Here is a 115,343-nt window from a genome sequence, read left to right on the forward strand (position 1 = left end):
GAACATCTCATAGGTAGTTGAGGTAACCATTAATGAAAAATTAAGAACGTCCTATCGGAACGTTATCAATCTCTCATCGATTGAGATGAAAAACATATAATAATGAAATTGATTATCCCATTGTATCAAGTAATTATAAAAAAACAATGGGGTAATTTTTTTTTATTATATTTAAAGTGTAAAACTTACACATAAACCATTTTATAATGAAAAAAACTAACTTACTAGCCATGATGATGGGAGCATTTTTCCTGTCAGTTGTATCTAACGCACAAACCAAACCATTTCAAAAAGAAGAATTTAAACAATGGGCTCAAACACCGCCTATGGGCTGGAACAGCTGGGATTGTTACGGGCCGACTGTTGAAGAACACGAAGTAAAAGCCAACGCAGATTATATGGCAAAAGAGCTGAAGAAATTTGGCTGGGAATACGTCGTAGTCGATATTCGATGGTTTGTCGAAAATGACAAAGCAGGCGGGTACAATCAAACCGATCCACGTTATGTAATCGATCAATACGGAAGATATCTTCCTGCTGTAAACCGATTTCCTTCTGCAAAAGATGGACAAGGTTTTAAGCCTTTAGCCGATTATATTCATAAAAAAGGATTGAAATTTGGAATTCACATTATGCGTGGTATTCCAAAAAAAGCCGTTGAAGAAAAAATGCCGATTAAGGGAACAAACGGAATTACAGCAGATCAGATCTATTCAACAGCATTACAATGCGAATGGCTGAGAGACAATTATACAGTTGTAGCGGATAAACCGGGAGCACAGGAATATTATAATTCTATTTTCGAATTGTACGCACAATGGGGAGTAGATTTTATTAAAATTGATGATTTATCAAGGCCGTATCACGAAGGAGAAATCAATTTGATTCGAAATGCTATCGACCATTGCGGACGCAAAATTGTGTTGAGTACTTCGCCAGGAGAAACACCAATTTCGGCAGCACAGCACGTAAGTACACACGCTAACATGTGGCGTATGGTTGATGATGTTTGGGATACTTGGCCCCATATCACGCATTTAATGGATGTAGCACAAAAATGGTATCCGTACATCGCACCGGGAACATGGCCAGATTGCGATATGATTCCGTTAGGACGCATTTCGATTAGAGGAGAACGTGGCAATGACCGAATGACTCGTTTAACAAAAGACGAGCAATATACTTTAATTACATTTTTCAACATCTTCAAATCGCCCCTGTTTTTTGGTGGAGATTTGCCAAGTAATGATGCCTTTACTTTATCCTTATTAACGAATAAAGAGGTAGTAAAAATGCATAACGAAAGCACGGCTGTAAAACAACTTTTCCAAAAAGATGGAAAAATTGCAGTGACTTCAAAAAATGCAAAAGACGGAAGTGTTTATTTGGCTCTATTTAATATTTCAGATAAAGACTCACAGAAAGTATCTGTAAACCTTTCAGAGCTTGGAATTTCAGGCACGGCCGAAGTTTTAAATATGTGGACAGGCGAAAAATCTAAAACAGCCTCCAAAGAAATAGGAGCCGATTTAAAACCACATAGTTCAGTTCTGTATCAATTAAAAAGCAAAAAATAATGAAAAGTTTTTTGCTTAAAAGCACTATTAAGTTGCTTTTGCTTTTTACCATTATTTTTGGAATGTCTGGATTTATTATCAAAACAAAAGATGAAAATCCAGGTAAAGTTTACTTATTTGCGTATTCTACTTTAAAAAATAATGGAAAAAACGGACTTCATTTTGCATGGAGTACAGATCAGAAAAATTGGTTTGCCATTGGTCCAGAGTTCAGTTTTCTAAAATCAGATTTTGGAAGCTGGGGACCAACGGGGAAAAGTATGTCTGAAGCTTTTTTAGTTCAAGATAATGCTGGAAATTTTCACTGTTTTTGGAGTGTTAGAGATAATGTTTTTGCGCATTCAGAAAGTAAGGATTTGGTTAATTGGGGAAGGCAAAATTATATTCAGGGAATGAAAAATTTTGTTGGAAAAAACCAAGATAAATCGGTTATCCTAAATGTTCAGGTTAGTCAGAAAGAAGGAAAATATGTAGTTCACTTTAGCGAAAGCGGACAAAATTATTATACCACTACAAAAGACTTTCAAAATTATACTCCCGCTGTAATTGATGCTAATGGTTCTCCTTTAAATTTAAAAAGTGAAATTAAGTTGCAAGGAGCGGTTTTACAAGGAACACTGCATAAGGTAGATTGGAATTTAGTGGACGACATGATTAAAAAAATGGAGTCGGTTAAGTTTAGAGATAAACAGAACAATACTTCTCCTAAAAGTGACAGTTTACTTTTTTTAGGTTTAAAACCGGTTAAGGCCGAAATTAAAATAAACGGTCAAGATTCAAAAAAAATCAGTAATATGCTTACTGGCGTTTTCTTTGAAGATATCAATTATGCAGCAGATGGCGGTTTATATGGAGAACTGATTCAGAATCGTGATTTCGAATATTCGCTTCAGGATAAAAAAGGAAGTGATCCAAAATGGAATGTTTCAATGGCATGGAGCGGTGATTTTAAAATTGAAAAAGAAAATCCAATTCATGTTAACAATCCCAATTATGCCGTAATAAAAAATGGAAATATTACGAATTCAGGTTTTGACGGAATTACGCTTAAAGCGAATGAAAAATACGATTTTAGTGTTTTTGCCAAAGGAACAAAAGCGGTTGTTCGCCTGAAAACGGCGAGCGGAGAAACTTTAGCGGAAGCGACATTTACACCTTCAAATAGTTGGAAGAAGTTTAATCTGGTTTTAAAATCAGCAAAAACAGTTACAGATGCTCATTTAGAAATTAGTACCAACGGAGAAACGGCTGTTGATATGATTTCACTTTTTCCACAGAAAACCTTCAAAAACCGTAAAAACGGATTACGATTAGATCTTGCAGAAGCAATTGCGGATATGCACCCAAAATTTGTTCGTTTTCCGGGCGGATGTGTGGCACACGGAGACGGATTGCATAACATTTACAAATGGAAAAATACCATTGGACCACTTGAAAGCCGAATTGGAATGCGAAATATCTGGAATTATCATCAATCGATGGGATTGGGATATTTTGAATATTTTCAGTTTTGTGAAGATTTAGGAGCCGAGCCAGTTCCTGTTTTGGCAGCGGGAGTTCCGTGTCAGAATTCATCTGACGGAGGTTCCGGACAACAATTTGGAATCGCGATGGAAGATATGGACGAATATGTACAGGATGTTTTAGACTTAATTGAATATGCTAACGGAAGCGCCAGTACAGTTTGGGGTAAAAAACGTGCTGAGGCGGGACATCCAAAACCTTTTAATTTGAAATATGTCGGAATTGGAAATGAAGATTTAATCAGTGATGTTTTTGAAGAACGTTATCGAATGATTGTAAAAGCGGTAAAGCAAAAATATCCCGAAATTAAGGTGATTGGAACTGTCGGACCATTTTTTGAAGGAACAGATTACAGAGAAGGCTGGAAAATTGCCGATGATTTAAAACTGCCGCTTGTAGACGAACATTATTATCAATCGCCGGGCTGGTTTATCAATAATAACGATTTTTACGATAGTTATGATCGTTCAAAATCTAAGGTATATTTAGGAGAATATGCATCATGGGGCAATAAGTTTTATAACGCTTTAGCAGAGGCATTGTATCTAACAGGCGTTGAAAGAAACGGAGATGTGGTTTCTATGGCTTCGTATGCGCCGTTACTGGCAAGAGAAAAACATACACAATGGAATCCGGATTTAATTTATTTTAATGGAAATGAAGTAAAACCGACAGTAAATTATTTTGTTCAAAAACTTTACGGTCAGAATCCTGGGGATATTTATATCGAGAGAAGCATAAAAGCTTCCGATAATGCTGAGGTTAATAAACGCATTGGTGTATCTGTTGTTAAAGAAAGCATTTCAGGAGATTTGATTGTCAAATTAGTTAACATACTTCCAGTTACGGTTCTGCCATCAATCGAGATAGCTGATTTGACCACAAATGAAAATGCAAGTTATACGGTATTAGCTGGAAATCCAGAAAAAACAGATGCTAGACCCATAATTCAAAATCTTACTGTTAAAGAAGCATTTTCAAGAGAATTACCGCCTTATTCTTTTACTGTAATTCGTATTAAAACTAAAAAATAAGCTGTTCATTATTTTCGAAAATAGAATAGTAATAAACTTTTTAAAAAATGAAAAAATTAAAATTTAGTCTTGTATTCTTGTTATTGACTTCAACTTTTTTACAAGCGCAAGATAAAGCAAAAGGGGTGCCGCCTGCAGTGGCAGACAAAGATTTAACCGCCTATTTATTTGTTTATTTTATTGGAAATAAAGTAGAAGAAGAGGCAGTAAATTATGCTGTTAGTCAGGATGGTTATCATTATTACAGTCTTAATGGAAACAAACCGGTTATAGACAGTAAAGCAATCAGTTCGACGGGAGGCGTTCGTGATCCGCATATATTACGCGGAGAAGACGGCAAAACATTTTATATGGTTTTGACCGATATGACTTCTTCAAAAGGCTGGGACAGTAACCGTGCTATGGTTTTATTAAAAAGTACCGATTTAGTAAACTGGAAAAGCAATATTGTGAATATCCAGACTACATTTTCAGGAAACGAAAACTTAAAAAGAGTTTGGGCACCGCAGACAATTTATGACGCGAAAGCCGGAAAATACATGATTTATTTCAGTATGCAGCATGCCGGTGGTCCTGATAAAATTTATTATGCTTACGCGAATAAAGATTTTACAGCTTTAGAAGGGGAACCGAAATTATTATTTGTTCCAAAGTCAGGAAATGCTTGTATTGATGGTGATATCATCGAAAAAAATGGAGAATATCATCTTTTTTATAAAACAGAAACCAATACGCCGGGAATCAAAGTCGCAGTTACAAAAGACTTGACTTCAGGAAACTGGATTGAAAATGACAATTATCTGCAACAAACAAAAGATGGAGTAGAAGGTTCAAGTGTTTTCAAATTGAATAATTCAGATGAATATATTTTGATGTATGATGTTTACACCAAAGGAAGATATCAATTCACAAAAACGAAAGACCTAGAAAATTTCAGTGTAATTGACAACGATATTTCAATGGATTTTAATCCGCGTCACGGGACTATTTTGCCAATTACACGCTCTGAATTAAAAAGAATTACGGACAAATGGGGAACGCCTGAAAAGTTTCCAAAAGTAAATCATAACCCAGTTTTAGAAGGCTATTATGCTGATCCTGAAATTCTATACTCAAACAAAACAAAGAAATATTATATCTATCCAACAAGCGACGGATTTAACAGCTGGTCAGGATATTATTTTAAAACATTCTCTTCTGATAATTTAGTGGATTGGAAAGATGAAGGCGTAATTCTGGATCTTAAAAAAGAGGTGCCTTGGGGAAACAGAAATGCGTGGGCACCTTGTATTGTAGAGAAAAAGATTAAAGGGAAATATAAATATTTTTACTATTTCACAGCGGCTCAAAAAGTAGGTGTAGCAGTTTCGGATAATCCAACTGGTCCTTTTAAAGACAGTGGAAAAGCAATTGTTGCCCAAAGACCAGAAGGAATCAAAGATGGACAAGAAATTGATCCTGATGTTTTTACAGATCCTAAAACAGGCAAAAGTTATTTGTACTGGGGAAATATGTATATGGCGGTAGCTGAATTAAATCCCGATATGGTTTCTTTAAAACCAAATACCCAAAAAATTATAGCTGTTAATAATTCTTTCCGTGAAGGAACTTATGTGATTTACAGAAATGGAAAATATTATTTCTTTTGGAGTGAAGACGATACTAGAAGTCCGAAATACAAAGTGAGATACGGAATTTCAAATTCCCCAACAGGACCATTGGAAATTCCGGAAAATAATATCGTAATTCAGGGAAAACCAGACGAAGAAATTTATGCAACGGGACACAATTCGGTATTGCAAATTCCAAACAAAGACGAATGGTACATTGTATATCACAGATTCTCTTATCCAACGGGAATAAAAATGGGGGATGCTGGAGGTTTTCATCGTGAAGTCTGCATCGATAAATTAGAGTTTAATGCAGATGGAACTATTAAGCAGGTTGTTCCAACTCATAAAGGAATAGAAAGTTTAAAATAAGTTTTTTATAACTCAGAATTTAAAGCCAATTTCAATTAAGAAATTGGCTTTTTTTGTCTAAATGCTTCTGTATAAGTTTTTTAGTAATAATAAAGTTTTAAATATCTGATTATTAGTACTTTATTTTTGTTTAAATTTACAAATCAAAAAATAAAACGCATTATTTTTTAGTTAAATCACATATCTGCACCAATTTTCCTTTTAGTATTACCTGCCTTTTTAAATCAGTGTATTAGGAATGCAATTGCCACTTATCTATTGTTTTTTTCGTTTAAGCAATAGTTTTTTAGAATTCTGCTCGATTAAAAGAGTCAAGAATTTATTTCTCTGTTTTTTTATTTCTGTTATAATTTAAATTGTTAATTCTAATAATTCAATCTTATGAAGAATAAATTACTTTGCATATTTATATTTTTAGGAAGTTTTACCATTTATTCTCAAGTTGGAATAGGTACACCGGTGCCTAATGCTTCTTCACAGTTAGAAGTGGTTGCAACTAATCGAGGAGTACTGATTCCGAGAATAAATTTAACAGCTTCGACAGATACATCAACAATTACCAGCGGAAACGTTAATAGCTTACTTGTGTTTAATACCGCAACAGTTGCTGATATAAAACCAGGATATTACTACTGGTTTGACAATAAATGGAATCGAATTGTAGTGTCAGGAGAAACAGCTGTGCCAGCTGGATCTGTTATTTATAATTCGGTTAATCAAACCTTTTCATATATTGATAATTCAGGAAATTCTCAAATAATTGATTTTAGTACAATTGTAAAAGCTAATGAAACGATCACAACCCAGATTCAAAATACAACTACAGGAGCAATAACTTATACAAACGAAGCTGGAAATTCAACTATATCTCAAGTGGTAAGTGCTAATGCAGGGAATTTACTAAAAGTTGGAAGTGATGGAGGAGCAATGTTAGATGTTTCTTCAATTCCGGTTGGATCTACGACTGTTTCCAATGCCTCAAATGCAAATACAGCAACAGTTACAGTAAACGGAATTACAAGTTCCGGCGCTCCGATTGTGAATTTAAATGAAATTTCATTATCAGGAACAAGTCTGACTACAATAGTAAATGGAGTTTCGAGTACAGCTTTGGATTTAAGTCCAATTTTAGCTTCCGGCACAACCAATACTTTAAGTTTGGCGGGAAATACATTGACTTCAAATGTGAATGGAGTTTCTTCGACTTCAGATGCAGTGAGCGGAGTTTCAAATGCCTCAAATGTAAATACTTCAACAGTTACGGTTAACGGCATCACAAGTTCGGGCGCTCCGATTGTCAATACAAACGTAACTTCATTATCAGGAACAAGTCTGACCACGACAGTGAACGGCGTTGCAAGCACGGCTCTGGATTTAAGCCCGATTCTGGCTTCGGGAACTACGAATGCTTTGAGTCTTTCAGGAAATACATTGACTTCGAATGTAAACGGAGTTTCAGTGACTTCTGATGCTGTGAGCGGGGTTTCGAATGCGTCGACGGCAAACACTTTAAATACGACAGTAAATGGAATAACAGGAGCAGATGTCAATATTATCAATACAAACGAGACCTCATTGTCAGGCACAAGTCTGACGACGACAGTAAACGGCGTTGCAAGCACGGCTTTGGATTTAAGTCCGATTTTGGCTTCTGGAACTACGAATGCTTTGAGTCTTTCAGGAAATACATTGACTTCGAATGTCAACGGAGTTTCAGTTACTTCTGATGCTGTGAGCGGGGTTTCGAATGCATCGACGGCAAACACTTTAAATACGACAGTAAACGGAATAACAGGGGCAGATGTCAATATTATCAATACAAATGAAACATCATTGTCGGGCACAAGTTTGACTACGACTGTAAACGGCGTTGCGAGCACGGCTTTGGATTTAAGTCCGATAATTTCGGCTGGAACTACAAATGCTTTGAGTCTTTCAGGAAATACATTGACTTCGAATGTCAATGGCGTTTCAGTGACTTCGGATGCTGTAAGCGGGGTTTCGAATGCATCGACTGTAAATACTTCGACAGTTACGGTTAACGGCATCACAAGTTCCGGCGCTCCGATTGTCAATACAAACGAAACTTCATTATCAGGAACAAATCTGACCACGAGTGTAAACGGCGTTGCGAGCACGGCTTTGGATTTAAGTCCGATTTTGGCATCGGGAACTACAAACGCTTTGAGTCTTTCAGGAAATACATTGACTTCGAATGTAAACGGAGTTTCAGTGACTTCTGATGCTGTTAGCGGAGTTTCGAATGCATCAACTGTAAATACGTCGACAGTTACGGTTAATGGCATCACAAGTTCGGGCGCTCCAATTGTCAATACAAACGAAACCTCATTGTCAGGAACAAATCTGACTACGACAGTAAACGGCGTTTCGAGCACGGCTTTGGATTTAAGCCCGATTCTGGCTTCGGGCACTACGAATTCTTTGAGTCTATCAGGAAATACATTGACATCGAATGTAAACGGAGTTTCAGTGACTTCTGATGCTGTGAGCGGGGTTTCGAATGCATCAACAGTGAATACAGCAACAGTTACGGTTAACGGCATCACAAGTTCGGGTGCTCCGATTGTCAATACAAACGAAACATCATTGTCGGGCACAAGCCTGACAACGACAGTAAACGGCGTTGCGAGCACGGCTTTGGATTTAAGCCCGATTTTGGCATCGGGAACTACGAATGCTTTGAGTCTATCAGGGAATACATTGACATCGAATGTAAACGGAGTTTCAGTTACTTCTGATGCTGTGAGTGGAGTTTCGAATGCATCAACTGGAAATACTGCAACAGTTACAGTAAACGGAATTACAAGTTCGGGCGCTCCGATTGTCAATACAAACGAAACATCTTTGACAGGCGCAAGCCTGACTACGACAGTAAACGGCGTGGCGAGCACGGCTTTGGATTTAAGTCCGATTTTGGCTTCGGGAACTACAAATGCTTTGAGTCTTTCAGGAAATACATTGACTTCAAATGTAAACGGAGTTTCAGTTACTTCTGATGCTGTGAGTGGAGTTTCGAATGCATCAACAGTGAATACATCGACAGTTACGGTTAACGGCATCACAAGTTCCGGCGCTCCGATTGTTAATACAAACGAAACGTCGTTATCAGGAACAAGCTTGACGACGACTGTAAACGGCGTTGCGAGCACGGCTTTGGATCTAAGCCCGATTTTGGCATCAGGAACTACGAATGCTTTGAGTCTTTCAGGAAATACATTGACTTCGAATGTCAATGGCGTTTCAGCGACTTCTGATGCTGTGAGTGGTGTTTCAAATGCATTATCGGGAACAAACCTGACTACCACTGTAAATGGAATTTCGGGTACAGCTTTAGACCTAAGCCCGATTTTGGCATCGGGAACTACAAATGCTTTGAGTCTTTCAGGAAATACATTGACATCGAATGTAAACGGAGTTTCATCCACTTCTGATGCTGTGAGCGGAGTTTCGAATGCATTATCAGGAACAAGTTTGACGACGACAGTAAACGGCGTTGCGAGCACGGCTTTGGATTTAAGCCCGATTCTGGCTTCGGGCACTACGAATTCTTTGAGTCTATCAGGAAATACATTGACTTCGAATGTAAACGGAGTTTCAGTTACTTCTGATGCTGTTAGCGGGGTTTCGAATGCATCAACAGTGAATACAGCCACAGTTACGGTTAACGGCATCACAAGTTCGGGCGCTCCGATTGTCAATACAAACGAAACCTCATTATCAGGAACAAGTTTGACGACGACAGTAAACGGCGTTGCGAGCACGGCTTTGGATTTAAGTCCGATTCTGGCTTCTGGAACTACAAACGCTTTGAGTCTTGCTGGAAATACATTGACTTCGAATGTAAACGGAGTTTCAGTGACTTCAGATGCAGTGAGCGGTGTTTCGAATTCAAGTTCAGCCAATTCTTTAAATACGACAGTAAATGGAATAACAGGAACAGGAGTGAACATTATTAATAGTAACACATTAACTGCCACAAATGGAAATTTGGTCTCAACTGTAAACGGAGTAGCGACAACACCGGCAGTTCCTGTTTTAATATCTGCAGGTAATGGATTAACTGCAACGAATGGCAATGTGCAATTAGGGGGAACATTAACAATACCAACAGCAATTGCAACAACAGTAACAAATACTTTCGCGATTACTGGACTTCCAACAGGAACTCCATCAGATAGACTTGTAGCTATTGACGCTTCAAGTGGGATTTTCAAAACAGTAACGCAATCAATGTGGTCTACAATAGGTAACGCAACTACAACTCCAGCTACTAATTTCATTGGAACTACAGATGACCAGTATTTGATGTTCAAGGTTAATAATACTGTATCGGGTATGGTTAGCACCGCAGCTATTGGAAAATCAAATACTTCTTTAGGCTATAGGACACTATCTAATTGGTCAACTACTCCGGTTGCGCAACAAGGCTTTGAAAATACGGCTTTCGGAAACAGTGCTTTGGCTGTTGGTGGTACTGCTAACGATAATACGGCTTTTGGTTATGCAGCTTTGAGTAAAGCAACAGGGTCTAGTTTTTCTGGTAACACAGCGGTTGGTGCTCTAGCGCTCGGAAATGCTAATAGTACCACTCTTTTAGGACGTAATACAGCTGTAGGTTATTTATCACTTGGAGATAATACAACAGGTTCCTATAATACAGCTTTGGGGGCAAGTTCTCTGAATCATAATTTAACAGGAGGATACAATACAGCATTAGGTAACCTAACGCTTCAAAACAATTCTACAGGTAATTATAATGTAGCAATTGGTGATAGTGCAGGTATACTTAATACTAGTGGTAGCAGCAACATATTAATTGGTGGTGGGGCTTCCGGTATTAATGTTGATGCTTCTTCAGTCACTGTAAGCAACGAAATGAACATAGGCAATACTTTGTTTGGTACAGGTATAAATAACACTATTGCCTCGTTACTGGGTAAGATTGGTATAAATACAAATGCTCCAACAGCTGTACTGGATGTTAATGGAGTTGCCCGTGTACGTACTTTGCCAACAGGTGCCTCAACAGACAATATCGTTACTGCTGATGCAAATGGCAATTTAAGAATCGTTGCTCCAGTAAGCAGTATTTTAAACACGATGAATATTGTGCGAAGAACGGCTGATTACACTGTGGATCCTACAACAGATAATGTGATATTAATTGATGCAGCTTCGAATAATGTCACCATTACACTTCCTTCTGGTGTAGCTGTAGGAAGGGTATTCATTATAAAGCGTGTCGACAGTTTTGCAGCTAACACGGTTACGATCACATTTGCAGGCGCAAGTGCTGCGGTTAATGAAACAGATACATTCATTTCAGTTGATATCAAAACTGCTTACCAGATAATTACCGATGGAAGCGATAAATGGCAAACGATTTCAAAGTTCTAATAGGGGAATAGTGTTTCATGAGGTTGGTAATCTATTGATTTTATAAGATTTGACCCTCTACGCCTTTAAATGTTTTTGCATATAATGATAGCAGAAAACACGTTCCTTTAAAGCCTATTTTAGAAATTATTTGCTTGCTAATTTGTGAGAAAAAAAACATAAAAAAAAGTTTTTCATAATCTTTAAGAGATTTAACACATAAGAAACAATGTCTTAATCTGATATTTTAAAAATGTTTGGTGGTAAAAATATACCTCATTCTAAACGGAAATTTACACTTTCTAAAACACTACTAGCAAAGATAATTTAACATTAGATTTTTAGAATTAAATTTAATCAAGATGAACTTAAAACTACCTAAGAGGTCATTATTTATTCTTATAACTTTTATTATAAGTTTTTTAGGCCATGCTCAAGTAGGAGTTGGAACACTGACTCCTGACGATTCAGCACAATTGGATGTAACTGCTACAAATAAAGGTTTACTCATTCCTAGACTATCTTTAATACAAACCACTAATCAAAGTCCGGTTACAGGTGCCATTACAAATAGCTTGTTAGTCTATAATACAGCTACAGTAAATGATGTAACTCCGGGTTTCTATTATTGGCAGACTGATAAGTGGGTTAGATTAATAGGAAAAAGCGATCCTGTTATATTTAATGAAACACTCACTACTCTGACCTATGATGCCAATACCAACAGATTAACCTACAAAGATGAAAACGGCACTTCCAATGTTTTGCAATTGGTTGGACAAGCAGGACCAGTAGGACCAGCCGGACCGCAGGGACCTCCAGGAATAGCTGGAAATAATGGAGCAAAAGGAGATAAAGGAGATAAAGGAGATACTGGAGCACAAGGTGTTCCAGGAAAAGACGGAGCAGCTGGAGCACAAGGGGGCATAGGCTTAATTGTTGACGGAACTAATACAACAGTAACCGGTTCTGGAACAACGACAGATCCTTATAAAATCAATGCACCTTCAATGCCTGCTGCAACGGTATCCAACACTTCTGCAGGAAACCTTTTAAACACTACTGTAAATGGTGTTACTGGACCCAATGTAACTATAATCAACAGCAACACTTTAACAGCGGTAGATGGAAATTTAGTCTCCACTGTAAACGGCGTAGCATCCGCAGCATCCGTTCCTGTGCTAATTACGGCAGACAATGGTTTAACCGCAGCCAACGGCAAGGTACAATTAGGAGGAAGTTTAACCCAACCTACTACCATAACTACGGATATCGCCAATACTTTGGCTCTTAACGGCTTGCAGCAGGGGACTCCATCAGGTGAATTACTTACGGTGGAGCCTACTACAGGCGTTGTCAAAAAAATAAGCATGAACCAGTTGACAGGGGTTATAAAACAGGAGTTGGCTGCTGTCGGTGGACAGAAGGATTTTCCTACTCCACTGCCTATCACCTCTTTAGATAAAATACAAGTTTACAGAAACGGAGTAGAAATAAATTTTACCGCAACCACAGGAACTTCCCAATTAACACTGCAATTGTATGCTGATACCAATGGAGCATGTTTGGAAGGTGATGAAATAAAAATTTACCAATGGAAGTAAAAATAAACTAGCATTAATTAAAAAATAATTTTAACCAATTAAAAATATATGAAATGAAACAGAAAAAATAAAAAATAGAATGTTTTTTAAATATTCAGAATAAACAACAGTAACCATAAATATTAACAAATTTCAATCATTAAAAATAATACAATTAAAAAAAGCAACATGAAAACAATTAAAAAGGGAATGCTTGCCTTAGTGGCAGTTCTAGGATTCGGTCTAAGCGCACAGGCACAAAACACAACTACCGACGTAACAAAACAAGCGGCTGTAGCTGCACCAGGAGCGACAGTATCACTAGGTGGTTCTGTTAGGGTAATTGACAATAAGGGAACTGTTAAGTATTTGCAGGTACAAAACGGGCTTACACAAATTACAAATACTAATGCCGCTGGCAATATTGTTACCACATGGCAATTAGGAGGTGCATTAACTGATCACACTTATATTGACGCAGCAGGCAAAATATTTGCACTTGATGGAATTAAGTTAGTAACTAACGATATGACTCCAGGTACTTCGGTTAACATAGGAGAAGGATCTAGTCACACTGGAACTACAACAGGTGCTGATCCCTATGCATTCTTAGTACGTAACGAGGTTACGGGTGAAACCATGAAGTTGTTACCATCTCAATTAGTTAAAACTGGTTCAGCAATGGTAGCTGTTACAACTGCTGGTACAAGTGTGGATAGTTTAGATTCTACAAGTAATCTAGGCTTTTTGCCATCTGATGTTACTAAAGTATCTGTATATCGTAACGGTGCTAAATTATTGGCGGGTACAGACTATACATTAACAGCTGGCAAATTAACAGTTAATGGTACAGGTGGTGCAGATCCAGAAGATTATTCTCTTATGACAAGTGATAAAATCGAAGTTCAATGGATTAACTAATTAATCGCTCAGAAAGCAATAATTAGAGTAATATTCAATCACTTTTATCTCTCTGCCTATTGTAAGGCAAGAGAGGTAAAAGTGATTATAAAAAGTAATACTAAATTGATTTCCAATTATAAAATTAACTGTTCAGTTTGCCTTATAAATGATTTTTTGAATGCGTCTAGCGTTTTTTTCGTAGAATATCATCGGGTGTTTTCAGTGTTGTTAGTGTAAATAGAAATAGGGGTGCTCTAAAAAAAATATATTCCAAGTAAATGATTAAAAAAATGAATAAGTATTTAATAATATTGTTGTCTCTTTTATTCCCTTGTATGCTTTTGGCTCAGAACAAGGGCATAAGAGCGGTTGATAATAAGGGTACAATTATTTATGTAGATCCAAGCAAATGGTTTGAGAAAGAATCTAATCTATTTAATAAAAACACCAACGGAAATGTAGCCATAGGGTTAGATCCGGAAAATGTTCCTTCGTTGTTCAATTCCCGCTTGTATATCAGTAATGCGAATAGCAACGGCGCAACACCTGTATTAAAATTGGATACACCTTTTGACGGAGAATTGACTGACGATTTGCTTACATGGAATCCAAGTGACTTTTCAGTTAGAAAAATTGCTATTAGTACATTGTCGACAAATGACTGGCATATATTGGGTAACGCTGGAACTGATCCTAGCAATAATTTTATTGGAACAACCGATGATCAACCTCTTATATTTAAGATAAATAATCAGCAATCAGGTGCTTTGACCAGTGTTTTTAGTGGAGCAAACACTTCTTTCGGCCATTATTCATTGCAAAATCCCGACGTAGCGGGTGGCGGAAGAAACAATTCGGCATTTGGGGCAGGCGCTTTGATACTTAATTCAACAGGTGCGAACAATACAGCTATGGGAGTTACCGCACTTCAGAATAACAGCACAGGCGGGAATAATACAGCTATAGGGATGAACAGTATGTCAAATAACATCGCAGGAAGTGATAATACCGCTATGGGAGCTTTGGCACTATTCGGGAGTACTGCTGGCTCTGGCAATACTACCATTGGCGCATCTGCAGGATATAATGTTTCAGGCAACTACAATACGCTGATTGGTTTAAAATCTGGTCTAAGTATTACGTCCGGTACAAATAATACTGTAATAGGAGGAAGCTCAGCTGGAGACATCAGTGTTTCTGCAGCTAATGCCAGTCACGAACTAAACATTGGAAATGCCTTATATGGTACTGGAATTAATAACGCTGCCGGGGCAAATACAGGTAAAATAGGTATAAACACTAATGATCCTCAGGCACAATTAGACGTAAACGGACAAGCTAGAGTACGTAATCTACCAGCAGGTACAACAACAGACAAAATTGTTACGGCTGATACAGATGGTAATTTAAGAACTCTTTTGCCTGCAGATTTAGTTCCTGCTACAATCAATACTCTAACAGCCACAAACGGAAATTTAATATCAACTGTAAACGGTGTAGCAACAACACCAGCAGTTCCTGTACTTATTTCAGCAAACAATGGCTTAACTTCTACTAATGGCAATGTGCAATTGGGTGGTACATTGACACTGCCAGCGACAACAATAACTACAGATGCTACACATACTTTGGCGATTTCGGGGTTGCAAACGGTTACCGCACCTACTACAACAGATAATTTGGTAACAGCAGATCCTACTAGCGGTGTCTTACATCAAAGAACAGTAGCAGATGCGGTTGGCAGTATTGCCTGGCTGACATCAGGAAATTTAGGTACAAATCCTACGACTAACTTTTTGGGAACTAAAGATGACAACGCTTTAATGTTTCGTGTTAAAAACATAAAATCGGGTATATTATCAAATAATGGTCCTACGGCTTTTGGTTTTCAGGCTTTGTTAAATTCTAATGGTACTAACAATACGGCTTTTGGTTATAATACCTTAACTGGTATGAACAGCGGTACAAGTAATGTTGCAGTAGGATATTTTGCTTTACGATACAATAATGGTGGTAATTATAATACTGCTATGGGAGTTAACGCGCTGGGAAGTAATACTACAGGAAACCAAAATATAGCAATAGGTAATGATGCATTAAAAGGCATCAGCACATCTACAGGCAATATTGCCATTGGTTATCAAGCAGGAGCCAACCAAACTTCGGGAGGCTCAAACATTATAATTGGTAATACAATAGATGCGGCATCTCTTACTGGAGCTAACCAACTAAATATTGGCAACACTTTGTTTGGTACGGGTATGAATGGCTCAATAGGTGGAGGCAAAATAGGTATTAATACCACTCCATCTGTAGAACTTGATGTAAATGGACAAGCAAAAGTAAGTAATTTGCCAACAGGTGCACCAACAGACAAAATCGTTACTGCTGATGCAAGTGGTAATTTAAGAACCCTTTTGCCTGCAGATTTAGTTCCTGCTACAATCAATAGTCTAACAGCCACAAACGGAAATTTAATATCAACTGTAAACGGTGTAGCAACAACACCAGCAGTTCCTGTACTTATTTCAGCAAACAATGGCTTAACTTCTACTAATGGCAATGTGCAATTAGGAGGAACATTGACAACACCTACTACAATAAATACCAACAGCAATAGTTTTGCAATTAGTAACTTGCCAGTTGGAGCACCATCAGATAGACTTGTAGCTATTGACCCTTCAAGCGGGATTTTAAAAACCGTTACACAGGCAATGTGGTCTACAACAGGTAATGGTGGTACCAATGGCGGTACTAATTTTTTAGGTACTACCGATAATAATTACCTTAGTTTTAAGGTGAATAATAACATAGCTGGAATGATTGCTACTAACACCAAAGGTAATTCTAATGTTAGTTTAGGATATCAAACAATTAACAGCTATACTGGTACTACACCCTACAATGGTGCAGAAAATACAGCAATTGGGACCTTGGCATTGAATGCAGGCGGCACTGCAAGCGATAATACTGCTCTTGGCTATGGTGCTTTATACAAAGGAACATCAAGTGCCAATACAGCAGTAGGTGCATTGGCATTGAACAATTACACTACTTCTTCGCCTAGTGTTAGTGCTGGTTGGAATACAGCTGTGGGTTATCTTGCAATATCAGGTCAAAGTTCCAACACAGTTCCTGTTACAGGTGCTTATAACAATGCTATGGGCGCAAGTGCACTTCATGATAATACTTCAGGTTCAGGCAATATAGCCATTGGATATAATGCTTTGTCGATCAATTCAACCGGAAACTACAATGTAGCTATAGGTCATAATGTTGGTTCAACTGGAGCAATGGGCACGGGCACGGGCAATAATAACATAATTATTGGTGGTGTAGGAGGCGCTACTCCAATCAATGTTAATCCTTCTGCAGTAAATGCCAACAACGAACTGAACATTGGTAACACCTTGTTTGGTATAAATATAAATAAAGCTATAGGTTCAGGTAACATCGGTATCAATAATAGAGCACCGGCATATACTTTGGATGTAACAGGAGATATTAATGCAAGTGGTTCTGTTCGTGCATCAGGTTTGGCATTAACATCGGATATACGTTACAAAAAGAATATCAGTACCATACAAAATCCGTTATCTCTTATTAATTCGTTGCGTGGTACACAATATGAGTTTAAAGTAAATGAGTTCCCAGACAGGAAATTTAGCAACGAAAAACAATTGGGAGTAATTGCTCAGGAGGTAGAAAAGGTATTGCCCGAATTGGTAACTACCGATAAAGATGGTTATAAAGCTGTAAACTATATTGGCTTGGTGCCCATATTAATAGAAGGTGTAAAAGCACAACAAACAGAAATTGAAGACCTAAAATCTGAAGTAGAAACATTAAAAAAACAAATGCAGGAAATTAAAGATTTATTGAATAAGTAGTAAAAGGATTTGTTAACGCAAAATAGTAAATCATGACTGGAATAAGTAAATATTTAGCAATACTATTGGGCATTCAGAACATAACAGCACAAACTGTCAATACAGGAGTGTTGACAATTGAACCCAATACTGATTTTTCGACCTTTTTTGCTTTTGATAATAAAGCTAGTGGCGATGTTTTGCACAATGGAAATTTTTATGCCTATTCAGATTTTAAAAATGATGGTCTCTTTACCTATACCGATTTATCGAATGGAAAAACACTTTTTGTTGGAAATTCTCAGCAAAAAATAGAAGGATTGTCAACCTCTGATTTTCAGAATATTGAATTTGATAATACTTCGGCTAAGACTCCTTTTTTGTTAACAACTGAAATCGTTATTAATAAATTGGCATCTTTTAAGAATGGAATTGTCGATAATTCTCTAGATACTGGTAAAGTTGTTTTTAATGAAAATGCTTCGCACACAGATACAAGTAATTTAAGTTTTGTCGATGGAAGAGTAGAGAAAAAAGGCGCAGCAAAATTTGAATTTCCTATTGGAGATGTGTATTACAGACCCTCTCTAAATGATGCCAACAGCAATTCTAATAATATCTACACTACCGAATATTTCTTTGAAACGATAGGCAATATTCATCCTTATACCAGCAAAGAAGAAAGTATTATCACCATAGATGAAGTCGAATATTGGAATTTGACGCAGGAACAAGGAACAGATAAAGCAGTTTTGAGTCTTACTTTGGACAAAAATACAACACCAGCTATTTTCTTTCAAGAAAGTGATGATACGGAATTGGCAATAGTAAGATGGGACGTGCCAACATTTAAGTGGATTAACGAAAAAGGTGTCACCACAGATCTTCTTACAGGAGCTGAGTATACGAAATTAGTGACTACTCAAGTTAGCGGTTATAGTATTTTTACAATAGCAATAGTAAAAAAGGAAAATCCCGAACCACCGTCTAATGAAATTGTAATTTATAATGCAGTTTCTCCAAATGGAGATGGAATAAACGATACTTTTCACATTAAAGGAATTGATAATTTTCCTGATAATAAAGTGGAAATTTATAATCGTTGGGGCGTAAAAGTATACGATGCAAAATCGTATAATGAGAGTGATAATATGTTTAGAGGTTATTCTGAAGGTCGTGATACAGTGAAGAAAAATGATGGATTGCCAGACGGAACTTATTTTTACATTCTTGAATATCAAAAGGCTGACAAGACAATGCGAAGATCTGGTTATCTTTATATCAGTAAGGAGGGTAAATAAAAAAAGCGAGGCAAACACCTCGCTTTTCACTATATTTTAAAAGTAAATTAAGCTGTCTGATCATCTATAGTAGCATCAGGAGCATTTTTCTTTACAGATTCGATTCCATTTTCTCTAGCTGCAACACTTTCGTACATTTCGCTTGAACCAATAATTTGTCCATTTCCAGCTTTTAGATTAAAATACGGTTTTCCGTTTTTGGCTTCTTTTCTGTCATAACGATTGTCATCAGCAGCATTGTTTTTTACTGATTCGATACCATTATTACAAGCCGCTTTCGTAGTATAACCTTCGCTTGTTAAAATAGTCTGGCCATTACCAGCTTTTAAATTGAATTGAAACTCTCCGTTGGTTCTGGTAGTAATTACAAATTTTCCCATGTAGTTTATTATTAAAGTTAGGTAATATATTCATTTTGCTAAAGATAAAAATACAAAACTTAGTCATATAAATCATACATCAGTTTGAAAAAATAATTATCAAAACAATAAAAATGATCAAAAAAACAGTTCCTTTATTAAGTTAAAGTTATATTCCTAAACGAAAATCAGATACACTTTTTTCTTCCAGATTAATTTCTTCAAAGATACTTTGAGTTCCTTTATCTACAGGACATTGCGTACTGATTCCCATCCAGATCTCTTTTGGATAATTGTTTTTGTACAAACGAACCATTTGCCAATTCTTTTTATCTAATGAATAATAACTTGCAACTGTTTTGGTATCCGAAGAGATTTTCATATAAACTGTAGGCTCTTTTACAACATCATGATTGTTATCGTCAGAAGTTCCCATGGTGCGAACCGTTACAATTCTATGATTACCTCTTTCGTCTTGTTCAAAGCAGAATTTCTGGTAAAAACTGTCATTTACATAAATATATAAAACGCCGGCATTGTACAATCCTTTTTCAGTAAACCCAGGTGTTACTTTGGCGGTTAGTGTAAATGGTTTGGTATTGTCAACTTTAGACAAAAGCATTGGAGCAGTAGTGTTGGATAGTTTTCCGTCAGGATCAGAGAAATAATCTGATTTTTCTCCAGCTTTAAAGATGATTTTCTCGTTTGCTTCTTTCTTAATTAAGGTATCAGCGCCATTTACTGCTTTACTAAAATGTATGTTTGATAACTTAATATCACATGGTAAACCATTAACAATAGCAGAGTCTAATTTTGTTTCTTCTTTCATTGTTATTTTTGCAGTTTCATTTTTGTTATTACAGCTTGATAATACAGAAAGACTCAAAATAGTAATAGCGCTATAAAAAATTGTTTTCATAAATTATTTTTTTGGGATAGAATGTGATATTTTTAGTTTTCCAAAAATAGTAGCACTTTTAAAGAAAGACAATACGTAAAATTAACCAATTATAATTCCGAATGTCACAAAATCCTTCAATAGAAAATCAGTTAATGACCACATTTTTAGAACAAAAGTTTGAGATTGAAGAATCTAATGATATCGAAATGTACAAACAGTTTGTGGCCAATTATGTAAAGATTGAACAATGTGTAGCTGTTTTATCTGATTATCAAGCCGACTGTAGTTACATATATGCAGGAAGTTTTGGTGCTGTTTTTGGACTTCCGGATGAAAACTCCGTAATTGATTCTGCTTTTGAAGAATGTATTTTTACCAAAATAAATGCTGATGATTTAGTACAACGTCATATTTTAGAACTCAATTTTTATCAGTTTTTAAAAGGAATTCCGAAAGAAGAATATAGTAGTTACAGCACTTTCAGCCGACTTCGAATGAAAAGTACTGTAGAAAAAAATATTTACATTAATCACCGGACTATTTACCTTAAAACATTCAGCAACGGAAGTATTTCACTTGCCTTGTGTTTGTATCTTCCGTCAACAGATTTACAATTTAGAACCGGAATTGATGGAAAAATCATCAATATTCAGACAGGAGAAGTTATTGAATCTGAAAAGTATAAAAACAACGCAGAAACCATACTTTCCAAAAGAGAAATCGAAGTTTTAAGCAGTGTAGCAAAAGGAAATAAAAGTGAACAAATTGCTTCCGAAATGCATATTTCAGTTTATACCGTTAGACGACACCGACAAAATATTATTGAAAAATTAAAAGTAACCAATTCAGCAGAGGCCGTACAGACTGCTTTTGCGATGGGAATTATTTAACTTCTAAAGCTTTTTTGTACTTTTATAATTTCCCTGCTATTGGTTTCAACATTAATTTTGGCAGGCGATAGTATTTTTTATGAAAGAAATCAGCGAAATTCTTAAAGCCTATTCAAAAGCAAGACTAGAAGATAAAAAAACAGCTCTGGCCACAGTGGTTAAAGTTGAAGGTTCATCTTATCGTCAGCCTGGAGCTCGTATGCTTGTTACAGAAGACGGTCAGTTAACAGGTGCTATAAGTGGCGGATGTCTGGAAGGAGATGCACTTCGAAAAGCATTACTTGCCATTCATCAAAAACAGAACAAGATTATAACTTACAATACCAGTAATGAGGATGATGCTGAATTGGGTTTGCAATTGGGTTGCAACGGAATTGTTCATATTCTTTTTGAATACATTGATGATGAACAGACAAATAATCCAATACAGCTTTTACAACAATTAGAATTAGAAAGAAAAGAAGCTGTAATTGTTACCGTTTTTTCACTCAAAAGAAATGCTCTTCAAATAGGAACGACTCTATTTTTTAGGAAAGACAGTTCCGTTTTAAATCATAATGACGAAGTTTTAAATTTAATTGCTTACGCAGAAGAAGTGTTACAAACCAAAAAATCAGTAGTAAGAAAACTTCAAACCGAAAATGAGGCTTTGATTGAATACATCAATCCGCCAATTTCACTTGTAATTGCCGGAGCAGGTAATGATGTACAGCCTTTAGTGAAAATGGCTTCTATATTGGGATGGAAAATTATTATTGGCGACGGGCGAGCCACACATACTACCGAAAAACGTTTTCCAAAAGCAGATAAAGTCGAGACTGTTAAGTCGGAACAATTTCTGGAAAATATTATAATTGACGAGCAGACTTATTTTGTTTTAATGACCCACAATTATAAATATGATTTAGCGGTTCTAAAACAGCTTTTAGAAACCAATTGTAAATATATTGGAATTCTGGGCCCTAAAACCAAATTAAACCGAATGCTTGATGATCTTGAAAACGAAGGAATAAAGCTTAATGACGAACAATTGGAACGCATATACAGTCCGATTGGTTTAGATATTGGAGCCGAAACTTCAGAAGAAATCGCTCTCTCAATTGTCGCAGAGATCAAAGCTCTTTCAGCAGGAAAGACTGGTACTTCTTTAAAATATAAATTGGGTAAGATCCATGATGAGGTGCCGTATGAAAGATAAATTTCAAAATAAAACAGGAATCATCATTTTGGCCGCTGGAAATTCTTCCAGACTAGGCCGTCCCAAACAATTGCTGGAATACAAAGAATCGACACTTTTAAAGAACACAATTTCTGAAGCCTTAAAGGTCGAAAATGTATTTGTATTAGTTGTAACAGGTGCAAATCAAGAAACGATAACGAATGATCTTAACTTTCCTGAATTAAAAATTGGTTTAAATACAGATTGGCAAAACGGAATGTCGTCTTCAATTGTCAAAGGATTAAGTGATGTATTGAACATAAATCCCGATTGTGAGCAATGTATTTTTGCGGTTTGCGATCAGCCTTTTGTGACGAGTTTACTATTTGAAAATCTTATAATAGAACAGGATAAAACCAAAAAAGGAATTATCGCTTCAGCATATTCCGAAACTTTGGGAATTCCGGTTTTATTCCACAAAAAATATTTTAAAGAATTACTGGATTTAAAAGGGCAGGAAGGAGCAAAAAAACTTATTAAAAAACATTCAGAAGATACTGTCTCGGTTTCATTTGAAAAAGGCAACATTGATATTGATACTGAGGAAGATTATTTTAAATTGATTTCTTAAGAGTGAGACAAAGTAACAAAGTAACAAAGTTTTTTTCAGATGCCGTTTGTCATTCCGAGGAACGAGGAATCACACTCGAGAATCTACAAAGATTGGCGATATACTGTCTGGAGTTTCTAGTGTGATCCTTCCTTCGTCAGGATTACAAACTGGTTGAGTAAATTTTTGAAGAACTTTGCGTAAACCTTTGTGACTTTGCGAGATTAAAAAAACTTGGCGACTTAGTGCCTTCGTAGCAAAACAAATTGTTGGGCCAAAGTTAAAACCCGCTCAACTGCAATATCAATTTCTTCATCAGTAGTAAATCGTCCCAAACTAAAACGAATGGAACTCAAAGCTTCTTCATCAGACAATCCCATTGCTTTCAAAACATGTGAAGGCTCAGAAGTAACCGCAGAGCAAGACGAACCATTAGAAACCGAAATATTCCCCAAAGCCATAATAAGCTGTTCCGAATTCACGCCCGGAAAACAAATGTTGGTAGTGTTATAAATTCGGTTTTGAATACATCCGTTAACGAAAGAATCTTCAAATTGCAATAAGCCAGATTCGAGTTTGTTTCGTAATAGATTAATTCTATTTGAATCTTTTTCTAATTCATTTACAGCTATTTCTGATGCTTTACCTAAACCTATAATTCCGGGAACATTGAGCGTGCCACTGCGTAATTTTCGTTGTTGTCCTCCGCCTATAATTTGAGGAATTAGTTTGATTTTGGCTTTCGCCGAAACATACAAAGCACCAATCCCTTTTGGGCCATAAAATTTATGAGCAGATAAAGTTAAAAGGTCAATTCCTAAAGCTTTGACATCAATAGGAATTTTACCAACTGATTGTGTTGCATCACACATAAAAAGTACATTTTTACTTTTCAGTATTCTGGAAATCTCTTTGATATTTTGGATGACACCAGTTTCATTATTAGAAAACATTCCTATGAAGATCAGAGTTTTATCAGTTATGGTCTCCTTTAAAAGATTAAGGTCTAAAAGCCCATTTCTGCTAACTTCTAAATAACTGACTTCAAAGCTATTACTTTCCATAAAACGACAAGTTTCAAGAACTGCTTTGTGTTCTGTAGAAATAGTGATGATATGTTTTTTATCTTGATTCACCAGACCTTTAAGTGCCAGATTAATTGCTTCTGTAGCTCCCGATGTAAAAATAATTTCTTCAGCGTCTGCATTAATTAAAGCAGCAACTTGCCAAGCTGCATTTTCTACAGCCTCCTTTACTGTTAATCCAGCAATATGACTACTTGTAGAGTTGGCATACAAATCAGTAAAATAGGGAAGCATAGCATTCAAAACGCGTTCATCAATACGAGTCGTGGCATTATTATCAAGATAAATATTTTGTTGATGTGACATAAATCAAAGCTTAGTCTTGTAAAAATACAATTTTCAGTGTAACGACAATTCAGATTATTATAGCGAGCAAAGTTTTTTTCTCCCGCAGATTTTGCAGATAAAGCAGATAAATTTAGCAGAATAAAAATCTGTGGAATCTGCAAAATCTGCGGGAAACGGATATGTGCAAAGTATATTTATAAAGTTTTCCGATTCTAGCTTTGCGAACTTTGCGTTTTATAAAGGTATCAATAGTAAAAAAAACTTGCGCTCTTTGCGGTTAGACAAAAACACAAATTGTAATTATTCTAAATAATCCTAATGTTTGAATTTCATAACTTTTTGTGATTTAAGATTGTTAAATTTGTTAGAATACCCAAGTGATTTTGCTAATTTAAAATAGATAGAATGGCTTCTAAAAAAAATAATCCGAAAGAAGTAACGGAGAATGATTCCAATTCCCGTCGTGACTTTATAAAAAAATCGGGACTTTTTACTGCGCTGGCTTTTACACCGCCTTCGTTAGTGATGGCTTCAGAGAATAAATGGGATGAAAAAATAGCAGAGTATTTAGAGACAGTACCGCTATCTATTGAAGTAAACGGTAAAAAACACAATCTAAATATCGAACCCAGAACTACTTTACTGGACTTGTTAAGAGAACAATTACAGCTTACGGGAACCAAAAAAGGCTGTGATCACGGACAATGCGGTGCTTGTACAGTTCATGTAAACGGAACCCGTATTTTATCCTGTCTGACTTTGGCTTCGATGCAACAAAATGCTCAAGTCACTACAATTGAAGGACTTTCAAATGGGAAAAAATTACACCCAATGCAGGAAGCATTTATCAAACATGATGGTTTTCAGTGTGGTTATTGTACGCCTGGGCAAATTATGTCGGGAATTGCCTGTATCAAAGAAGGACATGCCAACAGCAGAGAAGAAATCAGAGAATACATGAGCGGTAACATTTGCAGATGCGGTGCTTATCATAATATTGTAGATGCTATAACAGAAGTGAAGGAAGGAGGGAAGGAGTTATGAAAAATTTTCAAATAATCAGAGCTTTATCATCAAGAACAGCCGTAACGAATATCAGCAAAGAAAAAGAAGCTATGTTTATTGCAGGCGGAACAAATCTGGTGGATTTAATGAAAAAGAATGTTGTAGCGCCAGACAAATTGATTGATATCAACGGTTTAGATTTAAAGAAAATAGAATTCTTAAAAGGAAAAGTTTCGATAGGTGCTTTGGCTAAAAACAGTCAGGTTGCCGAAGATGCGACAATAAAAGAAAAACATCCGTTATTGTCATTGGCTTTAGCAGCGGGAGCTTCTCAACAAATCAGACACATGGCAACAGTTGGCGGTAATATGCTACAGAAAACCAGATGTTCGTATTATTATAATACCGATATGCCGTGTAATAAAAGAACCCCTAAAAGCGGTTGTGGTGCGATTGGCGGTTCCAACAGAATGCATGCTGTTTTTGGAGCTTCAGATAGTTGCATTGCCGTTCATCCAAGTGATATGTGTATTGCTTTAGCAGCTTTAGACGCACAGGTTTTAGTTGAAGGACCAAAAGGCAAAAGACAAATTAAATTTACTGATTTTCATCGTCTGCCGGGAAATACACCTGAAAAAGATAATAATCTGGAAGCAAAAGAATTGATTACTGCTATTGAAATTCCAGATCATAATTTCACTAAAAATATTCATTATCTGAAAGTTCGTGACAGAACGAGTTATGCTTTTGCATTAGTTTCTGTTGCTGCAGCATTGGATTTGAAAAATAATGTAATAAAAGATGTCAGACTTGCCATGGGTGGTGTGGCGCATAAACCCTGGAGATTGACTGAAGCAGAAGAATTTCTAAAAGGGAAAACAGTTTCAGAAGAAATTTTTAGACAAGCAGGCGATTTAGCGATGAAAGGAGCTAGAACTTACGGCGGAAATGATTTTAAAATTACGCTTGGAGCCAATACCATAACAGAAGCACTTATCATAGCAGCATCAAAATAATTAGAATTATGAGCAAGACAAGTAATATTAATAGAGTTGACGGATTTGCTAAAGTAACGGGTGCTGCGACGTACTCTGCTGAATATAAAACACCTGGAGTGGTTTATGGCTGTTTGGTAGGAAGTACCATTGCTAAAGGAAGAATTAAAAGTATTGATACTAAAAAAGCAGAATGGGCACCGGGAGTTTTGGCCGTCATTACACATTTAAATGTTGATAAACCCTCAGGATATCAAAAAGCAAAAGATAAACGTAATTTTGGACAACCGTTGCAAATTTTTAAAGACGATTCGGTATTGTATTACGATCAGCCAATTGCTTTGGTTATCGCAGATACTTTTGAACGTATGCAATATGCTGCGAGTTTGATTAAAGCAGATTATTTTAAAGAAGAGCATTCAACAGATCTTCAAAAAGCAGCTGATAAGGAGAAAAAAATAGATACCGAAAAAGGAAACGATTACCATCGTGGAGAACATGACGGTTATAAGAATGCAGAAGTTGTTTTTGAAGCCGAATATACGATTCCGACAGAAGTTCATAATCCAATGGAATTAGCGAATATCATCGCGAAATGGGATGGAAATAAACCGACTTTATATACTAAAAGTCAGGGAGTAGAAGGAACGCGAAGAAGTGTCGCTGGTGTTTTTGATGTTCCTGTTGAGGATGTTTCGGTGTTTTCTGAATATCTAGGCGGAGCATTTGGAATGGGATTACATACCTGGCCTTATGAAATTGCCGCCCTGATGGGTGCAAAGAAATTAAACCGTCCAGTAAAATTGGTTTTGCATCGTGAACAAATGTTTACTAATGTTGGATTCAGACCTTTTACAATTCAGAAAATGGGGCTTGGAGCAACAAAAGCAGGAAAGCTCACTGGTTTGACTCATGAAGCGGTAGCAATGACTTCCAGTTATGAGGATTTTATGGAAGGAACCGTAAACATGTCCCGTTTTATTTATGATTGTGCCAATGTTTCAACACGTTATAGAATTGTGCCTTTGGACACTTGTACGCCAATCTGGATGCGTGGCCCAGGCGAAGCAACGGGTTCGTTTGCTTTAGAATGTGCGATGGATGAAATGGCCTATAAATTAAACTTAGATCCGATTGAATTCCGCAAACTGAATTATGCCGAAAAAGATCAGGAACAGAATAAACCTTGGAGCAGTAAATACCTTCTAGAATGTTATGAAGGAGGAATGGAACGCATTGGCTGGAAAAACCGTAAAAATGAACCTGGTTCTGTGAAAGAAGGCAACTGGCTGGTTGGTTACGGAATGGGAACAGGAACTTTTGGTTGTTACAGAAGTCCAACTTCAGTTAAAGCAAAATTTTTACAAGATGGGAATTTAGTTTTGCAGTGCAGCGTAAACGATATGGGACCAGGAACAGCAACAATGATGACTGCAATTGGTGCAGAAATAACAAGACTTCCTGCTGAAAATGTAATTGTGGAAATGGGAAAAAGCGGATTGCCAAAAGGTCCAACTCAGGGAGGATCGGCTACGACTTCATCCGTTGGTTCTGCGGTGCACGATGCTTGTAATTTATTGGTTAGTAAAGTTCTGGAATTGGCAACTCAAAATCCAGTTTTTAAAGGAATCGCTATTACAGATTTAACTTTTGCAAATGGTTTAATTGCTGCTAAAAATAATAATTCTAAGTCTATTGCTTTGACCTCATTACTTACTGCAAACAAATTAGATGGATTAGAAGTCGAAAATCTGTCTAAAGCGGCAGAAGAAGCAAAGAAATATTCCATTTATTCTTTTTCAGTGCATTTTGTAAAAGTTTTGGTGAATCCGAATTTGGGTAAAATACGATTGGCACATGTGGTTTCCTGTGCCGATATTGGAACGGTCATCAATCAGAAAACATCTGCCGGACAAATGTTTGGCGGTGCAGTAGGAGGTATCGGAATGGGATTGATGGAAGCGCTGGAAATCGATCATCGTTTTGGTCGTCCAATCAATAATAATTTTGCCGATTATCATGTACCTGTACATGCTGATATTGAAAAACAGGAAGTTTTCTTTGTAAACAAAAAAGACCCAATCAGTAACCCAATGGGAACAAAAGGATTAGGAGAAACTGCTTTAGTTGGAATGGCTCCTGCAATTGCAAATGCTGTTTTTAATGCAACTGGAAAGCGAATTAGAGATTTACCGATTACATTAGATAAAATTATAGAAACCATTAAGGTTTAAAAACAAAAAGAGACATTGAAAAATGTCTCTTTTTGTTTTACGCCCCGATTTTAAACATAGCCCGTGGTTTCAACCACGGGAAACGAATTGCCTTTGATTGTGTCCCCGTGGTTGAAACCACGGGCTATGTTTATGCCCGATTGTATTTAGAAATGCGGAAAAATATTTAAAAAAAGCATTTATCAGTTTACATCAATAGGGCTGTTTCTTTCTAAATATTTTCTCAACAGAATCATTAAAAAAGCTAATGTTCCAAATACCATAGTAAGCCAGGGTGTGTATTGGACACCTTTACTAATAATAATCCATCCTCCAACTGTTGTACCTAATGTAACTCCTAGATTCCCAAAAGAAGTGGCAAGACTATTCGCAAATTCCAACGAATCAGGTGCCGATGAAATCATATAAGTCGAAGCATTCAGAAAACTGGGAGAATATAGAAATCCCCAAAGTGCTACCACTAAAATTATGGCAATCGTATTGGAACCAGAAAAATAAAGTAATATGGGAATAATGATTGTTCCTGATAAAAACAGGGCTGTTGTATTGGCTACGTTTTTATTTAGCATTTTTCCGGATACACGATTAGCAATGACGCCTATTACCCCAAATATAAAAAGCATATAACTCACCATTGTACCGTCCATACCTTTAGCTTTATTCAAATATTCTGCAAAATAACTGTAAGTAGAAAACCAGGCTGCTATCATAAAGAAGTTCATAGCTGTACTTATGATAAAAATAGGTTGCGTAAGTATTTTCAGTTGACTAGAATATGATTTTTTTTCTGTAACAGGCATTTTGGGCAGAAAAAAATAGATTATCAGTAAAGCGATAATACTTACAAGTGATTGAATCATAAAAGAATATTGCCACGAAAAGATGCTGGCTAACCAAGTTGCAAAAGGAACTGTAGAAACCATCGCAATTGCAACGCCGCTAAAAACAATACTCATGAGTTCATTTTCCTGTTTTTTATTGCCTACTGAAATAGCTACAGATAAAGCTGTGGCAATATAAACTGGCTGTAAAAATGCCGGAAGTATTCGAACCAGCATCAGTAGCCAAAATGGTGGAGAAAATGATGAAATAATTCCTGTGAAAAGAAAGGCAATTAGTGATGTGAGCATTATTTTTTTACGATCAAAACCTGAAGTGAGTAAGGTCATGAAAGGACCTGTTAAGGCAATTACTAAAGCAAAAGCGCTGAGCAGCATTCCCGCTTTATCAATACTTAAATTATAATGTTCGGCAATCTCAGGCAGAATCCCAATTACACCAAATTCAGTAGTGATAACAGCAATAAAACCTAAACATCCGATGTACGCGTATTTTTTCATTTTGTTGAAACAGTATTATTTAAAAAATCTGCTATGTCCTGCATCAAAATTTTAGACTCATCAATAAATCTTCCCATTTGAAAGAAACCATGAGTAGTTCCTTTGTATAGATTTAATTTTACATTTCCTTGAGCTTCTTTTATCTTTTCGACATATTGAATCGCTTCATCTCTTAACGGATCATATTCCGCGACAGCGATAAATGTTGGAGGCAGTCCATATAAATCATTTGCTAACAAAGGAACAGCATCCGGATTATCTTGATGTTGTTTGGGTAAATACCAATCCCATGCTTGAATCCCACCTTTTAAATCTAGCAGAGGTCCGTTTTGAAATTCAATCCAAGAAGCTGTTTTTAAATCATTGCTTGTTACAGGATAGATAAGCAATTGTACCGCAATTTTACTTCTGAATTTTCTTGTAATTGATGAAGCTAAAGCACCACCCGCACTGTCACCTGCAATGATTATTTTTTCTGGATTAATATTAAGAGATAAGGCATTTTCAATCACCCATTTTACAGCAAATTCACAATCGAGTAATCCTGCCGGAAAAGGATATTCTGGTGCAAGCCGATAATCTACCGCAATTATAGTTGATTGTGTTGCATTAGTCAGTTGTCTTAAAGGTGTATCGTGTGTTTCGAGGCTTCCAGCATTAAACCAGCCACCATGAAAATAAATAATGACAGGTTGTTTCTCATCATCATTCGGACGATAAATTCGTAAGTTAACTGAATTACCAGCATTTGATAATGTCTGTTCTGTGATTTGAAAAACGGTTTCTTTTTCTCCAGCCAGAGGTATAAATTTTTCGTAAAAAGCCCTGTTTGCCTCCCATGGATTTAGATTCTCATCTATTTCAATTTTTTGTATAAAGTCCAATACATTTTGTACTTGTTTTGATAGTATCATATTATTTTTACTAGGATGATGGACAAAATTATTTCACAATCCCTAAATTTGTATAGTACACATTCAAATGTATGGTACTAACAAATTTGTAAGTAATGGGAAAAAGAAAAGAAAATTCAACTAATATGTTGAATGAGAGTTATATAACAGAAAGCTGTAATTTAACTTATGCAGTATGTAAAATTGGAGGAAGATGGAAGTTATTAATCCTTTGTAAGCTTGAAAATGGAAAATTACGTTTCAGTGAATTACGCAATCAAATAAAAGGCATTACAGAACGTATGCTGACTCTTCAATTAAGAGAACTTGAAAAAGAAGGTTTGATTAAAAGAACTGTTTATGCAGAAGTTCCTCCAAGAGTAGATTATGAGTTAACCGAAATCGCTAAAGAATTAGTTCCGATATGGAATCAATTGAGTAATTGGGGAGCAAAACATAAGGAAATCCTATTATCATCAGTTTCTTCTTCTATATAAAAAACATAGCCCGTGGTTTCAACCACGGGCTATGTTTATACAGAATTATGTTTCTAAAACCAATTAATTATTTAACCGTAATTGGTAATTCAGCAGTTGTTTTATCCCAGCCAATCACAAGATTTGCAATGTTGCCTTCGGTAGTAAAAGCAATTGATAAAGCCTCGATTGAAGTTGAAACTGGCTTAACAGGAACAGAAACTCTTACAACGTCTTTACTTTCATCATAAGCATAACCACCCCATAAGTCTAATTCTTTGTTGATGATTACTGTCCATTTCTCTTTTTCAGGTATTACAAATAAGCTGTAGTATCCTGCAGGAACTTTTTTACCACCGATTGTTACGTCTTTGTAAAACTTAATTTCGGTATTTTCATTCGCACCAACTCTCCAAACTTCACCAAATTTTACAACGTCACCAAAAATAGTTCGTCCTTTTGCAGAAGGTCTTGCATAAGTAACTTTTACAACTGGATTTGGATTATCTGTTTTTTTGAATTTAACAGCCTTGTTTGGGAAATAAGAAATATCAACTGGACTTGCATCAAGTGGAGCAAATTTTACTACGTCTTGAGCCTGAACTGTAAAAGCAGCAAACAAAGTAACTGCCAGTAAACATAATTTTTTCATAGGATTACAATTTTTAGAATAACTACAAAGTAAATTAATAATGAAGAAAAATCATATAATTCCAGTTTGTTTTTTGTTAATGAATTGGTAATAAGCAATAATTTTTATTGCTCTTTTTTCTTTTTTGCGTACCAATCCTGCATGATGTAAAATGCTTTTTTCTTCTCGCCATCATTTGAGATTAGACCTTTACGGTTATAACCATCCTGAATACCCGGAAGCAATCTTTTTGGAGATCTGAAATCAACCAGAATCCACGGACTTGTGCCGCTTAAATGAGGAATCTTTTCAATCATTTTTAAGTTCTGAATGTATAAATATTCCTGATATTCCTCAGTCCAGCGTTCGTTTTTCTCTCCATGGAAACCAGCCTTGGCATCACCTCCAAATTCTGAAACAAAGACAGGTTTGTTGTATGGTGTAGTCCAGAATGTTTTTTCAGCATTTTCTAAATTACCACCGTACCAGCCTAAATATTGGTTGAAAGCAATAATATCAAGCGATTTACCAATTTCATCGTCAATCTTTCCATTATGTGTCAGTAAAGCCGCACTGATTAATCTTGTATCATCTAATGATTTGGTATGATTTACCAAATTCGTTATAAAAGTATTTCGTGCGTCAGAAACAGGAGTTTCATTGGCCATAGACCAGATTACAATACTGGCTCTATTTTTATCTCTTGTAATCGCAGCCGTTAACTGATCTTGTGCATTTTTATAGGTATTTTCATTTTTAAATTCCACTGTCCAATAAACCGGAATTTCTTCCCAAACCATTAATCCCATTTTATCTGCTTCTCTTACCATATTTTCATTATGTGGATAATGCGCCAAACGGACATAATTACAGCCCAGTTCTTTAGCCCAATTTAGCAAACGTAATGCATCTTCTTGCGAATTGGCACGCCCACCATTGGCATTTTCTTCGTGAATCGAAATGCCACGTAAAAAAACGGGTTTTCCGTTTAATAGGATTTTATCTTCTTTTGTTTCAATAGTTCTGAAACCAATTTTATCATTTAATTTTTGTCCGTTAAAGTCAACAGTCACATCATATAATTTTGGATTTTCTGGTGACCAATAGGAGATTTTTTTTGCTGGAATTTCAAAATTTAAAATTCCATCAGCACCAATTTTTCCTTTGTAATTGATTTTTAATTCCCGAATAGAAATTGCAACCTGATTTTGTGCTGGATTTAAATTATTGATCTTAATAAAACCGGAAATAACATTTGCATTTCCTTTCTTCAGTTGTATATTGTAATCTTCTACAAAAGCGTTTTCTTCTTCAATTAGAGTTACATCGCGAGTTATTCCGCCATAATTCCACCAATCGGTATTCACAGTAGGAACATCTTCTTTATGGCGTGTATTATCTACTTTAATAACCAGATAATTTCCGGTTGGTTTTACAATAGAAGTAATTTCATAATTGAAAGGTGTAAAACCGCCTTCGTGTGTTCCCAGCTTTTTTCCGTTTAAATAAACATCAGCTTTGTAGTTAATGGCTCCTAAATAAACAAAAAGACGTTTGTTGGCGGCTAAATTATAATCAAAAGATTTTTTGAACCAGACATTACCCTCGTAGTATTTTAATTCCGTAACCTGTGAATTCCAATCGCCCGGAATATTGATTGTTGGCGATTTATCAAAATCATATTCTACTAATTCTTGTTTGTTTTGAGCATGATAATTAGTAAAAAAGGCCCCTTTTGCTGGTTTTTCCTGTTTATCATATTGATCAAGGTGAAAGCTGTAGAAGCCAGTTTGATAAGGATCAACAATGTAATTCCATACACCGTTTAACGAAGTGGTATTTCGGTTTGGAACGTTTGATATTAGATTTTGTGCAGACGCCAAAACGGATAAGGTTAGGAGTAATGTGGTTAATATTTTTTTCATTTTTGTATTAATTTGTTTTTGTGTTTTTGCCAGGAAGGCACTAAGACACAAAGTTTTTTTTGTCAGGATGACAGACCAAGCTAAAAAAGCTTAGTGCCTTTGTGGCCAGAAAATTTTACTCAACAGGAATCTTTAAATATTCCCCTTTAAAACTTTGATTCAAAGCAGTCATTTCAATTGGCTTGCCTGAACCATCAGGAATCACTTCTATAGATGCTTTTCCATTTGCCATTCTAATGGATTCGCTTCCTGTTGGAGTTCCTTGATTTTTTAGTGTTTTACCGCCTTTCAAGCATTGGAAATAAACACTTTCTTCGTAATCTAAACAACGCAAATTGTTGTTGTCAATCGCAATAGCTGTTACTAAATAATTACCATTTTTTAATTTTTCTGCTGATAATTGTAAAGAAGAAGCAGTATCATTTTTTGAAAAACGATAATTCACTTTTATGGTATCAGAAACTGTTTTTCCATCTTTGTTTTTTCCAATCGCAAGAAGAATATTTTCTCCTTTTTTGAAATTAACATCCCAAGTCAAACCATTGGCTGGATATAGGGAAAGATTACGTTGTTTTTCACCCAATGATTTTCCATCATGGAATAAAGTTACTTTCTCACAGTTGCTGAATACACTGATTGTTCTAGGTGTGTTTTCAGGTCCTTGACGTTCTGTCCAAGTATGTGATTCGATGTAAGTGAAAGGCTCTTTTGCCCAATAACTTTTAAAAACATAATAAGCATCTTTTGGATTTCCGTTGCGGTCTGTAAGCCCTTTTTGGTTCATGTACGGAATATCATCTTCAGGGCGTAATGGTGTTGCAAAATCCTTAAAAGCCCATTGAATATTACCAACAAACGTTGGATCATTTTCGGATATGTGCAAATGCCAGTCAAATAAGTCGACTATATAATTTTCGCTCCAATCTCCAATTTGGGCAATATTCGCCACTTTAGTCTGAACAATGGCTTCTTCCCAACCTTCTGCTTTTATCACATTTTCTCCCGTAACAGGGTTTTCGCTGTGACGACCTACGTGACTGTCACCGCCATATTCAGCATGAATAAAATGTTTGTATTCTTTTTTATAAGTGTTAATCGCTTTTTGGTAGCTTTTATAACTTCCTGAATACCATCCAGACCAGATAGAAGGAGAGAATACATCTACAATATGAGAACCTTCGTAATATTTTCTTATAGCCGTTTTTCGGGTTGGATCCAATTTATGCGCCAAATCATTTAATTCAGTTAAGAAAGCATTGGTTCTTTGGTCATTATCTCCATCAGGAAAGTCAGGAAGCCAGTTGATTTCGTTTCCTAAAGACCAAATAATAATGCTCGGATGGTTGTAATTCTGATTGATGATTTCTTCCAGCATGTTTTTGGTGTTGGTTTTCCAAGCATCGTTTCCAATACCGCCTCGGCACCACGGCAATTCATCCCAAACCAAAAGACCAAGCTCGTCACAGGCTTTATAAACTTCGGGATCCTGAGGATAATGTGCTAAACGGACAAAATTAGCCCCCATTTCTTTGATTGATTTCATATCAGCCCAATGCTGTTCGTTGCTCATCGCAGCGCCAACTCCAGCTTGTTCTTCATGACGATGAGTTCCTCGAACAAGCAGACGTTTTCCGTTAAGATAAAATGGCCCATGATCTTTAAATTCAAACCATCTAAAACCTACTTTTTCAGAAACACTGTCTCGGATTTGATTTTTTTCTGATAAAACAGCTGTCAGTTGATATAAATTGGGCTTTTCAGTATCCCATAGTTCAGGATTTTTAATGTTTTCAAAAGTAATTGTTGAAGTTTTAGCTGAAACAGGAACGGTTTTGCTGACTATTTTTTTCCCTTTCGGATTTGAAAGCGTAACCGTTAACGATAAATCTTTCGAATTATCTGGGTTTACAAATGAAGAAACAATCTGTACCGAAGCTTTTTTAGCTGAAACTTCTGGTGTTGTAATTTTTATGTTGTCAATATGATTTTTGTATTGTGAAACCAGCCATACATCGCGTGTAATGCCTCCGTAAATAAAGAAATCGCTTTTTTGAGATGGAATAATTTCGATATCATAGCTATTGTCTACACGAACAAAAATGTCATTGTTTCCTTCTTTGATGAAGTTGGTAATATCAATAGAAAAGCCAATATACCCACCTATATGACTTCCGGCTTCTTTTCCGTTCACATACACATTTGTAGTCACATTTGAGCCTTCAAAGTATAAAGAATAAACCCTGTCTTTGTCAATCTGCGGGATATTTAATTTTTTTTGATACCAGCTTGCATCACGACGGTAACCTGGGTATAAATCGGTTGCATCTTCGGCGTTCCAAGTATGCGGTAAGTTTAAAGAAGTCCAGCCTGATGCTTTTTGCGCTTCGCTGAGTTTTGGAGTGTCATTTTCCAAATAAAGCCAATTGTCATTAATGTTCCTCTTTGTCTGAGCAGAACTGCTCAGACAAATTTGAAACAAAACAAAAAGTGCAAAAATTGAAAATGTATTGTAATGTCGTTTTTTCATAAGGTTATAAGGCTTTTTTTAGGTTCAAAGGCTCAGAGATTCAGAGTTACAAAGGCAGGAAACCTTTGTCCCTTTGTTACTTTGCATCTATCTTACTTTTTCTTAGTAAGGCTTCTAGAAAGTAATAATCGGCGTAGATAATCGGTTCGTCAATTTCATCATGTTTTGGCCAGTTTCCTGTGCTGTGATCAAAAAGAAAGGGAGCCTTAATGTTAGCATCTAAAATGTAGTTTTTGCTTTGTACAGAAGCCATCATTTTATTGGCAAAAGCTAGATAATTTTCTTTTTTGGTATATCCGTACAATTCGTATAAAGCAGATGCCATAACCATTGCAGCAGATACATCGCGAGCCGAATTTGGAATGCTTGGATCTTTAAAATCCCAATACGGAATTCCGTCTTCTGGCAGGTTTTTATTTGCCATAAAGAATAGAGCAGTAGCTTCGGCTTGTTTTATATAAGCTTCATCTTTGGTATATCGATACGCCATAGTAAAACCATAAACAGCCCAAGCCTGACCACGAGCCCAAACCGAATCATCATTATAACCCTGAAGTGTGGTTTTCTTTCTTACATTGCCTGTTTTTGGATCATAATCAATAACATGATAACAGCTGTCATCGTCTCTAAATTGGTTTTTTAAAGTGGTATTGGCATGTTGGATTGCAACATTACGATATTTTGGATTTCCAGATAATTTAGAAGCTTCAAAAAGTAATTCCAAATTCATCATATTGTCAATGATTACCGGATAATCCCAGATTTCTTTATTGAAATCCCAAGAACGGATTGAACCTACTTTTGGATCAAATCTTTTACATAATGTTTCTGCACCTTTAACAATTACAGCTTCGTATTCTTTCTTGTTTTCTACTTTCAATGCTTCTCCAAAACTGCAGAACACTTTAAAACCTACATCATGCGAATTTTTATTGACACTTTCTTTTTTACTGAAAGGCGTCCATTTTTCGGCTTGTTCTTTGTATTTTGAATCGCCTGTCAATCGGTACAACTGCCAAAGGTTTCCAGCAAAAAAACCGCTTGTCCAATCTTTCGATGGAACTTTACGTATTTCGTTGGTTTTAATGTTCATGCTTCTTGGCATGGACATAGAATCTACAGGATAATCCAACAACATTTTGTAACGGGTGTCCAGCAGACTATTTACAGATAAAGGAGTTTTTGTTTGAGAATTAATTCCGGATTTGCACGCTGTTGTCAGCGACGCAAACCCAAGAATTAGAGAAATGAAATTAACATTCTTCATATTTAAATAATATTTTTTTAGTCTCTAGACTAAATTTTAAACGCGGATTTTACGGATTCGCTATCGCTAAGACATTGATTATGCAGTTTTTTTTTTAATAATAATTTAAAAATCAGTTTTTTTCCGCGTCTTCGCGATAGCGAATCCGTTTTATCTGCGTTCAATAATAATTAATAACCAGGATTATTTGGTTTTAAATTTGGATTGATAGCCAATTCAGTTCCCGGTAATGGCCATAAATAATCTTTATTCGGATCGAAATTGGCATGTGGCTCTAAACCGTTTGGTCCAAATACTTCCGGTCCGATTTTTAATCTCTTAATGTCGTACCATCGAACGTATTCAAAAGCCAGTTCTAATCTTCTTTCATCAATTACCATTTTTCTGAAATCTGCTTGAGAAAGCCCTGGAGTTACGTTTGCCGGAAAAGAAACTAGTTTTCCTGCTTTATTTCTCGCTCTAGCACGAACACGGTTTACATAACCATCAGCCTCCGTTGTTCCGGGCGTAATTTCGTTTAAAGCTTCTGCAGCAGTCAATAACACTTCTGCAAAACGCATTGTGATGTAATTGTGCTGCGAAGTTCTTCCATTAGCACCAGCTTTTCCTGGAAAACGGAAATATTTAGCAATATGCGGACGAGGCGCTTTTTCGTTATCACTCGATGGATAAACCTGTAAAGCACCACCAGGACCTGTCTTTTTTCTGATAATCGTATCAAAACTTACCGCTCTTCTGTAATCTCTCTGATCCCAAGTATTGAATACTTTTAATGACGGAACCGCAACCGAGAATCCTTGTCCGTAACTGTAACTGTCGTCTTTCAATGAACCTGTAAAAAAGGCTGTATAATCCTGACCGTAATTTCCTGAAGTTAAGTTATTAAAATCTACTGTAAACAATGGTTCTTTCAAAGTAGCCGTTTTAGTAGCGTTAAATAAATCCTGAAAATCGGCATCCAAACCTAGACCAAATTTGGCTTCGTTTGTAATGACGTATTTGGCTTCGTCATAAGCTTTTTGGAAATTTCCTAAAGTTAAATAAACAGAAGCTAAATAACCTGCTGCAGTTCCTTTTCCCGGAACGGCTTTTACTTTTGGTTTGTCTTCCAGCCATTGTTTGGCAAATTCTAAATCGGCAATTATTTTTGGATAAACATCAGCTTCTTTAGTTTTACTCATAGAATTAATCTGTTTGACATCGGTCACCACAAAATCAATGTATGGAATATCTCCAAATAAGCGTACTAAATGATAGTAAGCAAAAGCTCTTGCAAAATAAGCTTGAGCTACTATCGCATTGACTTTTGCAGGATCACCGGGTGTTTTCTTAGCACCTTCAATTGCCTGATTTGCTGCTGTAATAATAACATACGATTGAGGCCAGAAGTTTGCAACAAGAGCATTGGTGTCATTCATGCTCATATCATTTACGTCAATACGTGCGGCTTGAGTAGTTCTGTCTCCAATATCGGCCATATCATCGCGAAGCATTAAAGCGATTGTAAATTCTCTTCCCCAGTAATTGTTATGGGCGATGTTTGCAAAAGCACCATTTACAGCGGCTTGTAAATCATCGGTATTGTTAAAAAAGTTGTCTGGACGAATAATTCCTACTGGTTTTTCTTCCAAATCCGAACATCCCAAAAAGGTGAGTGTTCCTAAAAATAAAAAAGCGATATATTTTTTCATGATTCTTTTTATTAAACTAGAATTTCACATTAAGCCCCATTGTAAACGTTCTCACGTTTGGATATCCACCGTAATCCAAGCCTAGGTAAGTATTACTTCTTGAATTATTGTCGTTTAAGTAACTTGTTTCAGGATCTGTTCCTGGATAATTTGTGATGGTCCAGATGTTTTGCGCGCTTACATAAAAACGGACTTTGTTTAATCCCATTTTAGAAACAAAACTTTCATCTAAACTGTATCCTAAAGAGATGTTTTTTAAACGAATGTAACTTCCATCATAAACAAATCTTGAAGTAATTCTTTTTGTTCTTGCCGCATTAATAGGTACGTCAGTGTTTGTATTTGTTGGAGTCCAAGAGTTTAAAACTTCTGTAGTAGCATTATTGTTTCCAGATGCCAATTCCATCAAAGTATAGTTTAAGATTTGCCCGCCTTCTGACCCTTGGAAAAAGATGTTTAGATCCAAATTTTTATAAGTGAAATCATTATTGAATCCGAAAATGAAATCAGGATTTGGGTTTCCAATAATAGTTTTATCCTGCGAATCTAATTTTCCGTCTCCATTTACATCTTTGAATTTTTCTCCTCCAGCAATAGTCTCAAAGTTTCCTGGTAATACAGGTTCTCCCTGCTGAATTACACCATCATAAACAAACCCAAAGAAAGAACCTACAGGTTGTCCCACTCTTAAAATCTGAGATTCTGTTGCTAGGAAATGTCCTGGAGCAGAATTAATCAATAAGTCTTTGTTATCGGCTAATTTTAATACTTTGTTTTTGTTTGATGAAATATTGAAGTTAGTTGACCAAGTAAAATCGGCACCGATGAAGTTTTTAGTATTAATTCCTAATTCCCATCCTTTGTTTTCCAATTCACCAACATTTTGAAGCTGTGTAGCAATTCCCGAAACTCCCGGAAGCGGTCTGTTAAACAACAAATCTTTTGTAATGGTTTTATAATAATCTGCTGTAATGCTGATTCTGTTATCAAATAAACCTAAATCAATTCCGTAATCCTGCTGATAAGAAGTTTCCCATTTTAAGTTCGGATTATCCAATGAAGTCAGCTGTACTGCATTTACAATTACGTCACCGCTCACATAATAAATTTCAGAGAAACGAGAAAGAGTAGAGTAAGCACCAATTGAAGGATTACCTGTTGCACCATAACTCGCTCTTAATTTTAAGTTTGAAATGGTTTTATTGTCTTTTAAGAAAGCTTCTTTGCCAATATTCCATCCAATTGCTCCAGAAGGGAAAGTTCCGTATTTGTAGTTTTTACTAAAACTTGATGAACCATCTCTTCTTGCTGTAAAAGTCAATAAGTAACGATCGTCATAATCAAAATTCAGCCTTCCAAAAGCAGAAATCAATTCCGTTTCAGATAAACCAGAATCAGGTTTTAAGAATACTGTTCCAGCACCTAAATTTCTATAAGAATTTGTGTTTGTTAAAAATCCTCTTGAAGCAGCATAAGAGTTTTCATTTTTATTTTTTTGATACGAATATCCTCCAAGCACCGTTAAGATTCCTTTATCGATAATTTCGCGTTTAAAAGTCAGATAGTTTTCTGTTAAGAAAGAAGAAAAACGAGTATTGTTAACAGAAGCTTCTCCTTTGATATTTTTTCCTGCAATTAAAGTGGACGGAATAAATCTGCCTGTTTGTGAATTACTATCGGTCAAACCTAAAGTAGTTTTAAAATCCAAATCTTTTGTGATTTGATATTGAGCAAAGAAATTGTTTCTGTTCACGATAGAAACAGTTTCTAGAATGTTTTCCATTGCCGTTGCGTATGGATTGTCAATATCGTCACCAATTGGAGCCGTTGTGGTATAAGAACCATCAGCATTGTAAATTCCTTTGTCTGGCATAAAACGGTAAGCCGATGCAATTACGCCCGCAGCACCAGTTCCTCCAGCACTTGTCTGACTTACGATTCCTTCTTTGTTTTGTTTACTTGTAAAAGTATTAAGACCAACTTTGAATTTAGGTGTCAAATCTGCTTCTAGATTACTTACAATGGTATATTTGTCAATTCCAGAATTGATAACAACTCCATTTTGATTGAAATAAGTTCCAGAAACGTAATATTTGATATTTTCAGAACCGCCTGAAAATGATAATTGCGTATTCGAAATCATTCCGTCACGGTAAATTACATCTTGCCAGTCTGTATTTGCTGGACCTTGTGTATGCGTGGTAAAACTTTTTCTATATGCTGCAAACTGATCGGCATTCAACAAATGCAGTTTGTTGTTTACAGATTGTATTGATGTAGAGTTGCTGAATTCAATTACTGGTTTTCCCGGTTTTCCTTTTTTGGTCGTTACCATGATAACACCGTTTGAGCCTCTAGAACCATAAATAGCAGTAGCCGAAGCATCTTTTAAAACTTCTATAGAAGCAATATCCTGAGGTGCTGGCATAGAGGCGCCTGCAAATCCATCAACCACCACCAATGCATCACCGCTGGCATTGATAGAAGTTCCGCCTCGAACTCTAATTTTTACTGGAGCTCCAGGTTCTCCACCATTATTAGTTTGTACAGAAACTCCAGCTGCGCGTCCTTGTAAAGCTTGTTCTGCATTCAGTACTGGATAAGCGGTTAATTCTTTTGCTGTTACAGAAGAAACGGAACCTGTAATATCACTCTTTTTACGCGTTCCATAGCCTACCACAATGACTTCGTCAAGTGCTTTTGTATCGGGTTTTAAACTAACATTGATTACGCTTTTAGTTCCAACCGGAATTTCAACCGTCTGAAATCCGACGAAATTGAAAACTAAAACGGCATTTTTTTCCGATACGATAACGGTGTAATTTCCATCCATATCCGCAGATGCTCCAACTGAAGAGTTTTTGATATAGACATTAGCGCCGGGAAGTCCAAGTAAATCTTCACTTGAAGTTATCTTTCCGGTAACTTTTCTTTCCTGTGCATTCATCATGAAATTTACCAGTAAAAAAGACACCAGTAAACACCATTTAAACGACTTGTTTTTTTGGTTTGTAAACATTCATTTTTCGGTTTAAGGTTAATAAGATTAGATAAAATAGAAAAGCAGTAAACTCATTCCGATTATGAGAATGACAAATACAATTTGCAATAACAAGAAGTTCTGTTTTCTGATTTTCATATCGCAAATGTAGAATCCGAAAACGATATAGAAATACAAAAAAGGGTATCTAAAAATACAGATACCCTTTTTTAAGCCCTTAAAACAGTAGATTTTTAAATTGTTGCAGAAGATTTATAAAATTTGTCTGCATATTGTGATGGAGTTTCTCCGTATTTTTTCTGGAAGCATTTACTGAAATATTTTGGGTTGTTAAAACCAACTTTATAACTTACTTCAGAAACGGTCAGTTTATTTTGTTCCAATAATTGAGCAGCACGTTTCAATCTAATTTCATGAATAAATTCATTTGGCGTGCAATTGGTCCAAGCCTTGATTTTTAAAAATAACATGGTTCGGCTGACACCCAATTCAGAACAGAAAAATGGAATATCAAATTGTTCGTTTGAAATATTCTCTTCCACAATTTTAAAAGCTTTTTTCAATAATTCTTCATCCAATGATGAAACCGTAATTTCTGATGGAATAAAACTGTCTTCGCTTGAAAATTTGATTCTTAAACGTTCGGTTGTGTTCAGCAGATTTTTAACACGAAGCCTGAATTCCATTAAATTAAATGGTTTACTGATATAATCATCGGCACCGCTTTCCAGTCCTTCAAATTTATAGACTAATGAAGATCTGGATGTTAAAAGAATGACTGGAATATGACTGGTTTTTAAATTCTCTTTTATTTTAGAACACAATTCAGTTCCGACCATTTCAGGCATGATAACGTCGCTGATAATCAAATTTGGAACATATTTTAAAGCTTTCTCAAAAGCAATTTTTCCGTTTTCGGCTTCAATAATGTTGTAGTCTTTTTTGAGTAAGTTTTTCATGAACTTTCTCAAAACCTTATGATCTTCAACAAGGAGAATGGTTTGTTTTTCTTCGTTGACAATTAAATCTTCGATATCTTCATTTTCAATAACTTCAGAAGGTTCTAACTGCGCCGCGTATTGCTCTACATCATCACTAATTTTAAAATCAGGAATAATTTCATTATCCGAAAGATGTTCGCGTCCCAGAGGCAGCGTTACCTTAAATACAACACCTCCAGTTGGTTTATTGGTGACATCAATCGAACCTTTATGGAGTTTTACAATGTTTTTTACAATAGAAAGGCCTATTCCTGTTCCTTTATTATAGTTTTTCTGAACCTGATTATGTGTTGGCACTTCAAAGAACAAATCAAATATTTTATCGATATGTTGTTCGGCTATTCCAACTCCTGAATCTTCAACCGCTATAAAAAGGTTTTCATGATCGTGATTGATTTTAATGTTGATTTTACCGCCTTTTGGAGTATATCTGAAAGCATTCGAAATCAAATTATAAAATACACGTTCGAGTTTGTAACGATCATAATAAACTAGAATTTCATCGTCTGAAGTTTCAAATGTATAATCGTAACCACCGTCTTTGGCGTATTCTATGAATGATAAGTAGATTTCTCGAGTAAATTTGACAATATTCCCGTTTGCTGATTCTAGTGCAACCTGATGATTTTCGAGTTTTCTAAAATCCATTAAACGGTTAATCAAACTCAGCAAATGATTGGCACTTCCTTCAATCACTAAAAGCTTTTTGTACATTTCATTTGTTCCGTTATAGTCGGCTAGAATCTGTTGTAAAGGCCCTAGAATTAAAGTCAGTGGTGTTCTGAATTCGTGCGAGATATTCGTAAAGAAATCCAGTTTAAGCTTGTTGTTTTCTTCAATACGTTTGGTTTCCAGATATTCTAGTTCCAGCTTTTGTTTCAATCTGGCTTTTGATTTCATAATCCAAATCAAGCCGTATAATCCCAAACCGATAACAATTCCATATAGTAAAAATGCCCAGATACTACGCCAGGGAGCAGGATTTACGATTACTTTTAAAGTTGTCGGTTTCTGATTCCATACTCCGTCATTATTAGCACCGCGAACTTCAAAAGTATAAGTTCCCGGATTTTGAATGGCAAAATTGGCTTCGGTATTTTTTGTAGTTGTCCAGTTGTTTTCTAATCCCGTTAAACGATAACTATATTGATTGTTTTTTGATCGAATATAATTGGGTATAGCAAAGCTTATCGTAAAATTAGCCTTATCATAGTCCAATGTTATGGTTTGCGTAAATCCAACGCTGTTTTCTAAAATACCGTCTTTGTCATTGGCATGTATCGTTTCATTTTTAATTTTCAAATCCGTAATTAAAACCTGCGGTGCATAATTATTCAATGAAATTTTTGTTGGATCAAAAAATGTAGCTCCTGATGGACTTCCAAAATAGAATTGATTTGAAGCGAGTTTTAAAGCCGAATTATCATTGAATTCGTTACTCGCCAATCCGTCCTTTTGATCGTAAATTACAATTGCTTTTTTATTGGTATTGTATTTTATAATTCCCTGATTGGTGCTGATCCATAAGTTTTTATCATCATCCTGTAAAATGGAATGAATAGAAGTAATAACTGTATTTCCAATTTTAAGATGAATATGATTGAATTTCTTTCCATCAAAATAATGAAGTCCTTTTGCTTTGGTTCCAACCCAGATTCTTTTGTCTGAATCCTGAAATAAAGTCAGAATATCATCACCTGATAAAGCAGCATGATTATAAAAGAAATGCTGAATGGTATATTTTTTTGGATTGAAGTTTTTTAACGGAATACGATTAAGTCCGTTTTGAGTTCCAATCCAGACATAATTTTGTTTGTCTACTAATATGGTTCGAACAATATTATTGGTTAGGAAAACAGGTTTTGTATTATCATTTCCAAGAATATCAAAGGTTTTATCCAAAGTATTATAGCGAACCAAACCTTTTCCAAAAGTTCCAATCCACAAAATACTTCCTTCTGTTTTAAGCGAATAAACTCCAGTATCTTTTAATATGTCACTTAAATCTGAAGCAATTCGATTATCTTCAATTCGTTTTGAAATAGTGTTATATGCTGATAGTCCTTTAGAAAAAGTTCCAATCCATAAAATATGATCATCGGAAAGACACATCGCTTTGATGTCATTTTTATTTGTTTGTCCCGTTTTGCTATTGATATAACTTACTGATTCGGTATTTTTATTGAAGATTGTAATACCGCCGCCTTCGGTTCCAAAATAAATATTCTGGTTTTTATCAGTAATTATAGAACTTACTACATCAAAACTCATTGGAATTTTTTTCGAATTCTGATTATAGTTAGAGAAATTAACATTGGAAATATCCCAAAGATTTACGCCTTTGTAATAACAGCCAATCCAAATGGATCCTTTTTTATCCATAAAAACCGATTTTACTTTGTCGATTCCAATGCTGTTATTGCTGTTATTGATTTTCTGCAGACTCTTGTCTTTCCCTAAAATATAGATTCCATCATAAGTACCAACCCATAAAGAGCCTTGATGGTCAATTACTAATGATCTAATGTCAGTATTGATTTCACTGTATTTATTGGCTTCTAAAAACGAAACATATGCTTTTTGTTTTATATCGAAATTTAAAAGTCCTTTGTTTTTAGTTCCTACCCATAAATCTCCATTTTGACCTTCAATAACCGATTGAACATTTAGAAGATCAACTGTATACGGATAATTTTTGAAGATAAATTTTCCGCCTTTTCTACTGGTAAGCAAGCATAAACCTTTTGTAGTTCCAATCCAGATTTCACCTTTTTTGGTTCTTAGAATGGTCTGAATATTATTGCTGGGCAATGTTGAAATATCTTCATCTGAATGAAAAATAGAAGTAAATAATCTTGATTTTTTATTGTAAATGGTTAGTCCTTTAGAAGTTCCAAACCACATTTCATCTCCAATTTCCCTGATACTCCAAACGGCATTATTACTTATTGTCTGATTGGCTTTCGTATAAAGATATCTTGTGAATTTATTTGAAACGGGATCATAACAGTTTAATCCGTTATAAGTTCCAACCCAGATTTTACCCAAGTTATCTTCTTCAATCGCTAAAATATCGTTATTACTGATGGAAAATTTATCAGAAACATCATTTCGATAAATTGTAAAATGACTTCCATCATATTTGTTTAGACCATCACGTGTACCAAACCACATTTGTCCAAATTTATCCTGATGTATGGTAATAACAGAACTCTGCGAAAGTCCGTCGGTTGTGGAGATGTTTTTAAGACGGTATTTATTTTGAGAAAATAGATTCCCAAAAACAAATACAATGGTAAGAAGAGCTATTTTATATTTCATAGCGTTTATTTTTTTGCCGCAAAGTCGCAAAGACACAAAGTTTATCTAATTGCTTTGAGTCTTTGGGTCTTTGTGGCAGTTTTAACTTATTTTAGGCGTCTTTGTAATTGATAAGCGTAAAGAGACGGAATTTTTTCAATTGACGTATTTAAAAATTCGATATAGGGGTCAACATCGTATTTGATTTCAAATTTTGCATTTCCATGAACTCCAATGATTCTGGCGAAAGCGCCGTCTTTCATTCCGTATAATAAAACAGGTTTTGCAGGATTTGGATTGGTAACTTGAACATTTAGATTCCAAAAAGTACTGAAAGGTCCGTGTGAAGGTTTCCAGTATTCAGCGCCACCGCCGCCAAACAAAAAGTAACTGTTATTTTTATCAGGGGTAATATGAACAATAATATTATCAAATAAATTTTGATGATTGGCACCTGAATGCTGATCTAAAAGTGCATCGGCAAAAATTTCACAATCTTGATACACGTTTTTCGTCGCAAAAGTGTTGAAACTTAAAGGATGCACCGTTTTATTATAGATCTTTAAGTTTTTGACCAATACATTATGAACACCGCCTAAAGTTACGGTATAATGCGATAAATGTGGTCCGTCGGTTGTAATATCCTGAACGGTAACATTGGAAACTTCTTCGGCCAAGATGCCACTATCTGCATTGGTGATTTTGACATCTTTTACCCAGCTGTTAAATAAGCGGGTTAAGAAAATACCATTATTTCCGGGTTCCACGTGATGAGCAACTCTTGGAATATCTGGAAATGTAAAACGAATATGTTCGATTCCGACTTCATTTAAATGTTTCCATTCTACCAATTGTGCCTGATAAACGGGTTTGATTGAAATAGTCAAAGGTGTTTTAAGCGTAATTTTTGATCCAGAAATCTTAACAATTTCAACTTGCTGTCTGACTATAGGAAGCTTTGGAAACTGCCAGTGATGTGATCCTGGTTTTACTTTAGCGCCTTGGTATAAATCTTTGATGATTTCTCCATTTTCGCCTTCTTTGTTGAATAATTGTAACTCAACAATATCTCCAGCTTTTAGGTTTTTAACATTAGAAACATTGATGGTAAATTCTCCCATTTTTCCAGAATTGACTTTCGCCAGAACATTTGCTTCGGGTTCATATTTATCAAGATATGATTTTACGCGTTCTCCCGAAACTTGTGTCCAGATAAAACCTCCCGACCACGCATATTGTGAAAAAGGCAAATCGACATTGTTTTCAGGTTCCCGCTGCCTTTTGTCAAAAGTGGTTAAATATTCGCGAAGTTCTGCTAAAGACTCAGGATCTTTAAGATACATCATAGGTCTTGGACAGTAGATTTCTGTTCCGTTTTCATCAGAACCAGTACCGCGCAGTACAAAATTGCTTCTTTCGATGTAGAGAATATCACTAAGGATAATTTTTCCCTTTGGTAATTGTAGAATGACATTTCCTTCAACAGCATTCGCCGCTTTAAAAGCTTTTAATAATGCTTTTGAGTCGTCGAGATGATCATCGGCTTTAACACCAAAATCTTCTGCGTTGATAATTTTACCATTGACTTCAGGAATCGGGCTTTCTCCAAAGCGGTAGCCTGCATAACTGAAATCAGGGAGATAGTTTGTTTTTGAAGTAATAATTTTAGGTAATTCCTGCGCCAATATGGTATTCATAAAAAAGCCACAGGAGACAATAATGGCTTGGCGAATCATGGTTTTTGTGGTTGTGGTTAGTAAGTTTTTTTTGATTTGCCGCTAAGACACTAAGGCGCAAAGTTTTTCTTTTTTTATTTAACGCAGATTTTAAAAGATTTAGGCAGATGCTCGCAGATATTCATTAATAAAATCTGCTATAATCTGCCAAATCTGCATGAAACAAAATCCTTTTAATTTTTTAAATAAAAAGCTTTGTGTCTTAGCGCTTTAGCGGCAAAAAAAAATTATAAAGATCGTTTAATCCCTATTTCAAGTCCGCGTAGTTCTGCAAGACCTCTTAAACGGCCGATTGCAGAATAACCCGGATTTGTTTTTTTCTTTAAATCATCCAACATTTGATGTCCGTGATCGGGACGCATTGGCAAAGTGCTGTTGTTTCTTTTTTCAACTTCCAAAATTGCTTTCACAACTTCGTACATATCAACATTTCCTTCAAGGTGGTTGGCTTCGTAGAAACTTCCTTCTTCATCACGTTGTGTACTTCTTAAGTGGATAAAATTCATTTTATCGCCATGGCGTCTTACCATTCCTGGTAAATCATTATCGGCTCTTACACCGTATGAACCTGTACACATTGTAAATCCGTTGGATGGAGAAGGCGCAGCATTCATTAATTCAATTAAATCTTCTTCTGTACTTACCACTCTTGGTAAACCTAAAATAGGGTAGGGAGGATCGTCTGGATGAATAGCCATCAAAACGCCTTTACTTTCAGCGACTGGAATAATTTCTTTCAAAAAGAAGAAAAGATTATCCTTTAAAGCTTGTCTGTCAATATGATTATAAGCACTTAAAGTTACAAGGAAGTCTTCAACACTATAAGCTTCTTCTGCACCAGGAAGTCCAGCAAGAATATTTTGCTGTAACTTAACTTTATCTTCGGCTGTCATAGCTTCAAAATAGCTTTTTGCTTTTTGAATTTGTGTTTCAGAATATTCTTTTTCAGCTCCAGGTCTTTTCAAAATAAACAATTCAAATGCTGCAAAAGCGTTGATATCGAATCGTAAAGCTTTTGAGCCATCTTCTACTGTATAAGACAAATCGGTTCTTGACCAATCTAAAACTGGCATGAAGTTATAACATACACATTTGATACCACACAAAGCCAGATTACGAATGCTTTCTTTATAATTTTCAATGTATTGAATGTAATTTCCAGTTTGTTTTTTAATGTCTTCGTGAACAGGAATACTTTCCACAACCGACCAAGTTAGGCCTGAAGCACCTTTTTTAGGATCACCGTCTTCATGTTCGATTTCAACTTTACGTTTAATGATTTCGTCGATGCTCCAAACTTGTCCATTTGGAATATGATGTAAAGCAGTTACAATTCCGGTTGCTCCGGTTTGTTTTATATCTTGTAAAGAAACAGGATCATTTGGTCCGAACCATCTTAATGTTTGTTCCATGTTTATAATGTTTATTTTATTTCCTGCAAGGTTTCCAAAACCTTGTAGGTATGATTTTAATTTTATTGTTTTTAAATATTTATACCTGCAAGGTTTCCAAAACCTTGCAGAACCTTACAAATCTTAAATGCTCGTTGCTGCAAATCCACCGTCTACTTTTAAGATAGTTCCTGTCACAAATTTTGACATGTCACTGCAAAGGAATAAAAGTGCTCCGTCAATATCTTCTGGATTTCCAAACCTTCCCATTGGTGTATGATCGATGATTTTTTCGCCTCTTGGAGTTAATTTTCCTTCTGGAGTCAATAATAAAGCACGATTTTGTTCGCCGATGAAGAATCCAGGTGAAATAGCATTTACACGAAGTCCTTCGCCATATTTTTGGGCTAATTCAACAGCCATCCATTGTGTAAAGTTGTCAATCGCCGCTTTTGAAGCTGAATATCCCACAACCCTAGTTAAAGGCCTTTGTGCTGACGCTGATGAAATATTAATGATATTTCCTGATTTTTGTTTTGCAAAAAGCTCGGCAAAAACTTGCGTTGGAAGCATAGTTCCAATAATATTCAAATCGACTACTTTTTGTAAATCGTCGCTTTTCATATCATAAATGGCCTGATCCGGCTGAATCGTTGCACCAGGCATATTTCCTCCAGCAGCATTGATTAAAATATCCAAACGACCGTATTTTTCTACAATTTGGTCTTTTACTTTTTCTAATTCTTCTTTGTTTAAAACATTCGCCTGAACAGCAAATGCTTGTCCGCCATTTGCTTCAATGTTTTTTACTGTGTTTTCTGCTTTTTCTAATGATTGAGAAACAATTCCCACAATAACACCTTGTTGCGCCAATGTAGCTGCAAATCGGCTTCCTAATACTCCAGCACCTCCTGTTATTAAAGCAATTTTTCCTTCTAAATTAAATATTGAATTCATCTTAGTCTATTTAAAAATTCCAATACTTTAAATTCCAAATTGTGAAATAAAGTATTTATGTTCTTGATTATTTTTTTACCAAATTTTGGAATTTGGAATTTCAAAATTTGGATTTAAATTTAAGCTCTAATGGTTTTAATCAATTCCAAAACTCTTTTGGTTTCTTCTTCGATTGTATCATAAGCTTCATCCTGCATAACTTTTTTACTGATTAATTTGCTTCCCATTCCAACAGCAGAAACACCAGCATTAAACCAAGTTTCAATACTTTGGCTAGTGGTGTCAACGCCTCCAGTTGGCATAAAAATTAATTCTGGGAATACATCTTTAATCCCACTCATAAAATCTGGACCTAAAATATTTCCAGGAAAAAGTTTAATGAATTTTACTCCTGCATTTTCAGCCGCAATAATTTCTGTTGGAGTCATACAGCCCGGTGCGTAAAGTACTTCTTTACCTATCAAAAATGAAGCAACTTCCGGAACAAAGCCCGGACTTATAAAAAAATCAGCGCCAGCTAAATAATACGTTTCTGCCTGAACCAAGTTTTTGATTGTACCAATTCCTAATAACATACCTGGCAATTCTCCATTTCTAACTTCAATTAGCTTTTTGAAATTTGAAATGGCTTCAGGGCCTCTATTGGTATATTCTACAGCTCTAATTCCTGCATTGTAAAGTGTTTTTAAAAGCGTAACACTTTTATTTTCATCCGCATTAAAATATAAAGGAAGCATTCCTTGTTTTAAAATAACTTCTATAGAATTCTGAATTGTGCTCATTTCTTATATTTTTACTTTGATTACAATTTTTTTAAGTAATCCTTCACCAATCATTGCAGTATGCACATCTTCAGGAAATAAGATGGCAAATTGTTTTTCCTGCAATTGAAAAAAGGTGTCTGGTGCATCATGAAAAAAACGTACATCTCTTTCCTCACTGTAATCACCGTTTGGATTTACACATTTTTCTCTTGGTTTCCATGCAAAAGTTTCAGGCCCTTTAATTGAAATCTGAATGTCAATATTTTTATCGTGACATTCAAAACCTTTAACGGCTTCTTCTTTGGTATTTCCTTGTCCAACAATTACAATTAGTTTTAAACCTTCTCCAATTTCAAAAGCTCCTTCTTCAAGATTGGCAATATCGTTTTGGTTTACATAATCAAATGCCTTTTGAAAATTAGGATGAAGGCTGTAATACTTTGCAGCATTTTGTAGTGAATCTACTATCATTCTGTATAGATTTTTCTGGTTTTAATAGTTAGTTTTCAATAGATAACAGAAAAAAAGAATTGTTTTTTTAATGTTATGTGTATATTTGCCGTGTGCGTACACGGTATTTTTACAAATGTATGTAAAATGCATTGTAAAACAACTTATTTTTATAAAATAAAATAAAATTTACCGCACTGCTTTTATTTTTTTAACTTAAAAAGAATCAATATCATAACCATCAAAAAAATTGCGGAATTAGCCAATGTCTCACCGGGAACGGTTGACAGGATTATACACAAACGCGGACAAGTAGCGCAGGAGACCGTTGACAAGGTTAATGCGATAATCAAAGAGTTTGGCTATAAACGAAATATTTTGGCGAGTAATCTTGCTTTAAATAGGAAGTTCCATTTTGCCGTTTTTCTTCCAAAATCGGAGACTTTAGAGTATTGGAAAAGTCAGGTGGAAGGAATTGAAAAGGCAGCAATTGAATTTAGTAAATTCGGAATTGTTCTTGATTATTTCTTTTATGACTATAATGTAGCATCTTTCAAAGAAACGGTTCAAAAATTAATGGAACTTGAGTGCGACGGATTATTGTTTGCACCTATTTTTTATGAAGATTCGGTTCAATTTTTAAAAGAATATCAAAAGAAAGATATTCCGGTTGTCATGATTGATTCTAATATTTCTGAAGGTAATCTACATGCTTATGTCGGACAGGATGCTTTTCAGAGTGGTTATCTCGCTGGAAGGTTAATCAGTTTTGCTGTTAAAAACGAAAGACAGGTTTTAATTTTTAAAATCACAAGAGAGATAGAAAGTACATCGGTTTATTTACAACGAATTGATGGTTTTTATTCGTATTTTAAAGATCATGATGAACTGACTAATTTTAAATTTTCGGAAGTGACTTTAAAAGATTCCAAAATTGATCAGTTGAGTTTAGAAATGTTTTCTGGAATAAACAGTGTTTTTGTTCCCAATTCCAGAGCTTATATTGTTGCCGAGTTTCTACACAAAAACAACATAAAAGGTGTCCGAATTATTGGTTACGATTTGCTAAAAGAAAATATAGAATATCTCAACAAAGGCGTAATTGATTTTTTAATTAACCAAAGACCCGAAGATCAGGGATATATGGGAATCAATTATTTGTATAAGAAACTAGTTCTTCAAGAAGATGTAGAGCAAACGCATTATATCCCGTTAGAAATTATTTTAAAAGAGAATTATTTTCCTGCAAGGAAATCTATTTGATTTCGTATTTACGAATAAACCCTTTAGGATTTATCATTTTTAAACATAGCCCATGGTTTCAACCACGGGAACACAACGCATAGTCACAACACGTTTCCCGTGGTTGAAACCACGGACTATATTTACAATTAAAGAAGAAAATTTTTTGTGTCTTAGTGCCTTTGTGGCAAAACAAAAACTATTTTTTAACCTTCACGACCAAAGGATTATTAATCTTTTCAGCAAAAGAACTCAAGTATTTTTCCCATTGCTGTTTCGTTTGATATGGACTTCCTTTTTTCCATCCGAAACCAGCATAATATATGGCTTTATTGTTTTTAACAGTGATATTTCCGTAAAGGTTACTCAAATCTTTTTCATCTGTAACATGATTATCAAAACTGATTAAAGTGCCTTTTGGAGCTACTAAACCTAAACCAATTTCAGAATCATCGATAGGTTCCCAATAACTTAACCAGCCTTCTTTTAAGTTTGTTCCAATGGTACCTTTTTTATCATGAAGGGTTAATCCGGCAGTGAGAGTTTTGGTTCCTGTAATATTGATTTCAAAACGAGACAGCTGACTTCCATAATCCAAACTAATTAGTTTAGATTCGGTTATTTTATTGCCTTTAGCATCCCAATCGGCATAAGTTAGAATGAAACTCGTTCTGATTGGTCCGGTTGTAATGGTTTTCCAGCTGATAAAGTTTTTAGAGAAATAATATTTTCCATCAACATTTACAGCAGTTCCGCCCACGCCACGACTCGGTCCAACCTGAAAATTGTCTAAACCTTCACCAGTATCTTTATGATAACTTCCGGTTCCGTTAACAGTCTTTTCATACCATTTATTAATGATTGGATAATCGACTTTCTTTAACCAAGCATCAATTCCGCTGGTTAGAGTACCGCCTGGAACGTTATCTTCAACCATTTTTTGAGCAACTGGGCCATACGTTCTAAAAGCTACTTTATTGTTTTCCCAAGCATAATCATCTGTTCTTTCTGGAACAAAACGAGAATAACAACTGATCGTTTTAGAAGCATTCGGATTATTTCCAGCTAAAATTTCAAAATCCTGTTTGGACGAAGCTTTTATTTTAGGTTGAAATAAAAGAACATCCATAGTTCCGTCTCCGTCATTATCTACTGTTTGAGTTTCAAGGAAAGAATTATTGCCAAGATCTTTTACAGCATAATTTTCAAGTTTAGCATCTGCTGGTAATCCCAGTATTTTTTTGGTAAGCTCAACGGTTTCAAACTCTCTATCGCCTTTTAAGTTATTGCTGATTGTGATGATTTTGTTTTGAGCTTGAATAGTAAAAGTTCCAGCCAGAATTGCGGTAAATAAAAAGTGTTTTTTCAAAATTTATAGATTTAATTTTTTAAAAATCGGTTTGATAGGATTTTATAAAAGTACAAATCATAAAATAAATCGAAATACAAAAGAGGAGTAATTCTGTACAGAATGTTGAAAATTAACAAAAAAGTATAAAATTGAAAATAGATATTTTTTGTAATTTACATTTGCTCAATTGGATTCAGTGAGAATTTATAATTAAATGAAAATCAACAAAAATGGTTAAATGTATTATTTTCGATTGTGATGGTGTTTTGGTGGATACAGAAAAAATAGGTAACGGAATATTACTTGAAATGGCATCAGAATATGGATTTCAATTAGAACTGGAAGAAGCTTATCATCTTTTTAATGGTCGAAGTCTTAAAGATTGTTTTGTACTGATTGAAAATGGAATAGGGAAAAAACTTCCGGAAGATTTTGAGTCGAATTATAGAGACAGAAGTTTCGAAGCTTTCAAAAAGGAAACCAAACCAATGGAAGGAATTGTTGATTTTCTGGATCATCTTAAAATTCCTTATTGTACAGCTTCGAGCGGACCATTAGAAAAAATCAGACTAAATCTAGGACTTGCAGGTTTACTTGACCGATTTGAAGGTAAAATATATAGTTCTTATGTTATTAAAAGCTGGAAACCCGATCCTGGAATCTTTCTGCATGCCGCCGAAGAAATGGGATTTGATGTGAAAGATTGTATTGTAATAGAAGATAGTGTTGCTGGTGTGAAAGCGGGAATAAGTGGCGGTTTTAAAGTATATGGTTTTGCCAATGGATTTAATAATGAAGATTTAAAACAAGAAGACGCAATTCTTTTTCATAGTTACAAAGAGTTAGGCACTATGCTTGGGATTGATTAGTATTTTTTCTGATTAAATTGAAATGATTCAACAGGACAAATTTGTCGGATGAGTAATAAAGTAAACTCCGTTTGGAGTTTCTCATCGGCAGAAAAAAAAATGTACGACCGATATGTTTGTCCTGTAGGGACAATTCAAAATGTTGCATATTTAGATTTCGATATAGGAATGCGGTAAACATTATCATTCAATAACAATATCGTAAACTCATTTAGATATTAAATCGATAAAATTGTTGCTTATTAAAAGTGCCAAAGCTTCTAATAAGTCCCCATTTTATTAAAGTTAAAAAACCTATGAATTCAAAATACATTTCAGTTTATATACTATCCTTTTTTATTTTTTTCAATTTTTGCATTTCGGCACAAAAAAAACAAAACTTAACCGGAACCCAAATTGCCTTTTTATCCGATGTTCATCTTCAGGATTTATTTGGAGGTTTCTCAGATTCAGATTATAAAGGCGTTTTAAATCCAAAAACGGGACAATATGCGTTAGTACGCACAATGTCTTCTCAGCTTCATTCTACACGAATTTTTAATGAAAACTACTTTGCTTTTTTAGCAGCGCTCGAAGATATCGCCAAGCGAAAAATTAAATATGTAGCACTTCCCGGAGATTATACAGATGACGGCCAGCCAATTCACGTTCGCGGTTTGGCAAAAATTTTAGATGAATATCAAAAAAAATACGGAATAGAATTCTTTATTACTACAGGAAATCACGACCCAGTTGGACCATTTGCACAAGAATCCGGTAAAGAAGATTTCTTAGGAAAAGAAGGTAAAAGTCAGCCCATTTATAGCAAAGACGGCATCTATAAGCCCAATCTACAAATTGAACAGCCTGTTGTCATAACAGCCGATATTGCTAAAATGGGTTATTTAGGAATTACAGATAATTTGAAAAACTTCGGTTTTCATCCAAACAAAAATTATAAATTCTGGGCAACTCCATTTTCTAACTATACAAGCGAGAATTATTCGTTTGAGAAGTCATTAGAAAGTTCAAAATTATTTAACCGAATGTATGAAGTAACACCTGGTTATCAAGTTCCAGATGTGAGTTATGTGGTGGAACCAATTGACGGACTTTGGTTAATGGCAATTGACGGAAACGTTTATATTCCGAAAAAAATGAATGGTGATCCAAAAGATTCAAATAGTTATTCTGAAGCCAGTACGGGGTATAATAATGTACTTTCAAACAAAAAACATCTCATTAAATGGGTTTCAGCCATTTCGGCACAGGCCAAAAAACAAGGAAAAACTTTAGTAGCCTTTAGCCATTTTCCAATGATTGATTTTAACGATGATGCTTCCGCAGAAATAAAAGAACTGCTTGGGCCAAATAAATGGCAGTTAAACCGAGTTCCAGTTGAAGAAGTAGCACAGGTTTTTGCCGATGCTGGTTTAAAGATTCACTTTGGTGGTCATATGCATATAAATGATACGGGAGTTAGAACAACTCAAAAAGGAAATACTTTAGTGAATATTCAAACGCCATCGCTTGCTGCATATATTCCGGCCTATAAATTATTGACCTTAAAGAAAGATAATGTTGTCGATATTCAAACCATTACAATTGATAATGTTCCGAGATACGATGAATTATTTGATTTATATAAGATGGAATATCAGTTTTTAGAAAGTCAGAACTCCAAAGATATTTGGAATATCGATATTTTGAAGACTAAAAATTATCATGATTTTACCGATTTTCATTTGAAGGAATTGGTGCGTCTTCGTTTTCTAAAAGACGATTGGCCTGTTACTTTCAAGGATTTTATTCTGAATGTTTCAGCAAAAGATTTACTGGTTTTAGCAAATGTACAATCTGATTACGATTTTGATTTTATCTTGAACAATAAAAGTCAGTTTGAGAAAGAATGGAAAGAAGCAGATACAAAATCAGAGCAAATTTTGGTTCAAAACAAAATTAAAAAAGAAGATTTTAATTGGACAGGAAACGACCTTTTAATTGATTTTTATCGTTTTAGAAGCGCCGATGAATTAGCATTTGCTGATGTGTCAGAAGAGAGAGTGGCATCTTATAAAGTTTTATCAAAGCTGTTTTTAGATTCTAAAGATGATGTTTCAAAACATTTGCAAAAGCAGATGAAATTGTTCTTTAGTATCTTCAATAAATTTATGCATGAAGTTCCTGCGGATCATTTTACAGTTGATCTTCATACTGGTGAGATTAACCGCAAAGAGCGCTAAGATTTTGCGCAAAGCACGCAAAGAATTTTTTAAGTTGAATTTTATAAATAAAAAAGTTCGCAAAGCTTTATCTATAAAGCTTTGCGAACTTTTGCTTTTATGTAACACAATCCTAGATAAAAAACCTTGCGTGCTTTGCGCAAAATCTTAGCGTACTTTGCGGTAAAAAACTTTTAAGTAACTCGAAATAATATAATAAACGAATAGTTAAATATAATTTCTATGTGGTTGATAATAAGTATATTTGAGTATGAATTAAACATTTTTTGAAATCTAAAACAAACTTCATTAAATAACTCAAAAGTACTGAATATGATACATCAAATTGACACTACCGATAATGTTGTAGCCTTTAGAGCTTTGGCAGAAGTAACAAAAGACGATTTTTTAACAGCAGTAGTTCCTGCTGTTGAGCATCTAGTAAAGCAGATAAACGAAATTAATTTTCTACTAGTATTAGATACCGATATTCAGAATTTCACCGCAGGAGCCTGGCTTCAGGACGCACTTCTTGGATTGGAACATCTTGGAAAATGGAATAGGGCAGCAATTGTAACAGATACCGATGAAATCATATCTTTTACAAATGGATTCAGTTTTATTATTCCAGGTGAATTTCGAGGATACAAAAGAGTAGAATTCAATAAAGCATTGAACTGGGTTGAAGGAAATATTTCTTAAGTTTATATAAAAAGAGAAAAGAGCGCTACACAGCGCTCTTTTCTCTTTTTATATAATTTGATTCGTGTATTAATGATTATATTCGATACCGCTGGTTGATTTAGCATCGATTTTTTCTTTCGTTACCTGACTGTATTTTTTATAACATGCAGAAGCTAAAATCGGCAAGGCAATACTTCCTACAACTGCACTGGCTTTTGGATGTCCTGTTTTTTTTAGAACTGCCGAAGCGACAAGAGCACCAACACCTGCAAAGACCATTTGTTTTACAGAAAGATTAAGAGATTTACTTGGTTCTGGAGTGATTCCATGCAATAATGGGTCTATGAAATTTAAATTGTCCATCATGTTAATTTATTTAGTTATTACTTATTTTTTTAAAATTATTGTTTATCGATTTCAGTTTCACTCTCGATTTTTTCGATTTCCACCTTTTCTTTTTTAATGGCTTGACGCAGTAAAGCAAAAAGACTCATGTAAACATTTGCTACAAAAACCAGAGAAAACCCTGCCAAAATATAGCCTCTCCAATCATTTAACAAAAGTTTATAATCACAAAGAATCAAGAACGCAATTGTGACATAATGACTGAAGCAATATTCGCAGGTTAAAAGATAGAAAAATTTTCTGGATAGTAAAAATCTGTCATTTTTAGAACGTCTGACACAAAACTCATGAGGTTCTCTAAAAATTTCTTCATGTGTCACGGTCCAGCTAATACACGCTATCGGTATTGCCAGTATAAAAAGCCAAATGATTTGTGTTACAATTTCCATAATAATCTATTTCACAGGTGAGTAAAAATTACTCTCTTGGATGATTTTCAGGATAATGTTCAGCATCAAAATCATTCAATTCTTCATCTTTATCCAAATCTCGTTCTTTTTCTTCATCATTTTCCTGATTTAAATCAGTTGCAGTATCATTTTCATCATCACTATGATGATTTACTTCGTCATCATTTGTAATAAGCCCATCTTCATTGATGATTCTTTCCTGATTTGGAATATTTTCTGCTCTTATACTTTCATTTTGATGAGTATCGTTGGAAGCATTTCTTCCGTCGTCAATAAATTCCTCCTGATACTGATATTGGTCATAATCCTCCTCGTAAATCGCGTTTTCATTTTCGACAGGAGTATTTTGATCCATAATATCAGGATCTTGTTCTCCGTAGTTATCTTCGTTTCTGTTTTGAAATAAATTTTGCTCATCATAAAAAGAATCAGCCTGATAATCTACGGGAGTATTTTGGTCTATAAAATCAGGATCGTATTGACCATAATTTTCGTTATTTAGATTTTTCATAATTTCTTTTTTTAATGTTTATCTTGATTTGAAAAATGCCTGTTTTACAAAGTTAATTTGGCAATTGCCAAAATGTATTACAGAAATATATTTGGTATTTCTATAATTTTCAGTTGGTTACCGTTATGTGTTTTTTAAATACTAAAATCGTAAAATATTAAAACGTAATTGAGATTGTCAAAAACGTCCCTACAGGACGAAACAAAATGGCGATTAACATTGAGTTCTACCGATGAGATGTTCCTAGCGGAACATTTTTCACATGTTAATGACATTGGGTTCTGCTACTGGAACATTTTCATTTTGGCTTAAAATGACATTTTAATGTCTTCTGGAAGACATATGAATTATTGATTTTTTTGAATTTTATAGCAAATGTTAAAAAAATGTTCCGCTAGGAACATCTCATCGGTAGACCTATGGCAAATACGTACACACAATTGCATATACAATTTGTTTTCGCAGTAAAATATAGAAAAGCATTAATTGCACCAGAATGGAAAGATAAATTACATAAATATATTACAGGTATAATTCAGTCACATCAGCACAAAATGTTGTGTATAAATAGCATGCCAGATCATATTCATATATTTATTGGAATGAGACCAACACAATCTATTTCGTCTCTTATGCAAAATGTAAAATCAGAAACCACAAAATGGATTAAAGAGCAAAATTTATGTGTAAATTTTGCATGGCAGGAAGGATATGGAGCATTTTCGTATTCAAGAAGCCATGTTCCAAATGTTATTCGATACATAGAAAATCAGGAACAGCATCATAATAAAGAAACATTTTTAGAAGAATATCAAAGACAATTAAGAGCTTTTGAAATAGAATATGATAATCGATATATTTTTAAAGAGCCAATTCAATAAATAATTAGAATATCTAAGTGATGAATTTGCAATAAGACATTCCAAGAAAAATATTTTTCGCCAAAAAAATCATGTTCCGCTAGGAACATCTCATCGGTAGAAAAAAATGATGTTGCATTTAATGTTTCGTCCCGTAGGGACGTCTGATGTCATTTTAAATATAATCAATCAAACGCTCCTACGGAACGAAATTTACAGAATGTTATTTTACAGAATAGAGAGAACCATTCTTTATGGTTTTCTTGTTTAATTTTCCTTTACTGTATAATTCTTCTAGAATAATTGTAGCATCCTTAACAGAAGTATCCTGAATAACTGCATATTCCTTTGGAGCTAAAGTTGAATAAACTTCGAAAATCGATAAGGTATTTTTAGAAATGAATTTTTCTTTTCTAGCTTCAGGATATAAAGCCAATAAAGCATTTTCATAAGCAGAATAAGGTTTAGCCCCATAAACCGTTAATTGATTGCTATTTCCATCAGAAAAAAATAAGGTAGGAAACCCTCTGACGCCAAGTGATTTCGCCAGTTTTAAATCTTCTTCAAAAAGCTTTTTAGCATCGCCTTCATAATCTTTTTTTAGCTTTTCAGAATCAAGACCGGCAAGTTTTGCAGATTCGGCTATGTTTTCCCATTTGGCAATATTCTTTTTTTCCAGATATAATTTCTCACGAAGGATTCGCATAAATTTTACTGCTTTTTCTTTACTCTGAATTTGCGCCGATTTCATAGCAATACAAGAAGGATAAGAAGAATCCAATGGATCTTCCAGCCAAACATCGCCGTCAATTGGCATTTCGTAATATAAACTGGCTTCATCCCAATGATGTGCAACGTCAGATGGTTTACTGATTCCTCCGCTGTTGTAACTCCAGTCTGGTAATAATCCGCCCATTCGGTAATCAATTTCGAAATAATCGCCATATTCCAGTTTTAGTTTTCGAAGCTGAGGTTCGATTCCCCAACAGGAAGAACAGATAGGATCAGTATAATAGATAATTTTTACAGGTTTATTTTCAGATTTAATGGCAATATTTTCATTTGATGTTTCGCCAACAGGCATTTCACAGGTTCCGCTTACAGGATCACATAAAAGCGGATTTGTTTTGTTTTCGTTCATTTTAGAATGCGTTTGAGATTGACAGCTTACACTGCAAATCAAGATTAAGAATAGCGAAAGTACTTTCATATAACTGTTTCTAATTTTCGCTTAGGTTTAAAAATTAACTTCCAAACAAAGTTCGTCAGTAATTAATCACAAGTCAATTAGTCAAAAAAATGTGACTAGAAAAAAGAGTTTCAATTTTAAGTAATTGTCATTTTTTTCTAAAAATCAGTTTTATCAATCATAAAGTAATTGCAATCTTACAAGGAATTACGTATTTTCACGTTTCAATAAAAATTTACAAAGCCAAAATGAACTATATTCAAAAGATTAAACGCCTTTATAACCTTTCCGAAAATGAAAACTACGGATTTTCAGAAGCCGAAATTCTTGAACTTGAAAAGGATTTAGAAAGTGCTCTTCCAGCAAAACTTAAAGAATACTATCTGGAATTAGGAAAAGAAGAGAACCTGAATTATGCCTATAATCGATTGCTTAAACCTGAAAACGAAATTGGATTTTCTGATGATAACTTTTTAGTTATTTATGAAGAAAATCAGAATGTTGCGATTTGGGGAATCAAAAAGGAAGAATTAAAACTGGATAACCCGCCGGTTTACGGAAATTATGATACAATCGAGAAATCGGAATGGGAAATTGAAACACAAACTACAGAAGATTTCTTTTTATTTATGGGAGTTTACAATGGAACTTTAGGCGGTTTACAATACAACGGAAATTACATTGGTGACATTGATGCTGAAATAGTAAAACTAGTTGAGGGAAAATGGACTTTCGTGCCCGAAATCAGCAGAGACAATCAAAAAGTATATACAGACGATTTTTATGATGTAATCAGTTTATCTTTTGATAAGGATAATAATTGCACGGCTTCTTTTATTGGAAGTAGCGATCAAGAGCGTTTTGATGCTATTTTGGATATTATAGATATTGATTGGTCTTATCTTTCGTATGATGATGAGGATTATGATGAAGAAGACGAAGAGTATTAATTTAAAAAAGAAAAGATGTTTACAATTCTGTCTATTCAAAACATAAAAGAAAAGCTTATAATAAATAAACAATCAATTAAAAACTTTCCAAAATCGGTTTCTTTTCCTTTTGCTGAATTATATAAAGATATTGTCACTCAGATCAAAACCGTTGAAATTTCATCAGAATGTATTTTGTTTGACAGCGTTGAATCCTTCAATCAAACAAAAGAGTTTTCAAATCCCGATTATTGGTCTGAAAATTCAAAAGAGACAATAAAAAACTTCTGGTTTTTTGCTCAAAACGGACAAGGCGATTTTTGGTTGTTTGACAATGAAAACAAGGTTTATTTCTACGATCACAATCAGGAAGAAATGTGTACTCAAAACTTTACTGATTTAGGATTGAATTTTGAGAAATGGCTTCAATTCGCTTATTTCAATAAACAACTGGATGAAATCTACGAAACAGAAGATGAAATCAGCGAGGAATTAAAGACAGAATACAAACAAAGATTAGAGGAAATTAGTGGTCTTTTATTGGAAAAGCATCCTTTTGAAATTTAAAAATTAATTAAAAATGTTCCGCTAGGGACATCTCATAGATAGTATGAAAAACGAAACATTTGACATCATTGAATTACGTCCGGCAACAAAACATTATTATGGAGACAGTGTAGAAGTAGCTGCTATTTTACTTGAAGATGGATTATTGGTAAAAGCCAGTACAATTGATATTCCGCTTGGACATTCGCGTTATGGAGGACCAATTGCTGATCTTCCAAAAGGTTTTCCATATCCGGATGATTTGCGTTTTGCAGGTCAGTTGGATTTAAAGCAGATTGCACCGCATGATAAATCGGGACTTTTACCGAAAACAGGACATTTATTCTTTTTTGCGGATATTATAGAAGATAAAGGACTTGTAGCTTATGCTGATATTGACAACAGCGAATTGGAGAGAGTGGTAAAAGACCATGACGATAATTTTTTTGAAGGTGTATTAATTAAAGAAGCCTTTGCTAATAAAGAAAAATTATCAAGCCGTTACCGTCAGCCTGAAGACGAAGATGAAGAAGAATATACAAATGAAGAAGGTGTATTATGGGATTATTTTGCAGGAAGCGAAACTTCTAAAATATTCGGAATCTTTACACATTGTCAATGGCAGGAAGAGCAAATTCTGGAAGTTGTTAATTCAGATAAAATAGTGCTTTTCCAAATAGGAGAAAACGGTTTTAATGACGAAGGTGTTTTCAGCGTTTTAATTGATAAAAATGATTTGAAGAGTTTGAATTTTAATAACTGTGAATTTCATTGGGGACAATCGTAAATAAAAATGAAAAAACAATATTTAATAATTAGGTTCTTGCTGTTTATTTCTGTAATTCAGTTATATGCTTGCGAGAATAAAAAACAGCCAATCGCAACTGAGAAAGGAATGTTATTTACTTTAAAATATGAAAATCAGGATTGTTCGTACGAGATATTGGTAAATGATGTGCCTGTAATTTCCTTTTTTGGATTAGGAAGTGGATTTTCTTTAAAAAAAGAAATTAATCAGTATATTCTAAAACCAGGAAAGCAGGATATTACGATAAGGATTTATCCGCAAAAGAAAACAGAAACTTCTTTTGAAGATCTAATAAGCAAATCGGCTAAAATAAAGGTTATTGTAAAGAAGAATAAGGAACCATTATCGATGCTGGATTTAGCAGAAGCAAGAGATAAAGGAATACAAACCGAATGGGAAATTTTAACTTTTGAAACTCCAGTAATAGAAAAGAGAGTTCCTTATGTAGAATTTAAAACGTCTTTTAATGTAATGGATAAAGACATCAGCTGGAAAATAAAAGGTTGGAAGGAAAGCAAAGATTTAAGAAATGATCCTGATTTAAGAAAACAAGTTGATACTTTTTATGAGAATTTCAAAAAGGTTTTGGTTACCAAAAATCAGCAGGCTTATTTGGGGCTGTTAAAGAATAGTATTCATGAAGAAGCTTTATCTAAACCCTGGTTCGGATTGGATTATGAAAAAGATTTGTCGAATGTGATGTTGGAATATGCCAATGAAGAACGAAATTTTATTTATCCTTGTCAGAATGCCGAAATGAAGTTTTACGGAAATGGCAGAATTGTGACTTTAGTCTGCAAAAATATGTCCACTTTTGGTTATTCTCCCTTGATTTCAAAAACAGCTAAGAATGCACTGCCTAAAGCGCATGTTATTTATCTGCATAAGCCTAAAAATTCAAACGAACTGGAAATAATCAGATAAAATAAAGATTTAAAATGGTTAAAGATTTAGGACATGGTTATAAAATCATAGACAACAAATTTATTCTTCGTTATGATAGTGAAGTGTTTAAAAAGTTTTATAAGGTTATAGATTTTGAAACATTCAAAATTATAGCAACAAATGCTGAGTTAGATGATGATGGTTTTGCTTCAACGGTTTACTTTGAAGATAAAAATCATATTTATATCGAAAGTGCTTTTACAAGTTTCTCTATTTTAGAAGATGCCAAACCAGAGGATTTCAAAGTAATTGATATTCAAAAAGGATACACTTTTTCAGACGGAAATTATTATCGTCACAATGATAAAATGCCTTTTGATTTGAGCAAAGCAAATCATCTAAATGATTATCATATTCAGGTTGAAGATCAATTATACTTTGGAGATGTAAAGCTGATCGAAAATGTAGATTTGGATTCCTTTACGATTCCGCATCCGGATTTAATTCAGAATTTGGCAATGGATAAAAATCACGTTTTCTTTAAAGGGGAAATAATTCCGAAAGCTGACAGGAAAACATTTAAAATTCTGGATAGTTGTTTAGACGGAACCTATTATTTGGAATGCGATAATGCTTTTTATGCCAAAGACAGTAAATATGCCTATTTTATTAGAACAATCAGTAATGAAGTAAAAGTAATAAAATCCAAAAGCCTAAATGATTTTCATTTTAAAGTGATTGACGAAAGAGGATATGCTTTTGATAAAGAGTATCGTTATTATATGGGAAAAAGAACAAAACTTTAATAAGATGTCAGTATATAAATTTGATGAAGTACTAAATGATCTGATGGATTATTTTATTCTGGGAGATCCTGATTATCTGCTTCAATACAAAATTGAAAATAATTTACCCGATGACCTTCTTACCGAATTTACCACAGAGGAAACTGGTGATCAAGTTGTAGAAGAAGGTGTAATCGTACCCATGATAGGAGTTGAAAATTATCCATATACTGTTTATTTTAACTTATCAGAAGATATTCCGGAGTTACTAAAATCAGGAAATGAAGTACAGCATCAGCGTGATGGATATTGTTTAAAGGTAGTTAACGGAAAAATTTATCTTTATACAATTCCGTATTTAAGAGATTTTACAGAAACCAAAGTTGGATTATTAAAGAAATATAAACATGCTGTAATCGAACTCCCAAACGGTTGGTATTCCGTAACTATATTGGCGGGATTAACCAGACAGCAAATGGAAATCAAAACAGTTTCGGGAGAAATAAAACAAATAGAAGAAATGGAACCTACATTTGAGTTTGTTCTAAAACCAACTGTTGAAAAACCAGATTACTCCGCAGATTTTACTTATCCGTTTAAAGTTGAAGCATAAAAAGAAGCAATATGAAAATGTATATTTTAATTAAAGAGGATACTCCAGATAAATTGGTTCCTGTGATCACCGCACATGCTTCTTTAGCTTGCTTTAGGAAGTTTGAACACAATGAGAATATGCAAAAATGGATTAATGGAATATTTAAAAAAGTGGTATGTGTAGTTTCTGAGAAAGAATTTGAAAATGCAAAAATGGAATCAGAAAACATTGTATTGACAGAATCTTCATTAGAAAACAAAGAAGTTTGTATCGCTTTTGTACCCAGAGATGAATATTCTAAAATGTTTAAGTTTTTTAGAATGTGGACACCACAAGATAATTTGTAATGATGAATAGACAGATAGCGATAGAAGATATTAAACAAAACTCCTTTTTCTGGAAATTTTATTTCTGCTGGTCAAGAGGATACGACAATCAAAAAGAAATAAACATCGATGAGGTTCTGGAAGTGGTGGAAACAGACGAATCCAAAGCGTATGAATGGGAAAGATCATTTTTGAATGAAGAAGATATAGAAGAAAACCCGAGATATATTGCAGAAAAAATCAACGATAATCTAAATTATGCGATTGAATTTCAGGAATATGAAATCAATTTTTTTCTCAATGATATTTATATTGGAAATCTGGGTGGACATTTTGAAGCGTGGTTTTTTACTTTAAAAGAATTATTAGCCTTTGAAAAATATCCAGAATTATTTCTTCTTTTTCTACCACTGACAGGGATTGTTGAAAATGAAAAATCGGTTTTAAAACCGTTTATAGTAAAACATTTTAATTCAATTCCAAAATTCGAATCGCATTCTGAATATATAGCCGATTGTATTTTAAACGGTTTGGTTATAGAATCCGGATTTTTAGAAATAGAAGGAGTTGGCATAACAAATAATCAAAATCATAGTGTAAGAAATGTTGAAGTTTATGAACGTTATAAAGAAAGTATAATCGAACTAAACAAGCTATTGGTAAATATATAAAATGTACCGAACTTACGGCTCTCTTTTGCTGTACGATTTCTTGACGCTGGATTAAAATCCAGCGCTAAAAAATACGGTCAAACCGATGGTTCTTTTTATATTATGTTTGAATACGATTTTTTCCAAATACAAAATCCGGAATTCCGTAGGAATGTTCCATTTTGTAGCAACGGATTTTAATCCGTTGAAAAATATAGACAAAGATCATAAAGTTCCATAGGAACGAAACATATAAAATGAACTTTGTGTCTTAGTGTCTTTGTGGCAAAAACAAACTCATTAAATTTTCATTAACAAAAAGTAAGATTTCATTAGTTTATATTTGTAAGGCTCAAATTAATCCTAAAGTGTTTTTTTATGAAAATCAAATCAGTTCTCTATATATTTTTATTGAGTATTTTTTCCGTTTCGGCATATAGTCAGAAAGTTAAATTGATGAATATAGATCAGTTGAATGAGAGAATCAAAAACGGAAAAGACAGCACTTATGTCGTCAATTTCTGGGCAACATGGTGCGCGCCGTGCATAAAAGAATTACCCCATTTTGAAAAATTAAGTGCCGAATATAAATCAGAGAAACTGGCTGTATTATTAGTGAGTCTGGATTTTAAATCCAAATTAGAGTCGAATGTTATTCCGTTTGTAAAAAGAAAAAATCTGAAAAACGAAGTATTTCTTTTAAACGAAAGCAGTCCGCAGGAATTCATTGACCGAATTGATCCAAGCTGGTCAGGAAGTATTCCGGCAACACTTTTTATTAAAGGCGATAAGCGAAAATTTGTAGAAAGTGAATTTACCTATGAACAATTATTAACTGAGTATAAAAAACTATAAATTCCTAACCCATGAAAAAAATAATCTTATTATTCGCATTAGCGTTTTCTGCTTTTCTTTCGCAGGCGCAAACAGGAGCAACTCTTAAAGCAGGAGATAAAGCACCCGATTTTAAATTAAAAAACGTTGACAACAAAGAAGTATCTTTTGGAAGTTTCAAAGATGCAAAAGGTTACATTGTTGTTTTTACTTGTAATACCTGTCCGTATGCAATTGGATACGAACAGAGGATTATCGATTTAGATAAAAAATTCAAACCGCAGGGATATCCTGTAATCGCTATTAATCCAAACGATCCAGAAGCTTCCACAGCTGATACTTTTGCAAAAATGCAGGATTTAGCAAAAGAGAAGAAATATCCTTTCCCATACTTATTTGACCCAGGACAAAAAATTACAGATGAATATGGAGCAAAACGTACACCACATGTTTTCATTATTTCTAAAACTTCAAAAGGAAACGTAGTAGAATATGTTGGAGCAATTGACAACGATCCAGAAGGAAATAAAGCCGATAAAGTTAAATATGCTGAAGATGTAATTGCTTCACTAAAAAGCGGACAAAAACCAGCTATTACTCAAACAAAAGAAATTGGCTGTACAGTAAAAAGAAAAGCAAAAGCTTAATTGTTTTGTTTCAGGTTTCTATGCTTTGTGTTTTTCTTACCGCAAAGTACGCAAGGTTTTTTGAAATGGAAAATCTATAGAAAACGCAAAGTTCGCAAAGCTTTGTGTAAAAACTTTGCGAACTTTGCGTTTATGTATAGATATAGTATAGCAACTTGAAACCTGAAACTTGAAACAAAAAAAACAAAATTTTAAAAATACGAAACGCCCCTTAATTGGGGCGTTTTTGGCTGATATAATGAACAAGTTTGCTTTCTATTTTTTATCAATTTTGTAAAGTCTTCCTTGATCGGTAACGGCGTATAATGCTTCATCTTTTCCTTGTGTAATATCTCTGAATCGTTGGCCTTCTCCAGCCAATAATCGTTCTTCTCCGGCTACTTTATTGTCTTTAAAAGCTAAACGTACAATATGCATGCCACTTAATGCACCTATGAATAAATTGTTTTCCCATTCCGGAATTCGTTTTCCAGAATAAAATGTCATTCCACTAGGAGAAACAACAGGATCCCAGTAATAGACCGGCTGTTCCATTCCTTCTTTTTGTGTTATTCCCTCTCCAATTTTTTCACCGCCATATTCAATTCCGTAAGTAATCGTTGGCCAGCCGTAATTGGCTCCGGCTTTAATTCGGTTAATTTCATCACCACCTCTTGGACCGTGTTCACTTTGCCATAATTCACCAGTTGTTGGATGAATGGCCAATCCCTGAGGATTTCTGTGTCCAATAGTGTATAATTCTGGTAAAGCACCAGTTCCAGTAAATGTTGGATTTCCTGTTGCAGCTTGCCCATTAGTGGTAATACGAACAACTTTTCCCAAACTGCTGTTTACTGCTTGAGCTAAAGGACGCGTCTCTAAAACAGATCTTTCACCAATACTCACAAATAAATTCCCAGTTTTATCAAATACAACACGGCTTCCGTAATGTAATGTGCTCGCATTTGGAGTATTAGAACGATAAATTACCGTTACATTTTCGACAGCAGTTTCATTATTAGAAAGTCTGCCTTTAGCAACAGCGGTAATATTACCACCGGCAACGGCTTCAGAAAACGTCCAGTAAATCATTCTGTTGGTTTCAAATGCAGGGTCAATACAAATTCCTAGTAAACCTCCTTGATTGGCTGGATTTACGGCTGGAATTCCCGTAAGAGCATTTCCAACAACTCCGGCTTGTGTAACGATTTTCATGCTTCCACCTTTTTCAGTAACCAAAAGACGTCCGTCAGGAAGATAAGCAACGCCCCAAGGAGCGCTTAGACCGCTGGTGATAACTTTAGATTCGTATTCGGTTGTAGTTTGAATGCTTCCTGCACGTGTTTGTCCTGAAAATGCTGGCTGATAAGAAGTGTTAGCCGTTCCGGTTTCTACTGGTGGCCCTGTTGGTCCAACATTTGTATTGTCATCATTATCATTGCTGGAACAGCTTCCTAAGACTAAAACCCCAGCAAGAAGTAAAATACTTTTTTGAATTATCATAATGCTTTCATTTTAATGGTTAAAAAATAAATTATGCATTATCGAACATTTCGAAAGAGAAGATTATTTTTAGAAATTCTTTAAAGAATGAAATGGTCAGTTTCAAAAGAAAATCTTTTATATTTTCAATTAAGAATGCCTAAATGCTTTAAATGAAGCAAAAGAATTTCAAAAACAGAAATTAAACTTCTTCTGGAAAAGCATTTAGTGGGACATGCTTAATTGAAACGGGAATTTGTAAGGGATTATTGCCAATAAGAATTGGATTATTTATTTCTTATCTAAAATTTAACATCTGAATTTTAAAAGGCAATATTGATGAGGTCTTGTTTTTAAAGGGATTTTTAAAGACTTTTTAGTTTTTTCATAAAGACCGGAAAAACTTCATTTAATTCGTCAAAAAGTGGGTTTTTGCGATTTTTAATTTTGATTTCACTGAATAATTTTAATCCAATTGCAAACTGAACCGCTTCTGAATCGTCAGCAAAAATGTTCTTTTCTCTGATTTTGTCAATGATCCCAAAAATTTCATCATGATTATCAAATTCGATTCCCAATTCTTTTGCAGGCTCAGTTTCGCCGTTTGCATATTGCTTAAGACTTAAGGTCAAGTAATATTTGTTTGATCTTTTTTCCATAATTATTATAATTCTAATTTTATTTAAGCCATTTATCAACCATTGATTTAAAGGCTTCTTTATATTGTTCGCCAACCGTAATTTCTATCTTATCGATAAAAATGGAGTTTTTACTGATGGCACTGATTTTATCTAATGAAATGATGAAAGAACGATGTACACGCATGAATTTTGCTGATGGAAGTTTTTCTTCTAAAGCTTTAAGGGATATAAGTGAGAGTACAGCTTTCTGCGAATCTTCAAGATGTACTTTTACATAATCTTTCAAACTTTCGATGTAACAAATGTCCTTTAATGAAATACGAACCCATTGGTATTCGACTTTTAAAAAGATAAATTCATCATCGGCAGCAATATTTTGGAATGCATTATTATTGGCTTCTTCATGCAATTGCAACACTTTATTGGCCGCACGTAGAAATTCTTCATAACTAAAAGGCTTTAAAAGATAATCTACAGCATTCACTCGATAACCTTCAATAGCATAATGATTATAAGCTGTTGTAAAAACGATTTTTGGCAATGGACCAGCTTGATCTTGTAAAAGTCTTGCGAGTTCCATTCCTGTCAAATTAGGCATATTAATATCCAAGAAAACGACATCTGGTTTTTCTTCTTTAATAATGCCCATTGCATCTACAGCATTGTCACAGGTCGTAATCAATTTTAAAAATGGCGTCTGCTGAATAAACGTTTCTACCAATTTTAAAGCTAATGGTTCATCATCTACTGCTATACATCTTAATACGGTCATTGCTCTAAAGTTATTTTCAATTTAATTTTATAAGTTCCATCTGGAGTAACACCAAAGGTCATAAAATGATGATTTGGATAAATCAGATGTAATCTTCTTTTGGTATTGGTTAAACCAATGCCGCCTTCATCCGGTACAGAAGCCTTTTCGAAGAAAGTATTTTCAACTTCAAATTCTAAATCGGTTCCGTTTTGTACAAGTTTAATGTGTATTTCGCTTTTATCAGTGGCATGAACACCATGTTTAAATGCATTTTCTACTAAAGGTAATAATAACATTGGCACAATTGGATAATCCTGAATTTTTTCAGGAATTTCAGTTGTAATAGTCAATTTGCTGTTGGCACGCAGTTTCATTAAAGCAATAAAATCTTTTAGAAATTCAACTTCTTTTAATAAAGTCGTTCTTTCGCCTTCAGTACTGTAAAGTAGATAGCGCATCATACGACTTAAGGTATGAAGTGCATTTCTGGAATCTTCAATATCTGTATAAGTCAGAGAATAAATGCTATTTAAGGAATTAAAGAAAAAATGCGGATTGATCTGTGCTTTAAGCATGGCCAATTCCGCCATTGTTTTGTCCTGCTCTAATTTCTGTTTGTGCTGTGCGGCTTTCTGCCAATATTGTAACATCGCCCAACTTGTACTGATTCCTAAAACCAGCAAAGTGAGTGTTAAAACGTAATTGTCAAAATAAGGATTTCGGTATTTTTTAAAACCTAAAATCAAACTGATTTTATTGTGAAGATCGGTCTGTGAGGTATAAAAATAAGCAATAAGCTGCATGGCAAAAATGATGACCAAAGCCCAAATCATAAAAGGAGAAATATTGTCTTTAAAGATGGTTTTGGGAACAATGATTCTAGCATTCGAATAAAAAATAATCATTAACAAGAACAATATAATAATCTGCCAGAGCCAGAATGCGCCTGGAAGAAGTACATTCCATGTTAATGGCATGTAAAACAACATGATAAAGCCTAATAATACCCAGCTAAGAATATGCAATCCGGTAAATAAATAGGGTCTAAAAATATTTGGTGTCATTACAAATTATGATTTTATGGCAATATTACATTTTATTTGAATACCATTTTTTGGCAATCGCCCAATAGGGATTTAGAGTCTCTAAAAAGCGTTTCAGAGCCGATAAGACAAAAATTAAACACTTGTTTAATATTTAAAAAAAGTCCATCGGTTCTAAGGTTGCCTTTATCGATTGTCTTTCACTCTTCGTCTATTTGAAAATTTTCGTTTGTTATATTTTAGTTCTTTTGTTGTCATATAATCGATAATCACACATTTTTCACAATGAATAAGCAATCATTTTTAAGTATTCTCGCAGCAGCATTTATTATCGCATCTTGTGGTAAAAATGACAAGTCGGCTCAGGCTGGTGGAGCACCGCAGATAAAAGAGTATAAGACTGTGACATTACAGCCGGAATCTGCTACATTAAACAGCGATTTTCCTGCTAGTATTCAGGGACAGCAAAACATAGAGATTCGTCCAAGAGTTGAAGGTTATATTGATAAAATTTTTGTAGACGAAGGTGCTGTAGTAAAAGCAGGACAGCCTTTGTTTAAAATCAGTGCTCCAGAATATGAGCAGCAAGTTCGTACAGCAACTGCAAGTATTAAAAGTGCTCAGGCAGATTTAAGTGCAGCAAAACTGGCTGTAAATAAAGTAAAACCTTTAGTAGAAAAAGGAATCATTAGTAAATACGATTTAGAATCGGCTCAATATACTTATGAGTCGGCTTTGGCAGCTTTGGCACAGGCCAATGCAGCTTTGGTAAATGCGAAAGTTAATTTAGGTTATACTACTGTAACTAGTCCTGTTAATGGAGTTGTGGGTTCAATCCCATTTCGTTTAGGAAGTTTGGTAAGTTCAAATACTACAGAGCCTTTAACAACAGTTTCAAGTATCGGTAATGTGTACGCTTATTTTGCAATGAACGAAAAAACACTATTGAATTTCACTAAAGATTCAGGTGCTTCATTGAACCAAAAACTAAAAAGCATGCCAGCAGTTTCTTTATTGCTTTCAGATGGTTCTGCATACGATGAAAAAGGACATATTGAAACCGTAAACGGATTAATCAATACAGAGACAGGAACGGTAAACGTTAGAGCGCGTTTCCCAAATCCAAAAGGAATTATCAGAAGCGGAAGCAGTACTACAGTTCGTATTCCAAAAGAAGTAAAAGACGGAATTATTATTCCGCAGAGCGCAACATTTGAGCTTCAGGATAAAATGTTTGCCGTAGTTTTAGGAAAAGACGGTAAAACTAAAAATGCCAATATCACAGTACTTGAAAATACAGCAGGAAACTATTATGTGGTAACAAGCGGTTTACAAGCAGGTGACCAAATTGTATTAGAAGGTGTTGCTTCGCTAAAAGAAGGAACTGAAATTAAAGCCCAAAATCAAAGCCCGGAAACAGTTTACGCCGATTTAAAATAAAAGAAATGTTTAAAAAGTTTATACAAAGACCCGTACTCTCAACGGTAATATCTGTTATTATCGTTATTTTAGGTGTTTTAGGCCTAATAGAGTTACCGATTTCTCAATATCCGGATATTGCGCCGCCAACGGTAAACGTGGCAGCAAGTTATACCGGAGCCAACGCGGATGTGGTACTTAAAAGTATCGTAATTCCGTTGGAAGAACAAATTAATGGTGTAGAAAACATGACATACATGACTTCTACAGCAACAAACGACGGAAATGCTTCTATAAAAGTTTTCTTTAAAGTAGGAACGAATCCTGATTTAGCGGCGGTAAACGTGCAGAACAGGGTTTCCAGAGCAACAAGTTTATTACCTGTAGAGGTAACACAGGCTGGGGTTACTGTAACCAAAAGCCAGAGCAGTAACTTATTGATTTTCTCTTTATACAGTGATGATAAAGCTTACGATCAGACATTTCTTCAAAACTATGCAAAAATCAATCTTGTACCTCAGATTCAGCGTGTAGTTGGAGTAGGAGATGTAACCGTTTTTGGTGCAAAAGATTACTCTATGAGAATCTGGCTGAAACCAGATGTAATGCAGCAATACAAACTGATTCCGAGTGATATTTCGGCCGCTTTAGCTGAACAGAATATTGAAGCGGCGCCAGGTAAATTTGGTGAAAACGGAAATCAGGCGTTTCAATATGTAATTAAGTACAAAGGACGTTTAACATCAGCTAAAGAATTTGAGGAAATTATCATCAAATCGGTTGGGAATGGACAGATGTTACGACTTAAGGATGTCGCTAAAGTTGAGTTAGGATCTTTAAGTTATTCATCGACGATTAAAACAAACGGTGTAGAATCGGCGGCGATGGCAATCAGCCAGACTCCAGGATCAAATGCACGTGATGTAATCATCAATTCTAAAAAATTGATTGAAGAAGCAGCAAAGAGTTTTCCAAAGGGTATGAAATATACCATTATGGTGGATGTTAACGAAAACTTAGACGCTTCTATTGAGAAAGTGATTCACACTTTAGTTGAAGCATTTATTTTAGTTTTCATCGTAGTTTTTATTTTCCTTCAAGATTTTAGATCGACTTTAATTCCAGCTATTGCGGTTCCAGTTGCAATTGTGGGGACGTTCTTTTTCCTGAACCTATTCGGATTTACGATTAACTTATTGACGCTTTTTGCGATGGTACTCGCCATTGGTATTGTGGTCGATGATGCGATTGTCGTCGTTGAGGCCGTCCATGCCAAACTCGATGACGGATATAAATCGGCTAAAAAAGCTACTATTCATGCGATGGACGAAATTTCGGGAGCGATTATTTCGATTACATTAGTAATGGCGGCGGTATTTATTCCTGTAACATTTATTACTGGATCAACAGGGGTTTTCTACAAACAGTTTGGTATTACACTGGCTGTAGCGATTATTCTTTCTGCGGTAAACGCCTTGACTTTGAGTCCGGCATTATGTGCGCTTTTATTAAAACCACATGCTGACGATCACAAACATAAAAGCTTTTTACAGCGTTTTTATACTTCATTCAACGTTGCCTTTGATAATGTAACGCAGCGATACAAACGTTCCGTAAGTTTCCTTTCTGTTAAAAAATGGATTGCTTTGGCTTCTATTATCATTGCTGGTTTGGCATTGGTTTATATGATGAAAACTACGCCGTCTGCTTTCGTTCCTTCAGAAGATCAGGGAACTGTTTTTGCTAACATCAGCTTACCGCCATCAGCTTCTATGGAGCGTTCGGATATTATTGCCAAAAGAGTTGATAGTATTGCGAAAACTATTCCGGGAGTAAAAAATACGCTTCGTATCGTTGGACAGAACTTTACAGCTGGAGCAGGTAGTGCTTACAGTATGGTAATCGTGAAATTATATCCTTGGGATCAGCGTGATTTAAGTGTTGATGATGTGATCGGACAGCTTTTTGCTAAAACAAGCGGTATTCGTGAAGCAAGTATCTTCTTTATTTCGCCACCAACTATTCAAGGTTTTGGACAAAGTGGTGGATTCGAATTCCAATTACAGGATAAAGGAGGACATACTACTGCCGAGTTCTTTAAAGTAAATAATGAATTCTTGGCGAAGTTATCGGAGCGTCCAGAAATTCAGTACGCAACAACGCCTTTCAATCCTGGATTCCCTCAGTATATGATGGATATTAATTTAGCGAAAGCGAAGGATGCTGGAGTTTCTGTAAATACCATTCTATCAACTATGCAAGGTTATTATGGTGGATTGTATGCTTCCAACTTCAATAAGTTCGGAAAACAATACCGTGTAATGGTTCAGGCTTCTCCAGAGTTTAGAGCGAATACACAAGGATTGAATAAAATCTTTGTTCGTAACAGTGCTGGAAATATGGCACCAATTACAGAGTTTGTAAAAATGACAAGAGTTTTTGGACCAGAATCTATTTCGAGATTTAACTTATTTACGTCAATTTCGATTACGGGAGCACCAAAACCAGGTTATAGTTCTGGAGATGCGATTAAAGCAATCCAGGAAGTGGCAGCAGAAAATCTTCCAGCAGGTTATGGTTATGAATTCTCTGGATTAACGCGTGAGGAATTAGCTTCGGGAAGTGAAACGATATTCATTTTCGTATTATGTTTGGTATTCGTTTATTTCTTATTAAGCGCGCAGTACGAAAGTTATATTCTTCCTTTTGCAGTATTATTGTCAATTCCGTTTGGATTAGCTGGAGCTTATTTGTTCTCGATTATTTTCAAATTGAATAGTAATATTTATTTGCAGATTTCCTTAATCATGTTGATTGGACTTCTCGCCAAGAACGGTATTTTGATTGTCGAATTTGCTTTGGACAGAAGACGTAAAGGGTTGCCAGTTGTTCAAGCAGCAATTGAAGGAGCTGTAGCACGTTTACGTCCAATTTTGATGACTTCATTTGCCTTTATTTTGGGACTTGTTCCATTGATGTTTGCTTCTGGAGCGGGAGCTGTTGGTAACAAATCGATTGGTACAGGCGCAGTAGGAGGTATGTTGATTGGAACTATTTTGGGAGTATTTGTTATTCCGGTTCTGTTTATCATTTTCCAAAATTTACAAGAAAAAATAAGCGGGCCAGCAAAAGACGGTTATGACGATGATGATGATGATGATGATGATGATGACGAAATTCATGTATTAGAAGCTCACAAAGAGTAAAATTTAATTAAGAAAGAAATGACTAATAGTTCAAATAAATATATTCTAATGGTAATGACGGCCGCACTTTTAAGTGCGTGCTCCGTTACCAAGAAATACGAACGTCCCACAACTTTAAAAACAGACCAGCTGTATCGTGATCAATCTTCTACAGATTCGACTACGATTGCTACTATGCCTTGGCAGAGTGTTTTTAAAGATGAGAAATTGAACGCTTTAATTCAGAAAGGTTTAGATCAAAACCTGAATCTGAAAAATGCAATTGAAAATATTGTGCAAGCAAGAGCTTCTCTGCGTCAGAGCAAATTAGCTTATTACCCAACTTTACAATTGGACGCAAGCGCTACTCATAACAAGCAATCACAAGCGGGACTTAACTTTCCGGCAGGAATTAATATCAATACTTTAACCACAACCTATAAATTAGGGGCAAGTACCTCTTGGGAACTGGATGTTTGGGGTAAATTAAGCAGTTCCAAAAGAGCGGCTTTAGCAACTTATTTAGCAACTGATGCTGCAAAACAAGCCATTCAGACACAATTGATTGCAGATATTGCAAATAATTATTTTGCACTTCTGGCTTATGATAAATCACTTAAAATTACCCAGGCAACATTAGAAAGCCGTATTAAAAATGTAGAGACAATCAAAGCTTTAAAAGAAGGTGCTATTGTAACAGGAGCAGCAGTTGTTCAGAGTGAAGCCAATCAGCATGCGGCAGAAGTTTTGATTCCAGATTTGAAACAGAATATCCGTGAAACTGAAAATGCATTGAATATTTTGTTGGGACAAGCGCCAGGGCCAATTGACAGAGGAGAATTAGGAACTCAGATTATTCCTGAAAAAATCGCTTTAGGTATGCCAGCTCAATTATTAGAAAATCGTCCAGATGTTCGTCAGGCGGAGTTTAATTTTAGAGTTGCTTTTGAATCTACCAACTTGGCGAAAACTTATTTCTATCCAAGTTTAACGCTTACTGCTAGTACAGGTTTTTCTAATTTAGAATTGAAAGACTTTTTCAGCAATTCGATTTTTTATTCTATTATTGGAGGTTTGACACAGCCAATTTTTAATCAAGGATTGAATAAAATGAGATTGACAACAGCCCAGTCGCAACAATTACAAGCCTATAATAATTTCCAGCAAACTCTTTTAATAGCAGGTCAGGAAGTTTCTAATGCTTTGTATTCTTATGAAATGGCGGTTGAAAAAGAAGATTCAAGACAAAAACAAATTGAAGCTTTAGAGAAAGCAGTTGATTTCACACAACAGCTTTTGGAATATAGTTCAGCAACTAATTATACTGATGTATTGACTTCAGAACAAAATCTTTTGGCCGCTCAGTTAAGCGGGATCAATGATAATTTGCAGAAGTTACAAGCTGTGGTTAATTTATACAGAGCTTTAGGTGGAGGTTGGAAGTAAAAAAACTTTAATTTATTAAATCTTACCGTTTGTCGGAATAATTGCACCTTTCGTCTAATAAATTATTTATTATTATAGAATTGCATTTACCTTTGACACGGTTAAAAATTATAAAAATATACTTTTAAGTTCCCACGATCAAGATCATTTGATGATCACTTAATTTAAATAAAAACATGACTATAAAACGCCTCAGAAATGGGGCGTTTTTTTATTGAATGTATGTCGGCTGAAAAGTACTATTCGTCGATTACTTTCATGGTTCTGTATAATGAATGCGATATGTTTAAATATTGGCACTAATTTCGATTGCTATCTACTAAAATAAATATTTAAAACTAAAGATCATGAAAAAATTAGTATTCGCCTCAGTACTCTTTATGAGTGTTTTTTTCGCCCAAGCGCAAGTATCAATCAATGTAAATATTGGAACACCACCAAATTGGGGACCGCAAGGTTACGATGACAGCAGATATTATTACCTGCCAGATATCGATGTATATTATGATGTAAATCAAAGTGTATTTATCTACGACAATGGAGGTAAATGGATCCGTGAAAAAAGACTTCCTTCAAGATACAGAAACTATGATTTGTATTCAGGCTACAAAGTTGTTTTGACAGATTATAGAGGAGATTCACCTTATTATTATCATTCTAAACATATAAAATCTTATCCGAAAGGTTATGTTGGAAAACCTCAGAAAAACAGAGGCGAAAAACCAAAAGGAAACAACGGAAATCATTACGGAAAGGACAAAGGTAATAAAGGAAAAAACAACTCCAAAAACCACGATCACGGAAACGGCAAACACCGTTAATTCATAAAATGACTAAATGAAAACGCCTCCACTTTTGGAGGCGTTTTTTGGTTTTATAAAAAATAACATCATTATTTTATCATCATATATTTCAACATAGCCCGTTTCAACCAAGGGGATATAATTAGTAGCTAACATAAATTGCCTCCAGCTTTAGCTGGAGGTTAATAGATGTTGGATTTGTTGGCTTTAGCCAAACTAAGCGAAAAGTTTGGCTAAAGCCTTTTTATTTACAATAAACAAAAAACCTCCAGCTAAAGCTGGAGGCAATTGATATTTAAATATTTTTATTAAAAAATAAATTTGTGCTAATTAGTCTAATTCGTGGCTAAAAAAATCTTTTTAATCCAAATAATCTGTGGCTAAAAACTATTCCGAAACCGTTTTTACTTTATGACCAAAAGCTCCAAAAGAAAGAATAATTAAAAAGCAAACTAAAGGAATAATATATCCCGACTGAATATCATCATGATTCATATCAATCAAAGTTCCCATTCCGTAAGGAATAATAGCACCACCAACAATTGACATTACCAACCAAGAAGAACCGGTTTCAGTATTAGATTTTAAGCCTTTAATTCCTAAAGAGAAAATAGTTGGGAACATAATCGACATAAAAAATCCAATTCCGCCAAGAGCGTAAATGACTACGATTCCAGAACCGTAAATAGCAACCAAGCAAAGTAATGTACTCATTACGCAATAGATTGATAATAAAACATAATCTTTTACAAAACGTAAAAAGAAAGTCCCAATGAAGCGTCCTGCCATAAAAAGAAAACCGTAAACTCCTAAATAATATCCGGCTGTTTTTTCGTCTAATCCAGCGCCTTGCTGTGCAATACGAATAAAGAAACTTGTAATACAAACCTGTGCTCCAACATAGAAAAACTGAGCGATAACTCCCCAGCTTAAATGTCTGAATTTTAGAACAGAGAAAAATCCTGGTTTAATTTCAGCTTCAGCATGAGTTGCTTTCATTGAAGGCAATTGTACGAAATAGAAAATAATAGCAACTAAAACTAAAATACTTCCCAAAACGATATAAGGCATTTTTACAGAAGCTGCCTCGCCTAATAAATAAGCCGCTTTTTCAGCCTCAGGCATTGCAGCCATTTGTTCTGGCGTATGATTGGTTCCTGAAAGAATAAATAATGAACCAACAATAGGGGCAACCATTGCCGCTAATCCGTTGAATGAAGCCGCTAAATTTAATCTTTTAGAAGAAGACTCTGCAGGTCCTAGTATTGCTGCGTATGGATTTGCACTTGTTTCTAAGATTGTTAAACCACAACCAATTACAAATAGAGCAAATAAGAATAATTCGTAAGTTCTGCTATTAGCTGCTGGAACAAACAAAAATGCTCCTGCAGCAAAAACTAATAATCCCGTTATGATACTGTTTTTATAACCAAATCTTTTAATCAGCATTCCCGCAGGAATCGCCATTATAAAATAAGCAAAGAACACCGAAGTATCAATTAAAGTAGATTGACGATTATTCAATTCACACGCTTTTTTCAAGTGCGGAATCAAAACAGAATCTAAGTTGTGGGCCATTCCCCAAAGAAAGAATAGGCAGGTAACGAGAATAAAAGGCAAAAGGTACTGATTTCCTTTTCCGCCTTCTGTCGGCACTTCATGTTGATCGCCGGCTTGGTTTGTAATTTGCATGGTTTAGATAGTTTTTTGTTATTTTTTAGGTTCAAAGTGACAGAGAGACAAAGGCTCAAAGTTTTTTTTAACTCATGTCTCTTTGGTGTTGTTTTTTTATTAAAGGTCAAGTGGCAAAAAAATCATAGGTTCAAAGTGTAGAAACCTCTGTCACTTTGCAACTTTGTCTCTTTGTCACTTCAAGAAAAATTATTTTTTCTTCACTAAAAGTAAATGATCACATACCAAAACGACTTCACCGCGTTGGTTGATGATTTCTACGTGTTCTGTTACGGTTCCCATTTCTGGATTTTTGGCTTCTCCTTTTTCAGAAATAGTAACTTCTGAATGAATTGTGTCACCAATATGAACAGGTTTTACAAAACGCATTTTATCGTATCCTCTAGAGAAAGCTTCAGGATTTATTTCTGAAGCGGTTAATCCGATTCCGATGGCAAAAACCATCGTTCCGTGAGCGATTCTTTGTCCGAATGGTTGCGTTTTACACCATTCTTCGTCCATGTGGTGTGGGAAGAAATCTCCGGTGTGTCCGGCGTGAACTACAAAATCAGTTTCTGTAATGGTTCTGCCTAAAGTTACTCGTTTGTCGTCGATTTGATAATCTTCGAAAAAAGTCGATTTAAAATACATATTTTAGATATTTTTTATCGGTCTCGCTCTTTCAATCAAATGCTAAAATACATTTGTTTTGAGATGGACTGAAATTTGTTTTTTTTTGTTTTGAAATATAGTGTTTTAATTACACTTCATCAAAAGAAATTCCGCCGTTTTTACTGCTGGCGTAACAGGCTTCTACAACTTTCATTGTTCCTAAAACATCTTGAACACTGGCAGACAATATGGAGTCAGAACCTTCTTTGTAACGCATCAGATTGGACATTGCGCCGATAAAGGCTTCAGGAAACCAAGAACCTTCCAGTTTCACTTCTGTCCATTCGTATTCATTTTCATTATCTTTTTTCGGCAAAGCATACTCAAAAACGTCTGGCAGACCGTCAGGATAGTTCATTAATAAACCCATTTTTGCTTTAACAGCACCTTTTGTTCCTTCCCATTTGATATAACTTTCTTCATGTTTTGGTCCAAAATGATGATCGTGATTCGTATTGATTACAACATGTTTGTCTTCGCCATAATCCAAAATAATGGTAGATCGGCTTGAAGATAATTTTTTAAGCGGATGTTTGGCTGTTTTTGCCATTACAATTTTAGGATTTCCCAGAAAAGAACGAATGCAGTCAATATAATGAACGCTATGGAAAAGAATCTCCAATCTCGGATGTTCTTTAATTAAAGGAAACAATTCCCAAGGCGTATTTACAGTTACTTTGAATTCTAAATCGTATAATTCACCAATAATTCCCTGATCGATTAAATATCGGGCAGCGCTTACAAAAGACGCAAAACGCAATTGAAAATTGATTGCCGCTACCAAATTTTTTCTTTCGCAGACTTCTACAATTTCGCGTGCCTGAGCCAAATCATTTCCCATTGGTTTCTGAATTAAAACTGCAGCACCATCAGGCAATTGTTCCAAAATTTCAATGTATTGATCAGGTAAAACTGTAATGTCATATACAGCGTTTGAAGGCGCACTTTTAACGGCATCGGCAATATTTTCAAAAACATGATCGATCTTGAATTGTTTCTGTAAATCGTATGCTTTTGAGATTGTTCTGTTGGTAATACCAAAAACTTTAAAACCAGCCATTTCATAAGCAGGAAGATGCGCATCTTTTACAATACCGCTCGCTCCAATAATTACAATGGGCTGTTCTGTTTGGGGAAGTAAAGGTTTATAGGGAATATTCATTTGTTCTATATTTTGAAATTAAGCCTGTCCATTTTAATTTTTGACAGAGATGTGTAATGTTGTTCCTTGACTTAATTCTTTAATTTTTTCCTGAGTTTCTTCTAAAATTATAGCTGATGAAATATCAGTTTCTATCGCTTTTAAAACTGCTCCATCAATTAATTCGGCTACTTTTGGCCAGATTGGGGTTTGTGGAAGCGTCAATGCATTTTCGTGAAGCATTTCCAGTTTATGATAAAACGGAATTAAAGTATTGATTTCCTCATCTTTCCAAGTCGATTTTCGGCATCCGATTCCGCCTTCGGTTGTCAATAATTTGTCGCTTTCTGGCGTTGTGGCAAAACGTAGAAAATCGTAAGCCAGTTTTTTGTGTTTGCTCCCAGAACCAATGGTATACAGCCAATATACATTCAAAGAAGCTGTTTTATGACCGGGATCGGATGGGAGGGAAGTGATGTCGATTTTCCCTTTTACTTTCGATTCTTCAATTACTTCTGCCATAGAAGCAAATCCAAACCAGTTTATGGCCATTGCAGCTTGCCCTTCGGCGAAAGCCAAACCAGCTTCAACAGAACCAAATTCTCTCGATTTTGGATGAACCGCAGTTGCATCATTGACCATTTTTCTATAAAAATCCAATGCTTTTATAGCTGTTTCATTATGAATATCAATCTGATTTTTTTTGTTTAATAATGAACCGCCTCGTGTCCATAACTGCAGGCAGAAGTCAAAAACCATATTATGTCCGTCTGGATAATTGGCAAAAACAGAGCCGTATAAATTTTGTTCAGGACGATTAAAAAAGGTTGCTATTTCTGCAAATTCCGACCAGGTTTTTGGTGTGGAAAGTTCATAACCAAATTGTTTTTTAAAATGCTCTTTTTCCGTTTCGTTTTCGAATAAATCTTTTCTGTAAATCAAACATTCTGGGCCATCATGAAAAGGAAGTCCGAAAATGCCGTTGCTTAATTTTTGTAAATGCAGAAGCGATTTATGCCATCCGAAAGGGTAATTTTCTGGCGGATTTTCTCCAATCAAAGAAAATAAATTTAGAACTGCATTTTCGTTCACAGCATCAAAAATCCAATCGGTGTTGATATGGGCAATATCCCATTTTCCTTCTTTTAAACCTTTTTCAGAAATAGTAGTTTCATAAAGATCATGAAGTTCCATCGGAATCATTTCTGCTTCCATTTTGATATTGTTGTGAAGGCAGAAAGCATCCCACAATTTTTGAAGTGTACTTTCGAACGGATCGAATTTTCGAACGGCGATTCTAATTTTTTCCATCAGCAGTCTATAAATTCTTTACTAATTTTCTCATTGTCTTGCCCCAGTTTCGGCGAACCTTTTCCAGAAGTCAGATATTCTCCGTCAATTTTTATCGGACAGCGTGTTGTTTTATATGTGTAACCGTCAAGCATTTCGACTTGCTGCGTAAAATTCAAAACCTTGAATCCATCTTCAGCAAACAACTGCTGGTAATTTAAAACTCCTGCACACCAAATATCTGCGGGTTCTAAAATATCAAGCCAAAACTGTGTTTCCTGCGTCTGTAAATGATCGGCAAGAATATTTTTTATGTCGTCTCTAAGTGTAAATTTATTCTCAGGAAACTGTAATAAAGCATCGCATTTTAGCAAAGAAGCCAAAACAGGAATCGATCCCATCGCCAATGCCAAGTAACCATTTTTCGTTTTGTAAATACCGTATGGCGCGCCCAAATAAGCGTGGGCATTGTTGGTTTTAGTTCGAACAGGCAATTCACCTCCGTCATTAAAGAAAGTGGTAATCGTTTCAAACTGAAAATCAAATGCCGATTCCAACATACTGACTTGAATTTGTGCGCCGATATTATGCGTTGCTTTTCGGTATAATGCAGCTAAAATTCCTTGAGCTAAATGCGCTCCAGCAAGCATATCTACAATTGATAATCCCATTGGAACTGGTCCATCTTCTTGATTACCGCTCAGCCAAGTCAAAGCAGTTAAAGATTGTAAAAGCAAATCCTGACCCGGTAAATCTTTTAAATCTGGATGTTCTCCAAAACCAGAAATCGAAGCATAAATCACATTCGGATTAATCTTTTTTACATCATCATAACTCAAACCAATGCGCTCCATAACGCTAGGTCTGAAATTATGCATCACAACATCGGCTTTTGCTAATAATTTTTTTAGTTTTTGAAGTTCCTCTGGCTGTTTAAAATCAATTGCGAAAGATTCTTTGTTTCTGTTGATGGTATGAAAAACAGACGATTCGTCGTTCATAATCAAATCAGAAGTATATAAAGTACGGCAGATATCTCCCGTTCCCGGTTTTTCAATTTTTATTACGCGCGCTCCCAAATCAGCCAAACGCAAACTCGCCGACGGCCCCGAAAGAAACTGACTGAAATCTACAATTAAATAATCTTCTAATGGTTTCATTTTTTTGTTTAACCGTTTTTTTGTTTAATCCTTATTTTCAACAATTAAAATCTATTTTAATCTGCTAAAATCTTTTTAAATCTGCGTAAAATACCTTTTGCGCATAGATTTTTTCACGCAGATTTGTGCAGATAAAAGCAGATTTACACAGATTTTAATTTAATCTGTTGAGTTTTATTTAGCTTGAATGAATTCTTCGTGTATATTCAAATTGTCTTGTCCTACTTTTGGAGCAGCTTTTTCGCTTAATAAAATTTCACCGTCTAATTGAATTGGACTTCTCGTTGTAACTAAAGTTTCGCCTTCGGTATTTTTTACAGTTTGTTTCAGCTGTAATTCCTTTACAAAAGGCTGACTGTCTAATTCTTCGTAGTTGAAAACTTTGCCGCACCAAATGCCTTCTTTTTGGAGGATTTCAATCCAGTAATCAGAAGTTTGGGTTTTAATTCTTTCGCTTAAAATCGTTCTGATTTCATCTCTTTTTTCAAACCAAAGATGTTTATCCGCGAAAGCGTTTAAATCCAATCCTAAGGTTTTTCCAATGAAAATCAAATCACCCATTGCCAATGATAAATAACCGTTCTGAGTTGGGTAAACGCCGTAAGGAGCACTTAAAAAAGCATGTGCACTTCCTTTAATATCGCCACGTTCAGGCAATTGACCGCCATCATTTAAGAAAGAAGTAATCGCTTCAAATTGTACATCCAAAATAGATTCCAGCAGACTCACTTCAACCAAAACACCTTTTTGGGTTTTAGCTCTTTTTAGAAGTGCTGCCAAAATTCCCTGTACAAAATGATTTCCGCACATTAAATCGGCTACAGCCAAACCAAAAGGAACAGGGCCTTGACTTTTGCGTCCGCTCAGCCAGCTTAATCCGGAAAGTGATTGCAGTAATAAATCCTGTCCCGGTTTTTTTGCCCATGGGCCTTCATTTCCGTAACCAGTTATGGTTCCGTATATAATCTTCGGATTAATAGCCAATGTATTTTCAAAATCCAAACCGATTTTTTCCATTACGCCAGGTCTGAAATTATGTGTCATAATATCAGCCTTTTCGATTAGTTTTTTAATTACAACCAAATCGTCAGGATTTTTCAAATCGGCAGCAAAAGATTCTTTATTTCTATTGATGGTATGAAAAAGCAAACTGCTGTCATCTACAAACAAGTCTTTAATACTTAATTGTCTGCAAGCTTCGCCTTTTAGAGGACGCTCAATTTTTATAACGCGTGCGCCCAAATCGGCTAGTTTTAATCCAGCTGAAGGTCCAGCGAGAAACTGACAGAATTCCAGAACAATTAATCCTTCTAAAGGTCTCATACGGTCTGGATTTTTAAAGATTCCGAGTAAAGCGAATTCATTTCTTCCAACACTTTTAATTCGTCTCCGCCATTCATCAAATAATTGCGAACCACATCTCCAGCATGATCTTGGAAATACATGTGGCCATAATATCTCGGACGAAGGAAAGCGCGTTCTAAAGCAGGAAGTGTATTTTTGAAATAATTATGTGTCACGGCATTAATTCTGTCGCTTTTCCAAGCTTGCAAATGCCCAGGCTGACCGCCATTATCGGTATAAATATTCTGCTGAACTTGTGATGAACAAGTAAATTCAGCATATTTTATGGCAGTTTCAATATGTTCGCTGAATGAAGAAACTGCTAATCCAGTACCGCCCAAAGAAGAAATCATTGGATTATCATTCAATTTTACTAAATCATAAAAATGTAAAAGGTTTTGGCTGTAGCCAATGCGAGAATAATTAGAATAACCATAAGCAAACGGACAATACGCAATTTCGTTTGAATTTACCATTGCCTCATAAACCTGAATTGGATTTCTATTAAAGTTTGCAGAATCAATCAATTGTGCCAATTCTCTAAACATTTGAAGGGCTTTTATTCCTGTTGTTTCAGAAATCACTTTTTCTTCTGAAAGAAAAGGCGCTTCGCCTAAACTGCAGCAAAACATGTAAAAACTCATTAAAACATCAACCGGAATTCCTGCAAAAGCAACTAAACCTTTTTTCGCTAAAGCCAATAAATCCTCGTAAGTTTTTGGAACTTCTAAATTGTTTTTTTCCAAAATATCCAAGCGGGCAGAGGCAACCGGAGTTGCAGCATCAATTGGCAATGCCCATAATTTGTCGTGAAAAACATAACTTCCGTATGATTTTCCAACGGTATTAATTTCTTGGTCTTTAATATATTCGTTTGATAAATAATCAGATAACGGAAGAATCGCTTTGGTCTGCGCTCCAAAACCTGTCCAAGGATGATCGATAACCAATAAATCGAATCTTTTGGCTAAGTCTTCGATAGAAGCATCGGCAAATTCTTGTAAGCTTCTTTTCTCCCAAGAAATTTCAACTTCAGGATGTAGTTCAGTAAAACGCTGCGATGTGGCAACCATAGGAAGCAAACCTCTTGTATGATTCCAAGTTATGCCTTTTAATTTTATCATTTTTTGTATAGGAATTTTGGGTAGTGAAATCGATTGAAATAATAAATGTAAAACTTACAATTACAAAAGTAGAAATAAGATTTAAATGAACAAGGAATCCGCACTTTTTAAGAAATCTTTTTTACATAAAAGAATAATTAGTGACAGAATTTTTACAAACCATCTAAAAAATGTTATAAAAATTTAAAGTTTAGTCATTTTCAATGACGGAAAATAAAATATAGCTCGGATATTAATTTTTAAAAAGTATTTTTGTAATTGTGGTTTTTACATTTATTAATTTTGCTATGCCCTTTTTGAAGAATTTTGAATTGATGAATGAAGAATAACTACAAATTGTAAACTAAAAACTAAAAATATACGATTATGAAATTAATACGTTTTGGAGAAATCGGAAAAGAGAAACCCGGAGTTTTGATTGGAGAAAAAAGATATGATGTTTCTTCGATTGTAACCGATTTTAACGAAAGTTTCTTTGAAGAAAACGGATTAGAAAAACTGCAAAAAGCATTAGAAAGCAATCCAACTTTGCCCGAAGTAGATGCTTCGGTACGTTTGGGTTCGCCTGTGGCTCGTCCTTCAAAAATTATCTGTATTGGATTGAATTATATCGATCACTGCAAAGAAACCAACGCACCGATTCCGACAGAACCTATTATTTTCTTCAAATCGACAACTTCTTTGTGTGGGCCAGATGATGATTTGATTATTCCGAAAAATAGTGAAAAAACAGATTGGGAAGTAGAATTGGCTTTTATCGTTGGAAAAAAAGCAAGTTATGTTGAAGAAGCAGATGCCTTGGATTATGTGGCCGGATATGCTTTGTTGAATGATTACAGCGAAAGAGCTTTTCAATTGGAACGTGGTGGACAATGGGCAAAAGGAAAAGGAAGTGACACTTTTGCGCCTCTTGGACCATTTTTGGCAACAAAAGAGGAAATAGCAGATGTCGATAATTTAAAGATGTGGCTGACGGTAAACGGTAAAAAATACCAAGACAGCAATACCTTAAATTTGGTTTTCAAAATTCCTTATTTATTGCATTATTTAAGTCAGTTTATGACTTTGCTTCCGGGCGATATCATCAGTACGGGAACACCTCCGGGAGTTGGTTTAGGAATAAAACCGGATCCGATTTACATTAAAGCGGGTGATGTTATTGAGCTTGGAATTGAAGGTTTAGGAACTAGCAAACAAAAGGCTGTAGCTTATAAAAAGTAATATAACTATCTGTTATTATAGTAACGAATCGTAACGCGGATAAAACTGATTCGCTATCGCGAAGACACGGATTTAACGGATTTTCCATCAATTTTCTAAAAAATAAGATCCGTTATAATCCGCGTTTTACGAAGTAAATCCGTTTCATCCGCGTCCAATTAGAAATTTAAACAAAACATAAATAATGAAATATATTGTTTGCGAAAAACCGCAGGAATTTTTACTAAAAGAAACCAGTATTCCTGAACCAAAAGAAGGTGAAGTTTTATTGAAAATTAAAAGAATCGGGATCTGTGGAACTGATATTCACGCTTTTGGCGGAACACAACCGTATTTTGAATATCCAAGAATTTTAGGTCACGAATTGGCGGCAGAATATGTAAAGGGAAATGCGACAGGTTTTAAACCAGGAGACAAAGTAACGTTTATTCCGTATTTCAACTGCGGAAAATGTGTTGCCTGTAGAAACGGGTTGACAAATTGCTGTGTAAATATCAAAGTTTTCGGCGTTCATATTGATGGCGGAATGGCTGAATATGTTTCGATTCCAGAACAATATTTACTTCACGGTCAGGGATTAGATTATGATGAATTGGCTTTGGTTGAACCTTTAGCTATTGCAGCGCATGGCGTTAGAAGAGCAGCTGTAAGACCAACGGATACGGTTTTGGTAATGGGTGCAGGACCAATCGGAATTGGTTTGATTCAGTTTGCTAAAATTGCTGGAGCAAAAGTAATTGTTATGGATATTAATGATTACAGATTGAATTTTTGTAAAGAACAATTACAGGCAGACGAAACGATTAATCCGTTAAACGATGACGTTGCTCAAAAATTAGCTGAATTAACCAATGGAGATATGGCGAATGTAGTTATTGATGCTACTGGAAATCAGAAGGTGATGAACAGTGCTTTCAATTATATTTCGCATGGTGGAAGATTTGTTTTGGTTGGACTTCAAAAAGGAGAATTGAGTTTTAGTCATCCTGATTTCCACAAAAGAGAATCAACTTTAATGAGCAGCAGAAATGCCACAATTGAAGATTTCGAATATGTAATGAAATGTCTGAAAGAAGGGAAAATCGATCCGAAGAAATACATTACGCACAGGACTAATTTTGATGGAATGATTGCTGATTTTGGGAATTTGATTGACCCTAAAAATAATGTAATTAAGGCGTTGATTGAAATAGAATAATTTTTTTAAAACACATAGAAACATAGATTTTTTTGTTTCTCGAAAGAGAATAGAAAGAAACTAGTTTCTAACACATAGAACTATGTGAATTAATGCAAGTGAAACGCCTTTATGCGGTTCCAAAACTATGTTTCTATGTGTTTAAAAATGAATCTTAAATAACCACAAAAATGGATTTAAACTTAAAAAACAAAATAGTTGTCGTTTCTGGTTCGGCTGGAAAAGAAGGCAGTATTGGAGAAACAATAATCAACAGATTGGCAGATGAAGGTGCAATTCCTGTTTTAGTTGACAGAAATGCAAGAGGTTTCGAATACGCAGAAAGACTTCAAAAAAGAGGTGTTAATTCACTATTTGTACAGACCGATGTAACTGATCCAGTTGCGATAGAAAATGCTGTAAAAGTAATCGGAGCAAAATATGGAAGAATTGATGCTATAATTAATAATGTTGGCGTGAATGACGGTGCAGGATTAGACTCTTCTTATGAGGAATTTATGAATTCTTTGAAATTGAATGTGGTAAGTTATTTTCTTTTAGCTAAATATTCGCTTCCGTATTTAAAAGAATCAAAAGGAAATATTTTAAACATTGGTTCAAAAGTCGCTTTAACAGGTCAGGGTGGGACTTCGGGTTACGCCGCAGCGAAAGGAGGAGTTTTAGGCTTAACAAGAGAATGGGCAGTAGATTTGATTCAGTACGGAATCCGTTCAAATGCGATTATCATTGCCGAAAGTTATACGCCAGCATACGAAGATTGGATTAAAACATTGCCAGATGGAGAGGCAGTTTTGAAAAAAATTAGTAAAACGATTCCGTTAGAAAGCCGAATGACGAAAACAGAAGAAATAGCGGATACAGCTCTTTTCATCATTTCTGAAAAATCATCGCATACTACTGGACAATTTGTTTTTGTGGACGGAGGTTACGTACATTTAGACCGTGCTTTAATCAGCGATGTTAATTAAAAAGTTATGAGTAAAAGAGTAGATTCCCATCAGCATTTTTGGAAGTTTGATCCCGTTAGAGACAGTTGGATTGATGAAACGATGCAGAATATTCAAAGAGATTTTCTTCCTGAAGATTTACAGCCGTTATTAAAAGAAAATCAGTTTGAAGGCTGTGTCGCAGTTCAGGCAAGCCAATCGGAAGAAGAAACTCAATTTTTATTGGATTTAGCTTCTAAAAATGATTTTATAAAAGGAGTTGTAGGCTGGATTGATTTACGAAATGAAAACATTGAAGAACGTTTACAATTCTTTTCAGATCAAAAAAAACTGAAAGGTTTCAGACATGTTGTGCAAGGAGAACCAGATGATTTTATGGATGGTGAGGAATTCAGAAGAGGAATCAAAGCTTTAAAACCATTCAATTATACTTACGATATTTTAATTTTTCACAGACAACTTCCGGCCGCAATACGTTTGGTTAAAGATTTTCCAAATCAAAAGTTTGTAATCGATCATATTGCGAAACCAGATATTAAATCAGGAAGCATTGATTCTTGGAAAAAAGGAATAGAAGAAATTGCAAAATACGACAACGTTTGGTGTAAAATTTCTGGAATGGTCACAGAAGCCGACTGGAAAAATTGGAAACAAGAAGATTTGAAACCATATTTAGATATAGTTTTTGAAAACTTCTCAGCTGATAAATTAATGTACGGATCAGATTGGCCAGTTCTCAATGTTGCTTCGGATTATCATGAAGTAGTAAAAACTTTAGAAGATTATATTTCTAAGTTTTCTATTGAAGACCAAAATAAGATTTGGTTTGAGAATGCGAAGGAGTTTTATAAGTTATGAGTTAGCTCATAGATTATAAGAGCCTGAAAGGCTCACATCATGAACGCTGGGCAACGCCCAGTGATAACGAAGAATACAGAGTGATAAAAGCCCTGAAAGGGCGTAAGCATTAATCGTCATGTAATTGCTTACGCCCTTTCAGGGCTTTATTATGCTGTTCTATATCAATTCATAGGGTTGCCCTATGGTGATGCTTTGAGGCCTTTGGCCTATTATCAAAAATGACAAAAACATAGCCCGTGGTTTCAACCACGGGAACACAATACGAGACGTGACAATATTGCGTCCCCGTGGTTGAAACCACGGGCTATATTTGAAAATTGGATTCTGGTTATTTCTCCCTTTGGACGATAAAACTTTCCATTTTACTCTTTCAAAACATTATTATCAGGAGCCCACTTCTTCTGCCATTCTGGATATTTCTTTAATGCCTTTTCAGGTTTATCCGTATACCAAGCATAGCCAGTTCTTCTTTCACGACTTACTTCGGCTAAAGAATATAAAAACTCACTATCACGATCAGAGAACAAAGGTTTATGCGTTTTTAGTTCATAATATCTTGTCCAGATTGGTGGAGCCGTTGGATCGTTTACGACTCTCACGTCATTTTTGATTTTCTTGTATTTGGATTCCATTTCTTCAGCAGCAAAACTTTCAACTCTTGTGTTATAGATTTTAGAATCCTGAAACCATTTTATAGCACCTTGAATAGCATTAATGATCTTTTCATTTGGATTGTCGATATCCATCAAGAATAAAACAACATCAACACTTTCTGCATTACAGATGCTTGGTGGTTCAAATTTACGAGCCCACGCTGGTTCAAGCGTTATTTCATCGTGTTGCTGGCACCAGGCTGTTAATTTTCCGTTGTCTTTAATCTGCATTTTTAAAATACAATCAACTCCTTTTTGATATGCTACAGTTACTTTTTTTCTAGTTTTAGCATCAATAAAAGCATAATCAGGGTCATTGTATACAATCTTTTTTAGGAGATTCATAATTCCCATATAAGCTCCGTCATTAAAGGTAATATGACGACTATATCCTTTTTCCAGCGGATAATATTGTGGCCAGCCTCCGTTTGGATATTGTGCTTTTAAAGTAAAATTTATACCTCGCAGACAACCGTCTTTATATCTCGAATCTTTTGTTAGTGTATAGACCTGTGCCAGATAATGGATATGAGTGTAAGTCGTTTCGTTATCAAAAGTAGTATGTTCAATGTATTTTGTTTTAACAACGCTGTCAACTTGCTGTGGCGTTAGAATGGCTTTCATATCATAATTCTTTGGCCATCCGCCATTGTCACGCTGGAAATACAGAATATTATCGGCGATTTTAGTGTAATCCGTTTCGGCATATTTCGGCTGATTTGGAATTGGATTAATGATGTTCGTTTTGTCTTTGATAAAATACCAATGATTAGTCCCATCAGTAAAAGGTTTAGTACTTATTTCGCTATTTGTCTGTGCCTTTAGACATAAAACGGAAAAGAAGCAAAACGTTACTGTCAGTAATTTTGAATTGTTTACGGAATTGAACATAGAACGTTTGTATTAGAATTTAACCGCTTTCTTAGGAACACTTTTGTCAACAGTAGTGGTTTTTGATAAATTAGAACCGCTTAAATCGATGTTTTTACTCGCTTCACCTGCAATCGTAATTGTGTTTGAAGAAGAAGGATTAAATGCTACATTTTTTAGAGAAAGATTTTGAGCATTGTAAATCTCAAATGCATTTTTAGCCTGAATATCCAATTGTAAGTTATTTAATTTTATTCCTTTAGCATCAATAATTGAAAAACCTTTTTCTGCTTTAGCAATTAAGTTTGTGATTTCAATATTTTCTAAATTCATCTCTGGAAGACCTTGTAGAAATACTGCTTGCTGAGCACCTTTTATTGTAATATTTTTGATTGTAATATTTTTGAATTGAGGTGTTTCAACTGTTACAGGCATTGCTTTATTAACGATTTTATCACCACCTTCTTCCAATGTTTCAGCTATTGATTTTCCACCGTAATACAAATTAAAAGAAATAGCCTGAGACGGAATATCAGTCATAAATACATCTGAAATAAAGATGTTTTCAACTACACCGCCTCTTCCTCGGGCACTTTTAAAACGTAAACCTACGTCTGTTCCCATAAAAGTACAATTAGAGACATGAAGGTTTTTTACACCGCCAGACATTTCGCTTCCTACTGTAACTCCTCCATGACCATGATACACAATATTATTTCTTACAATGATGTTTTCGCAAGGAACACCTCTTTCACGCCCGTCTTTATCTTTTCCAGATTTGATACAGATGGCATCGTCTCCCACGTCAAAACTTGAATTTTCGACCAATACGTTTTTACAGCATTCTACATCAAGTCCGTCTCCGTTTTGAGAATACCAAGGATTACGAACACTTACATTTCGAACAATCAAATCTTCCACCATAAAAGGGTGAATATTCCAAGCTGGGGAATTCTGAAAAACAGGACCATCAAATAAAACTCTTTTGCTGTTTTGAATGCTTACCATTACCGGACGAAGAAAATCATGAATAGTTTCAAATTCTTCTTTTGTTTTTAAGTCAGGACGTACATTTTGGTCAGCACCTTTTGAGGCATTCATAAAAACCTCTGATGGATACCAGCTTGTTTTGTCTTTATTTAAAACACCGCCTTTTGAAATAACTTCTTTCCACTGGCTTTCTGTTACTTTACTTTTCTTAACTTGTCTCCATACTTCACCTGAGCCATCCCATACGCCATTCCCTGTAAAAGCAACATTTTCAAGGTTTTTGCCATAAATAGGTGAGATACAGCGCCAAGTATTTAAACCTTCAAAGTTGGTTTCAACCAAAGGATACAAAGTTTTGTCTGGAGAAAATTTTATCAGAGCACCTCTTTCTGCATGCAGCTCAATATTACTTTTTAATATAATCGGACCTGTAAGCCAAATTCCAGGAGGAATAATTAGTTTTCCACCGCCCTTTTTGGACAGCACATCAATCGCATCTGCAAAAGCTTTCGTATTTAAAACGTAGCCTCCATTTACAGCTCCAAAGTCTTTCAGGTTTACGCTGTTGTTAGGAATGACAGGTTCGTTAATCTTTGACATTTTAAACTCAATGTTTTGATAAGCACTGCCTGAGGTATTTTGAGCAGTAAGGTCTTTAGAACTCAGACACATCAAAAGAGCGAGTGCAAGAGAGGCAAATTGTAGTCGGTTGATTTTCATTGTTAGTAATTTTTTGGTGTTTATTTTATTTATATGAAAATTTAAGTTCTTATAAATAATAATCTTTAAATGTAATCGATTACACAAATCTATTAAAAAAAATCAATTTATCGCTGCATCTAGGCATAAATTAAGCACTTTAACTATTAGGATACTTTTTTAAAATGCTTTTGAAATAAAAATTGCAGGAGGGTACAGGATGCTTATCATTTAATGTTCCTATAAATTAGACCAATTATTTGTAAAAAGTGTTAAAAATACATTTGTTTGTAAAAATTATAGTGTTTTAAATTGACAGCAAATAATTTTGGGGACATAAAAAAATCAATATCATAATAATGCTACTAATTACTTTTACCAGAATACAAATCTTTTTTTTGATGATCTTGAGCACTTTTTCAATGAGTGCCGCCGAAATTTGGGTTTCTAAAAACGGAAACGATAAAAATTCAGGTACCAAAGAAAATCCTTTGGCAACGGTTCACATGGCAATGCGAAAAGCCAGAGAACTTCGCCGATTAAAAGATCCATCGATTAAAGATGGAATACGAATCATAGTAATGAACGGAACGTATTATTTAAACGAACCTCTATTTGTACGACCAGAAGATTCGGGAACTCCAGAAAGTCCAACAACAATCGAAGCTGATGCCAACGCGAGACCAATCATAAGCGGTGGAATCGAAATTAAAAACTGGACAAAATCTACAACTGTTATTAACGGACTAAAAAAAGGTTCGGTTTGGGTGGCAGATGCACCAACAAAAGCAGGAACTTTAATTGATTTCAGACAATTATGGGTCAACGATAAAAAGGCAGTTAGAGCCAAAAATACGACTGGAACATCTATGGAAAGAATCTTGTCATGGGATCATGAATCACAAACTTGCTGGATTCCGTTTAAAGATAAGTCGGTGAAGTTTGAACCGGGAATGGAAATGTTTATTGTGCAATGGTGGTCGAATGCCAATCTTAGAATTAAAAATATCGAAGTTCAAAAAGACAGTGCCAAACTTTCGTTTGAAGAACCAGAGAGCCGAATCCAAAGCGAACATCCTTGGCCAGCACCTTGGATTTCTAAAAATAACGGAAATTCAGCTTATTTCTTAAACAATGCTTTTTCGCTTTTAAATGAACCAGGCGAATGGTATTTAGATAAAAAAAATGCCAAAATCTATTATGTTCCAAGAGCTGGAGAAGATATTAATACAGTTAAAGTTACCGCTCCGGTTTTAGAAAATCTTCTGGAAGTAAAAGGAACAATAGATTCTCCTGTACATCATTTTCAGTTTAAAGGAATTTCGTTTCAGTACAGCAACTGGCTTCGTCCTTCACAGCAAGGGCATGTGCCGTTGCAGTCAGGATTATATTTGTTGGATGCATATAAATTGAAACAGCCGGGAACACCAAATCAGGCCAATTTAGAAAATCAGGCTTGGGTTGGAAGACCTCGCGCTGCGGTGGAAGTAAATTATGCCAATAATATTCAGTTTGAATCGTGCCGTTTTGAGCATCTGTCTTCGACTGGTTTAGATTTAAATAAAGGAACGAAACATAATACTATAAAAGGAAATTTATTTAAAGATATTGGCGGAAGTGCCATAAACGTTGGTGTTTTCTCTGAAGAAGCTTTTGAAGCGCATTTGCCTTTAATAATAAAAGACGAAAGAGAAATGTGTTCTGATGAAGTGATTTCGGATAATTTAATCACCAACGTAACCAACGAAGATTGGGGAACTCTTGGAATCAGCGCTGGTTTTGTTCGAAATATTACGATTGAACACAACGAAATTTCGGATGTATCATACTCAGGAATCGCAATGGGCTGGGGTTGGACGCACACACCTAATGTGATGCAAAACAATAAAATTCTAGGAAATAAAATTCATCATTATGCCAAACATTTGCATGATGTTTCGGGAATCTACACGCTTTCTGCTCAGCCAAACAGCCGAATAGAAGAAAACTACATTGATAAAGTTTACAACAGTCCATATGCACACGATCCGTTTTTATGGCTGTATTTGTATACTGACGAAGGAAGCGAAGGCTTTACGATTAAAAACAATTGGATTGCAGAAAAGAAAATCCTGAAAAATCATAATGGTCCAAAAGGAAATATCTGGGAGCACAATGATCCGTATGTAAGTGTCAAAATTAAAGATGCCGCAGGAATCAGAGCGCCTTACAAAGATTTAGAAAAAGAAGTTGTAATCGATGAAAAATGGGGATTGCAGGAAATGCCAAAACCTTATGCCATCGAATTGATAGGTTCTGATTTTGATATCGAAAAAATCAAATCGACTTTGGTTGGATTCAGAATTGTAGGTCAGGAATTGTACCAATGGAAAAATCATTTGGTGATTTATGGGAAAATGAATCAGCCGGAAAGAACAAAGCGTAAACTGGCGGGTGCTTTTCCTTCTTTAGAAATTAAAATCTATGATGATTTGGTTTACGATTTTCAAAACTTCGAAAGATGTAAAGATTCAAAACCAGCATCGGATTGGGAAAATGTGGTTTTAACTGCGAATCTTCCTGCCGATGAAAAACTGCAAAAGGAATATGTAGAATATCATAAAACGCAATTCGAAAAATGGCCAGAGGTAGCGAAAGGTTTCTGTAATGCCGATTTTCAGCAATTGCAAGTTTTCAAAAATGAAAGACAATTGATTTTGGTTATCAGTATTCCAAAAGGCGAAAATTTGGACAAACTAAATCCAAAAACAACAGAAAATAACCCAAGAGTAGATCAATGGAACGCCTTAATGAAAAAATACCAATCAGGAATTGAAGGCGCAAAACCAGACGAAACCTGGATTTTCTTAAACAAAGTAGAAACGAAATAAAGAGAGATAGCCACGAATTCACGAATTTTCTTTTTAAAATCTTTTCGATTATTAATTCGAATAATTCGAATTAATATTACATCTAGATTGTAAAAAAATAATTCGTGAATTCGTGGCTAAAAAAAAACTAATAATCTAAACTAACCACCAATGTTAAAAATAGCCATTCTAGGACTTGGAGAAGGACGAAGCACAATGTCAGCAGCTATAGAAAGTTCAAAACTAGAACTCGTTAAAATATGCGACCGAAACGAAGAATTGTGTAAACAACGAGCAAAAGAATTCGATTTTCATTCGTACACCACCAATTACGACGATTTACTAAACGATGCTTCGATTGATATTATTGCGATTTATACGCCAGATCATTTGCATGCGCAACATGTAAAACAGGCTTTATTAAGTGGAAAACATGTAGTTTGTACAAAGCCATTTATTGATGATCTTTCGGATGCAAAGGAACTTTTAGAACTAAGCAAATCAACAGGGAAGAAAGTTTTTATCGGGCAAAGTTCTCGTTTCTTTGAACCAGCCAAAAGACAAAGAGCTGATTACGAAGCAGGTTTAATAGGTGATTTAATTACAATTGAAGCGCAATACCACGCCGATCATAGATGGTTTTTAAAGAAAGAATGGTCGCTTTTACAATCATTTAAATGGCTGTACGGAGGTTTGAGTCATCCTGTAGATTTTATCAGATGGTATTTGCCAAATATTCAGGAAGTAATGGGATACGGAATGATAAGTAGTAACGGACAATCGGCAGGATTGAAGAATGAAGATACAATGCATTTTATCTTTAAAGCAACCGATGGAAGAATTGCTAGAGTAAGCGGTGTTTACACTTCACCGACTCAGCCAGCGCAACGTGACAGCGGCATGAGTACAATTCTACGAGCAACAGAAGGAGCAAGTCAGGCTGATTATCACGAATTGCGTTATGCGATTACAGATAAAACAGGTGAAGAAAAAGTGGTTACTTGGGGCGACAGCACGATTAAATATTATTTCCGTTTTGAAGGACAAAGTCATCATGGCGGTGAATATCAGAATTATTTGGAATATTTTGTCGACAGCATTGAGCAAGGTTTTGAAGCTTATCCAAATATGGAAGAAGGAATTGGAACTGTGGCTTTGTTACAAGCAATGGATAAATCGCTACAAACAGGAATGCCGGTTAAAATTGCCGATATTCTTAATGAATACGGACTATGAACAGTATCTACGATAAATTAACCACGCTCGATTTTGTAATTGTTGCGGGTTATTTGGTGGCTTTATTAGTCATTGGATATGTGGTAAGTATGAAGCAGAGAAAGAAAAACGAAACGCTTTTTCTTGCTGGAAATTCTTTAAACTGGTACAGCATCGGGTTTAATATGTGGGGAACCAACGTTGGGCCGTCGTCACTATTGGCTTTTGCGAGTATTGGTTACGCTACGGGAATTGTAGCGGGTAATTTCGAATGGTACGCTTTTGTGTTTTTATTGCTTTTGGCGATGGTTTTTGCGCCAAGATATATTGCGAGCAAAGTAAGCACAATGCCCGAATATATGGGGAAACGTTATGGCGACAGTACACAGAATATTCTCGCTTGGTATGCTTTAGTAAAAATATTAGTAAGCTGGTTGTCATTAGGATTATTTAGTGGAGGCGTTCTAGTTCGTCAGATTTTGGGAATTCCGATGTGGCAGAGCGTTACGGTTTTAGTGATTTTCTCTGGAATTTTCACTTTCGCTGGAGGATTAAAAGCAATTGCAAAAGTGAATGTTTTTCAGATGATTTTGTTGATTGTAGTTTCCCTTACACTTTCCTTTTTAGGTTTACAAAAATTAGGCGGAATCGATGTTTTAATTGCCAAAACACCATCGAATTTTTGGAATTTAGTTCGCCCTTCTGACGATGCGAGTTATCCGTGGCCGGCTATTTTGTTAGGATATCCTGTAGCGGCTGTTGCTTTTTTCTGTACCGATCAATCGATGGTGCAGAGTGTTTTAGGTGCGAAAAACCTAGAACAAGGACAGCTTGGAGTTAATTTTATTGGATGGCTGAAAGTGATGGCGCTTCCGTTGTTTATTTTACCTGGGATTTTGTGTTATGCATTATACCCAGAATTAGGAAGCAATTCAGATTTGGCTTATATGACCATGGTTACAAACCTTTTCCCAAGCGGCATGAACGGTTTGGTAATCTGTGTGATGATTGCGGTTTTGGTAGGAACAATTGGTTCTTCATTAAATGCTTTGAGCACCGTTTTTACGAATGATATTTATGTAAAGAAAATCAACCCAACAGCGACGATTCAGGATCAGATTAAAATTGGTCGTTTGACGATTGCCGCTGGATGTGTATTTGCGATTCTAATTGCCGTTGCGATTGACAATATCAAAGGGCAGAATTTATTCAACATTTTTCAGGCAGTTTTAGGTTTTCTGGCGCCTTCGTTATCTGTTGTTTTCCTTTTGAGTGTTTTCTGGAAACGCACCACCAAAAAGGCTGTAAATGCAACACTTTCTTGGGGTTCGGCTTTTAGTTTGTTTGTTGGGGTTTTATATCTATGGATTTTCCCTGCAGATAAATATCCAGTTTGGCCTCACTTTTTATTGATTTCGTTTTACATTTTTGCTGTTTTAATGATTAGTGCAGTTATTATCTCTTTAACGGATAGAAATCCTGAAGTGAATGTTTCAGACGAAACGGATATTCCTAAAACTAGTAAAAAGGTGAAGCTTTTATTTGGGTTGTTGGGGTTGGTAATTTTGGTTTTGTATTTGGTTTTTAATGGGAATTGAAGAACTTGAAAATAATAGTTAGTTGAAATTTATCCATATTATGGAAATCCATACTTTTTTAAGATTTTGTCAATGTAAATTGCTGAAATTTTAAAATCAAATTTATGGGAACAACAGTTTCAACAGTACTAATATCTTATGATGTTAGTGATAAGAATCCAGAGGTAAAAGCTGCATTAAAAGCTTTAAATTATTCGGATAGTTATACTTTGGGTAGTTCTAAGGTATATTATTTACCCAACACTACGCTATGGCATAAAGCAAAATCCTCAGATCAAGCCATGGCAGATATGAAAAAAGTTTGTAATGAATTAAGAGTTACTCTTGAAAAAGCTGTAGCCGTAAAAGCAGATGAGTTTGTAGGATTCTGATTTAAACACTCTTCGGAGTGTTTTTTTATACTTTTTAGAATTCTATTTGCTTGAAGTTGAAACCAACAACTCCCGAATATCAACCTTCAAATATTTAGAAATCTCATAAAGCGTTTCAATTGAAGACTGATATTAATTAGTGCATCAAAGAGAAACAGTTGATTCAGTTTTGCATAAAAGATTTTTTAATACCTTGAAATAAAAGCTATAATAGAGAATATTTCTAAAATTAGATTATATTCATTAAATTAGCTGAATGAATAGAGAAGTAGGATTTGGTCTGGATTTTATAATTGATAAGTTAACAAACTCAATAGAAAATGTAATTACAGGAGATAGTTTTCAGACTGAAATTTCTATTCTCCAAAATTCAGATTTAAAGTCTATAGCAAAAAAGAATGGTTGGGTTTTTAATTGGGTTGAGGAATTTAAAAATCCAGTTAGAGATGTATATAAACTTACAATTTTAGGAAATTCTCAGATTATTCAAGGTCTTGTTAGTTTAGAAGTTAAAGCTGACCATGTTTATATGCATTTATTAGAAAATGCACCATTTAACAAAGGACAAACAAAAGTCTATGTGGGAGTAGCAGGTAATTTAGTTGCTTATGCTTGTAAATTATCTTTTCAGCGTGGACATGATGGAAACGTATCTTTTCTTTCAAAATCACAATTGGTAGAACATTATGAAAAAACACTTGGAGCATTTCATTTTGGAGGTAGAATTATGATAATTGAAACAAAATCAGCATTGAAATTGATTAATAAGTATTTTCAAAATAAATGATTATGAAAACGAAGAAAATAGATTTAGAAATTGACACTATAGGAGGTTTAAGTTCTCTAACAGTTGCAGAAGAAAAAGCCCTAAGTGATTTTTTTAAAAAGAAAAAAGCAATAAAAAAGAAAACTGAAAAAGTAAAAAACACATAACATTTAAGATGATGTTATGTGTTTTTTTATTTGTAATAAAAATGAAAAGCCACCGGAATAATTTTCTGAGTTTTATTCAAAATAATAAAAATCATCCATTTCAAACATAGCCCGTGGTTTCAACCACGGGAAACGTATTTTGATAAACGTAATGTGATATGCTTTGCGTTCCAGTGGGTGAAACCTCTGGTTGTGTTTTGAAAAAAATATAAATAATAAAACAAAGTTATTTTATAAGTTGTCTCCAGTTTTAACTGGAGGTATATGTAGTAAAAATAGAAAAGGCTTTAGCCAAATTGTAGATATTTTGGCTAAAGCCTTTTGAGCTTTATAAAAGGTAGCTTGAGGTTTAGATCACTTTTGCTATTTGTGTGTTTACACGAATATTGTTTGGAGCATCTAAACCTGGTGTTTCATAAGTGGTGAACGCTAAATTAACTTCCGGTCTAAAAATTAGACAGTGTGTGGAGCCTCCAAAATGAAACATTCCTAGTTCGTCGCCTTTTTTCACAATGTCCCCGGCCTTTACTGTTATTTCACAACTGGAAACTTCTGCCATACCCACAGGGATTACACACATTAGTCCAATTGCAGGATTATCTGCTTCAATAAATATTAAGGCTCTGGTGGCAACTGCTGTTAAAAAAGGCTGTGAATTGTTAGGCGCACTCGAATCGGGTCCCGCTGGATTATAGAAACCTTGATATAGATTTTCTAGATAATACGAACCATTTACAATAGCTGTTTTAACAATTCTACCGTTTACAGGACTGTGCCAGCGGTGATAGCTCAAGGCACTCAAAAAGGCCTGATAAACTGTTCCTCCATCAAATTGTGGAGCTAATTCATCAAAATTCATCATGTTTTCTAATGAATAAGGCTGTCCTTTTAACCAAAATTGATCTGATAATGCTACATTCTTGGCTACTTGTAAAGGTGCCGACTCACAAGCGTTTACAATAATTGAATCATCATTGGGTGCAGTAACTGGACGGACATTTTGGCAAAACAATCTTGTAAAAAAATCATCCCAGCTTTTGAAACCATAATATAGTTCTGAAGGATTTGATTGAAAAACATCTGAAAATGTAGCATTGGGCGAAATAGGATTCGGTTCTAAACCTAATGCTCCTTGAGCAACTTGCATCATTTCCGATTGTGCTATATCGCTCAACCAGGCGATTACATTCTGCGAAGGATCATTTTCAATCAAAACATATCGTGAATCTTCTGTAACCAAAAATTTGGACCAGTAGTTTAATATCTTTTTTAACTGCTGATTGACCAAAGTGTTTGAGAAAACATCATAACCAAAACTAGTCGCCATTGGCCAGGCTAAAAGAGCGTTAATAGGAAAACCAATCATACCTGCAGGTGTTTGATTTCCGGGAGCGCCAGTTTGGTACGCTTCGGGAGCGGTTTGCATGATTCCGTTGAGTAAAACAAGGAAATTCTCAAAAGTCATAGGTTCTGGTTCCCATTCTAAAGGAGTAGTTTGCTTTAAAAAATAAGCTTCAGAAAACATTCCCTGCACATTAGCATACAAAACAGAGTCTGAATATACTAGATTCTGAAAATCGGCAATTTCGGGAATAAGTTGTGTTGGATTTTCTGCTGTAAATTTCTTGATTTTTTTAATCCAATCTTCGATAATTTTTGGGTTTTGTGGCAACCAGCCTCCCAATAATTGTTTTGCTTTAGTAAATTTTGTTGTTTCCATAGTTGTTTGGGTTAAATTCATAACGAAGGTATTTTAGAAAATAATCCTACAATGTTAAATAGTCACAGAAGGTTATTTTGGTGTTATGAAGACCTCATATTGGTTACAGGAAACGAAATACTTGTGGAAAAGCGACTTAGATAAAAAAAACACATAGCTTTTCAATCCTGAAAAACTATGTGTTTTATTATAAAATGAAATGCCTTCTAAAGACAATTCGAAATACTATGTTTCTATGTGTTTAAAAATTTACTCGGCCTTTTTCTTTCCTTCAATATTAGGTAAGAACCCAGTAATAACCCCAATCAAAGGCAGGAATGCACAAATTTTAAATACATATTCTATACTCGTTGCATCGGCAATTTTTCCTAAAACAGCTGAACCTAATCCGCCCATTCCGAAAGCAAATCCGAAGAAAAGACCCGCTACAAGTCCGACTTTTCCAGGCATTAGTTCAGTTGCATAAACCAAGATTGCAGAGAAAGCCGAAGAAAGAATCAATCCGATAATTACAGATAAAGTTCCAACCCAGAAAAGAGAAACGTAAGGCAACATCAAAGTAAACGGAGCAACGCCAAGAATTGAAACCCAGATTACGTATTTTCTGCCATATCTATCACCAATTGGACCTCCAATTAAAGTTCCGGCTGCAACAGCTCCAGAGAACAAGAATAAATAGACTTGTGACTGCTGAATCGAAATATGGAATTTATCAATCAAGAAGAAAGTGTAGTAACTCGTAATACTGCTCATGTAGAAGTATTTAGAGAAAATCAGAACCAATAAAATGATTAACGAAGCAATTACACGATTCTTAGATAAATGATGTGTTTCAATTTTTAGAGCTGCTTTATTGGCATTTCTTTCAGATAAATGTGCTGTGTACCAAATCGCAATTCTGTACAGAGTAAAAACCCCAATTAAAGCAATAATACAAAACCAAGCCACATAAGATTGTCCATTCGGAATAATAATAAAAGCAGCTAACAAAGGTCCAATGGCACTTCCTGCATTTCCTCCTAACTGAAAAATAGACTGCGCCAATCCCTTTTTACCGCCCGAAGCCAAATGTGCCACACGTGAAGATTCAGGATGAAAAATCGAAGATCCGATTCCGATTAAACTTACTGATAATAGTAAGAAACCAAAATTAGTAGCGATTGAGACTAAAAATAATCCAGTCATTGTAAAACACATTCCGACAATTAGAGAATAGGGTTTAGAATTTTTATCGGTATACATTCCTACAAAAGGCTGAAGGATCGAAGCTACGATTTGATAGGTAAAAGTGATGATTCCGATCTGTGTAAAACTTAGTCCAAAGTTATCTTTAATAAGCGGATAAATAGACGGAACAACAGCTTGTAAAAGGTCATTAATTAAATGCGAAAAGCTGATTATAAAAAGTATCGAATACGTTGTTTTTTTAATTACTTCTGGTTGTACTTTAACGGTTTCCATGAGTGTTTTTTAGGTTAATGGTATTTTTTAAAATTACAGCTGTATTAATTTTTTACAAAATTGAAACAAATTAAAATGTCAAAATTGCTATATTTGGACAATGAATAATCAGATTCGGACATATCGAATGGCACAGGAACATGGATACAGAGTAGATCCATCAATTCCTGTTATTGGCTATACTGAAATGGTAACCAACGAAATGTGTGTTTCACACTCACATCCAAGAGGTCAGCTGATTTATGCAACCCGTGGCGTAATGAATGTTGTTGTGGGCAATCATATTTGGGTTGTGAATCCGTTGCAGGGCTTATGGCTTCCGGGTGGAGTAGAACATCAGGTTACTTTTCAGAAAGACGTTAATTACTATAGCGTTTTTATCGATCCGTCTGCAATGGCAGGATTGCCAGAGAAAAGTTTTTCATTTGATATTCCGATGTTTTTAAAACAATTGGTTTTCAAGATTATTTCTTTCGGTGTAGAAGGAGATTTAACACCTCCGCAACACAGAATCATATCGGTTTTTCTGGATGAGCTGGCTTTAATAGAACCAAGCGCCACTTTCCTGCCCACAACTAATCACGAAAGACTTCAAAAAGTAGTCGAACTTATAATGGAAGATATTGCCAGCAAAAATACGATTGATTATTACGCCGAACTTTCGTTTATGAGTAGTAGAACTTTATCTCGCTTATTCATTAAAGAACTTGGAATGAACTTTAGTGAATGGCGTACTCGTTTAAAATTATTAGAAGCCATAAAACGACTTAGTGAAAAACAATCCATAAAAGAAATCGCTTTTAATTTAGGTTACGAAAATACAAGCGCTTTTATTTATATGTTCAAAAAACATTTAGGAAAAACACCTTCTAATTATATTTTAGAAGATGAGAATGAATCTGAAAGAATGATTGCTTAGGTTTTGAGTGTAAATTGAACGCGGATAAAACGGATTTACTTCGTAAAGACGCGGATTGATGCGGATTTTTTCTTTTAGTTTATCCAAAATAACACAATCTTTGTCATTTCGACTGAAAGGAGAAATCACACTAGTAATTCTACAAAGATTGGCGACATAAGTTGCGGAATCCCGCGTGTGATTTCTCCTTCGTCGAAATGACAAAAAAAGAGTAAAAAAGAAAAAATCCGCATCAATCCGTGTCTTCGCGAAAGCGAATCTGTCTCATCCGCGTACCATAAAAATCTCAACATCATTTTTTTTAATACTAAAAAAGTGATAACTCATAATTTTTACCTTAAAAAATTATCAAAAAGCACCCTTTTTTATGAAATAGCAGGATAGTGCAGGGTGTCAAATGTGTAGATAACACTTATCTTTAGTCCCAAAATAAACTTACTATGCTAAACCGCTTTTCCATTTTTAAGATCTTACTTCTTTTTGTTGCCCTTTTTTGTTGTTCATTATCATCTGCACAGGAAAATAGAAAAGAAGCGACATGGGTCTGGTATCCAGGAGATTTTGAAGTTTGGTTAAGCAATAAAATGCAAGTAAGACGTACAGAACGCGAAGCCGTATTCCCTCCGCTTTGGCAATATTACAGTCCGTATGCTTTGGTCACTTTTCAGACAGAAGTAGATATTCCGCAACCAGATGAAGTAAAAATCTTTTCAGAAGGACCTTTTCAATTACTTTTAGACGGCGTCCAAATTTATGGACAGCCAAAATCAATAACAGTTCCTGCGGGAAAACACAAAATTTCTTTTAAAGTTTATAATCAGGAAGTGTTGCCGGCTATTTATATTAATGGAAAATACGTTAAATCGGATGCTTCATGGAAAGTTACCAACGAAGATAAACTTTGGATTGATGAAACCGGAAAAGCACAACAATCCGGTACGCCATGGGTTCCTGTTGGTTCTTGGAATTTTAATTCGCCAGAAAGTAAACCTTCAGAATTCAAATTAACAACCAAACCTTTAAGCGCAAAGAAAACGGAAAAAATAGGAGCTGGCCAATTAGTAGATTTTGGTAAAGAAACTTTCGGGTACATTAATATTCACGGCTTAAAAGGAAAAGGAAAACTAGCATTGTATTATGGCGAATCTCGTGAAGAAGCTTTGGATTCTGCCAAATGCGAAACCTTAGACCATTTATCTTTTGATGGAAAACAATCTGAAACTTACACTCATAACGGTTCAAAAGCTTTCCGTTATGTTCAGGTGCAAGCAGATGCGGGTGTAAAATATGATTCGATTTCGATGCTTTATGAATATTTACCATTAGATTATCGTGGCGCATTCAAATCTTCGGATGAACAATTGAATAAAATTTGGGATGTGTCAGCTTACACGATGCATTTAACGTCTCGTGAATTTTTTATCGACGGAATCAAACGCGACCGTTGGGTTTGGTCTGGCGATGCTTATCAGAGTTATTTAATGAATTATTATTTGTTCTTTGATTCGGCTTCTGTAGAAAGAACGTTGTTAGCCCTTCGCGGAAAAGATCCTGTAACGGCTCACGTAAATATTATTATGGATTATTCATTGTATTGGTTTGTAGGTGTTTATGATTACTACTTACATACAGGCGATACGAAATTCATCAAAACTTTTTATCCAAGAATGAAATCGCTGATGGATTTCTGTTTAGAAAGAAGAAATAAAAACGGATTCCTTGAGCCATTAGAAGGTGACTGGGTTTTTATTGATTGGGCTGACGGATTGCCAAAAACAGGCGAAGTCAGTTTTGAACAAATGCTTTTAGCGAGAAGTTTAGAAGCTATGGCAGTAAGTGCTGAAATTGCTGGAAAAACTGAAGACCAAAAGCAATATCAAAAATTAGGAACTGATTTAAAAACCAAATTATTTGATGTTTTTTGGGATAAAAAAGAAAACGTAATGAAACACCAGCGTATCGATGGGAAAATGCAAAATATTGTAACGAGATACGCTAATATGTTCGGTATATTTTTCAATTATTTTAATGAAGAACAAAAACAAAGCGTCAAAAATAAGGTGTTGTTGAATAAAGATGTTCTTCAAATTACAACTCCATATATGCGTTTCTACGAATTGGAAGCCTTATGCGCAATGGGAGAACAAAACTACGTTTTAAAAGAAATGAAAGATTATTGGGGCGGAATGCTGAATGAAGGCGCAACCTCTTTCTGGGAAGAATACAACCCGAACAAAAAAGGAACGGAACATTTAACAATGTACGGTCGTCCTTACGGTAAAAGCCTTTGCCACGCTTGGGGAGCAAGTCCGATTTACTTATTAGGAAAATATTATTTGGGTGTAAAACCAACTGCTCCAGGTTATTCAGAATATGAAATCAAACCAAATCTTGGAGGTTTAAAATGGATGGAAGGAAAAGTGCCAACACCAAACGGAGAAGTTTCTGTGTATTGCAGTACCAAAGAAATCAAAGTAAAAGCAGGCGAAGGAGAGGGTAAATTGATTTTTGAAAGTGCCAGTAAACCGAAAACAAACTCGGGGGCCATTACTGAATTAGCCAAAAATAAATATCAATTGATTGTAGAACCTAATGTGGAGTATAAAGTGAGTTATAAGGCTTTGTAAGTTATGAGTTATGAGTTATGAGTTAGGAGTGATTAGTCCTTAGTATCTAGTAATTAGTTATTAGTTTATAACGTCCAGTTTGTCATTCCGACTGAAAGGAGGAATCACACTCGTAACCACAAAGATTGTCGACTAATTGTTGCGGAATCCCTGGTGTGATTTGCTTCGCCTATTCGCTATCGCTCGGGTCTCCTTTCAGTCGAAATGACAAAAAGCAAAAAAAATAAAACCAATGTTTTCAAAAAAGAAAAAACACAACATCAAATTAAAAACCGCTTTCCTAATGCTATTAGCTGTCTGCATCCAAGCCACAGCACAAACAACCGCATGGAAACCAGCATCATTTGAAATCGTGAAATCAAAATACAAAACGTTCAAAACCACACAATACGCTCATGTATTTTCAGGAAGCAAACACAATATCGTTCGTTTAGCTCCTGAATTGCAAGGTTTGACTGGGATTGAACTTCCTTTAGATAAATATAAAAATGGAACTAATGATCCATTACAATTAAAATTTAAAGAAAATGCTACGGTTTTAATTGGTGTTTTTCAGGAAAATAATTCAGAATATCTTCAAGCGGATAAACTTCAAAATGCGAAGTTAGTTTTAGAAAATGGAGTCACTATAACGGGATTGCCTCCAGTAAATATTTATGCACTTTCTTTCTCAAAAGGAACTCAAACATTAAATTTCGGAAAAGGATTATTTGCCATTTTAGGAGTTGTAAAAGCATCTGAAAATCTACAATCAAGAAATGCCAATTTTCCAGACGGAAAACTCTGGAACCCAACTTTTATCGTTGAAGGATTTTCAGATGAAAAACCGCTTTTCGAAATTATTGGCGGAGAAAACAAACCCGTTATTGATGAAGGAATGTCTGGAACAGAAGGAATTCAGGGTGGTTTTGAAGGCGGACGTGTGGTAAAAGTTGGCGATACCTACCACATGTTTCCAACCGAAAGAGCGGGAGAAAAAGGCGTTGATTATTATTACGATCGTGTAAAAACCAAAATCGGACATTGGACAAGTAAAGATGCCATTCACTGGAAAAGAGAATCTACAATTTATCAAGCGAGCGGTGTTTACGCAGTTACAGAAGATGATAATCCAATGAATGATCGTCGTGCTGCAATTTGGTCGTATATGCCTGTTTTTAATGAAAAAGCAAACAAATGGTACGGCTATTATTTGGCTTATACCGTAAGTAAAGAAATTGAACCAAATCATTCATTCGGAAGAATCTGGCGTTGTGAATCGACTGTAGATGGAATCAACGGAATCGGTGGTCCTTATAAAGATATGGGAATTATTATGGAACCAGGATTAGATTCTCAGCCTTGGGAAGGACGTCAGGGTGTGGCTTCGTTTTTCCCTTATCAAGTCGGAGACAAATATTTCGGATTTTACAGCGGTGCGTATCCATTCAATTCATGGGCAGATTATCCAAAGAAATCAGGAAAAGGTTGGTTTGTGGCTTTGGCCGAATCAAAAAGTTTAGAAGGCCCTTGGATTAGAATGAATAAAGGTTTGGAACCCATTAAAACCATGCATCCGCTTTTTGTTGAAAATCCAATCGTAAGTCAATTGCCAAACGGTATGTACATCGCGATTTTCGACGGAGGTCCAGACGGCTGGGGACATCATTTACCAAACATGATTGCGTATTCTTTATCGGCAGACGGCGTTAATTGGGCAGAAGCGCATTATTTGCCAATCGAAACTAAAGTAGATAAATGGTGGGATATTATGAGAACGCCCTTATGTTTAATCCCAGAAGGAAATGATGTTTACACGATAGTTTACAATGCAATCGATTTGAAAAGAAGATTTCATCCAACAGGAATGGTAAAAGTAAAATTGAACAAAGACGTAATGGATTCTAAATTAAAAGAATTGAAAAAATAATTGAGCATAAATAGAACGCGGATTAAACGGATTTACTTCGTAAAGACGCTGATTTACACAGATTTTATTTTAATTGATTGATTTGAAACTTAGAAAATAAATTAAAGTTTCCCGCAGATTTTGCAGATCAAGCAGATAAAAAAATCAATTAAATCTGCAATATCTGCGAGAGAAAAAAAACTTTGTGTCTCAGCGACTTTGTGAGAGTTAAATAAAAGCTTAAGAATTAATCTCGCAAAGAACACAAAGTCGCAAATAAAAAAAACTTAGAGCCTTAGCGCCTTCGTGGCAAAAAAAAACATAAAAATGAAAATTAAATATCTAATCGTGGCCATTTCGGCACTAGCCATAACCAGCTGTGCAACCAAATACAAGAAAAGAGAAATTACCGAGAGCGTAATGCAGGAGATTTACGAAGAAATCAAAACGCCTTATAAATACGGTTTGGTGATGGTTCCTACTGACAACTCATACAAAATGGATTGTCCGAGTGTATTTAGAAAAGACGGAAAATGGTATATGACGTATTTAATATACGACGGAAGAGGTTATGAAACTTGGTTAGCAGAAAGCCATAATCTTTTAGATTGGAAACATCTAGGAAAAGTTATGTCATTTTCAGAAAACGAAAAACATTGGGATGTGAACCAAAAAGCAGGATATATTTCATTACAAGATCCAATTTGGGGTGGAAGCTACGAATGGCAAAAATACGATGACAAATACTGGATGAGTTATTTTGGCGGAGACAGTAAAGGTTATGAAGCAGGCGTTTTATCAATCGGAATGGCTTATACCAAAGAAGCACCAACAAAACCACACGAATTTCAGAGATTAGAAAATCCGGTTTTGACACCAAAAGACAAAGACGCCAGATGGTGGGACAATAGTACGATGTACAAAAACAGTGTAATCCGTGACAAAGATAAACTGACGGGACACAATTTTATCATGTACTACAATGCCCGTGGCGATAGTTTAAATCCTGCAAAAGGTGCAGAGCGTATTGCGATGGCGGTATCAAACGATATGAAAACATGGAAGCGTTATGGCGATAAACCATTAATCAACCATCATAAAGGAATTTCGGGAGATGCTTACATTCAGCGAATTAATGATACTTGGGTGATGTTTTATTTCGGAGCTTTCTGGACGGGTTGGGATCAAGGTGCATTTAACCGTTTCGCCGTTTCAAATGATTTAGTAAACTGGACCGACTGGAAAGGAGACGATTTAGTTAAATCATCAGAACCATACGATGATTTGTTTGCTCATAAATCATTTGTGGTAAAACATGAAGGTATTGTCTATCATTTTTACTGTGCCGTTAACAAAGCAGAACAAAGAGGAATTGCAATTGCAACTTCGAAAGATTTTGGGAAAAGCAAATTGAATTTTGTAGCACCACCTGAGAAAAAGAAGAAGAATTAAGTATAGAGAATTAAGTATTAAGACCTAGTTTGTCATTTCGACTGAAAGGAGAAATCACACTCGTAACCACAAAGATTGTCGATTAAAATTGCGGAATTTCTAGTGCGATTTCTCGTTCCTCGAAATGACAAAAAATACTAAAAATAAAAGAATGTTTCAACCAATTCAAATAAATAACTTTTCAAGGTTTCGAATTTCGATACCAAAATCAGTATTCACATTTTTCATTTTACTTCTAACATCTTACACAACCCATGCCCAATCCGTAACAGGAGAGCCAGCGGGAGTTCCAGAATTGCATAAAAAATATGAATTTGCGCCGTGGGAAGATCCAACTATTACAAGTATTAACAGACAGCCATCAAGAGCAACTGCTTATTCATATGCAAGTATTGAAGATGCATTAAAAGGCGACAGAACCAAAAGCCGAATCCAGATGTTAAACGGCGATTGGGATTTTAAATATGCTGTAAATTTAAAGGAAGCTTCTAAAGATTTTTATAAAAATACTGTTTCAGGTTGGGATAAAATCGAAGTGCCTTCAAACTGGGAAATGAAAGGATATGATAATCCAATTTATAAAAGTGCCGTTTATCCGTTTCGACCGATAAATCCGCCTTATATTCCTAAAGATTATAACGGTGTTGGTTCGTATCAAAGAAGTTTTACCGTTCCGGAAAACTGGAAAGATATGACCGTTACTTTGCATTTTGGAGCTGTAAGTTCAGGGTTTGAAGTTTGGTTAAACGGAGAATTTTTAGGCTATGGCGAAGACAGTTTTCTGCCATCAGAATTTGATATTACGCCTTATTTAAAAGCGGGAGAAAATGTAGTTTCCGTTCGTGTCATTCGTTGGACAGACGGTTCTTATTTAGAAGATCAGGATCACTGGCGTATGAGCGGAATCCAACGTGAAGTTTTCATTATGGCCGAGCCGAAATTGCGTATTCAGGATTTCTTCGTTCAAACGAAATTAGACAAAGAATACAAAGATGCGATTTTCAAATTGCGTCCAAAAGTAGAGAATTTGACTGGAGCAAAAATCAAAGATTATACGATGAACGTTCAGTTGTACGATGCTAATAATACGGCCATGTTCAAAGAACCGCTTCAAAGACCTGTAATTGATTTAATCAATGAAAGTTATCCTCGTTTGGATAATGTGCGTTTTGGATTCTTTCAGGAGACCATTAAAAATCCAAAGAAATGGAGTTCAGAAGAGCCGAATTTATATACAATGGTTATTTCCATAAAAGATAAAAATGGTAATGTTACTGAGGCGAAAAGCTGTAAAGTAGGTTTCCGTTCGATTGAATTTTCAAAAGAAAATGGCAAAATGCTCATTAACGGAAAAGAGACTTATGTTTATGGCGTAAACCGTCATGATCATCATCCCACAAGAGGAAAAGCCGTTACGAGAGAAGATATCAAACAAGATATTACTACGATTAAAAAGTTTAATTTCAACTTTATACGTACAAGCCATTATCCAAACGATCCTTATTTCTACGAATTATGTGATCAATACGGAATCATGGTCATGGACGAAGCCAATCAGGAAACACACGGAATTGGAGGGAAATTAAGCAATGATCCGCTTTGGACAAATGCTTATATGGAACGAATGATTCGAATGGTCGAAAGAGATAAAAACCATCCATCGGTCGTGATGTGGAGTTTAGGTAACGAAGGCGGAAAAGGACCAAATCATGCTGCAATGTCAGGCTGGGTTCACGATTTTGATATCACTCGTCCAGTGCATTATGAACCAGCACAAGGAAATGCAAAATTAGACGGATATATTGATCCACTTGATCCGAGATATCCAAAAACAATCGATCACGCTTATCGATTCGAAAACCCGCAGGATGATTCGTATGTCGATATGGTCAGCCGTTTTTATCCGGGTGTTTTCACTCCTAAATTTTTAGTAGATCAAAAGAAAGATACACGTCCGATTATTTTCGTTGAATATTCTCATGCAATGGGGAATTCAGTTGGGAATTTAAAAGAATTATGGGATGAATTCCGTTCGCTTCCTAGAGTTATTGGAGGTTGTATCTGGGAATTTAAAGATCAGGGAATCGTGAAATTCGATTCAAGGTCAGGGCAGAATTATTTTGCGCACGGAGGAGATTTCGGCGAAAAATACCATGACGGAAACTTCAATACAAAAGGAATTGTTGATTCTAATGGAAAACCAAAAGGTTCGATTTTTGAGAATAAATGGGTGTATCAGCCAGCGATTTCGACTTTAAACGGAAATCAGTTAGAAATTAAAAATCGTCAGGCCGTTAAATCATTAGAAAGTTATATTCCGGTTTTAAAAGTGTTGGAAAACGGAAACGTAATCAAAACTCAGATTTTAAAACCATTCAAAGTAGAAGCAGGACAATCCACAACATTAGATGTTAGTCCGTATCTTCCAAAAATGAAAGTCGATGCCGAATATATTTTAAATATAGAATTCCAGCTTTCAAAAGATGAATTATGGGCTTCAAGAGGTTACGCTGTAGCGGAAGATCAGTTTGTGTTGAAAAAGAAAGAAGCCGTTTCGCCTGAATCGAAAAAAGAAAATGTAAACGTTTCTGAATCCGATGCAGATTTTAAAATTAGAGGAAAAGCATTTGATATTACAATTAATAAAACAAACGGAGCTTTAAGTTCTTATGTTTTTAATGGTGAAGAGCAAGTTTTTGCACCGTTGCTTCCTAACTTCGTAAGACCACTTACAGACAATGATAAACGTGGTTGGAAGTCTCAAAAATTATTAAAACAATGGTATAAAGCAAAACCGAAATTGGTAAATATTGCGATTGATAAATCGGCTTCAGCAATTAAAATCACAAGCAATTATGAAGTTATAAAAGACAGTGCAAGCGTAAATGTGGTTTACAATATTTTACCAAACGGATTAATAAAAGTAGATTACAGTTTAAAAGCT

At 35.1% G+C, this 115,343-nt stretch carries 86 protein-coding genes (1 of these 86 only partly in view); 49 read left to right on the forward strand and 37 right to left on the reverse strand.

Going from position 1 to position 115,343, the window contains the following annotated elements; translation table 11 throughout:
• The first annotated feature begins 206 nt into the window (after positions 1 to 206).
• The 8 genes from BM289_RS16315 to BM289_RS16350 all read left to right on the forward strand — a co-directional run bounded on the left by BM289_RS16315 (position 207) and on the right by BM289_RS16350 (position 19,170).
• The gene (locus BM289_RS16315) at positions 207 to 1,577 is read left to right on the forward strand and encodes a glycoside hydrolase family 27 protein (RefSeq protein WP_091495474.1); all 1,371 of its coding nucleotides are present in this window, start codon (positions 207 to 209) and stop codon (positions 1,575 to 1,577) included.
• On the forward strand, positions 1,577 to 4,135 hold the full coding sequence (locus BM289_RS16320) for an alpha-L-arabinofuranosidase C-terminal domain-containing protein (RefSeq protein ID WP_091495476.1): 2,559 nt from the start codon (positions 1,577 to 1,579) through the stop codon (positions 4,133 to 4,135). The genes BM289_RS16315 and BM289_RS16320 overlap by 1 nt, the downstream gene beginning before the upstream one ends.
• A gap of 47 nt (positions 4,136 to 4,182) precedes the next feature.
• Positions 4,183 to 6,117, forward strand: a complete 1,935-nt coding sequence (locus BM289_RS16325) for a glycoside hydrolase family 43 protein (protein ID WP_091495478.1) — start codon at positions 4,183 to 4,185, stop codon at positions 6,115 to 6,117.
• 381 nt (positions 6,118 to 6,498) lie between these two features.
• A complete protein-coding gene (locus BM289_RS16330; protein WP_091495480.1) occupies positions 6,499 to 11,535 on the forward strand; it encodes a beta strand repeat-containing protein in 5,037 nt (1,678 codons plus the stop codon).
• A 341-nt stretch (positions 11,536 to 11,876) separates the two neighbouring features.
• Positions 11,877 to 13,118: a hypothetical protein gene (locus BM289_RS16335; RefSeq protein ID WP_091495482.1), complete on the forward strand. Its 1,242-nt coding sequence runs from the start codon at positions 11,877 to 11,879 to the stop codon at positions 13,116 to 13,118.
• Positions 13,119 to 13,286: 168 nt separating this feature from the next.
• Positions 13,287 to 14,018: a hypothetical protein gene (locus BM289_RS16340; protein WP_091495484.1), complete on the forward strand. Its 732-nt coding sequence runs from the start codon at positions 13,287 to 13,289 to the stop codon at positions 14,016 to 14,018.
• Positions 14,019 to 14,290: 272 nt separating this feature from the next.
• Positions 14,291 to 17,890, forward strand: coding sequence for a tail fiber domain-containing protein (locus tag BM289_RS16345; protein ID WP_167365447.1), 3,600 nt, complete (start codon positions 14,291 to 14,293; stop codon positions 17,888 to 17,890).
• A 32-nt stretch (positions 17,891 to 17,922) separates the two neighbouring features.
• Positions 17,923 to 19,170, forward strand: a complete 1,248-nt coding sequence (locus BM289_RS16350) for a T9SS type B sorting domain-containing protein (protein WP_091495488.1) — start codon at positions 17,923 to 17,925, stop codon at positions 19,168 to 19,170.
• Between the two features lie 47 nt (positions 19,171 to 19,217).
• On the opposite strand, the gene BM289_RS16355 is transcribed toward BM289_RS16350, so the two are convergent.
• Both BM289_RS16355 and BM289_RS16360 read right to left on the reverse strand, forming a co-directional pair.
• The gene (locus BM289_RS16355; protein ID WP_091495489.1) at positions 19,218 to 19,550 is read right to left on the reverse strand and encodes a YegP family protein; all 333 of its coding nucleotides are present in this window, start codon (positions 19,548 to 19,550) and stop codon (positions 19,218 to 19,220) included.
• Between the two features lie 148 nt (positions 19,551 to 19,698).
• On the reverse strand, positions 19,699 to 20,448 hold the full coding sequence (locus BM289_RS16360) for a DUF1349 domain-containing protein (RefSeq protein ID WP_091495491.1): 750 nt from the start codon (positions 20,446 to 20,448) through the stop codon (positions 19,699 to 19,701).
• Between the two features lie 101 nt (positions 20,449 to 20,549).
• Here BM289_RS16360 and BM289_RS16365 point away from each other — a divergent pair, with 101 nt between their 5' ends.
• The 3 genes from BM289_RS16365 (at position 20,550) to BM289_RS16375 (ending at position 23,110) form a co-directional block, all read left to right on the forward strand.
• Entirely contained in the window at positions 20,550 to 21,320 is a 771-nt protein-coding gene (locus BM289_RS16365) for a response regulator transcription factor (RefSeq protein ID WP_091495493.1), read from the forward strand.
• A 79-nt stretch (positions 21,321 to 21,399) separates the two neighbouring features.
• On the forward strand, positions 21,400 to 22,518 hold the full coding sequence (locus BM289_RS16370; RefSeq protein ID WP_091495495.1) for an XdhC family protein: 1,119 nt from the start codon (positions 21,400 to 21,402) through the stop codon (positions 22,516 to 22,518).
• Positions 22,508 to 23,110, forward strand: a complete 603-nt coding sequence (locus BM289_RS16375; RefSeq protein WP_244165391.1) for a nucleotidyltransferase family protein — start codon at positions 22,508 to 22,510, stop codon at positions 23,108 to 23,110. Before BM289_RS16370 ends, BM289_RS16375 begins: the two co-directional genes overlap by 11 nt.
• A 221-nt stretch (positions 23,111 to 23,331) precedes the next feature.
• Here the strand turns inward: BM289_RS16375 and BM289_RS16380 are convergent, their stop codons facing one another.
• Positions 23,332 to 24,480, reverse strand: coding sequence for a cysteine desulfurase family protein (locus BM289_RS16380; RefSeq protein ID WP_091495499.1), 1,149 nt, complete (start codon positions 24,478 to 24,480; stop codon positions 23,332 to 23,334).
• 387 nt (positions 24,481 to 24,867) lie between these two features.
• Between BM289_RS16380 and BM289_RS16385 the strand changes: the two genes are divergently transcribed.
• Genes BM289_RS16385 through BM289_RS16395 form a run of 3 tightly spaced genes read left to right on the forward strand, consistent with a single transcriptional unit; the run spans position 24,868 to position 28,696 of the window.
• Positions 24,868 to 25,506 (forward strand): (2Fe-2S)-binding protein, encoded by a 639-nt coding sequence (locus BM289_RS16385; RefSeq protein WP_091495503.1) that lies wholly within the window; start codon positions 24,868 to 24,870, stop codon positions 25,504 to 25,506.
• Complete coding sequence (locus BM289_RS16390) at positions 25,503 to 26,483, forward strand: FAD binding domain-containing protein (RefSeq protein WP_091495506.1); 981 nt, start codon at positions 25,503 to 25,505, stop codon at positions 26,481 to 26,483. The genes BM289_RS16385 and BM289_RS16390 overlap by 4 nt, the downstream gene beginning before the upstream one ends.
• 8 nt (positions 26,484 to 26,491) lie before the next feature.
• Positions 26,492 to 28,696: a xanthine dehydrogenase family protein molybdopterin-binding subunit gene (locus BM289_RS16395; protein ID WP_091495509.1), complete on the forward strand. Its 2,205-nt coding sequence runs from the start codon at positions 26,492 to 26,494 to the stop codon at positions 28,694 to 28,696.
• 182 nt (positions 28,697 to 28,878) lie between these two features.
• On the opposite strand, the gene BM289_RS16400 is transcribed toward BM289_RS16395, so the two are convergent.
• Together BM289_RS16400 and BM289_RS16405 are read right to left on the reverse strand one after the other, a co-directional pair.
• On the reverse strand, positions 28,879 to 30,036 hold the full coding sequence (locus BM289_RS16400) for an MFS transporter (RefSeq protein WP_091495511.1): 1,158 nt from the start codon (positions 30,034 to 30,036) through the stop codon (positions 28,879 to 28,881).
• On the reverse strand, positions 30,033 to 30,950 hold the full coding sequence (locus tag BM289_RS16405) for an alpha/beta hydrolase (RefSeq protein ID WP_091495513.1): 918 nt from the start codon (positions 30,948 to 30,950) through the stop codon (positions 30,033 to 30,035). Before BM289_RS16405 ends, BM289_RS16400 begins: the two co-directional genes overlap by 4 nt.
• 95 nt (positions 30,951 to 31,045) lie before the next feature.
• Here BM289_RS16405 and BM289_RS16410 point away from each other — a divergent pair, with 95 nt between their 5' ends.
• Positions 31,046 to 31,426, forward strand: a complete 381-nt coding sequence (locus BM289_RS16410) for a winged helix-turn-helix transcriptional regulator (protein WP_091495515.1) — start codon at positions 31,046 to 31,048, stop codon at positions 31,424 to 31,426.
• Positions 31,427 to 31,493: 67 nt separating this feature from the next.
• On the opposite strand, the gene BM289_RS16415 is transcribed toward BM289_RS16410, so the two are convergent.
• From BM289_RS16415 to BM289_RS16470, 12 genes are all read right to left on the reverse strand, one after another.
• The gene (locus BM289_RS16415; RefSeq protein WP_091495517.1) at positions 31,494 to 32,057 is read right to left on the reverse strand and encodes a DUF2911 domain-containing protein; all 564 of its coding nucleotides are present in this window, start codon (positions 32,055 to 32,057) and stop codon (positions 31,494 to 31,496) included.
• Positions 32,058 to 32,161: 104 nt separating this feature from the next.
• Positions 32,162 to 33,961 carry a glycoside hydrolase family 2 protein gene (locus tag BM289_RS16420; RefSeq protein WP_091495799.1) on the reverse strand — a complete coding sequence of 600 codons (1,800 nt, stop codon included), beginning with the start codon at positions 33,959 to 33,961 and terminating at the stop codon, positions 32,162 to 32,164.
• A gap of 115 nt (positions 33,962 to 34,076) precedes the next feature.
• Positions 34,077 to 36,488 (reverse strand): glycoside hydrolase family 2 protein, encoded by a 2,412-nt coding sequence (locus BM289_RS16425; RefSeq protein WP_091495519.1) that lies wholly within the window; start codon positions 36,486 to 36,488, stop codon positions 34,077 to 34,079.
• A gap of 76 nt (positions 36,489 to 36,564) precedes the next feature.
• Positions 36,565 to 37,755: a glycoside hydrolase family 88 protein gene (locus tag BM289_RS16430; protein ID WP_091495521.1), complete on the reverse strand. Its 1,191-nt coding sequence runs from the start codon at positions 37,753 to 37,755 to the stop codon at positions 36,565 to 36,567.
• A gap of 170 nt (positions 37,756 to 37,925) precedes the next feature.
• Complete coding sequence (locus tag BM289_RS16435) at positions 37,926 to 39,446, reverse strand: RagB/SusD family nutrient uptake outer membrane protein (RefSeq protein WP_091495523.1); 1,521 nt, start codon at positions 39,444 to 39,446, stop codon at positions 37,926 to 37,928.
• 16 nt (positions 39,447 to 39,462) lie between these two features.
• Positions 39,463 to 42,465, reverse strand: a complete 3,003-nt coding sequence (locus BM289_RS16440; RefSeq protein ID WP_091495525.1) for a SusC/RagA family TonB-linked outer membrane protein — start codon at positions 42,463 to 42,465, stop codon at positions 39,463 to 39,465.
• 215 nt (positions 42,466 to 42,680) lie between these two features.
• Positions 42,681 to 46,769: a two-component regulator propeller domain-containing protein gene (locus BM289_RS16445; protein ID WP_091495527.1), complete on the reverse strand. Its 4,089-nt coding sequence runs from the start codon at positions 46,767 to 46,769 to the stop codon at positions 42,681 to 42,683.
• Between the two features lie 86 nt (positions 46,770 to 46,855).
• Entirely contained in the window at positions 46,856 to 48,484 is a 1,629-nt protein-coding gene (locus tag BM289_RS16450) for a hypothetical protein (RefSeq protein ID WP_091495529.1), read from the reverse strand.
• A gap of 227 nt (positions 48,485 to 48,711) precedes the next feature.
• Positions 48,712 to 49,896: a mannonate dehydratase gene (gene uxuA, locus BM289_RS16455; RefSeq protein ID WP_091495530.1), complete on the reverse strand. Its 1,185-nt coding sequence runs from the start codon at positions 49,894 to 49,896 to the stop codon at positions 48,712 to 48,714.
• A gap of 123 nt (positions 49,897 to 50,019) precedes the next feature.
• Positions 50,020 to 50,832, reverse strand: a complete 813-nt coding sequence (locus BM289_RS16460; protein ID WP_091495532.1) for an SDR family oxidoreductase — start codon at positions 50,830 to 50,832, stop codon at positions 50,020 to 50,022.
• 119 nt (positions 50,833 to 50,951) lie between these two features.
• On the reverse strand, positions 50,952 to 51,614 hold the full coding sequence (locus tag BM289_RS16465; RefSeq protein WP_091495534.1) for a bifunctional 4-hydroxy-2-oxoglutarate aldolase/2-dehydro-3-deoxy-phosphogluconate aldolase: 663 nt from the start codon (positions 51,612 to 51,614) through the stop codon (positions 50,952 to 50,954).
• 3 nt (positions 51,615 to 51,617) lie between these two features.
• Positions 51,618 to 52,067, reverse strand: a complete 450-nt coding sequence (locus BM289_RS16470; RefSeq protein WP_091495535.1) for a NanQ anomerase/TabA/YiaL family protein — start codon at positions 52,065 to 52,067, stop codon at positions 51,618 to 51,620.
• A 228-nt stretch (positions 52,068 to 52,295) separates the two neighbouring features.
• On the opposite strand from BM289_RS16470, the gene BM289_RS16475 reads away from it, so the two are divergent.
• Positions 52,296 to 53,309 carry a LacI family DNA-binding transcriptional regulator gene (locus BM289_RS16475; protein WP_091495537.1) on the forward strand — a complete coding sequence of 338 codons (1,014 nt, stop codon included), beginning with the start codon at positions 52,296 to 52,298 and terminating at the stop codon, positions 53,307 to 53,309.
• A gap of 178 nt (positions 53,310 to 53,487) precedes the next feature.
• On the opposite strand, the gene BM289_RS16480 is transcribed toward BM289_RS16475, so the two are convergent.
• Positions 53,488 to 54,657 (reverse strand): DUF4861 family protein, encoded by a 1,170-nt coding sequence (locus BM289_RS16480; protein WP_091495538.1) that lies wholly within the window; start codon positions 54,655 to 54,657, stop codon positions 53,488 to 53,490.
• Between the two features lie 212 nt (positions 54,658 to 54,869).
• Between BM289_RS16480 and BM289_RS16485 the strand changes: the two genes are divergently transcribed.
• From BM289_RS16485 to BM289_RS16495, 3 genes are all read left to right on the forward strand, one after another.
• Positions 54,870 to 55,508: an HAD family hydrolase gene (locus BM289_RS16485; protein ID WP_091495540.1), complete on the forward strand. Its 639-nt coding sequence runs from the start codon at positions 54,870 to 54,872 to the stop codon at positions 55,506 to 55,508.
• A 296-nt stretch (positions 55,509 to 55,804) separates the two neighbouring features.
• A complete protein-coding gene (locus BM289_RS16490; protein WP_091495542.1) occupies positions 55,805 to 57,730 on the forward strand; it encodes a metallophosphoesterase family protein in 1,926 nt (641 codons plus the stop codon).
• 312 nt (positions 57,731 to 58,042) lie between these two features.
• A complete protein-coding gene (locus BM289_RS16495) occupies positions 58,043 to 58,411 on the forward strand; it encodes a SpoIIAA family protein (protein WP_091495544.1) in 369 nt (122 codons plus the stop codon).
• A gap of 69 nt (positions 58,412 to 58,480) precedes the next feature.
• On the opposite strand, the gene BM289_RS16500 is transcribed toward BM289_RS16495, so the two are convergent.
• Genes BM289_RS16500 through BM289_RS16510 form a run of 3 tightly spaced genes read right to left on the reverse strand, consistent with a single transcriptional unit; the run spans position 58,481 to position 59,719 of the window.
• Complete coding sequence (locus BM289_RS16500) at positions 58,481 to 58,759, reverse strand: PrgI family protein (RefSeq protein WP_244165392.1); 279 nt, start codon at positions 58,757 to 58,759, stop codon at positions 58,481 to 58,483.
• A gap of 35 nt (positions 58,760 to 58,794) precedes the next feature.
• Entirely contained in the window at positions 58,795 to 59,187 is a 393-nt protein-coding gene (locus BM289_RS16505; RefSeq protein WP_091495546.1) for a hypothetical protein, read from the reverse strand.
• A 28-nt stretch (positions 59,188 to 59,215) separates the two neighbouring features.
• Positions 59,216 to 59,719 (reverse strand): hypothetical protein, encoded by a 504-nt coding sequence (locus BM289_RS16510; RefSeq protein ID WP_091495548.1) that lies wholly within the window; start codon positions 59,717 to 59,719, stop codon positions 59,216 to 59,218.
• Between the two features lie 419 nt (positions 59,720 to 60,138).
• Here BM289_RS16510 and tnpA point away from each other — a divergent pair, with 419 nt between their 5' ends.
• Positions 60,139 to 60,600 carry an IS200/IS605 family transposase gene (gene tnpA / locus BM289_RS16515; RefSeq protein ID WP_091495550.1) on the forward strand — a complete coding sequence of 154 codons (462 nt, stop codon included), beginning with the start codon at positions 60,139 to 60,141 and terminating at the stop codon, positions 60,598 to 60,600.
• A gap of 202 nt (positions 60,601 to 60,802) precedes the next feature.
• Here the strand turns inward: tnpA and BM289_RS16520 are convergent, their stop codons facing one another.
• Positions 60,803 to 61,720 (reverse strand): DsbA family protein, encoded by a 918-nt coding sequence (locus tag BM289_RS16520; RefSeq protein WP_091495552.1) that lies wholly within the window; start codon positions 61,718 to 61,720, stop codon positions 60,803 to 60,805.
• Between the two features lie 296 nt (positions 61,721 to 62,016).
• Here BM289_RS16520 and BM289_RS16525 point away from each other — a divergent pair, with 296 nt between their 5' ends.
• From BM289_RS16525 to BM289_RS16570, 10 genes are all read left to right on the forward strand, one after another.
• Entirely contained in the window at positions 62,017 to 62,718 is a 702-nt protein-coding gene (locus tag BM289_RS16525; protein WP_091495554.1) for a hypothetical protein, read from the forward strand.
• 15 nt (positions 62,719 to 62,733) lie between these two features.
• Positions 62,734 to 63,264 carry an SMI1/KNR4 family protein gene (locus BM289_RS16530; RefSeq protein WP_091495556.1) on the forward strand — a complete coding sequence of 177 codons (531 nt, stop codon included), beginning with the start codon at positions 62,734 to 62,736 and terminating at the stop codon, positions 63,262 to 63,264.
• Between the two features lie 43 nt (positions 63,265 to 63,307).
• Positions 63,308 to 64,030 (forward strand): DUF1963 domain-containing protein, encoded by a 723-nt coding sequence (locus tag BM289_RS16535; RefSeq protein WP_091495558.1) that lies wholly within the window; start codon positions 63,308 to 63,310, stop codon positions 64,028 to 64,030.
• Positions 64,031 to 64,036: 6 nt separating this feature from the next.
• Positions 64,037 to 64,975, forward strand: a complete 939-nt coding sequence (locus tag BM289_RS16540) for a hypothetical protein (protein WP_091495560.1) — start codon at positions 64,037 to 64,039, stop codon at positions 64,973 to 64,975.
• A 14-nt stretch (positions 64,976 to 64,989) separates the two neighbouring features.
• Positions 64,990 to 65,742, forward strand: coding sequence for a DKNYY domain-containing protein (locus tag BM289_RS16545; RefSeq protein WP_091495562.1), 753 nt, complete (start codon positions 64,990 to 64,992; stop codon positions 65,740 to 65,742).
• A 4-nt stretch (positions 65,743 to 65,746) separates the two neighbouring features.
• The gene (locus BM289_RS16550; protein ID WP_091495803.1) at positions 65,747 to 66,334 is read left to right on the forward strand and encodes a hypothetical protein; all 588 of its coding nucleotides are present in this window, start codon (positions 65,747 to 65,749) and stop codon (positions 66,332 to 66,334) included.
• A gap of 11 nt (positions 66,335 to 66,345) precedes the next feature.
• Entirely contained in the window at positions 66,346 to 66,663 is a 318-nt protein-coding gene (locus BM289_RS16555; protein ID WP_091495564.1) for an aminoacyl-tRNA hydrolase, read from the forward strand.
• A complete protein-coding gene (locus BM289_RS16560) occupies positions 66,663 to 67,313 on the forward strand; it encodes an Imm19 family immunity protein (protein ID WP_091495566.1) in 651 nt (216 codons plus the stop codon). Before BM289_RS16555 ends, BM289_RS16560 begins: the two co-directional genes overlap by 1 nt.
• A gap of 357 nt (positions 67,314 to 67,670) precedes the next feature.
• On the forward strand, positions 67,671 to 68,147 hold the full coding sequence (locus BM289_RS16565) for a TlpA family protein disulfide reductase (RefSeq protein WP_091495568.1): 477 nt from the start codon (positions 67,671 to 67,673) through the stop codon (positions 68,145 to 68,147).
• Positions 68,148 to 68,158: 11 nt separating this feature from the next.
• Positions 68,159 to 68,773, forward strand: a complete 615-nt coding sequence (locus BM289_RS16570; RefSeq protein ID WP_091495570.1) for a thioredoxin family protein — start codon at positions 68,159 to 68,161, stop codon at positions 68,771 to 68,773.
• 255 nt (positions 68,774 to 69,028) lie between these two features.
• Here the strand turns inward: BM289_RS16570 and BM289_RS16575 are convergent, their stop codons facing one another.
• From BM289_RS16575 to BM289_RS16590, 4 genes are all read right to left on the reverse strand, one after another.
• Entirely contained in the window at positions 69,029 to 70,255 is a 1,227-nt protein-coding gene (locus BM289_RS16575; RefSeq protein WP_091495571.1) for a PQQ-dependent sugar dehydrogenase, read from the reverse strand.
• A gap of 344 nt (positions 70,256 to 70,599) precedes the next feature.
• Positions 70,600 to 70,893, reverse strand: a complete 294-nt coding sequence (locus BM289_RS16580) for a DUF3861 domain-containing protein (RefSeq protein WP_091495573.1) — start codon at positions 70,891 to 70,893, stop codon at positions 70,600 to 70,602.
• Positions 70,894 to 70,912: 19 nt separating this feature from the next.
• A complete protein-coding gene (locus tag BM289_RS16585; protein ID WP_091495575.1) occupies positions 70,913 to 71,647 on the reverse strand; it encodes a LytR/AlgR family response regulator transcription factor in 735 nt (244 codons plus the stop codon).
• Positions 71,644 to 72,693 (reverse strand): sensor histidine kinase, encoded by a 1,050-nt coding sequence (locus BM289_RS16590; protein WP_091495577.1) that lies wholly within the window; start codon positions 72,691 to 72,693, stop codon positions 71,644 to 71,646. The genes BM289_RS16585 and BM289_RS16590 overlap by 4 nt, the downstream gene beginning before the upstream one ends.
• Positions 72,694 to 72,957: 264 nt before the next feature.
• On the opposite strand from BM289_RS16590, the gene BM289_RS16595 reads away from it, so the two are divergent.
• From BM289_RS16595 to BM289_RS16610, 4 genes are all read left to right on the forward strand, one after another.
• Positions 72,958 to 74,112: an efflux RND transporter periplasmic adaptor subunit gene (locus BM289_RS16595; RefSeq protein ID WP_091495579.1), complete on the forward strand. Its 1,155-nt coding sequence runs from the start codon at positions 72,958 to 72,960 to the stop codon at positions 74,110 to 74,112.
• Positions 74,113 to 74,117: 5 nt separating this feature from the next.
• Positions 74,118 to 77,297: an efflux RND transporter permease subunit gene (locus BM289_RS16600; RefSeq protein WP_091495581.1), complete on the forward strand. Its 3,180-nt coding sequence runs from the start codon at positions 74,118 to 74,120 to the stop codon at positions 77,295 to 77,297.
• Between the two features lie 18 nt (positions 77,298 to 77,315).
• Positions 77,316 to 78,722: an efflux transporter outer membrane subunit gene (locus BM289_RS16605; RefSeq protein ID WP_091495584.1), complete on the forward strand. Its 1,407-nt coding sequence runs from the start codon at positions 77,316 to 77,318 to the stop codon at positions 78,720 to 78,722.
• A gap of 347 nt (positions 78,723 to 79,069) precedes the next feature.
• Positions 79,070 to 79,543: a hypothetical protein gene (locus BM289_RS16610; RefSeq protein WP_091495586.1), complete on the forward strand. Its 474-nt coding sequence runs from the start codon at positions 79,070 to 79,072 to the stop codon at positions 79,541 to 79,543.
• A gap of 369 nt (positions 79,544 to 79,912) precedes the next feature.
• Here BM289_RS16610 and fucP read toward each other — a convergent pair whose 3' ends face one another.
• From fucP to BM289_RS16645, 7 genes are all read right to left on the reverse strand, one after another.
• Positions 79,913 to 81,217, reverse strand: a complete 1,305-nt coding sequence (fucP, locus tag BM289_RS16615) for an L-fucose:H+ symporter permease (RefSeq protein ID WP_091495588.1) — start codon at positions 81,215 to 81,217, stop codon at positions 79,913 to 79,915.
• A gap of 189 nt (positions 81,218 to 81,406) precedes the next feature.
• Entirely contained in the window at positions 81,407 to 81,847 is a 441-nt protein-coding gene (locus tag BM289_RS16620; protein WP_091495590.1) for a MaoC/PaaZ C-terminal domain-containing protein, read from the reverse strand.
• Positions 81,848 to 81,956: 109 nt separating this feature from the next.
• The gene (locus BM289_RS16625) at positions 81,957 to 83,030 is read right to left on the reverse strand and encodes a Gfo/Idh/MocA family protein (protein WP_091495591.1); all 1,074 of its coding nucleotides are present in this window, start codon (positions 83,028 to 83,030) and stop codon (positions 81,957 to 81,959) included.
• A 33-nt stretch (positions 83,031 to 83,063) separates the two neighbouring features.
• Positions 83,064 to 84,320 (reverse strand): extracellular solute-binding protein, encoded by a 1,257-nt coding sequence (locus BM289_RS16630; protein WP_091495593.1) that lies wholly within the window; start codon positions 84,318 to 84,320, stop codon positions 83,064 to 83,066.
• The gene (locus BM289_RS16635) at positions 84,320 to 85,459 is read right to left on the reverse strand and encodes a CaiB/BaiF CoA transferase family protein (RefSeq protein WP_091495596.1); all 1,140 of its coding nucleotides are present in this window, start codon (positions 85,457 to 85,459) and stop codon (positions 84,320 to 84,322) included. Before BM289_RS16635 ends, BM289_RS16630 begins: the two co-directional genes overlap by 1 nt.
• A 174-nt stretch (positions 85,460 to 85,633) precedes the next feature.
• On the reverse strand, positions 85,634 to 86,782 hold the full coding sequence (locus BM289_RS16640; RefSeq protein ID WP_091495598.1) for a CaiB/BaiF CoA transferase family protein: 1,149 nt from the start codon (positions 86,780 to 86,782) through the stop codon (positions 85,634 to 85,636).
• Positions 86,779 to 87,927 carry an ABC transporter substrate-binding protein gene (locus BM289_RS16645; protein ID WP_091495600.1) on the reverse strand — a complete coding sequence of 383 codons (1,149 nt, stop codon included), beginning with the start codon at positions 87,925 to 87,927 and terminating at the stop codon, positions 86,779 to 86,781. Before BM289_RS16645 ends, BM289_RS16640 begins: the two co-directional genes overlap by 4 nt.
• 366 nt (positions 87,928 to 88,293) lie before the next feature.
• Here BM289_RS16645 and BM289_RS16650 point away from each other — a divergent pair, with 366 nt between their 5' ends.
• The 4 genes from BM289_RS16650 (at position 88,294) to BM289_RS16665 (ending at position 92,151) form a co-directional block, all read left to right on the forward strand.
• Complete coding sequence (locus BM289_RS16650) at positions 88,294 to 89,148, forward strand: fumarylacetoacetate hydrolase family protein (protein WP_091495602.1); 855 nt, start codon at positions 88,294 to 88,296, stop codon at positions 89,146 to 89,148.
• A 184-nt stretch (positions 89,149 to 89,332) separates the two neighbouring features.
• The gene (locus BM289_RS16655; protein WP_091495604.1) at positions 89,333 to 90,346 is read left to right on the forward strand and encodes a zinc-binding alcohol dehydrogenase family protein; all 1,014 of its coding nucleotides are present in this window, start codon (positions 89,333 to 89,335) and stop codon (positions 90,344 to 90,346) included.
• 170 nt (positions 90,347 to 90,516) lie between these two features.
• Positions 90,517 to 91,314 (forward strand): SDR family oxidoreductase, encoded by a 798-nt coding sequence (locus tag BM289_RS16660; RefSeq protein ID WP_091495606.1) that lies wholly within the window; start codon positions 90,517 to 90,519, stop codon positions 91,312 to 91,314.
• Between the two features lie 6 nt (positions 91,315 to 91,320).
• Entirely contained in the window at positions 91,321 to 92,151 is an 831-nt protein-coding gene (locus BM289_RS16665) for an amidohydrolase family protein (RefSeq protein ID WP_091495608.1), read from the forward strand.
• Between the two features lie 365 nt (positions 92,152 to 92,516).
• On the opposite strand, the gene pelA is transcribed toward BM289_RS16665, so the two are convergent.
• The gene (pelA, locus tag BM289_RS16670) at positions 92,517 to 93,698 is read right to left on the reverse strand and encodes a pectate lyase (protein ID WP_091495610.1); all 1,182 of its coding nucleotides are present in this window, start codon (positions 93,696 to 93,698) and stop codon (positions 92,517 to 92,519) included.
• Positions 93,699 to 93,710: 12 nt separating this feature from the next.
• Complete coding sequence (locus BM289_RS16675) at positions 93,711 to 95,387, reverse strand: glycoside hydrolase family 28 protein (protein ID WP_244165393.1); 1,677 nt, start codon at positions 95,385 to 95,387, stop codon at positions 93,711 to 93,713.
• Positions 95,388 to 95,767: 380 nt separating this feature from the next.
• Here BM289_RS16675 and BM289_RS16680 point away from each other — a divergent pair, with 380 nt between their 5' ends.
• From BM289_RS16680 to BM289_RS25480, 6 genes are all read left to right on the forward strand, one after another.
• Positions 95,768 to 98,236 (forward strand): right-handed parallel beta-helix repeat-containing protein, encoded by a 2,469-nt coding sequence (locus BM289_RS16680; protein ID WP_244165394.1) that lies wholly within the window; start codon positions 95,768 to 95,770, stop codon positions 98,234 to 98,236.
• A 150-nt stretch (positions 98,237 to 98,386) separates the two neighbouring features.
• Positions 98,387 to 99,451, forward strand: coding sequence for a Gfo/Idh/MocA family protein (locus BM289_RS16685; protein WP_091495615.1), 1,065 nt, complete (start codon positions 98,387 to 98,389; stop codon positions 99,449 to 99,451).
• On the forward strand, positions 99,448 to 101,028 hold the full coding sequence (locus BM289_RS16690) for a sodium:solute symporter (RefSeq protein WP_091495617.1): 1,581 nt from the start codon (positions 99,448 to 99,450) through the stop codon (positions 101,026 to 101,028). The genes BM289_RS16685 and BM289_RS16690 overlap by 4 nt, the downstream gene beginning before the upstream one ends.
• A gap of 104 nt (positions 101,029 to 101,132) precedes the next feature.
• Positions 101,133 to 101,399: a hypothetical protein gene (locus BM289_RS16695; protein ID WP_091495620.1), complete on the forward strand. Its 267-nt coding sequence runs from the start codon at positions 101,133 to 101,135 to the stop codon at positions 101,397 to 101,399.
• A gap of 256 nt (positions 101,400 to 101,655) precedes the next feature.
• The gene (locus BM289_RS16700; protein WP_091495622.1) at positions 101,656 to 102,186 is read left to right on the forward strand and encodes a hypothetical protein; all 531 of its coding nucleotides are present in this window, start codon (positions 101,656 to 101,658) and stop codon (positions 102,184 to 102,186) included.
• Between the two features lie 2 nt (positions 102,187 to 102,188).
• Positions 102,189 to 102,332, forward strand: a complete 144-nt coding sequence (locus tag BM289_RS25480) for a hypothetical protein (RefSeq protein WP_167365448.1) — start codon at positions 102,189 to 102,191, stop codon at positions 102,330 to 102,332.
• A gap of 349 nt (positions 102,333 to 102,681) precedes the next feature.
• Here the strand turns inward: BM289_RS25480 and BM289_RS16705 are convergent, their stop codons facing one another.
• A complete protein-coding gene (locus BM289_RS16705; RefSeq protein ID WP_244165395.1) occupies positions 102,682 to 104,073 on the reverse strand; it encodes a phosphatidylserine decarboxylase family protein in 1,392 nt (463 codons plus the stop codon).
• 228 nt (positions 104,074 to 104,301) lie between these two features.
• The gene (locus BM289_RS16710; RefSeq protein ID WP_091495624.1) at positions 104,302 to 105,513 is read right to left on the reverse strand and encodes an MFS transporter; all 1,212 of its coding nucleotides are present in this window, start codon (positions 105,511 to 105,513) and stop codon (positions 104,302 to 104,304) included.
• A gap of 127 nt (positions 105,514 to 105,640) precedes the next feature.
• Here BM289_RS16710 and BM289_RS16715 point away from each other — a divergent pair, with 127 nt between their 5' ends.
• The 5 genes from BM289_RS16715 to BM289_RS16735 all read left to right on the forward strand — a co-directional run.
• Positions 105,641 to 106,432: an AraC family transcriptional regulator gene (locus BM289_RS16715; RefSeq protein WP_091495626.1), complete on the forward strand. Its 792-nt coding sequence runs from the start codon at positions 105,641 to 105,643 to the stop codon at positions 106,430 to 106,432.
• A 440-nt stretch (positions 106,433 to 106,872) separates the two neighbouring features.
• Complete coding sequence (locus tag BM289_RS16720) at positions 106,873 to 109,059, forward strand: alpha-L-rhamnosidase-related protein (protein ID WP_091495628.1); 2,187 nt, start codon at positions 106,873 to 106,875, stop codon at positions 109,057 to 109,059.
• A 232-nt stretch (positions 109,060 to 109,291) separates the two neighbouring features.
• Positions 109,292 to 110,968 carry a glycoside hydrolase family protein gene (locus tag BM289_RS16725; RefSeq protein WP_091495630.1) on the forward strand — a complete coding sequence of 559 codons (1,677 nt, stop codon included), beginning with the start codon at positions 109,292 to 109,294 and terminating at the stop codon, positions 110,966 to 110,968.
• Positions 110,969 to 111,274: 306 nt separating this feature from the next.
• On the forward strand, positions 111,275 to 112,399 hold the full coding sequence (locus BM289_RS16730; protein WP_091495632.1) for a glycoside hydrolase family protein: 1,125 nt from the start codon (positions 111,275 to 111,277) through the stop codon (positions 112,397 to 112,399).
• A gap of 151 nt (positions 112,400 to 112,550) precedes the next feature.
• Positions 112,551 to 115,343, forward strand: the 5' portion of a protein-coding gene (locus BM289_RS16735) for a glycoside hydrolase family 2 TIM barrel-domain containing protein (protein ID WP_091495807.1). 537 nt of this gene lie beyond the right edge of the window; the window shows 2,793 of its 3,330 coding nt (coding positions 1–2,793); its start codon is at positions 112,551 to 112,553; its stop codon lies off the right edge, out of view.

Origin of the sequence: Flavobacterium phragmitis, assembly GCF_900112575.1 — a bacterium.
GTDB lineage: Bacteria > Bacteroidota > Bacteroidia > Flavobacteriales > Flavobacteriaceae > Flavobacterium > Flavobacterium phragmitis.

Coding starts and splice junctions, on each gene's coding strand:
- BM289_RS16315 (WP_091495474.1), top strand. CDS start 207: ATGAAAAAAACTAACTTACTAGCCATGATGATGGGAGCATTTTTCCTG.
- BM289_RS16320 (WP_091495476.1), top strand. CDS start 1,577: ATGAAAAGTTTTTTGCTTAAAAGCACTATTAAGTTGCTTTTGCTTTTT.
- BM289_RS16325 (WP_091495478.1), top strand. CDS start 4,183: ATGAAAAAATTAAAATTTAGTCTTGTATTCTTGTTATTGACTTCAACT.
- BM289_RS16330 (WP_091495480.1), top strand. CDS start 6,499: ATGAAGAATAAATTACTTTGCATATTTATATTTTTAGGAAGTTTTACC.
- BM289_RS16335 (WP_091495482.1), top strand. CDS start 11,877: ATGAACTTAAAACTACCTAAGAGGTCATTATTTATTCTTATAACTTTT.
- BM289_RS16340 (WP_091495484.1), top strand. CDS start 13,287: ATGAAAACAATTAAAAAGGGAATGCTTGCCTTAGTGGCAGTTCTAGGA.
- BM289_RS16345 (WP_167365447.1), top strand. CDS start 14,291: ATGAATAAGTATTTAATAATATTGTTGTCTCTTTTATTCCCTTGTATG.
- BM289_RS16350 (WP_091495488.1), top strand. CDS start 17,923: ATGACTGGAATAAGTAAATATTTAGCAATACTATTGGGCATTCAGAAC.
- BM289_RS16355 (WP_091495489.1), bottom strand. CDS start 19,550: ATGGGAAAATTTGTAATTACTACCAGAACCAACGGAGAGTTTCAATTC.
- BM289_RS16360 (WP_091495491.1), bottom strand. CDS start 20,448: ATGAAAACAATTTTTTATAGCGCTATTACTATTTTGAGTCTTTCTGTA.
- BM289_RS16365 (WP_091495493.1), top strand. CDS start 20,550: ATGTCACAAAATCCTTCAATAGAAAATCAGTTAATGACCACATTTTTA.
- BM289_RS16370 (WP_091495495.1), top strand. CDS start 21,400: ATGAAAGAAATCAGCGAAATTCTTAAAGCCTATTCAAAAGCAAGACTA.
- BM289_RS16375 (WP_244165391.1), top strand. CDS start 22,508: ATGAAAGATAAATTTCAAAATAAAACAGGAATCATCATTTTGGCCGCT.
- BM289_RS16380 (WP_091495499.1), bottom strand. CDS start 24,480: ATGTCACATCAACAAAATATTTATCTTGATAATAATGCCACGACTCGT.
- BM289_RS16385 (WP_091495503.1), top strand. CDS start 24,868: ATGGCTTCTAAAAAAAATAATCCGAAAGAAGTAACGGAGAATGATTCC.
- BM289_RS16390 (WP_091495506.1), top strand. CDS start 25,503: ATGAAAAATTTTCAAATAATCAGAGCTTTATCATCAAGAACAGCCGTA.
- BM289_RS16395 (WP_091495509.1), top strand. CDS start 26,492: ATGAGCAAGACAAGTAATATTAATAGAGTTGACGGATTTGCTAAAGTA.
- BM289_RS16400 (WP_091495511.1), bottom strand. CDS start 30,036: ATGAAAAAATACGCGTACATCGGATGTTTAGGTTTTATTGCTGTTATC.
- BM289_RS16405 (WP_091495513.1), bottom strand. CDS start 30,950: ATGATACTATCAAAACAAGTACAAAATGTATTGGACTTTATACAAAAA.
- BM289_RS16410 (WP_091495515.1), top strand. CDS start 31,046: ATGGGAAAAAGAAAAGAAAATTCAACTAATATGTTGAATGAGAGTTAT.
- BM289_RS16415 (WP_091495517.1), bottom strand. CDS start 32,057: ATGAAAAAATTATGTTTACTGGCAGTTACTTTGTTTGCTGCTTTTACA.
- BM289_RS16420 (WP_091495799.1), bottom strand. CDS start 33,961: ATGAAAAAAATATTAACCACATTACTCCTAACCTTATCCGTTTTGGCG.
- BM289_RS16425 (WP_091495519.1), bottom strand. CDS start 36,488: ATGAAAAAACGACATTACAATACATTTTCAATTTTTGCACTTTTTGTT.
- BM289_RS16430 (WP_091495521.1), bottom strand. CDS start 37,755: ATGAAGAATGTTAATTTCATTTCTCTAATTCTTGGGTTTGCGTCGCTG.
- BM289_RS16435 (WP_091495523.1), bottom strand. CDS start 39,446: ATGAAAAAATATATCGCTTTTTTATTTTTAGGAACACTCACCTTTTTG.
- BM289_RS16440 (WP_091495525.1), bottom strand. CDS start 42,465: ATGTTTACAAACCAAAAAAACAAGTCGTTTAAATGGTGTTTACTGGTG.
- BM289_RS16445 (WP_091495527.1), bottom strand. CDS start 46,769: ATGAAATATAAAATAGCTCTTCTTACCATTGTATTTGTTTTTGGGAAT.
- BM289_RS16450 (WP_091495529.1), bottom strand. CDS start 48,484: ATGATTCGCCAAGCCATTATTGTCTCCTGTGGCTTTTTTATGAATACC.
- uxuA (WP_091495530.1), bottom strand. CDS start 49,896: ATGGAACAAACATTAAGATGGTTCGGACCAAATGATCCTGTTTCTTTA.
- BM289_RS16460 (WP_091495532.1), bottom strand. CDS start 50,832: ATGAATTCAATATTTAATTTAGAAGGAAAAATTGCTTTAATAACAGGA.
- BM289_RS16465 (WP_091495534.1), bottom strand. CDS start 51,614: ATGAGCACAATTCAGAATTCTATAGAAGTTATTTTAAAACAAGGAATG.
- BM289_RS16470 (WP_091495535.1), bottom strand. CDS start 52,067: ATGATAGTAGATTCACTACAAAATGCTGCAAAGTATTACAGCCTTCAT.
- BM289_RS16485 (WP_091495540.1), top strand. CDS start 54,870: ATGGTTAAATGTATTATTTTCGATTGTGATGGTGTTTTGGTGGATACA.
- BM289_RS16490 (WP_091495542.1), top strand. CDS start 55,805: ATGAATTCAAAATACATTTCAGTTTATATACTATCCTTTTTTATTTTT.
- BM289_RS16495 (WP_091495544.1), top strand. CDS start 58,043: ATGATACATCAAATTGACACTACCGATAATGTTGTAGCCTTTAGAGCT.
- BM289_RS16500 (WP_244165392.1), bottom strand. CDS start 58,759: ATGATGGACAATTTAAATTTCATAGACCCATTATTGCATGGAATCACT.
- BM289_RS16505 (WP_091495546.1), bottom strand. CDS start 59,187: ATGGAAATTGTAACACAAATCATTTGGCTTTTTATACTGGCAATACCG.
- BM289_RS16510 (WP_091495548.1), bottom strand. CDS start 59,719: ATGAAAAATCTAAATAACGAAAATTATGGTCAATACGATCCTGATTTT.
- tnpA (WP_091495550.1), top strand. CDS start 60,139: ATGGCAAATACGTACACACAATTGCATATACAATTTGTTTTCGCAGTA.
- BM289_RS16520 (WP_091495552.1), bottom strand. CDS start 61,720: ATGAACGAAAACAAAACAAATCCGCTTTTATGTGATCCTGTAAGCGGA.
- BM289_RS16525 (WP_091495554.1), top strand. CDS start 62,017: ATGAACTATATTCAAAAGATTAAACGCCTTTATAACCTTTCCGAAAAT.
- BM289_RS16530 (WP_091495556.1), top strand. CDS start 62,734: ATGTTTACAATTCTGTCTATTCAAAACATAAAAGAAAAGCTTATAATA.
- BM289_RS16535 (WP_091495558.1), top strand. CDS start 63,308: ATGAAAAACGAAACATTTGACATCATTGAATTACGTCCGGCAACAAAA.
- BM289_RS16540 (WP_091495560.1), top strand. CDS start 64,037: ATGAAAAAACAATATTTAATAATTAGGTTCTTGCTGTTTATTTCTGTA.
- BM289_RS16545 (WP_091495562.1), top strand. CDS start 64,990: ATGGTTAAAGATTTAGGACATGGTTATAAAATCATAGACAACAAATTT.
- BM289_RS16550 (WP_091495803.1), top strand. CDS start 65,747: ATGTCAGTATATAAATTTGATGAAGTACTAAATGATCTGATGGATTAT.
- BM289_RS16555 (WP_091495564.1), top strand. CDS start 66,346: ATGAAAATGTATATTTTAATTAAAGAGGATACTCCAGATAAATTGGTT.
- BM289_RS16560 (WP_091495566.1), top strand. CDS start 66,663: ATGATGAATAGACAGATAGCGATAGAAGATATTAAACAAAACTCCTTT.
- BM289_RS16565 (WP_091495568.1), top strand. CDS start 67,671: ATGAAAATCAAATCAGTTCTCTATATATTTTTATTGAGTATTTTTTCC.
- BM289_RS16570 (WP_091495570.1), top strand. CDS start 68,159: ATGAAAAAAATAATCTTATTATTCGCATTAGCGTTTTCTGCTTTTCTT.
- BM289_RS16575 (WP_091495571.1), bottom strand. CDS start 70,255: ATGATAATTCAAAAAAGTATTTTACTTCTTGCTGGGGTTTTAGTCTTA.
- BM289_RS16580 (WP_091495573.1), bottom strand. CDS start 70,893: ATGGAAAAAAGATCAAACAAATATTACTTGACCTTAAGTCTTAAGCAA.
- BM289_RS16585 (WP_091495575.1), bottom strand. CDS start 71,647: ATGACCGTATTAAGATGTATAGCAGTAGATGATGAACCATTAGCTTTA.
- BM289_RS16590 (WP_091495577.1), bottom strand. CDS start 72,693: ATGACACCAAATATTTTTAGACCCTATTTATTTACCGGATTGCATATT.
- BM289_RS16595 (WP_091495579.1), top strand. CDS start 72,958: ATGAATAAGCAATCATTTTTAAGTATTCTCGCAGCAGCATTTATTATC.
- BM289_RS16600 (WP_091495581.1), top strand. CDS start 74,118: ATGTTTAAAAAGTTTATACAAAGACCCGTACTCTCAACGGTAATATCT.
- BM289_RS16605 (WP_091495584.1), top strand. CDS start 77,316: ATGACTAATAGTTCAAATAAATATATTCTAATGGTAATGACGGCCGCA.
- BM289_RS16610 (WP_091495586.1), top strand. CDS start 79,070: ATGAAAAAATTAGTATTCGCCTCAGTACTCTTTATGAGTGTTTTTTTC.
- fucP (WP_091495588.1), bottom strand. CDS start 81,217: ATGCAAATTACAAACCAAGCCGGCGATCAACATGAAGTGCCGACAGAA.
- BM289_RS16620 (WP_091495590.1), bottom strand. CDS start 81,847: ATGTATTTTAAATCGACTTTTTTCGAAGATTATCAAATCGACGACAAA.
- BM289_RS16625 (WP_091495591.1), bottom strand. CDS start 83,030: ATGAATATTCCCTATAAACCTTTACTTCCCCAAACAGAACAGCCCATT.
- BM289_RS16630 (WP_091495593.1), bottom strand. CDS start 84,320: ATGGAAAAAATTAGAATCGCCGTTCGAAAATTCGATCCGTTCGAAAGT.
- BM289_RS16635 (WP_091495596.1), bottom strand. CDS start 85,459: ATGAAACCATTAGAAGATTATTTAATTGTAGATTTCAGTCAGTTTCTT.
- BM289_RS16640 (WP_091495598.1), bottom strand. CDS start 86,782: ATGAGACCTTTAGAAGGATTAATTGTTCTGGAATTCTGTCAGTTTCTC.
- BM289_RS16645 (WP_091495600.1), bottom strand. CDS start 87,927: ATGATAAAATTAAAAGGCATAACTTGGAATCATACAAGAGGTTTGCTT.
- BM289_RS16650 (WP_091495602.1), top strand. CDS start 88,294: ATGAAATTAATACGTTTTGGAGAAATCGGAAAAGAGAAACCCGGAGTT.
- BM289_RS16655 (WP_091495604.1), top strand. CDS start 89,333: ATGAAATATATTGTTTGCGAAAAACCGCAGGAATTTTTACTAAAAGAA.
- BM289_RS16660 (WP_091495606.1), top strand. CDS start 90,517: ATGGATTTAAACTTAAAAAACAAAATAGTTGTCGTTTCTGGTTCGGCT.
- BM289_RS16665 (WP_091495608.1), top strand. CDS start 91,321: ATGAGTAAAAGAGTAGATTCCCATCAGCATTTTTGGAAGTTTGATCCC.
- pelA (WP_091495610.1), bottom strand. CDS start 93,698: ATGTTCAATTCCGTAAACAATTCAAAATTACTGACAGTAACGTTTTGC.
- BM289_RS16675 (WP_244165393.1), bottom strand. CDS start 95,387: ATGAAAATCAACCGACTACAATTTGCCTCTCTTGCACTCGCTCTTTTG.
- BM289_RS16680 (WP_244165394.1), top strand. CDS start 95,768: ATGATCTTGAGCACTTTTTCAATGAGTGCCGCCGAAATTTGGGTTTCT.
- BM289_RS16685 (WP_091495615.1), top strand. CDS start 98,387: ATGTTAAAAATAGCCATTCTAGGACTTGGAGAAGGACGAAGCACAATG.
- BM289_RS16690 (WP_091495617.1), top strand. CDS start 99,448: ATGAACAGTATCTACGATAAATTAACCACGCTCGATTTTGTAATTGTT.
- BM289_RS16695 (WP_091495620.1), top strand. CDS start 101,133: ATGGGAACAACAGTTTCAACAGTACTAATATCTTATGATGTTAGTGAT.
- BM289_RS16700 (WP_091495622.1), top strand. CDS start 101,656: ATGAATAGAGAAGTAGGATTTGGTCTGGATTTTATAATTGATAAGTTA.
- BM289_RS25480 (WP_167365448.1), top strand. CDS start 102,189: ATGAAAACGAAGAAAATAGATTTAGAAATTGACACTATAGGAGGTTTA.
- BM289_RS16705 (WP_244165395.1), bottom strand. CDS start 104,073: ATGAATTTAACCCAAACAACTATGGAAACAACAAAATTTACTAAAGCA.
- BM289_RS16710 (WP_091495624.1), bottom strand. CDS start 105,513: ATGGAAACCGTTAAAGTACAACCAGAAGTAATTAAAAAAACAACGTAT.
- BM289_RS16715 (WP_091495626.1), top strand. CDS start 105,641: ATGGCACAGGAACATGGATACAGAGTAGATCCATCAATTCCTGTTATT.
- BM289_RS16720 (WP_091495628.1), top strand. CDS start 106,873: ATGCTAAACCGCTTTTCCATTTTTAAGATCTTACTTCTTTTTGTTGCC.
- BM289_RS16725 (WP_091495630.1), top strand. CDS start 109,292: ATGTTTTCAAAAAAGAAAAAACACAACATCAAATTAAAAACCGCTTTC.
- BM289_RS16730 (WP_091495632.1), top strand. CDS start 111,275: ATGAAAATTAAATATCTAATCGTGGCCATTTCGGCACTAGCCATAACC.